This window comes from Sutcliffiella tianshenii (genome assembly GCF_016908565.1).
GTDB classification, from domain to species: domain Bacteria; phylum Bacillota; class Bacilli; order Bacillales; family Bacillaceae_I; genus Sutcliffiella_A; species Sutcliffiella_A tianshenii.
Window position 1 is genome coordinate 346029 of sequence record NZ_JAFBED010000004.1, and the last position, 115343, is coordinate 461371.

At 44.1% G+C, this 115343-nt stretch carries 107 protein-coding genes, 1 tRNA gene, 1 riboswitch and 3 other annotated features (2 of these 112 cut by a window edge); of the genes, 13 read left to right on the forward strand and 95 right to left on the reverse strand.

The features are described 5' to 3' along the window. On the reverse strand, positions 1-1824 hold the 5' portion of the coding sequence (locus tag JOC95_RS11290; protein WP_204416158.1) for a valine--tRNA ligase. Its footprint begins 819 nt before the window's first position; only the first 1824 of its 2643 coding nucleotides appear in the window; the start codon lies at positions 1822-1824; its stop codon lies off the left edge, out of view. Positions 1825-2072: 248 nt separating this feature from the next. Continuing rightward, positions 2073-2309 (reverse strand) — a binding site (T-box leader). Between the two features lie 182 nt (positions 2310-2491). Here JOC95_RS11290 and JOC95_RS11295 point away from each other — a divergent pair. Then, entirely contained in the window at positions 2492-2680 is a 189-nt protein-coding gene (locus JOC95_RS11295) for a hypothetical protein (protein WP_204416159.1), read from the forward strand. A gap of 146 nt (positions 2681-2826) precedes the next feature. Further along, positions 2827-4128: a protoglobin domain-containing protein gene (locus tag JOC95_RS21720; protein WP_204416160.1), complete on the forward strand. Its 1302-nt coding sequence runs from the start codon at positions 2827-2829 to the stop codon at positions 4126-4128. A 44-nt stretch (positions 4129-4172) separates the two neighbouring features. Here the strand turns inward: JOC95_RS21720 and ysxE are convergent, their stop codons facing one another. The 8 genes from ysxE to hemA form a co-directional block, all read right to left on the reverse strand. Then, positions 4173-5210 (reverse strand): spore coat protein YsxE, encoded by a 1038-nt coding sequence (ysxE, locus tag JOC95_RS11305; protein WP_204416161.1) that lies wholly within the window; start codon positions 5208-5210, stop codon positions 4173-4175. 97 nt (positions 5211-5307) lie between these two features. Beyond that, positions 5308-6462 (reverse strand): stage VI sporulation protein D, encoded by a 1155-nt coding sequence (spoVID, locus tag JOC95_RS11310; RefSeq protein WP_204416162.1) that lies wholly within the window; start codon positions 6460-6462, stop codon positions 5308-5310. Between the two features lie 147 nt (positions 6463-6609). Continuing rightward, on the reverse strand, positions 6610-7899 hold the full coding sequence (gene hemL, locus JOC95_RS11315) for a glutamate-1-semialdehyde 2,1-aminomutase (RefSeq protein ID WP_204416163.1): 1290 nt from the start codon (positions 7897-7899) through the stop codon (positions 6610-6612). Between the two features lie 85 nt (positions 7900-7984). Beyond that, positions 7985-8965: a porphobilinogen synthase gene (gene hemB, locus JOC95_RS11320; protein WP_204416165.1), complete on the reverse strand. Its 981-nt coding sequence runs from the start codon at positions 8963-8965 to the stop codon at positions 7985-7987. Beyond that, a complete protein-coding gene (locus JOC95_RS11325; RefSeq protein ID WP_204416168.1) occupies positions 8966-9721 on the reverse strand; it encodes a uroporphyrinogen-III synthase in 756 nt (251 codons plus the stop codon). Beyond that, positions 9721-10653 (reverse strand): hydroxymethylbilane synthase, encoded by a 933-nt coding sequence (gene hemC, locus JOC95_RS11330; protein WP_204416170.1) that lies wholly within the window; start codon positions 10651-10653, stop codon positions 9721-9723. Before hemC ends, JOC95_RS11325 begins: the two co-directional genes overlap by 1 nt. A 28-nt stretch (positions 10654-10681) precedes the next feature. Further along, positions 10682-11515, reverse strand: coding sequence for a cytochrome C assembly family protein (locus JOC95_RS11335; protein WP_204416172.1), 834 nt, complete (start codon positions 11513-11515; stop codon positions 10682-10684). 15 nt (positions 11516-11530) lie between these two features. Beyond that, positions 11531-12901, reverse strand: coding sequence for a glutamyl-tRNA reductase (hemA, locus tag JOC95_RS11340; RefSeq protein WP_204416174.1), 1371 nt, complete (start codon positions 12899-12901; stop codon positions 11531-11533). Positions 12902-13137: 236 nt separating this feature from the next. On the opposite strand from hemA, the gene JOC95_RS11345 reads away from it, so the two are divergent. Beyond that, positions 13138-13620, forward strand: coding sequence for a LiaF transmembrane domain-containing protein (locus JOC95_RS11345; protein ID WP_204416176.1), 483 nt, complete (start codon positions 13138-13140; stop codon positions 13618-13620). Between the two features lie 58 nt (positions 13621-13678). On the opposite strand, the gene JOC95_RS11350 is transcribed toward JOC95_RS11345, so the two are convergent. From JOC95_RS11350 to lonB, 6 genes are all read right to left on the reverse strand, one after another. Then, positions 13679-14410 (reverse strand): amino acid ABC transporter ATP-binding protein, encoded by a 732-nt coding sequence (locus JOC95_RS11350; RefSeq protein WP_204416178.1) that lies wholly within the window; start codon positions 14408-14410, stop codon positions 13679-13681. Positions 14411-14421: 11 nt separating this feature from the next. Beyond that, the gene (locus JOC95_RS11355) at positions 14422-15084 is read right to left on the reverse strand and encodes an amino acid ABC transporter permease (protein ID WP_204416180.1); all 663 of its coding nucleotides are present in this window, start codon (positions 15082-15084) and stop codon (positions 14422-14424) included. Between the two features lie 84 nt (positions 15085-15168). Next, positions 15169-15951 (reverse strand): transporter substrate-binding domain-containing protein, encoded by a 783-nt coding sequence (locus tag JOC95_RS11360; protein WP_204416182.1) that lies wholly within the window; start codon positions 15949-15951, stop codon positions 15169-15171. Positions 15952-16234: 283 nt separating this feature from the next. Then, positions 16235-16819 (reverse strand): ribosome biogenesis GTP-binding protein YihA/YsxC, encoded by a 585-nt coding sequence (yihA, locus tag JOC95_RS11365; protein WP_204416184.1) that lies wholly within the window; start codon positions 16817-16819, stop codon positions 16235-16237. Then, a complete protein-coding gene (gene lon, locus JOC95_RS11370) occupies positions 16816-19140 on the reverse strand; it encodes an endopeptidase La (protein ID WP_204416186.1) in 2325 nt (774 codons plus the stop codon). The genes yihA and lon overlap by 4 nt, the downstream gene beginning before the upstream one ends. Positions 19141-20017: 877 nt before the next feature. Further along, positions 20018-21703: an ATP-dependent protease LonB gene (gene lonB, locus JOC95_RS11375; RefSeq protein WP_204416188.1), complete on the reverse strand. Its 1686-nt coding sequence runs from the start codon at positions 21701-21703 to the stop codon at positions 20018-20020. A 143-nt stretch (positions 21704-21846) separates the two neighbouring features. On the opposite strand from lonB, the gene JOC95_RS11380 reads away from it, so the two are divergent. Continuing rightward, a complete protein-coding gene (locus JOC95_RS11380) occupies positions 21847-22413 on the forward strand; it encodes a tubby C-terminal domain-like protein (RefSeq protein ID WP_204416190.1) in 567 nt (188 codons plus the stop codon). Between the two features lie 45 nt (positions 22414-22458). On the opposite strand, the gene clpX is transcribed toward JOC95_RS11380, so the two are convergent. From clpX to JOC95_RS11455, 15 genes are all read right to left on the reverse strand, one after another. Beyond that, positions 22459-23727: an ATP-dependent protease ATP-binding subunit ClpX gene (gene clpX, locus JOC95_RS11385; protein ID WP_204416192.1), complete on the reverse strand. Its 1269-nt coding sequence runs from the start codon at positions 23725-23727 to the stop codon at positions 22459-22461. A 367-nt stretch (positions 23728-24094) separates the two neighbouring features. Continuing rightward, complete coding sequence (gene tig / locus JOC95_RS11390; RefSeq protein ID WP_204416194.1) at positions 24095-25381, reverse strand: trigger factor; 1287 nt, start codon at positions 25379-25381, stop codon at positions 24095-24097. Between the two features lie 226 nt (positions 25382-25607). Next, entirely contained in the window at positions 25608-26630 is a 1023-nt protein-coding gene (locus tag JOC95_RS11395) for a tetratricopeptide repeat protein (protein WP_204416196.1), read from the reverse strand. A 177-nt stretch (positions 26631-26807) separates the two neighbouring features. Next, a tRNA-Arg gene (locus JOC95_RS11400) sits at positions 26808-26884 on the reverse strand. A gap of 286 nt (positions 26885-27170) precedes the next feature. Further along, positions 27171-27674 carry a metallophosphoesterase gene (locus tag JOC95_RS11405; RefSeq protein WP_204416198.1) on the reverse strand — a complete coding sequence of 168 codons (504 nt, stop codon included), beginning with the start codon at positions 27672-27674 and terminating at the stop codon, positions 27171-27173. Between the two features lie 12 nt (positions 27675-27686). Then, positions 27687-28289 carry an XTP/dITP diphosphatase gene (locus JOC95_RS11410; protein ID WP_204416486.1) on the reverse strand — a complete coding sequence of 201 codons (603 nt, stop codon included), beginning with the start codon at positions 28287-28289 and terminating at the stop codon, positions 27687-27689. Between the two features lie 2 nt (positions 28290-28291). Beyond that, a complete protein-coding gene (gene rph / locus JOC95_RS11415; RefSeq protein WP_204416200.1) occupies positions 28292-29059 on the reverse strand; it encodes a ribonuclease PH in 768 nt (255 codons plus the stop codon). A gap of 138 nt (positions 29060-29197) precedes the next feature. Next, entirely contained in the window at positions 29198-30289 is a 1092-nt protein-coding gene (locus JOC95_RS11420; protein WP_204416202.1) for a GerMN domain-containing protein, read from the reverse strand. A 132-nt stretch (positions 30290-30421) separates the two neighbouring features. Continuing rightward, positions 30422-31231 (reverse strand): glutamate racemase, encoded by an 810-nt coding sequence (racE, locus tag JOC95_RS11425; protein ID WP_204416204.1) that lies wholly within the window; start codon positions 31229-31231, stop codon positions 30422-30424. A gap of 9 nt (positions 31232-31240) precedes the next feature. Then, the gene (locus JOC95_RS11430) at positions 31241-31693 is read right to left on the reverse strand and encodes a MarR family winged helix-turn-helix transcriptional regulator (RefSeq protein WP_204416206.1); all 453 of its coding nucleotides are present in this window, start codon (positions 31691-31693) and stop codon (positions 31241-31243) included. 230 nt (positions 31694-31923) lie between these two features. Then, positions 31924-32148 carry a spore germination transcription factor GerE gene (gene gerE, locus JOC95_RS11435; protein WP_047972062.1) on the reverse strand — a complete coding sequence of 75 codons (225 nt, stop codon included), beginning with the start codon at positions 32146-32148 and terminating at the stop codon, positions 31924-31926. 137 nt (positions 32149-32285) lie between these two features. Continuing rightward, entirely contained in the window at positions 32286-32750 is a 465-nt protein-coding gene (locus tag JOC95_RS11440) for an acyl-CoA thioesterase (RefSeq protein WP_204416208.1), read from the reverse strand. Positions 32751-32841: 91 nt separating this feature from the next. Beyond that, positions 32842-33609, reverse strand: a complete 768-nt coding sequence (sdhB, locus tag JOC95_RS11445; protein WP_472926650.1) for a succinate dehydrogenase iron-sulfur subunit — start codon at positions 33607-33609, stop codon at positions 32842-32844. After that, on the reverse strand, positions 33606-35366 hold the full coding sequence (gene sdhA / locus JOC95_RS11450) for a succinate dehydrogenase flavoprotein subunit (RefSeq protein WP_204416210.1): 1761 nt from the start codon (positions 35364-35366) through the stop codon (positions 33606-33608). Before sdhA ends, sdhB begins: the two co-directional genes overlap by 4 nt. Before the next feature lie 33 nt (positions 35367-35399). Further along, positions 35400-36008: a succinate dehydrogenase cytochrome b558 subunit gene (locus JOC95_RS11455; protein ID WP_204416212.1), complete on the reverse strand. Its 609-nt coding sequence runs from the start codon at positions 36006-36008 to the stop codon at positions 35400-35402. Positions 36009-36363: 355 nt separating this feature from the next. On the opposite strand from JOC95_RS11455, the gene JOC95_RS11460 reads away from it, so the two are divergent. After that, the gene (locus JOC95_RS11460; protein ID WP_239582849.1) at positions 36364-36804 is read left to right on the forward strand and encodes a YslB family protein; all 441 of its coding nucleotides are present in this window, start codon (positions 36364-36366) and stop codon (positions 36802-36804) included. Between the two features lie 10 nt (positions 36805-36814). On the opposite strand, the gene JOC95_RS11465 is transcribed toward JOC95_RS11460, so the two are convergent. The 15 genes from JOC95_RS11465 to zapA form a co-directional block, all read right to left on the reverse strand. Then, entirely contained in the window at positions 36815-36985 is a 171-nt protein-coding gene (locus JOC95_RS11465; protein ID WP_204416214.1) for a hypothetical protein, read from the reverse strand. 26 nt (positions 36986-37011) lie between these two features. Next, the gene (locus tag JOC95_RS11470; RefSeq protein ID WP_204416216.1) at positions 37012-37944 is read right to left on the reverse strand and encodes a carbohydrate kinase family protein; all 933 of its coding nucleotides are present in this window, start codon (positions 37942-37944) and stop codon (positions 37012-37014) included. Between the two features lie 97 nt (positions 37945-38041). Then, a complete protein-coding gene (locus JOC95_RS11475) occupies positions 38042-39283 on the reverse strand; it encodes an aspartate kinase (RefSeq protein ID WP_204416218.1) in 1242 nt (413 codons plus the stop codon). A gap of 175 nt (positions 39284-39458) precedes the next feature. Further along, positions 39459-39645: riboswitch (Lysine riboswitch) on the reverse strand. Between the two features lie 70 nt (positions 39646-39715). Further along, positions 39716-41488, reverse strand: a complete 1773-nt coding sequence (uvrC, locus tag JOC95_RS11480; protein WP_204416220.1) for an excinuclease ABC subunit UvrC — start codon at positions 41486-41488, stop codon at positions 39716-39718. Positions 41489-41848: 360 nt separating this feature from the next. Further along, positions 41849-42163, reverse strand: coding sequence for a thioredoxin (gene trxA / locus JOC95_RS11485; protein WP_204416222.1), 315 nt, complete (start codon positions 42161-42163; stop codon positions 41849-41851). 232 nt (positions 42164-42395) lie between these two features. Beyond that, entirely contained in the window at positions 42396-43373 is a 978-nt protein-coding gene (locus tag JOC95_RS11490; RefSeq protein WP_204416224.1) for an electron transfer flavoprotein subunit alpha/FixB family protein, read from the reverse strand. 41 nt (positions 43374-43414) lie between these two features. Then, positions 43415-44188 carry an electron transfer flavoprotein subunit beta/FixA family protein gene (locus JOC95_RS11495; RefSeq protein WP_204416226.1) on the reverse strand — a complete coding sequence of 258 codons (774 nt, stop codon included), beginning with the start codon at positions 44186-44188 and terminating at the stop codon, positions 43415-43417. Between the two features lie 64 nt (positions 44189-44252). Further along, positions 44253-45026 (reverse strand): enoyl-CoA hydratase, encoded by a 774-nt coding sequence (locus JOC95_RS11500; protein WP_204416228.1) that lies wholly within the window; start codon positions 45024-45026, stop codon positions 44253-44255. 36 nt (positions 45027-45062) lie between these two features. After that, positions 45063-45653, reverse strand: a complete 591-nt coding sequence (locus JOC95_RS11505; protein ID WP_224838323.1) for a TetR/AcrR family transcriptional regulator — start codon at positions 45651-45653, stop codon at positions 45063-45065. A 178-nt stretch (positions 45654-45831) separates the two neighbouring features. After that, positions 45832-47508: a long-chain-fatty-acid--CoA ligase gene (locus JOC95_RS11510; protein WP_204416494.1), complete on the reverse strand. Its 1677-nt coding sequence runs from the start codon at positions 47506-47508 to the stop codon at positions 45832-45834. Between the two features lie 281 nt (positions 47509-47789). Beyond that, a complete protein-coding gene (locus tag JOC95_RS11515; protein WP_204416230.1) occupies positions 47790-48197 on the reverse strand; it encodes a DUF350 domain-containing protein in 408 nt (135 codons plus the stop codon). A gap of 15 nt (positions 48198-48212) precedes the next feature. Beyond that, positions 48213-50570 (reverse strand): endonuclease MutS2, encoded by a 2358-nt coding sequence (locus JOC95_RS11520; protein WP_204416233.1) that lies wholly within the window; start codon positions 50568-50570, stop codon positions 48213-48215. 28 nt (positions 50571-50598) lie between these two features. Continuing rightward, a complete protein-coding gene (gene polX / locus JOC95_RS11525) occupies positions 50599-52326 on the reverse strand; it encodes a DNA polymerase/3'-5' exonuclease PolX (RefSeq protein ID WP_204416496.1) in 1728 nt (575 codons plus the stop codon). Positions 52327-52450: 124 nt separating this feature from the next. Then, the gene (locus tag JOC95_RS11530) at positions 52451-52996 is read right to left on the reverse strand and encodes a CvpA family protein (protein WP_204416235.1); all 546 of its coding nucleotides are present in this window, start codon (positions 52994-52996) and stop codon (positions 52451-52453) included. A gap of 5 nt (positions 52997-53001) precedes the next feature. Beyond that, positions 53002-53271, reverse strand: a complete 270-nt coding sequence (gene zapA, locus JOC95_RS11535; RefSeq protein ID WP_204416237.1) for a cell division protein ZapA — start codon at positions 53269-53271, stop codon at positions 53002-53004. A 105-nt stretch (positions 53272-53376) separates the two neighbouring features. Between zapA and rnhC the strand changes: the two genes are divergently transcribed. Beyond that, the gene (gene rnhC, locus JOC95_RS11540; RefSeq protein ID WP_204416239.1) at positions 53377-54327 is read left to right on the forward strand and encodes a ribonuclease HIII; all 951 of its coding nucleotides are present in this window, start codon (positions 53377-53379) and stop codon (positions 54325-54327) included. Between the two features lie 671 nt (positions 54328-54998). On the opposite strand, the gene pheT is transcribed toward rnhC, so the two are convergent. From pheT to JOC95_RS11555, 3 genes are all read right to left on the reverse strand, one after another. Beyond that, entirely contained in the window at positions 54999-57413 is a 2415-nt protein-coding gene (pheT, locus tag JOC95_RS11545; RefSeq protein ID WP_204416241.1) for a phenylalanine--tRNA ligase subunit beta, read from the reverse strand. Positions 57414-57427: 14 nt separating this feature from the next. Continuing rightward, positions 57428-58462, reverse strand: a complete 1035-nt coding sequence (gene pheS / locus JOC95_RS11550; protein WP_204416243.1) for a phenylalanine--tRNA ligase subunit alpha — start codon at positions 58460-58462, stop codon at positions 57428-57430. 51 nt (positions 58463-58513) lie between these two features. Beyond that, positions 58514-58751, reverse strand: a binding site (T-box leader). A 51-nt stretch (positions 58752-58802) separates the two neighbouring features. Continuing rightward, positions 58803-59606 carry a TrmH family RNA methyltransferase gene (locus tag JOC95_RS11555; protein WP_204416245.1) on the reverse strand — a complete coding sequence of 268 codons (804 nt, stop codon included), beginning with the start codon at positions 59604-59606 and terminating at the stop codon, positions 58803-58805. A 72-nt stretch (positions 59607-59678) separates the two neighbouring features. Between JOC95_RS11555 and sspI the strand changes: the two genes are divergently transcribed. Beyond that, complete coding sequence (sspI, locus tag JOC95_RS11560) at positions 59679-59885, forward strand: small acid-soluble spore protein SspI (protein ID WP_204416247.1); 207 nt, start codon at positions 59679-59681, stop codon at positions 59883-59885. A 21-nt stretch (positions 59886-59906) separates the two neighbouring features. Here the strand turns inward: sspI and JOC95_RS11565 are convergent, their stop codons facing one another. From JOC95_RS11565 to JOC95_RS11575, 3 genes are all read right to left on the reverse strand, one after another. Continuing rightward, positions 59907-60860, reverse strand: coding sequence for a nuclease-related domain-containing protein (locus JOC95_RS11565; RefSeq protein ID WP_204416249.1), 954 nt, complete (start codon positions 60858-60860; stop codon positions 59907-59909). Positions 60861-61175: 315 nt separating this feature from the next. Beyond that, the gene (locus JOC95_RS11570; protein ID WP_204416252.1) at positions 61176-62261 is read right to left on the reverse strand and encodes a M42 family metallopeptidase; all 1086 of its coding nucleotides are present in this window, start codon (positions 62259-62261) and stop codon (positions 61176-61178) included. 67 nt (positions 62262-62328) lie between these two features. Next, positions 62329-62817, reverse strand: a complete 489-nt coding sequence (locus JOC95_RS11575) for a dUTP diphosphatase (RefSeq protein WP_204416254.1) — start codon at positions 62815-62817, stop codon at positions 62329-62331. 111 nt (positions 62818-62928) lie between these two features. Here JOC95_RS11575 and JOC95_RS11580 point away from each other — a divergent pair, with 111 nt between their 5' ends. After that, positions 62929-63318, forward strand: a complete 390-nt coding sequence (locus JOC95_RS11580) for a sigma-w pathway protein ysdB (RefSeq protein WP_204416256.1) — start codon at positions 62929-62931, stop codon at positions 63316-63318. A gap of 44 nt (positions 63319-63362) precedes the next feature. On the opposite strand, the gene JOC95_RS11585 is transcribed toward JOC95_RS11580, so the two are convergent. From JOC95_RS11585 to JOC95_RS11710, 26 genes are all read right to left on the reverse strand, one after another. Beyond that, positions 63363-63950, reverse strand: a complete 588-nt coding sequence (locus JOC95_RS11585; protein WP_204416258.1) for a TVP38/TMEM64 family protein — start codon at positions 63948-63950, stop codon at positions 63363-63365. Positions 63951-64013: 63 nt separating this feature from the next. Next, the gene (locus JOC95_RS11590) at positions 64014-64283 is read right to left on the reverse strand and encodes a DUF1294 domain-containing protein (RefSeq protein ID WP_204416260.1); all 270 of its coding nucleotides are present in this window, start codon (positions 64281-64283) and stop codon (positions 64014-64016) included. A gap of 102 nt (positions 64284-64385) precedes the next feature. After that, positions 64386-64745, reverse strand: a complete 360-nt coding sequence (rplT, locus tag JOC95_RS11595; protein WP_010195693.1) for a 50S ribosomal protein L20 — start codon at positions 64743-64745, stop codon at positions 64386-64388. A 23-nt stretch (positions 64746-64768) separates the two neighbouring features. After that, the gene (gene rpmI, locus JOC95_RS11600; protein WP_066415379.1) at positions 64769-64969 is read right to left on the reverse strand and encodes a 50S ribosomal protein L35; all 201 of its coding nucleotides are present in this window, start codon (positions 64967-64969) and stop codon (positions 64769-64771) included. Between the two features lie 20 nt (positions 64970-64989). Beyond that, positions 64990-65508, reverse strand: coding sequence for a translation initiation factor IF-3 (gene infC / locus JOC95_RS11605; RefSeq protein ID WP_204416498.1), 519 nt, complete (start codon positions 65506-65508; stop codon positions 64990-64992). A 55-nt stretch (positions 65509-65563) separates the two neighbouring features. Continuing rightward, positions 65564-65704: a sequence feature (ribosomal protein L20 leader region), on the reverse strand. Positions 65705-66030: 326 nt separating this feature from the next. Next, entirely contained in the window at positions 66031-67962 is a 1932-nt protein-coding gene (gene thrS / locus JOC95_RS11610) for a threonine--tRNA ligase (protein ID WP_204416262.1), read from the reverse strand. A gap of 361 nt (positions 67963-68323) precedes the next feature. Continuing rightward, a complete protein-coding gene (gene ytxC / locus JOC95_RS11615) occupies positions 68324-69160 on the reverse strand; it encodes a sporulation protein YtxC (RefSeq protein WP_204416264.1) in 837 nt (278 codons plus the stop codon). A gap of 82 nt (positions 69161-69242) precedes the next feature. Then, positions 69243-70145: a YegS/Rv2252/BmrU family lipid kinase gene (locus JOC95_RS11620; protein WP_204416266.1), complete on the reverse strand. Its 903-nt coding sequence runs from the start codon at positions 70143-70145 to the stop codon at positions 69243-69245. Between the two features lie 140 nt (positions 70146-70285). After that, positions 70286-71704, reverse strand: a complete 1419-nt coding sequence (locus JOC95_RS11625; protein WP_204416268.1) for a replication initiation and membrane attachment family protein — start codon at positions 71702-71704, stop codon at positions 70286-70288. 94 nt (positions 71705-71798) lie between these two features. After that, on the reverse strand, positions 71799-72260 hold the full coding sequence (gene nrdR / locus JOC95_RS11630) for a transcriptional regulator NrdR (protein WP_204416270.1): 462 nt from the start codon (positions 72258-72260) through the stop codon (positions 71799-71801). A gap of 31 nt (positions 72261-72291) precedes the next feature. Beyond that, positions 72292-72696: a cytosolic protein gene (locus tag JOC95_RS11635; RefSeq protein ID WP_204416272.1), complete on the reverse strand. Its 405-nt coding sequence runs from the start codon at positions 72694-72696 to the stop codon at positions 72292-72294. A gap of 126 nt (positions 72697-72822) precedes the next feature. Next, positions 72823-73197, reverse strand: coding sequence for an adenosylmethionine decarboxylase (speD, locus tag JOC95_RS11640; protein ID WP_078379448.1), 375 nt, complete (start codon positions 73195-73197; stop codon positions 72823-72825). A 309-nt stretch (positions 73198-73506) separates the two neighbouring features. Next, positions 73507-74538, reverse strand: coding sequence for a glyceraldehyde-3-phosphate dehydrogenase (locus tag JOC95_RS11645; RefSeq protein ID WP_204416274.1), 1032 nt, complete (start codon positions 74536-74538; stop codon positions 73507-73509). Positions 74539-74648: 110 nt separating this feature from the next. Continuing rightward, on the reverse strand, positions 74649-75245 hold the full coding sequence (gene coaE / locus JOC95_RS11650; protein WP_204416276.1) for a dephospho-CoA kinase: 597 nt from the start codon (positions 75243-75245) through the stop codon (positions 74649-74651). A gap of 53 nt (positions 75246-75298) precedes the next feature. Then, on the reverse strand, positions 75299-75937 hold the full coding sequence (gene ytaF / locus JOC95_RS11655; protein ID WP_204416278.1) for a sporulation membrane protein YtaF: 639 nt from the start codon (positions 75935-75937) through the stop codon (positions 75299-75301). A 76-nt stretch (positions 75938-76013) separates the two neighbouring features. Beyond that, positions 76014-76847, reverse strand: a complete 834-nt coding sequence (gene mutM / locus JOC95_RS11660) for a DNA-formamidopyrimidine glycosylase (RefSeq protein ID WP_204416280.1) — start codon at positions 76845-76847, stop codon at positions 76014-76016. Between the two features lie 18 nt (positions 76848-76865). Further along, positions 76866-79502 carry a DNA polymerase I gene (polA, locus tag JOC95_RS11665; RefSeq protein ID WP_204416500.1) on the reverse strand — a complete coding sequence of 879 codons (2637 nt, stop codon included), beginning with the start codon at positions 79500-79502 and terminating at the stop codon, positions 76866-76868. Between the two features lie 122 nt (positions 79503-79624). Beyond that, on the reverse strand, positions 79625-80557 hold the full coding sequence (gene hflC, locus JOC95_RS11670) for a protease modulator HflC (RefSeq protein WP_204416282.1): 933 nt from the start codon (positions 80555-80557) through the stop codon (positions 79625-79627). After that, complete coding sequence (gene hflK / locus JOC95_RS11675; protein ID WP_204416502.1) at positions 80550-81527, reverse strand: FtsH protease activity modulator HflK; 978 nt, start codon at positions 81525-81527, stop codon at positions 80550-80552. The genes hflC and hflK overlap by 8 nt, the downstream gene beginning before the upstream one ends. Positions 81528-81999: 472 nt before the next feature. Further along, positions 82000-83769, reverse strand: a complete 1770-nt coding sequence (pnpS, locus tag JOC95_RS11680) for a two-component system histidine kinase PnpS (protein WP_204416284.1) — start codon at positions 83767-83769, stop codon at positions 82000-82002. Next, entirely contained in the window at positions 83762-84487 is a 726-nt protein-coding gene (locus JOC95_RS11685; protein WP_204416286.1) for a response regulator transcription factor, read from the reverse strand. The genes pnpS and JOC95_RS11685 overlap by 8 nt, the downstream gene beginning before the upstream one ends. Before the next feature lie 306 nt (positions 84488-84793). Further along, positions 84794-85270 (reverse strand): MaoC family dehydratase, encoded by a 477-nt coding sequence (locus JOC95_RS11690; protein WP_204416288.1) that lies wholly within the window; start codon positions 85268-85270, stop codon positions 84794-84796. A gap of 78 nt (positions 85271-85348) precedes the next feature. Beyond that, complete coding sequence (gene mdh, locus JOC95_RS11695) at positions 85349-86287, reverse strand: malate dehydrogenase (RefSeq protein ID WP_204416290.1); 939 nt, start codon at positions 86285-86287, stop codon at positions 85349-85351. Between the two features lie 63 nt (positions 86288-86350). Continuing rightward, positions 86351-87619 (reverse strand): NADP-dependent isocitrate dehydrogenase, encoded by a 1269-nt coding sequence (gene icd, locus JOC95_RS11700; RefSeq protein ID WP_204416292.1) that lies wholly within the window; start codon positions 87617-87619, stop codon positions 86351-86353. A 75-nt stretch (positions 87620-87694) separates the two neighbouring features. Beyond that, the gene (citZ, locus tag JOC95_RS11705) at positions 87695-88810 is read right to left on the reverse strand and encodes a citrate synthase (RefSeq protein WP_204416295.1); all 1116 of its coding nucleotides are present in this window, start codon (positions 88808-88810) and stop codon (positions 87695-87697) included. Between the two features lie 364 nt (positions 88811-89174). Further along, entirely contained in the window at positions 89175-89636 is a 462-nt protein-coding gene (locus tag JOC95_RS11710; protein WP_204416296.1) for a DUF441 domain-containing protein, read from the reverse strand. 177 nt (positions 89637-89813) lie between these two features. Here JOC95_RS11710 and ytvI point away from each other — a divergent pair, with 177 nt between their 5' ends. Further along, a complete protein-coding gene (gene ytvI / locus JOC95_RS11715) occupies positions 89814-90935 on the forward strand; it encodes a sporulation integral membrane protein YtvI (protein ID WP_204416298.1) in 1122 nt (373 codons plus the stop codon). 50 nt (positions 90936-90985) lie between these two features. Here the strand turns inward: ytvI and JOC95_RS11720 are convergent, their stop codons facing one another. The 9 genes from JOC95_RS11720 to dnaE all read right to left on the reverse strand — a co-directional run bounded on the left by JOC95_RS11720 (position 90986) and on the right by dnaE (position 103665). Beyond that, positions 90986-91900, reverse strand: a complete 915-nt coding sequence (locus JOC95_RS11720) for a DUF1002 domain-containing protein (protein ID WP_204416300.1) — start codon at positions 91898-91900, stop codon at positions 90986-90988. A gap of 99 nt (positions 91901-91999) precedes the next feature. Continuing rightward, on the reverse strand, positions 92000-92395 hold the full coding sequence (locus JOC95_RS11725; protein ID WP_204416302.1) for an FxsA family protein: 396 nt from the start codon (positions 92393-92395) through the stop codon (positions 92000-92002). Positions 92396-93031: 636 nt separating this feature from the next. Further along, positions 93032-94786 (reverse strand): pyruvate kinase, encoded by a 1755-nt coding sequence (gene pyk, locus JOC95_RS11730; RefSeq protein WP_204416304.1) that lies wholly within the window; start codon positions 94784-94786, stop codon positions 93032-93034. A gap of 123 nt (positions 94787-94909) precedes the next feature. Further along, positions 94910-95869: a 6-phosphofructokinase gene (gene pfkA / locus JOC95_RS11735; protein WP_204416306.1), complete on the reverse strand. Its 960-nt coding sequence runs from the start codon at positions 95867-95869 to the stop codon at positions 94910-94912. A gap of 268 nt (positions 95870-96137) precedes the next feature. After that, positions 96138-97118 carry an acetyl-CoA carboxylase carboxyl transferase subunit alpha gene (gene accA, locus JOC95_RS11740; protein ID WP_204416308.1) on the reverse strand — a complete coding sequence of 327 codons (981 nt, stop codon included), beginning with the start codon at positions 97116-97118 and terminating at the stop codon, positions 96138-96140. After that, a complete protein-coding gene (accD, locus tag JOC95_RS11745; protein ID WP_204416505.1) occupies positions 97112-97975 on the reverse strand; it encodes an acetyl-CoA carboxylase, carboxyltransferase subunit beta in 864 nt (287 codons plus the stop codon). The genes accA and accD overlap by 7 nt, the downstream gene beginning before the upstream one ends. A 279-nt stretch (positions 97976-98254) precedes the next feature. Next, the gene (locus JOC95_RS11750) at positions 98255-98875 is read right to left on the reverse strand and encodes a FadR/GntR family transcriptional regulator (RefSeq protein WP_204416310.1); all 621 of its coding nucleotides are present in this window, start codon (positions 98873-98875) and stop codon (positions 98255-98257) included. A 3-nt stretch (positions 98876-98878) separates the two neighbouring features. Continuing rightward, positions 98879-100117 (reverse strand): NADP-dependent malic enzyme, encoded by a 1239-nt coding sequence (gene ystJ / locus JOC95_RS11755; RefSeq protein ID WP_204416312.1) that lies wholly within the window; start codon positions 100115-100117, stop codon positions 98879-98881. Positions 100118-100323: 206 nt separating this feature from the next. Further along, positions 100324-103665, reverse strand: coding sequence for a DNA polymerase III subunit alpha (dnaE, locus tag JOC95_RS11760; RefSeq protein WP_204416313.1), 3342 nt, complete (start codon positions 103663-103665; stop codon positions 100324-100326). Between the two features lie 145 nt (positions 103666-103810). Between dnaE and ytrH the strand changes: the two genes are divergently transcribed. After that, a complete protein-coding gene (ytrH, locus tag JOC95_RS11765) occupies positions 103811-104146 on the forward strand; it encodes a sporulation membrane protein YtrH (protein ID WP_204416315.1) in 336 nt (111 codons plus the stop codon). A 1-nt stretch (position 104147) separates the two neighbouring features. Next, entirely contained in the window at positions 104148-104648 is a 501-nt protein-coding gene (gene ytrI / locus JOC95_RS11770) for a sporulation membrane protein YtrI (RefSeq protein ID WP_204416317.1), read from the forward strand. A gap of 38 nt (positions 104649-104686) precedes the next feature. Here the strand turns inward: ytrI and JOC95_RS11775 are convergent, their stop codons facing one another. Further along, positions 104687-105637, reverse strand: coding sequence for a DHH family phosphoesterase (locus JOC95_RS11775; RefSeq protein WP_204416319.1), 951 nt, complete (start codon positions 105635-105637; stop codon positions 104687-104689). A gap of 196 nt (positions 105638-105833) precedes the next feature. Between JOC95_RS11775 and JOC95_RS11780 the strand changes: the two genes are divergently transcribed. Then, on the forward strand, positions 105834-106166 hold the full coding sequence (locus tag JOC95_RS11780; protein ID WP_204416321.1) for a YtpI family protein: 333 nt from the start codon (positions 105834-105836) through the stop codon (positions 106164-106166). 345 nt (positions 106167-106511) lie between these two features. Here the strand turns inward: JOC95_RS11780 and JOC95_RS11785 are convergent, their stop codons facing one another. The 3 genes from JOC95_RS11785 to JOC95_RS11795 form a co-directional block, all read right to left on the reverse strand. After that, positions 106512-107819 (reverse strand): DRTGG domain-containing protein, encoded by a 1308-nt coding sequence (locus JOC95_RS11785; RefSeq protein WP_204416323.1) that lies wholly within the window; start codon positions 107817-107819, stop codon positions 106512-106514. 72 nt (positions 107820-107891) lie between these two features. Further along, a complete protein-coding gene (locus JOC95_RS11790) occupies positions 107892-108131 on the reverse strand; it encodes a hypothetical protein (RefSeq protein WP_204416325.1) in 240 nt (79 codons plus the stop codon). Between the two features lie 89 nt (positions 108132-108220). Beyond that, a complete protein-coding gene (locus JOC95_RS11795) occupies positions 108221-108904 on the reverse strand; it encodes a metal-dependent hydrolase (RefSeq protein ID WP_204416327.1) in 684 nt (227 codons plus the stop codon). 154 nt (positions 108905-109058) lie between these two features. Between JOC95_RS11795 and JOC95_RS11800 the strand changes: the two genes are divergently transcribed. Beyond that, positions 109059-110162 carry a M24 family metallopeptidase gene (locus tag JOC95_RS11800; RefSeq protein ID WP_204416329.1) on the forward strand — a complete coding sequence of 368 codons (1104 nt, stop codon included), beginning with the start codon at positions 109059-109061 and terminating at the stop codon, positions 110160-110162. Positions 110163-110208: 46 nt separating this feature from the next. Here JOC95_RS11800 and JOC95_RS11805 read toward each other — a convergent pair whose 3' ends face one another. From JOC95_RS11805 to ald, 5 genes are all read right to left on the reverse strand, one after another. Beyond that, positions 110209-110856, reverse strand: coding sequence for a 2OG-Fe(II) oxygenase (locus tag JOC95_RS11805; protein WP_239582851.1), 648 nt, complete (start codon positions 110854-110856; stop codon positions 110209-110211). A 348-nt stretch (positions 110857-111204) separates the two neighbouring features. After that, positions 111205-112854 carry a methyl-accepting chemotaxis protein gene (locus tag JOC95_RS11810; protein WP_204416333.1) on the reverse strand — a complete coding sequence of 550 codons (1650 nt, stop codon included), beginning with the start codon at positions 112852-112854 and terminating at the stop codon, positions 111205-111207. A gap of 10 nt (positions 112855-112864) precedes the next feature. Beyond that, a complete protein-coding gene (locus JOC95_RS11815) occupies positions 112865-113842 on the reverse strand; it encodes a BMP family lipoprotein (RefSeq protein ID WP_204416335.1) in 978 nt (325 codons plus the stop codon). Positions 113843-113944: 102 nt separating this feature from the next. Then, positions 113945-114265 (reverse strand): MGMT family protein, encoded by a 321-nt coding sequence (locus JOC95_RS11820; RefSeq protein ID WP_204416337.1) that lies wholly within the window; start codon positions 114263-114265, stop codon positions 113945-113947. A 69-nt stretch (positions 114266-114334) separates the two neighbouring features. Further along, positions 114335-115343, reverse strand: partial view of an alanine dehydrogenase gene (gene ald, locus JOC95_RS11825; RefSeq protein ID WP_204416340.1) — the 3' portion only. The gene runs 113 nt beyond the window's last position; the window shows 1009 of its 1122 coding nt (coding positions 114-1122); the start codon falls outside the window, past its right edge; it ends in the stop codon at positions 114335-114337.

The following is a 115343-nucleotide window of genomic DNA, read 5'->3' on the forward strand; positions in this document are numbered from 1 at the left end:
GTCCGCAACAGATTTTTCACCGCTTAGGTCGATATCCTCAAACTTCATGTCACCCATGTTCATAAGGGCAAAGCGTGAGGCGTTCCAGATCTTATTGGCAAAATTCCAGGTGGACTCCACTTTTTCAAAGCTGAAGCGAAGGTCCTGACCTGGAGAGCTTCCTGTTGATAGGAAGTAACGCAGGGAATCCGCTCCGTACTTTTCGATTACATCCATCGGGTCGACACCGTTGCCAAGGGATTTACTCATCTTGCGGCCCTGCTCGTCACGAACAAGTCCGTGGATCAGGACATCTTTAAATGGACGTTCACCAGTGAATTCAAGTCCTTGGAAAATCATTCGGGATACCCAGAAGAAGATGATGTCATAGCCTGTCACCAATACATCTGTCGGGTAGAAACGTTGATAGTCCGGTGATTCCGTTTCAGGCCAGCCCATTGTGGAGAATGGCCATAGTGCGGAACTGAACCATGTATCCAATACGTCTGTATCCTGTTCCCAGTTTTCGATATCTGCCGGTGGCTCATGGTCTACATGCACTTCACCTGTTTCTTTATGGTACCAGGCAGGAATGCGGTGGCCCCACCATAGTTGACGGGAGATACACCAGTCACGGATATTTTCCATCCAGCGCAGGTATGTGTTTTCAAATCGATTCGGTACAAAGTTTACTTTGTCTTCCTGATTTTGAAGATCGATCGCTTTGTCAGCAAGCGGCTGCATCTTTACGAACCATTGTGTGGATAGGTACGGCTCGACAACCGCTCCACTACGTTCACTATGTCCTACAGAGTGCATATGCTCCTCGATTTTGAAAAGGACACCCTCTTCTTGCAGGTCTTTTACAAGCTGCTTACGGCACTCGAAACGGTCCATGCCAGAGTATTTTCCGGCCTTGTCGTTCATGCTGCCGTCTTCGTTCATTACTAGGATGCGCTCCAGGTTATGACGGTTTCCGATTTCAAAGTCATTCGGATCGTGTGCTGGGGTGATTTTCACCGCACCGCTTCCGAATTCCATGTCAACATAGTCGTCTGCAACGATCGGAATTTCACGGCCTGTTATCGGCAATGTCACGTTCTTGCCGATAAGGTGCTTGTAGCGCTCATCTTCAGGATGTACCGCTACCGCCGTATCCCCAAGCATCGTTTCAGGACGGGTGGTCGCGATTTCAATATGTCCGGACCCATCAGTGAGAGGATATCTCATATGATAGAAGGCACCTTGAACGTCCTGGTGAATAACCTCGATATCGGATAATGCCGTCTTTGTTGCAGGATCCCAGTTGATGATATACTCGCCGCGATAGATCAAACCTTTTTTGTAGAGAGTGACGAATACTTCGCGAACCGCTTTTGATAAGCCTTCATCCAGCGTGAAGCGCTCGCGGCTGTAGTCAAGGCCAAGACCAAGCTTGGACCATTGCTGGCGGATGTGGTCTGCGTATTCTTCTTTCCATTTCCATGTTTCCTCGACGAACTTCTCGCGTCCAAGATCATAACGGGAGATGCCCTGGTTGCGAAGCTTTTCTTCTACCTTCGCCTGTGTTGCGATACCGGCGTGGTCCATACCCGGCAGCCACAGTACGTCAAAGCCCTGCATGCGCTTCATGCGTGTCACGATATCCTGTAGCGTCGTGTCCCATGCATGCCCAAGGTGCAGCCTTCCTGTTACGTTCGGTGGTGGGATTACTACCGTATAAGGTGTTTTATCCTGGTCATTGGTCGCTTCAAAGAAACGGCCATCGAGCCAATATTGATAACGGTTTTTTTCAATTGCTTGCGGATCATATTTAGTCGGAAGATTAACTTCTTTCATTTCCATCCTTGTTCCTCCTCATCATTTAAAGAAAAATAAAGCCCTGTTAAACGCCGCTGTTGATTTCCGCACTAGGCTTCGCTTTCCGCGGGGCGTTTGTGGAGCCTCCTCGGCTTTGCCTGTGGGGTCTCCACTAAACGCTTCCTCCCGCAGGAGTCTTCGCCTATTGCTCCAATCAACAGCTAGTATTCATAAAAACAACACTTTTGTTTATTTAACAAAGCCAAAAAAATAAAAAACTCCCCTCATCCAAATAAAAGGACGAAAGGAGTTAAGTTTCGCGGTACCACCTTTTTTTACAGGATATAGATAGACTATCCCCTGTACACTCAATGCTCGCTAACGGCTCTTCACCGGTTTCAACTACTGGAATTTCATTGAAACTACTCGAGGGCGACGTTCTGGACTGACTTTCCTAAGAAACCTTTCAGCTGATGGTTTCTCTCTCTAAAGGAGTCATGCTCCGTACTCTTCCCTGTCACTGTATTTCATTTAATTTTATTGTCCTTCTATGTTACAAAATAAAGCATCTAATAGTCAATAAGCTTCTCCAACTTTTTATTAAGATATTCACAAAATAAAATAATTGTGCCGGATTGGGCACTAATTTTCGCCATAAATCATAAGTTGGTTATATAGCGGAATCAGCTTCATCTTAAGAGGAGGTACACCCATGCGAAAATATAATCCCTATTCCCTGCCGCCATGGTTAAGACAGGTTCGGGCTGTCTGTGCGCAATTCATCATTCCCATCTGCATTTTTCAAGGTATCCGGACCATTTTTCTTCCGACCACTTTTGATGTGTTAATTCTGGCGATCCTCATTGTCATTGCCATCTGTTTTCATTTGGAATGGATTTGAAATTCAAGCGAGACGTTGGGCATCGTTCCCAATCGTCTCTTTTTTCTGAATTCAACACATTTTTTGTAGCATATTTCCCTAAGAAGCGCCATAATTATACATAAATATAAGAATTTTTTACCATTTTCTATTCTAAGGAGAATAATATGCTATCATTTTTGCAAAAACAGAAAACGCCACCCTATTCCGCAACCATGCAATTTCCCTCCAGTCAGTCGGTTGTCCGCCTTGCAGATGAGGACCTTTCCAGCCGCCTTTACTATATGGGCTTTACTAAAGAACATCTTCAAGCACTTAGAGATGCGAAGCCTGCGGTCTTTTCCATTCTTGATGACGTACTTCGCCAAGTGCTCGAGCATTTATATAAACAGCCTCCTTTGAAACGCGTTGCAACCAACAACTCCAGCAAAGAAAGGTTGGAAGCTGTATTCCGCCATTATTTCCAGAGCCTTTTAAGCGGAGAGCTTGATGAGGAATTTTTCAAACTGAGAAAGAGAATCGGACAGACCCATAACGGTGTCCACCTTCCAGTGACTTGGTTCCTCGCAACCTATTCAGCGATACAGACACTCTTGCTTCCAAAAGTGGTCGAGTGGTTCCAGGACTCCCCGGAAAAACTGGTGACAATTTTAACCGCACTTACACATATTACAAACCTTGATTCCCAGCTTGTCGTAGAGGAATATATCCATGTCAGGATCGACCTGCTCGAGCAGGCAAATGAAGCAAATCGCACCCTTCAGACAGAGCTGACAAAAATGAGCGAAGAAGTGGCAAGTACGGTGAGCGATACAGAGGAAACCATCCAGACGGTTACCCTGAAAGCAGAAACTGTCCTGAAGGAAACAGATCTTACTCAAAGAAGCAGCAGGAACCTGTTGAACTTGACTCATGAAAATGAAAAACAAATGGAGAGGATGGTAGGGAATTTCGGAGAGGTCATGCGTGAGGTCACCCAGTCCCTTGAGGAGATGCACATCCTGAAAAATGTGTCAGAAGAAATCATCACCATGACACAGGGAATAGACAATATCGCCGATCAGACAAACCTCCTTGCTTTGAATGCATCGATTGAAGCCGCGCGTGCAGGAGATGAAGGAAGAGGTTTTGCCGTAGTGGCAAGCGAGGTACGAAAGCTTGCGGAAAGCTCCAAGGACCTGAGCAGCAAGATCAAGGTGCTCATCGATAAGAGTGACCAGCAGATCTCGAATGTGACCACACTCATGGATTCCATGCATAGGGTTACAGGCCAATCCCAACAGAACATCCAACAGGTGAAGGGCGGACTTATTACAGTCAAAATGGAAATGGACAACTATGTGGATCGCTTCAATAAAAACAAAGAGGACCTTGATAGCATCGTGACTGCATTCAAAGAAATCAATGCGACAACGACCAATCTTTCTGTCCTGACTGATTCCCTATTAAAAAAAGCAATCGACAAGTAAAGGCTGTTTGTGAAAAGAGCCTAAATAAAAGAAGGCCCCACCATTCATCCGGTGTGGGCCTCTTGATTTTTTTTCTGCTCTTCGATCTGGTTGATCCTGCCTGCAACATATTCAATATTTTTAGCCATCCAATAGCTGCCTTGCAGTCTTTTGACAAGCTCCCTTTCTGACGCTTGCCTTCTTTGCTGATTTTTTGGCAGCTGGAAATGCTGTACCGTTTGCATAAACGATTTAGGATGGGAAAGATAGCTTAAGGTCAGGTTCTTTTCATGCCCCTGCAGACTGAAGCCTTTTTGGTATTCATAAAACCAGTCTATGCAGTCATCACAGTATAATGGGTAGGTGCGCAGATAGCGTTGATAAAAGGAGATGAGATCATTGGCAGGCGGGCCCTGTTTCGCCCGTTCCCAGCTGATGAAATAGCCCCTGCCTTCTGTGTCCTTCACAAAATGATGAAACGATACCCTGCCATGATTCATGGAAACCCGATGCTTTTTCGTTTCTTTGATTTCCTCCTGCCAGCTATCTAGCTTTTGCATGGAAAACTTCTGGGCAAGGGAGATTTCATGTGCGTAGGTGCAGGTCATCAGTTCAAAGGGGGACATATAGATCTTTTTCTCGCATTCATCCACAAACTTCTCCAGGATTTCCTGCTCTTTCGTCCATTCCCCTGACAGACGGTCATAAAAAGCCGTAATCTCCTCTTCCTCATATTCCTTTTCCTTCACTGTCATGCTATGCAGCTTGGAAAGCTCCTTGAACATGAGACTATCCTTGAAGTCCAGCTCCCGCTCTTCCTGATCCTCGATCCATGGCATCAAATAGTAGGCATCAGCGTAATTTTCTACAAAATAATATCCCTGCTTTGTCTGATAAATAGGGACTATCGTCTTGATTCCCCGCCTGTACAGCGAATGGATATTCATGAACAATGGATAGGCATGCTCTTTTCTTATTTTCTTCAGGGCAAAAGCGCCTTTTTTCGTGGCAATCCTCCAGACCTCTCCATGCTTTTCCACATATTCCGCGGTGATCCCGTATTGATTTAAAAGCTCATTGAGATTATTGTCTTGTGCTATCATGACATTACTCTCTTTCCGTTTGAGGTTAGTAATCTCTAAAAAAGAAGTGAGAAAGGTCCCCCTCCCTCACCACTTCGAAAATTTTTATATAACCTGATCAGGATTTGGATGTTGCCTTTACAGGGATGTATAATAATTGACCTTCATTCACATTATCCTCCGTGGACAGACGGTTGATCCGGATAAGCTGCTGGATGGTCACATCATATCTTTCTGCGATATGGTCAATGGATTCCCCTTGCTGTACAATGCATATCTTCAATCTTGTAAATTCTTCCCCATCCTCATCTGCAAATATCTTGGTCAAAGATAAGGCATTTTCATCGCGGGACTCTGCCGATCCATCATGGTAAGCCTGTTCCACTACTTTCTCCTGCTGCTGTCTCTTTTCAAAGAAGGATGCAAGATTCTGAGCAGCCTCTTCTTCTTCTTCCTCTTCTTGGTTTGAAGATTGGAAAGCATAGATCGGTGAGAATGGGTCTTCCGTGTAGACTTTATCAGCCTGATAATGGGAGGTGGATGCATCATAGTCCACTTCTTCCTCTACTGCACTCTTTCTTGCTTCCACTTCAAATGGCTCATATTCTCCTGCATCATTGTAGTTGTATTGCGTGTTTGCATCGACTTCATCTTGATTGAGTATTTCTTCCTCATCATCGTCATCTTCTGAAACGTACTGGAAGTCATCATTTTCCGCATCATATTCGGAACGGGCACTTCGGTACATCGGTTCATATTCCCGCTCTTCCTCCGCTTCAAATGCATCTTGCCCGTCTTCCTCCTCTTGCAGAAACTCTTCCATCACTGGTGCACTTTGCTGATGCCCATAGATCCCGGAAATGGAAAGCTCTGCATCAAGCTGCAGGCAGCCTCGTGCCGGAACACTATAGTCAAAGGATTCTATCGACACATAAATCTCATCGAGGCTTTGAATCCGGTTTTTCGGGATGGTGATATCCACTGGAAAACGATGCTGAAGCGCACAAACACCATCCTCCCGCACTTCCACTTCTTGCACCACTCTTGCCTGAGTAAAAGGACGATAATCCTCCTCTTCCTCCTCATTCATAAAAGGATGATACTCTCCTGATAATAATAAAGCTCCCCTGATGGAAACATATTGGTCCTGGTCATAGATTTGTATATCTGGATCCAACGCGATGGAGATGAGCTCTGCTACTTCCTGTCCCTTTTGAAACCATACAGATTCTTCTACTGAAAACCGCAAGCACGATTGTTGTTCTGAAGACAAAGGGGTTCCTCCTTTCACACCTAAAAAAAATTTACTATATCAATAAAGGTGTATGTGGGAGCATGACGGAATATGATAAGTTTTTTGGGGACTGTACAGGTCAAAAAAACCGCCTCCAACTAAGGAGACGGGTTTCGTACTGTACTTTTATTTCTTTATCGCTGCGAACGACTTTTCAATGGCTTCCAATGTTTTTTCGATATCCGCATCACTATGTGCCGTGGATAAGAACAGACCCTCGAACTGGGACGGCGGCAGGAATACGCCGTTATCTGCCATCTCACGGTAGAAAGCTGCAAAGTAGTCCAGGTTGGACGTTTTTGCTTTTTCATAGTTGATCACTTCTTCGTTTGTGAAGAAGAAACCGATCATGGAACCTGCGCGGTTGACCGTCAATGGAACATCATATTGCTTGGCAAGAGCAAGGATGCCATCTTCCAGTTTGTCCGCTTTTTTGGCGAACTCTTTATAGGTTTCCGGTGTCAGCTGTGCCAATGTCTCAAAACCAGCAGTCATTGCCAGCGGGTTGCCGGAAAGTGTGCCAGCCTGATAGATCGGGCCGCTCGGGGCCACACGGGCCATGATTTCGGCTTTTCCGCCGTATGCACCAACCGGAAGTCCCCCACCGATCACTTTTCCAAGACAGGTCAAGTCAGGCGTTACGCCATAGTATCCTTGTGCACAATGATAGTCGACGCGGAATCCGGTCATTACTTCGTCAAAGATCAGCAAGGAGCCGTTCTTCTCGGTCACTTCTCGCAGTCCTTCCAAAAATCCCGGCTGTGGAGGTACTACACCCATATTACCTGCAACAGGTTCCACGATGATGGCAGCGATGTCTTCGCCGAACTGCTCGAATGCGTACTTGATGCTTTCAAGATCATTGTAAGGCACCGTGATGGTGTTCATTGCCACACCCTCAGGTACACCAGGGCTATCCGGCAAACCGAGTGTCGCCACTCCTGATCCCGCTTTGATCAACAGGGAATCACCATGGCCATGGTAGCAGCCTTCGAATTTCAGAATTTTATTACGTCCTGTATATCCGCGAGCCAAACGCAGGGCACTCATCGTCGCTTCCGTACCGGAGCTTACCATCCGGACCACTTCAATGGATGGCACGCGTTCGATAACAAGCTTTGCAAGCTCATTTTCAATAAGGGTCGGCGCCCCAAAGCTTGTTCCGGATTCTGTCACCTTTTTGATGGCTTCCACTACTCTGTCATTGGAATGCCCGTGAATAAGCGGTCCCCAGGAAAGGACATAGTCTATGTATTCGTTTCCATCCACATCATAAATCTTCGAGCCTTTGCCGCGTTCCATGAAGATCGGGTCCATGTTTACGGATTTAAAGGCGCGGACAGGGCTGTTCACCCCACCTGGCATTAATTTTACTGCTTCTTGAAATGCTCTCTTTGACTTTTCATAGCTTCTCATTTTTCGTCATCCTTTCTTTCTATCGAATGGATTATTCAATTATAGGGAAGCGGTCCACATGCGCTGAACCGCTTTCCGATATTCTTTAGTTTTCGTTCAACCAACGTGCAACATCCTTGGAGAAGTAAGTGATGATCAGATCCACACCGGCACGCTTCATGCTGACAAGCATCTCCATCACGATCTCTTTTTCATTGATCCAGCCATTTTGGGCCGCTGCCTTGATCATGGAGTATTCCCCACTTACGTTGTATGCGACAACAGGCACATTGAAATTATTCTTCACATCGCGGATGATATCAAGGTAGGACAGAGCCGGCTTGACGATCAGGAAGTCTGCTCCTTCCATGATATCGGATTCCGCTTCCCTTAGCGCCTCCTGACGATTGGCAGGATCCATCTGATAGGTTTTGCGATCACCGAATTGAGGCGAGCTGTGTGCTGCGTCACGGAATGGTCCGTAGAATGCGGATGAATATTTCACTGCATAGGACATGACCGGAATATGCTTGAAGCCATTTTCATCCAGGCCGTGTCGGATGGCCGCCACAAATCCGTCCATCATGTTGGATGGTGCAATGATGTCAGCTCCTGCCCTTGCCTGGCTGACAGCTGTACGCGCCAATAGGTCGAGTGTAGGGTCGTTCAGCACCTGGCCTTCCTCCACAATCCCACAGTGTCCGTGATTTGTGTATTGGCACAGGCATGTATCAGCGATGACAACAAGCTCCGGGAAGCTTTCCTTGATCTGACTGATCGCCTTCTGCACGATTCCATGGTCATGATAGGCCTGGGTTCCCACTTCGTCCTTTTCTTTAGGGACTCCGAACACAATCACGCTTTTGATTCCAAGATCTGTCACTTCAGCCATTTCTTCATTCAGAAGATCCAAGGATAGGTGATAGACCCCCGGCATGGAAGGTACTTCATTTTTGATATTTTCACCTTCCACGATGAAAATCGGATAAATCAAGTCCTCTTTGTGAAGATGTGTTTCCCTTACCAAAGCCCTCATGTTATCTGTACTTCTTAAACGACGATGACGGGCAAACTGCAAGTCTTTCATTTACGTATCCTCCCTTTGAAAATAAGTGATGATTTCTTTCAATAGTCCATCAATGGTGTATACTTCCGGGTTTACAGATACTTTGAAGCCAGCTTGTACTGCCGCTTTTTCCGTTATCGGACCGATCACGGCAACAGGTACATCGAGCAGGCCAAAAGCTTTTTTAAAGTTATGAACCGTTGAAGGGCTTGTGAATGTAATAAGATCCAGTTTCTTCTGCACAACAGCCTCTATTTCCTCTTTCGCAAGGGAAAGCGGCTTATTCTCATATACGGTTATCCTTTTAACATTGTACCCTAAACGTAGCAGTTCTTCACGCAATACAGGCCGTGCGAGGTTTCCTTGGATCAAAGCAAGCTTGTCTTGTGCCGGATCCAGCCTGCATGAGATCTCCTGCACAAGATTCTCAGCGGAATAAGAGGAAGGAACGAGGTCTGTCTCATAGCCACGTACAGCCAACGCTTCCTTCGTTTTCGACCCCACGGCCGCAATTTTGTTCGTCAATGGTTTATTATGTAGTTGAAAAAAATGATTCACACCATTCACACTTGTAAAAACAAGCCACTCATAATGAGCGACGGCTTCTTCTAGCTCTGCGGCAACCTTCTCTTGATCTGCCGGCAGTGAAAATTGAATAAGAGGGACTTCCAATGGGGTCCCTCCTAGTTTCTGCACTTGCTTGGAAAAGTACGATGCCTGCTCCTTGCTCCTTGTAATAAGAATGCATTTATCGGCTAAAGGCAAAGTACGATCCATTATTGATCAAGCTCCTTTTTCACCTGATCAATCAGCATTTTCCCACCCTGATCTGTTAAGCTTTTCGCTGCTTCAAGACCGACCTGGATCGGGTCTGTCCCTGTGATTCTTTCCTTATAAAGTACAGAACCATCCGGAGCACCGACCAATACAGTGAGTGTGACCATATCCTCCTGGCCTACGGATGCAAAGCCCGCTATTGGAACCTGGCATCCACCTTCCATTTTATGAAGGAAAGCACGCTCTGCGATAACTGCTTTTTCTGTCACGGAATCGGTGAATAGCTTTAAAGTTTCCAGCAAATCATGATCATCTTCGCGGCACTCGATCGATAAGGCACCCTGACCTACTGCCGGCAAGCAGAGGTCTTCATCAAGGAATTCCGTTACTACATCCTTTGACCATCCCATACGGGCAAGTCCTGCTGCCGCAAGGATAATTGCATCATAATCTTCATTTTGCAGCTTCTCCAAACGGGTATCGATGTTTCCACGGATCCATTTGATCTCAAGGTCCGGTCGTTTGGCCAAGAGCTGTGCTCCACGGCGCAGGCTGCTCGTGCCTACAATTGAACCGCTTGAAAGATCGGCAAACTTCACGTGATCTTTAGAGATGAAGGCATCACGATGGTCTTCACGGAAAGGTATACAACCGATTGTCAAACCATTCGGGAGAACGGCCGGCATATCCTTCATGCTGTGTACTGCCATATCGATTTCTTTATTAAGCATCGCCTGTTCGATTTCTTTTACGAAAAGGCCTTTGCCTCCAACTTTGGATAAGGTGACATCAAGGATCTGATCCCCCTTTGTCACTATTTCCTTCACTTCAAAATCAAACGGGGCACCTAGGCTTTTCAATTGATCGATCACCCAGTTTGTCTGTGTTAACGCAAGCTTGCTTCTTCTAGAACCTACAATGATTTTTCTCATATTTCCTCCTTACCCTATAACGGGTTCTCTATAGAATCCAAAAATGGAAATTTGATAGTTGGCTTAACAGGAAAAAATTTATCAATATCACCAAGAAAGCGGCAATATTCCAGTTAGCAATAGCCTTGCCTGTTATCCCCTTTGCCAAACGCTGATAAAAATAATAGCTGTATCCTGCTATGACAAGAAAAGAACCAAGCACCTTTGCATCGTACCAGACAAATTCGGAAAGCTTCACGGAAGCCCAGATACTGCCTAAGATCAAGGAGAGAAGCAGCATCGGGACCCCGATGACATTCAGTACATAACTCATATGGTCAAGCTTTGACAGGTCCTGTATGCGCAGAAGCCGTTTCCCCCACTTTTTACGCTTTAACAGATTGTATTGCAAAATGTAGAGAAGCGAAAAGACAAAGGATAGTGAAAATGCCCCGTAAGAAAGAATGGCCATCGTTATATGAATGATCAGAAGTTCCGATACAAGAGCCTGAGCCACCACCTGGGATTCATGCTGTATAGGGGTGAAAGTATGTAAGGCCATGACAAGGAACCCTATGACGTTGGTGAAAAATACGATAAAGTCGACCCGCAGTATCCGGTTGATGATCAAGGAAAATGTAATGAGTACCCAGGTATAGAAGTACATCCCCTCATAAATGGTGAGGATCGGGAATCTTCCTGTATCGATCATGCGCAGAAATAAAAAAATTGTTTGCAGCACCCAAACAATTGCAAGTAACCAGAAGGCCGTCTTATTGGCCTTCCGGTTATTATGAAGATAATCGGTGAAATATAGCAGTACACTCAAGGCGTAAAGAATGATAGTAAACTCGTATAGCCTTGCTATTGTCATCTCTAGCATATTTTCAGGCCTCTCTTACGACTGGAACGTCGCTGCATGAGGAAGCGGAATGCCAACGGGAGCATTCGTGCTTTTCTCCTTTTTCACAGCATAATACTGTGTTTGGACTTCTTGTTGTACCGCTTCTTCAATATTAAAGATTTTAGTAAACAATTCTAGAGACTCTTGTGCATCAGGCTCAGAAGAGAGCTCTTTTGCACGAAGGATCGGATCACGGAGCATCTGGTTGATGATGCTTTTCGTGTGCTTGTTCAACACCTTGATTTCGCGTTCACTCAAGTGAGGAAGCTTTCTCTGGATGCTTTGCATCGTCTCAGACTGGATGTCCAAGGCTTTTTGACGAAGTGCCGAAATGACAGGGACCACGCCTAATGTATTCAACCAATGCTTGAACTCGACAATTTCCTCTTCAATGAACAGTTCAATCTCTTCGGCAGCTTTTTTGCGTTCTGAAAGATTTGCTTGGACAATTCCTTGAAGGTCATCGATATCATAGAGGAATACACTCTCAAGCTGATCCAGTTCAGGGTCGAGGTCGCGCGGTACAGCGATGTCCACCATAAATAGCGGACGGCCCTTACGAATCCTCTCAACATAGATCATGTCTTCTTTTGTAATCACAAACTCTTTTGCTCCGGTAGAAGAGATAAGAATATCCGCTTCTACCAACGAACAGGATAGCTCTTTGATCGATTTCGCTTTACCCTCGAAACGATGAGCCAGGCTTTGTGCTTTTTCCAATGTACGGTTGATGACCGTAACCTTCTTTACCCCGTTGCTGTGAAGATTCTGGACGGCGAGTTCTCCCATTTTACCTGCGCCTAAAATTAACACATGCTTATCTGTTAAATCACCAAAGATTTTTTTGGCAAGCTCCACTGCTGCATAGCTGACAGAAACTGCATTAGAACCGATCTCCGTTTCGGAGTGCGCTCTCTTTGCCAGTGTGATAGCCTGTTTGAAAAGTTGGTTGAAAATGGTCCCCACTGTCTGATTCTCTTGAGCGGAGAGGAAGCTTGTACGGATTTGTCCAAGAATCTGGGTTTCCCCAAGCACCATGGAGTCCAATCCACAGGAAACACGATACAAATGCTCGATTGCCCCATCATTTTCATAGATGTTCAAATATGGAGAAAACTCCTCCTTGTCCAAACCGAACCATTCAGCAAGGAAAGATTTAATATAATAACGTCCAGTATGCAACTGATCGACCACTGCATATACTTCCGTACGATTGCAGGTAGAAACGATGATGTTCTCTAGGATGGATTTGCGATCCTTCAATGCTATCATCGCTTTATCAAGTTCAGTTGGATTAAAAGTTAATTTTTCACGGATTTCAACAGGGGCCGTCTTATAATTAACGCCGACTACTATAATATGCACTTGTCCGTACACCCCCAGGAAAATTATGATCTATAAAAATTATAACATGACTGTTTAGCGAAACATCTGTTAAAATGTGAACAAATGGTTGCCATTTTTAAGTAATATACCCGTACTGAATAAATACATTTCTCTTATATGTTACAAACATTACAATTCTTTTATTCACCAACTTGTACATTAACAGATATTTTACGTAGAATCAAGGTTTCAGGCTTGATTTCAAGGAGGAAAACATGAAGAAAAACAGCTTTTTGCCAGGATTGCTCCTGCTCTTATTTGGAGCATATTTCCTATTGGAACAGATGAACATCGAGCTATGGCAGGGAACCTTTACGTGGCCGACCATTCTCGTTATTACAGGCTTTGCATTATTGTTACAAGCTTACAAGCAGAACGATCATGCTAACATTCTACCAGGCTTTGTACTTCTCGGAGTCGGCCTGCATTTTCATTTGAAAGGTCAGCTTGCTTTTTGGCCTGATCACTTTGCCGTGATTATCCTCATTGTGGGACTGGGTTTTATATTCCGCTACCAAAAGACAAAAAACGGTCTGTTTGAAGGCCTCGTGCTCAGTGTAATCGCGAGCTTCTTCTTATTTTCCAATACCCTTATGGAGATGCTTGGAACCGTGGAAAACAGATTTTCCACCATACATACTTTCTGGCCAGCGGTGCTCATCCTTATCGGAGCCTATCTTATTTTCAAGAAGAAATAATCAGAAAAAGACCTACGACAATTTCCAATTCATTGTTGTAGGTCTTTTCTGTGATGATTTATAGTACCGCGTCCAAGAATTCCTTCGTCCGCTGATTTTTCGGTTCATTAAATAGTTGGGATGGGGAACCTTCCTCGACGATTTTCCCATCATGCATATAGACCACTCGATCAGCCACTTCTTGAGCGAATCCCATTTCATGGGTCACCACTACCATGGTCATTCCCTCTTCCGCAAGCTCTTTCATCGTCTTCAGCACTTCCCCTACAAGCTCTGGATCCAGGGCCGAGGTAGGTTCATCGAAGAGCATGACTTCCGGTCTCATGGCAAGTGCACGCGCGATTGCGACACGCTGCTTCTGCCCTCCGGAGAGTTTGCTCGGATAGACGTTCTCCTTGTCCGACAGTCCGACTTTTGCCAAAAGATCGGAGGCAATCTTTTTTGCTTCGGCTTTTTTCAGCCCTTCCACCTGGATAGGTGCTTCCATGACATTTTCCAGAACTGTTTTATGTGGAAACAGATGGAAATGCTGAAACACCATTCCCACTTTTTGACGGACCTTGTTCAGGTTGTCCTTTTTGACATCCACTTCCTTCCCGTCAATCACGACGGTTCCGCTATCCTTCATTTCAAGGAAGTTCATGCATCGAAGAAGGGTACTTTTCCCTGAACCACTTGCTCCTATCAGGCACACCACTTCTTTATTGTTTACTGTCATCGATATATCCTTCAACACATGCAAGGAACCGAATGATTTATTCAGATTATTCACTTCAATTTTTGTACTCATCCGTCATCCTCCTATCTGTCGCTCACTGAGAATTTTCGTTCCAGCATATTTACGATAATTCCGATCAATCCAACAAGAACCAAGTAGTAAACGGCTACAACCAATAAATATGTCATGACATCGTATGTGTTTGCCCCTTGAGTCTGGGCAACGTTGAACAGTTCATAGAATCCGATGAATGCCGCAAGTGATGAATCCTTCAGACCTATGATGAACTGATTCCCGAGTGGCGGAAGCGCCCTTCTTACAGCCTGTGGCAGGATGATGCGTCTCATCGTCAGCTGCCTTGTCATCCCAAGTGAACGACCCGCTTCCATCTGCCCTTTATCGATGGATTGTATGGTACCCCTGAAAATTTCTGCTATGTATGCACCATTATGAAAAGCCAATGCCAGGGAAATCGACCAGAATGCCGAAATGTTATACTCAACCAGACCAAAGTAGATAACAAAGATCTGAACAATCAATGGTGTTCCACGGACAAGGTAGATATACGCGTTGGCGATCCACTCAAGTACTTTGATTTTGGAGATTTTTAAAAAGGCAAAAAATAGACCGATAAAAAGTGCAATTAATATGGATACTGCCGTAATCTGCAGGGTTTTAAGCATCCCTCTCAGGAACATGTCATATGTACCCATGAATACTTCAATAAAATGCGCCAAGCTTGGCATATTTTTCACTCTCCTTCTTGCGATTTAAAAAGATGTGTGGTGTATAGACACCACACATCTAGATCAAATAAAGTAACAATTCATTTACTCTTTAGGCTCTGTTGTGATATCTTCTCCGAAGTATTTCTCACTGATTTCTTTAAGCTTTCCGTTTTCACGCAATGTTTCCAAAGCTTTGTTTACCGCTTCAAGGAGCTTCTCATTGCCCTTGGCGATACCGATTGCCTGTTCACTTCTTTCCAACAGTTCGCGACCCTCAAGTTTCATCCCTGCACCAATCGCTTCCCTGCCGGTGACAAAGTCTGTCACTACTGCATCATGACGGCCGTTGTTCAAGGCCTCCAATGCGACAACATCACTGTCATAGTTGACGACATTGTCAGATACACCTTCCATGATATCCGCATAGGTGGAGCCCCTGGAAACGGCCACCTCCATACCCTTCAAATCATCCAAAGTCTGAATGTCGCTGTCAGGACGAACAAAGATCTGTGGTCCGGAATAGTAGTATGGTGTGGAGAAGTCCACTGCCTCGGCACGCTCCGGTGTGATGGTATGACTTGCAACGGCAGCATCGAATCTTCCGCTTTTCACACCTTCCACGATACTTGCAAATGTATATTTCTTCTGAACCGGCTCAAGGCCAAGCTCTTCTGCTACCGCTTCCGCCACTTCGATATCAAAGCCGCTCATCTTACCTGAACCATCCGTTACGCTGAATGGTTTGAATTCACCTGATGCCGCATATGTAAACTTTCCGTCGTCCACTAGCTCATACCCTTCATCCGACGTTGTCTTGCCTCCGCCGCATGCTGCTAGAATAGTAGATAATAAGAACAGTGTCACTAATAATAATCTCTTTTTCAATTTCCTGAATCCCCCTTGATGAGTATTTTTATGTACTAGTTAAATCGTAGCATTTTCACAAAACTGCCACAAATACGGTTTGAGTGGGTATCTTTTGATAATTCTGTATATTCACGCGTAAGCAAAGACTACCCCCATGTAACATAGAGATGCTCCCACATACTCCCGTATCCTTTCTATTCCCTTTCGACAATTCTGAATAAACCTATATTTTATAACTTTTTAGAAAAATTAAGTATAAAAGCAAAAAAGCGGCAGGACTAATGTCCTACCGCTTCATGTGTTATTTCATCCTCTTTTGGAGGATGCCCCAAACTTCATCTTTACCATGACCCGTTTCAGAAGAGAATAGAATCACTTCATCTTCCTGGACCATGTCCAATGTTTCTCTTACTACTTTCTTATGCTTCTGCCATTTGCCTTTTGGAATTTTATCCGCTTTTGTTGCAATGACGATCACCGGAAGATCATAATGCTTCAGATAGTCATACATGGTCACGTCGTCCTTGGAAGGAGGGTGGCGAAGGTCTACTATCATCAGGACGGCACGAAGCTGTTCACGTGAAGTCAAATAAGTCTGCATCATCCTGCCCCATGCGTCACGTTCGGATTTTGGCACTTTAGCGAATCCATAACCCGGCACATCCACAAAATGAAGCATTTCATTGATCAAATAAAAGTTCAATGTTTGTGTTTTACCTGGCTTGGAAGAAGTCCTTGCAAGGTTTTTACGATTGATCATCTTATTGATGAACGATGACTTCCCTACATTGGAACGGCCTGCAAGGGCAAATTCCGGCAAAAGGCCACTCGGATACTGTTCTGGTTTTACGGCACTGATTACTATTTCTGCTTGTGTTACTTTCATTGTTTCTCTCCTGTTAATGCGTGTTCCAACACTTCATCTAAATGTGATACTAAGACAAACGTCAAATCTTCCCGCACACTTTCTGGAATATCATCCAAATCTTTTTCATTATCTTTTGGTAGTATTACTGTCTTCAGTCCTGCTCGATGCGCACTTAAAGATTTCTCTTTCAGTCCGCCAATCGGCAGCACCCGACCTCTTAAGGTGATCTCCCCGGTCATACCCACCTCTTTGCGGACCGGTTTGCCGGTCAAGGCGGAGATAAGGGCTGTTGCCATTGTGATACCTGCCGAAGGTCCGTCTTTCGGTACGGCTCCTTCAGGCACATGTATGTGGATATCATTTTTCTCATTAAAATCAGGATCGATATTCAACTCTTTCGCTCGTGAGCGGATAAAGCTGAATGCCGCATGTGCAGATTCCTTCATCACATCGCCAAGCTTCCCTGTCAGGAGCAGCTTTCCTTTACCCGGAGATAAAGAAACTTCTATGGATAGGGTATCTCCTCCAACGGTAGTATAGGCCAATCCTGTTGCTACACCGACTTGATCCTCTAGCTCAGCCTGACCATAACGGAATTTCGGCTTTCCTAAAAATTCCGGCAGATTCTTGTTGGTGATGATGACTCGCTTCTTGCTGCCGGAAACGATGATTTTGGCTGCTTTCCTGCAGATGGAGGCGAGCTGTCGCTCCAGACTACGGACTCCCGCTTCTCTCGTATGGTAACGGATGATGGAAAGAATCGCTTCATCACGGATCTGAAGCAGATTTTTCTCAAGTCCATGCTCTTTCGCCTGCCTTGGCAACAGGTGATCTTTACCGATATTCAGCTTCTCGATCTCCGTATAACCCGCGATTGTAATGATCTCCATACGGTCACGCAGCGGCCCAGGGATCGTCGCCAGGTTGTTGGCTGTCGCCACAAACATGACGTTCGATAAATCATAGGCTTCTTCGATATAATGATCGCTGAAATTAAAATTCTGTTCCGGATCCAGGACCTCCAGAAGGGCTGAAGAAGGATCGCCACGGAAATCGTTGGACATTTTATCGATTTCATCCAATAGGAAAACAGGATTGATCGTTCCCGCCTTTTTCATCCCTTGGATGATACGGCCCGGCATGGCACCGACATAGGTTCTTCTATGACCGCGTATCTCAGATTCATCCCTCACCCCGCCGAGTGATACCCGGACGAATTTTCGGTTGAGGGATTTTGCAATGCTTCTAGCAAGTGACGTTTTACCCACTCCAGGGGGTCCCGCCAAACAAAGGATCGGCCCCTTCAGTGATTTGGTCAGCTGTTGCACCGCCAAATACTCAAGCACCCGTTCCTTCACATTTTCCAAGCCGAAATGATCTTCATTCAGGATTTGCTCGGCTCTTTTAATATCAAGCTGATCCTCTGTGGAGATGTCCCATGGCAAGCCCAATAGCCAGTCGATATAATTGCGGATCACCGAGCTTTCGGCAGAACTGGATGGGATTTTTTCGTACCGGTCGATTTCCTTCAATGCCGTCTTCTTTACGTTCTCCGGCATATCGATTTTGCTTAGTTTTTCTTTCAGTTCTTCAATTTCGCCTGATTTGCCTTCCTTATCACCAAGCTCCTTTTGAATGGCCTTCATTTGTTCACGCAAGTAATATTCCTTTTGTGTGCGTTCCATCGACCGCTTCACGCGAAGACCTATTTTCTTCTCCAATTGCAGTACTTCTTTTTCGTTATTCACATACTTGATCACTTTATGAAGCCGATCCTTTACATCCCTTGTTTCGAGGACCGCTTGCTTTTCTTTCATTTTTAAAGGGAGATGCGAAGTGACGATATCAGCCATTCTCCCCGGCTCAGCAATATCAGATACCGTATGATACGTCTCAATGGTCGTCTTCTTTGAAAGCTTTGTATATGTATGAAAGTATTCCAATAACGTCCTCATCAACGCTTCGTCCTCTGCATCCTTATCCTCTGTATCAGGATAGGTCAGCAACTTCGCTTCCCAATGAGTTTCCAGCTCGATGAACTCTTCGATCTTTGCACGCTCGAGCCCCTCTACCAGCACCCGGACGGTACCATTTGGAAGCTTCAGCATCTGCTTCACCTTCGTCAAGGTTCCCCATTCATACAGATCCTCTTCTGACGGTACATCCGTGCTTACCTCTTTTTGTGTAGAAAGAACTACAATATTATCATTCAGCATTGCTGTTTCCAAGGCCTGAATGGATTTATCCCTGCCCACATCCAAGTGAAGCACCATCGTCGGAAACACCATCAAACCTCTTAAAGGCAATAATGGAACATGATATTCCTTATTCTCTGCCATCGTAACACCCCCGTACGCTCTTCCATTGTTGTTGCATCTTTGTTCAATTCTATCCTAATTGCATAGCCCTGTCTAATTAAGAGTGGGCAAATGCAAAGAAAAGATATTGTTTGTACTATTCTTTACTTGTTTCAAGAAGTTATAAGGAAAACCAGTAGTAAAAATTTTACCTTTTTAGGGGTGGAAGTGCAATAAATGAGTTTGATTGAAGGTGTAAAAAGAGGTTGAATAAGGAATGGTTAATGGTTGATTCACTTACTGCTCTCTTTTACTTGGGGTGAGGGTATCAATAGGGGGGATTGATTCTGATTGCTTCCTTCATTTCCCTCGTTTACATATGGTGAGGGTATCAAAAGCACTGATTGATTCCCTCACTCCTCTCTTTTACCTTGACTGAGGGCATCAAAAGCACTGATTGATTCCCTCACTCCTCTCTTTCACCTTGAGTGAAGGTATCAAAAGCACTGATTGATTCCCTCACTCCTCTCTTTCACCTTGAGTGAAGGTATCAAAAGCACTGATTGATTCCTTCACTCCTCACTTTTACCTTGACTGAGGGCATCAAAAGCACTGATTGATTCCCTCACTCCTCTCTTTCACCTTGAGTGAGGGTATCAAAAGCACTGATTGATTCCCTCACTTCTCTCTTTCACCTTGAGTGAAGGTATCAAAAGCACTGATTGATTCCCCCACTACTCTATTTTACTTAGAGTGAGGGTATCAACAGCCATCCTTGATTCTCCCACTACTCTATTTTACTTAGAGAAAGGGTATCAAAAGACGTCCTAGATTCCCTCACTACCCATCATAAACGGCAATGAGGGTATCATTTACACGATACCCTCACGAAAATTTACATTTATAGAAGCAAACTGTTTTACATCGATTCCGTCTTCGGTACAGCCAATGGCACCTGAATGATATTCTCGATAATGGTGTCGGTCGCTTTTTCCCTTACGAGGGCCAAGTCGAGCACTTCCTGGAATCGATGCACAGGTATCACTTCGATTCCTTCAATTTCCTTGATGATCGACTGCATATTCTCTGCAGGGATGATCACTCTTTTTGCACCTGCCTGTTTGGCTGCCTTGATCTTCGGTATCACGCCACCGATAGGCTTGACGGTACCATGTATACTGATTTCCCCTGTCATCGCAATCAGATTGGACACAGGCAATTTGAAGATGGCGGAATAGATTCCCGTCGCCATTGCTATCCCTGCTGAAGGTCCATCAATCGGGACACCTCCCGGGAAATTCACATGGATATCAAAATCGGCAGCAGGCACTCCCAGTGACCGCAGTACCGTGATGACATTTTCCACCGAACCCTTGGCCATACTTTTCCGGCGCACCGATTTTCCGCTTCCCCCACCAAGGCTTTCCTCTTCCACGATCCCTGTAATATTCACCGTACCCTTTTTAGGCTCGGTCGGGATGGCGGTTACTTCAATTTCCAATAACGCACCTGAATTCGGTCCGAACACAGCGAGGCCATTTACGAGACCAAGCTGCGCATCTTCCTTGATTTTATTTTCATATTTAGGCGCCAGCTGACTGGAGTGGATGACCCATTCAATGTCTTCAAGCTTTACTTCATATCTGTCTTCTGTAATGGCAAGGCCAGCGGCAATCTGCATCATGTTTACCACTTCCCGCCCATTTCTTGTGTATGATGCGAGCAGACTGATTCCAGCCTCCTCTGCTGTCATATGTATCTTATCCACAGCGTTTCTTGCCACCACTTCAAGCTCTTCCTTGTCCAATTCACGGAAAAAGACTTCCATACAGCGGGAACGAATCGCTGGGGGTATTTCGTTTGGCGTTCGTGTAGTTGCACCAACCAGCCGGAAATCAGCAGGCAGGCCATTTTGAAAAATATCATGGATATGTTGAGGGATTTGATGATTCTCTTCACTATAGTACGCACTATCAAGGAATACTTTTCGATCTTCAAGCACTTTCAGGAGTTTATTCATTTGAATGGAATGCAACTCGCCGATTTCGTCTATGAAAAGCATCCCTCCATGTGCATGTGTCACAGCGCCCTGCTTTGGCTGCGGGATACCAGCTTGTCCCATCGCACCTGCTCCTTGATAGATTGGGTCATGCACGGATCCAATCAACGGATCGGCGATTCCCCTTTCATCGAATCTGGCTGTGGTAGCATCCAGTTCAATAAATACTGCAGAGGATTTAAAAGGTGATTTCCTGTTCTTTTTAGCTTCCTCCAACACCAATCGCGCTGCAGCAGTTTTCCCCACTCCAGGAGGCCCGTAAATGATGACATGCTGTGGATTGGGTCCGCAAATTGCCGCTTTCAAGGCTTTGATTCCATCTTCTTGCCCGACTATTTCTTTAAAACTGGTCGGTCTCACTTTTTCCGCCAAAGGCTCGGAGAGAGAGATGCTTCTCATTTTACGCAGTTGTTCCATTTCCTTTTTTGACTCTTTATCAATCGAGACTTTCTGAGTCCGTTGATTTCGTAGCAGGTTCCAAAAATAGAGTCCGATGATGACCCCAAAGAAAAGCTGTATAAACAGTGCAATACCTGTCCAAGACATAATTACCCTCCTGCATTCGTGATGTGATTATTTGCTAGTATCTCCGTGCAAAAGATGGAATAAACCACAAATATGCATTTGGTTAAATTATGAAACATTTCCTTTTTTCATCCGTATAAAGAGAATAAAGGGGGGTACTTTTTTTGCAGGAATATACATTTACTTTGCCGCTATTCAAATATTCATCGAAGCCGATAATAATTTCTGACCTTGAAGGACAAAAAATAGCCTCTTTTGAACGTACCTATCGAAAGAAATGGATAGAAATCATGTCTAAAATGCCTATCCCGATCATTTCCGAAGGTGTCATCGTGTTTTTCGGAAAAAAAGATTGCAAAGGAACCGCACAAAACGGGGAAGAACTTATAGTACAGGAGCGAACCTTCAAGGAGAACTTATTGCGGATGAAGTGGGATGTTCTTATCAAAACTCAACATAATGAAGAAACGAAACATTCTTTAAAGGATATTTCTAAAGTAAAGACTCATGGCAGGTTCATATATGAAAAAGAGAATGAAAAATTTACGATTGAAAAGGATCTGTTCAATCGTACTGCATACGTAAAATGCGAGAGTAAGCTTGTGGCCGAAATCAAAGTGGAGAAGCGATTCCCAAAGCCGAGATTTAAATTTGTAATTCATGGGGAAAGTCTCATTTCCCCATTGGAGATTGGGGTTCTCTATTATATTTTCAATATGCAGTTTGATTAAAATACATAGAAAAGAGCACCCCAAAAAGGAGTGCTCTTTCACTATTTATGCAGATGTCTTTTCGTCCTCTTTCAATTCGGATCCATCATCCAGAATCAGTTTTGGAGCGACATTGTTTGATACGGTATCAGCTGTGATGACACATTTTTTAATATCATCCCTTGAAGGAAGCTCATACATCACATCAAGCATGATTCCTTCAATGATCGATCTTAATCCACGTGCGCCAGTCTTTCTTTCGATTGCCTTTTTCGCAATCTCGACTAGAGCTCCATCTTCAAACTCAAGCTCGACATTATCAAGATCCAGCATCTTTTGATATTGCTTCACAAGAGCATTTTTTGGTTTAGTCAGGATTTCGATCAATGCATCCTCGTCAAGCGGCATTAAGCTTGCCGTTACTGGAAGACGTCCGATGAACTCAGGGATCAAACCAAAGCGAAGAAGATCTTCCGGCAACACTTTAGAAAGAAGTTCCTTTTGCTCAAGCTCATCCGCTTTTGTTTCGACAGTTCCGAAACCGATGACTTTTTTACCTAGGCGGCGCTTGATAATCTGTTCGATTCCGTCAAATGCCCCACCGCAAATGAATAGGATATTCGTTGTATCGATCTGAATGAATTCCTGATGAGGGTGCTTGCGTCCGCCTTGAGGAGGCACACTTGCAACAGTACCTTCCAAAATCTTCAGCAACGCTTGTTGAACACCTTCTCCGGAAACGTCGCGCGTAATGGATGGGTTCTCCGACTTACGTGCCACTTTATCGATTTCATCGATGTAGATGATTCCTTTTTCGGCTTTTTCCACATCATAATCCGCTGCCTGGATCAGTTTCAATAGAATGTTCTCTACGTCTTCCCCTACATAACCAGCCTCTGTCAAAGAAGTCGCATCGGCAATCGCGAATGGAACATTCAGGATTCTTGCCAGTGTTTGCGCCAATAACGTTTTCCCGCTACCTGTAGGTCCGATCATGGCAATATTACTCTTTGCAAGCTCGACATCATCGATCTTGCTGTTGGAATTGATTCGCTTATAGTGGTTATATACCGCTACGGAAAGCGATTTTTTCGCAGACTCCTGGCCAATAACATATTCGTCTAAAATATCACGGATCTCTTTTGGCTTTGGAACGTCTTTAAACTCGACTTCTTCCTCTGTACCCAGTTCCTCTTCCACGATCTCTGTACAAAGTTCAATACATTCATCACATATGTATACACCTGGCCCAGCAACAAGTTTTCGCACTTGATCCTGTGTTTTCCCACAGAAAGAACATTTTAATTGTCCTTTTTCATCATTAAATTTAAACAAATTGTTTCACCCCTTATCATTTCTCTCTATTCTCATCCACCGGCTGGCTAAGATAAAACAAAGAATAGAAATACCGAACAGGCTATCATCCTGCCCAGCTTCCTTATCCAATAGGAAAAATAAATCAATTTCCATTATTCAAAACGAATAGTTATGTACTGCATTTTACCACATAATTACCTAACATTTCTAATAATATCTCTTTGGTTATGTATGGATATTTTAGAGGAAGAGTCCGTACTATTGTATCCATGATATGAAATAAATAACACAGCGATGGGTGGAAATAAAGGAAAATCTAATCAGAATCTTGTCCAGATGGTACAAAACAAGGCACGATCAAGTCGCGCCTTGTCTCTTATTATTATTATGCAACATCTTTACTGTTTTCTACAAGGAAATCAATTGCTTTTCTGATTTTCAAATCTTCTTTAAGACCTTCCAAGCTTCCTAATGCTTGCTTGATCTGTTCTACAGGCATATTGTACATGCCAGCCATTTTTTCTACTTCTTCGTTCGCTTCTTCATCTGTAACTTCGATGTTTTCAGCTTTAGAGATAGCTTCAAGCGTCAAGTTCATTTTCACACGCTTTTCTGCATCTTCTTTCATTTGAGTGCGAAGAGCCTGTTCGTCCTGACCAGAGAATTGGAAGTAAAGATCCAAAGTCATGCCTTGCATTTGAAGGCGTTGTTCGAATTCTTTAACCATGCGATCAGTTTCTGTATTCACCATAGCTGCCGGGATTTCAACTTCAGTGTTTGCAGCTGCTTTTTCCACTAGCGTGTCGCGAAGGTGATTGTCAGCTTCTGTCTTTTTAGATTCTTCAAGACGAGCTTTAGTTTTTGCTTTAAGTTCTTCAAGCGTTTCAACTTCTTCGTCTACATCTTTCGCAAACTCGTCGTCAAGTGCAGGAAGTTCTTTTGTTTTGATTTCGTGAAGCGTCACTTTGAATACTGCAGGCTTACCAGCAAGCTCTTCAGCATGATACTCTTCAGGGAAAGAAACTTCAACATCTTTCTCTGCTCCAGCAGTCATTCCAACCAGTTGCTCTTCGAAACCTGGGATGAACGTGTTAGAACCGATTTCCAAAGAATAGTTCTCCGCTTTTCCACCTTCGAATGCTTCGCCGTTAACGAAACCTTCAAAGTCCATTACAACTGTATCGCCGTTTTCAACAGCACCTTCTTCTTTTACTACAAGCTCAGCTTGACGCTCTTGAAGGCCTTTTAATTCAGCTTCTACATCTTCGTCAGATACGTTTGCATCAAGACGCTCAACTTCTAATCCTTTGTATTCGCCAAGTTTCACTTCAGGCTTCACGATTACTTTGGCAGTGAATACCAATTTCTCGTTTTTGCCGATTGTTTCGATATCGATTTCCGGTTGATCTACCGGCTCGATTCCAGTTTCAACCACTGCATTGGAGTATGCAGTCGGAAGAATGATATCCAAAGCATCTTGGTATAAAGATTCAACACCAAAGCGTTGTTCGAACATCCCGCGAGGAATCTTCCCTTTACGGAATCCTGGTACGTTTACTTTTGTTACAACTTTTTTGAATGCAGCGTCTAGCCCTTTGTTAACAGTATCAGCGTCAACTTCAACTGTTAATACGCCTTGATTTCCTTCTAACTTTTCCCATTTTGCAGACATGATTTTCCCTCCAACATCTATTTTCGAAAAAGATAATGGTCATCTAACAAGCATTATCCAATCGGTTTAACCACACATGTTAATGCGGTTGTCTGTTAATAAAATTTACTGCATGCACATTCCTGATAACCCCAATCAACTTGGGGAAATCTAGAAACCTATATGGTATATACAGTTTACAACCCTTACATTATAACATAACCTGCAATGAGTTCAACAGATACCATTATAAATGTAAAAATGAAAAATCTTCAAGCTTTCTAATCTGACTGATGATATCCTTCATTTCGATTGCTGATAAATGATACATAGCCAATAATTCTTCCTCATCTGAATGGATCATGTATAATTCATTCCCTACTTGATGCAATCCAGCAGCCCATTTTTCCGGGGAGGCTGGATTGAATGGAATTGGGAACTGTACCGTATGTATCCTGACGAGCAATTCTTTAAGGCTTTCAAAAAGGATCGGATTTTCACAGTTCACTGTATCTTCCAATACAAGTATCACATCGTTCAGAAACGGATCTTCCTCACCAGATGGCAGATCCTTCGGTACGACCGTTGCTGCCTCGCCAAGCTTATGTAAGGTTATTTCACTATCCACACCTTGTTCCTTCAGCATATGCAGGAGAAATGTCTTCAACACTGGATGCTTCCCCTCATCCTGAAGAAAAGCTTCAATTTCAGGGAGGTAGGGGCGGATATGCATGTTTTTTAATTGCTGAATGATTTCGTATTGTTTTTGCAGGGACCCATTATGCAATTGTTCAATCGGAAATGCATGATGATCTTCCTCCTGCACTTCAGCCATTGACTCGCCAGCGCCATCCTGCCCCGGGAGCATTTTTCTGGCAAACTCCAATAGCTGATAAAAATTCTGTGCATACTGGGACGGGATCTTATCTTCCTCCAGGATCGCCTCGATTGTATTCTTCACTTCACCATACTCTTTCAGCTGTATCAGGATCGTGATATAGATCTGGAGGATGTGAAAGTAATCGCCGATGTCTTCCCTCAGCATTTTCTTGCATCGGTTCTTCGCCTCTGCCAGCTGTCCGAGCTCCATATAACAGACTATCATACCAAGCTCGACTTCCGCATAGGCGTATTCGTTTTCCCTTGCTTGTTCGAACAGCGCAAGCGCCTCGGAAAATTTCTTTTCCTTCATTGTGTTCATTGCTTTTTCCAATAATCGTTGTTTAAGGTTCGGAAACTCAACAACTTTTTTTCTCTGTTTATTTTTCATATGTATTTTCCATCCTATTTTTTTGTGGAAATATTTGAAACAAGTGTATCAATGTTTAGTATGGAGTACAAGCGATATAAGAAGAGCGGTCCTTAGAATAAAAAAACACCATATACAATTTTATCAACACTCAAAAGGTAAGTGCTCATAAAAACGTATATGGTGCTTTAGGTAAAATGGCGTCCCAGGAGGGATTCGAACCCCCGACACACGGCTTAGAAGGCCGTTGCTCTATCCTGCTGAGCTACTGGGACAAAATTTAAGTGGAACTTACTTTTCAAGTTGTCGTCCCGATTTTTCGGGGAGATAATTCAGGATGCTAAAAATCGGTACGCTGTAGTGTTTCAAGGAAGCATATTCGATCGTGCTCTATCCTGCTGAGCTACTGGGACATGTTAATGTCACAAGAAATATTTACTAATTATCATCAGCGACAAGATTTATTATATGAGATAGGGAATCTAAAGTCAACACTTTTTCAAAAACTTTTCTCATATAACTTTTATAGAGAAAAAAGAGAGAGAAGTGACCCTCCCCTCTCTACTTGTTGAAGGTATGAGAGGATAACCTCTCTCCCTTTTCATTATAGTAGTGTACGAAAAAGTCCAAATTTGTTTCTTCTATTATAGCATAGGTTTTATGCCGTGTCATACGTGGCAAGCTGATGCTGCCAGGGTTCACAAAGAGGATCCCTCCCGTATATTCCGCTCCTGCGATATGGGAATGGCCGAAGCAGACGATATTCGCCTCCTCCTCTTGTGCTACATACTTGATGGGCATCAAGGACGATTTAACCTGATGAAGGTGACCATGAGTGATAAAGAAGCGATTGTCGTTTACTTCTTTGATTAATTGCAACGGATAATCACTATCGAAGTCACAATTACCCCTCACGCCGTCAAACCCTTCCATCTCCTTACTATTGAACGGCAATTCCGAATCCCCACAATGAATGAAATGCTCCACATCATCTTGATGCCGTGCCTTCAGTTGCTCCAGGACATCCGTTTGTCCATGGTTGTCACTGACAACTAATACTTTCATCCTCTCTCACTCCTAATTTGTGAGAAATAGTTCATCCCACTGTTTGGTTAAAAGCTTGATGGCATTACCTCTGTGGCTGATTTCACTTTTTTCTTCTTTTGTGAGCTGTGCCATCGTCAACCCCTTTTCTTCAACAAAGAAAACCGGATCATACCCGAATCCATTTTCACCAATCGGCTGATGAGCGATCCTACCTTCACAGGTACCACGGACAGTATGTTTCTTACCTGAAGGCTGCACGACTGCCAGAACACATACGAATCTTGCCGTTCTTTTTTCATCTGGTACATTTTCAAGCTTCGTTAACACCTTCAGATAATTTTCCCTGTCATTTTTATCAGTACCCGCGTAACGCGCAGAATACACCCCCGGTTCTCCATTCAGGGCATCCACTTCCAGTCCGGAATCATCGGCAAGAACGGTCTTGCCAAGGTGTTCCGCTAAGGCAGATGCCTTCAAAAGGGCATTTTCTTCAAAGGTTGTCCCTGTCTCTTCCACTTCGGAGACTTCCGGGAAATCAGCCAATGATTTAACCTTTATTCCCTTTGGTTCGAAGATTGTCTGGAACTCTTTTACTTTTCCCGGATTGTTCGTGGCAATGATAATCTCTTGCATGGTCACAGTCCTTTCACTTCCTCTTTCGTTTTACCTATATGATCCGCAATTGCACCAAGGGCCTGTTTTTGGCATTCCACCAGCTGCAGCATCCCTTCTTCTGCAAGGTCCAAAAGCTCATTAAGCTGTTTTCTGGAAAAAGTGGCTTCCTCTCCAGTTCCCTGAAGCTCCACAAAATCCAAAGATCCCGTCATGACGACATTCATATCCACTTCCGCTTTTGAATCTTCTATGTAATTCAAGTCTAGGATGGGACCCTCCTGTGCATCGATCCCTACCGATGTAGCTGCAAGGTAATCCGTGATTGGCAAGGCTTTGATTTTTTTTGCTTCCACAAGTTTCTGAAAAGCGAGAACCATCGCCACAAAGGCACCTGTAATCGATGCAGTTCTTGTTCCACCGTCAGCTTGAATCACGTCGCAATCAATCCAGATCGTCTTTTCACCAAGCTTCTCCAAATCGACCACTGAACGCAGCGCCCTTCCGATCAGGCGCTGAATTTCCATTGTACGGCCTGACACTTTCCCTTTTGTGGATTCCCTCATGGTTCTTTTTTCTGTCGCTCTAGGCAGCATGGAATATTCGGCGGTTATCCAACCTTTCCCTTGCCCTCGCATGAACGGCGGTACTCGATCTTCGACGGTAGCTGTACAGATTACCTTCGTTTCCCCGACAGTTATCAGCACAGATCCCTCAGGATGGGTTATGTAATTGGGGATAATTTCGATTTTTCTTAGTTCATTATTTTCTCTTCCATCAACTCTCGGCATATTCTTAACTCCTTTTCTTATTGTAGGCTGCATGATAAAAAGGCTAACAGCAAGAGTGTACAATCTTGATTCAATAGGAAAAAGAGGCAGTTACCCACCTCTTCACATGTCCTACATTAGTATATCAAATATCAGAGATTAAAACCTGCCTGTATTCACATTTTCAGGTCGGGCAACAGGCTCGGATACATTCGTGCCATCTGTAGCCATCAAGCCGCCTTCCCCATTTACTGTGATGGAAATGGTCTCTACCCCGGCCTGCTCGGTTAAAGTAAGTACGAGGGAATCTACAACCGCCCTGGATACAACCTTTTCCTCAAGCCCGAGGATATCTTCATTGAAATCAAGTGTCAGGTTGCCATTGGCATATTGGGGTTCGGATAAAAGCTTGATTTCATTGTTCAATTCCTTTGTCAGGCCTGAATTATAGGAAGGACCGGCAACCAAGGCATTGACAATGGCAGCGTAATCGTTTGATTCTTTCATCGCCAGACGCTTTGTGACAGGAACATAGTACGGATCTCCTTCATTGTTATCTGCGACAAAATAGAGGGTTACCGCACGGGTATTTCTAATATCGACAGTTTCAGAAGTATCAAGATTGATACCGTTGGACCTGCTTACGCCTTTTCCAATCGGTGTCTTATTCACTGGCATCACTTCCTGATTATGCCCGTTGACTTGAATTTGCACCCTTTTCACATTAGGGAATTGCGTCAATGTCCAGGTGATGGATTCAAGGATTTTCTTTTCATCATTCGGATCATATTCAATGAACTCATTGGAGAAGTCAGCAACAATTGTTCCATCCTCCTTCAGGTTCACATCCACTTCTGTACCTGCCGGAAGGACCGCACGGAATCCATTAGGCAGCAAATCCTCTATAGGCCCGCCCTGCACCAGATGTTCCAGGGCTTGTTTTGCCGTACCTTCCGTCTTTGGCAAATCAAATGTTTGTGAAACAACATAGCCGTTGCTGTCGATTAAGTATAATTCCCTTTTGGTTGTTTCCGTTGCAGCTTCATCCTCACCATCAGTTGCTGTTCCCTCTGTTTCGGTTCCTTCTGTTTCTTCAGTTACATCCCCTGCATCATCCACATAGCTGACATCCTTTGGAATATCTGCTTCAGGTGCCGCCTGCTCATCTCCTCCGAACAATCCACATCCAGACAATAATACTGATGATGCAAGAACAGCTGCAGCAGTCATTTTCACTTTTTTATTAGACATAGGTTTCCCTCCTAAGACGGTTTGTACTAACATGTATACGAGCCCTATGCTAAAAATAGACCGGATGGAAAAAGAATTTGTGCAAAAAGAAAAACTCCTTCCGTGTTGGAAGGAGTCTCTTCTTTTTAGTCCCTATATCGATATTGGCTCCAAAACAATCGTTTTTACGTTCTTAACCCTCTGTCCGAACAGCTTGGATGCGATTTTTTCAAAAAGCTCCCTGGAACCTGTTGTATAGAATACGTGCTCGTCCTTGGAGCTTTTTTGGTTCAGGAGTTTCTTGAAGTTCAGGATCGTACTGACTTCCCGTGCCGTCTCGTCACCGGAGCAGATCAGTTGGACATCCTGCCCCATCACTTCCTGAATGGCCGGACGCAGCAATGGGTAATGCGTGCATCCAAGGATCAGTGTATCCATGTCCATCCCCTGGAAAGGAATAAGAGTATCCCGGACAATGTCTATGGCTGTAGCACCATCGAACTCTCCGCTTTCCACCAATGGTACAAAGTTCGGACATGCCAGACTGTCGACCGTGACATCATTGTTGATGGATTTCAATGCGGTTTCGTATGCACCGCTGTTTACAATGCCTATCGTTCCTATTACACCAACGTGGTTGTTGGAAGTCACTTTCAACGCGGTCCTGGCACCTGGGTCCACTACACCTATGACAGGGATATCCAACTGTTCCCTGATTTCCTCCAATACCACAGCTGTTGCCGTATTGCAGGCGATCACGAGCATTTTGATATCATGCAACAGCAGAAATCTTGTCATTTCCCAAGTGAATCTGCGGACTTCTTCTGCTGGTCTTGGTCCATATGGACACCGGGCCGTGTCTCCCAGATAGATTATTCTCTCTTTTGGAAGCTGTCGCATGATTTCCTTCGCAACAGTCAATCCACCAACCCCTGAATCAATAACACCAATTGGTCTTTGCAACTAAATCCCTCATTCTTTCATTTCTAGATGTAATCGTGCTAAACACTTTTCTAACATGAAAATCTCATCTTGTGAATAGTTCTTTAGGATGTTTCGCAAATATTCCTGTCTCTTATGCACTACTTCTTCAATGATGCGTGCGCCTTCTTCCAACAGATGGATACGTACTACACGGCGGTCGTTGGGATCTTTTACACGCTGAACAAGTTCATTTTTTTCCATGCGATCAACCAGGTCCGTTGTGGTGCTGCAAGCGAGGTACATCTTTGTGGAAAGTTCCCCGATTGTCATATCCCCGCCTTCCATCAACCATTGCAAAGCAACGAATTGTGGAGGTGTAATCGTATAATTGCTAAGGATTTCGCGACCTTTCTGCTTAACCAGTGTCGCTATGTATCTTAATGATTTTTCAATATCCGCTACCAATTGATCTTCTGATACTAACTCATTTTGTTTAGTCATTCCCGACCCTCTTTCTACAAATATGTCTTTTTATCTATATTCTGTCATTACTTGCGAAGTTGTTAGTGATACGAAATGTAATGCTCTCCTTACCATTCTCTTATGTTTTACGCCAAAAAGCAAGAAGTAACAGCTAATAAACATAGGAGAACCAATCGTAATACTTGGGTTTGAATAAAATAACCGACTATCTTACTTAACAAATTTGTTAACAGATAGCCGGCAGATTATTAAAGCTCTAACTCTCCCATGCGAAGAAGCTCGACAACTGCTTGGGACCGCCCCTTGACTCCCAGCTTTTGCATAGCGTTTGAAATGTGGTTCCGAACTGTTTTCTCACTGATAAACAACTCACCAGCAATCTCTTTTGTTGTTTTATCTTGAACTAACAGCTCAAATACTTCTCTTTCTCTTTTGGTAAGCAATGGCTTTGGTTGAAACTCTTTCTCCTTCAATAATTGTAACCCTCCTTGCCTTAGCCAGAGCTGAACTAGCGGATGGGTGTATATTTAGTCATGGTATAATATGTTAACAGGCAGGATGGAGTTACATCTAAATATGCAGTTTTTCTTCAGAAAGAGAAAAAAAGGCGTTAATTTTTTATTGAAAGCGGAGAAAGGAACAAACTGCGCTGTTCCTCGCTCCAAGCTTCCCCTTTTCCTGTATGCTTGTTAAGTTGGACCATTCGCCCCCTCCCAACAAAGCAAGGTTCACCATTCTCCCGCTTTCCGAGGTAATGCAAGTCCACAGAGGACGTCCCCAGTTCATTCGCTTTCACACAGATTTCCAGCTTTTCACCGAAATACACCTGCTTCAGAAAATCGCATTGCAGATCTGCCACTACTGGAATGGTGCTGCTGGAAGCTCTTGTCCAATCCTGCATGAATCCCAAGGCTTTAAAGAACTCTATTCTTGATTCTTCAAAATAAACGAAGGGAACTGTGTTGTTCATGTGACCGAACATATCGGTTTCCGAGAAGCGGACAGTCACCTGATGACTGAATGAGAATTCATTCATCCAATTTTGCATATCGCTTATATAAGCTGTATTTTTCATCTCTGATACCTCACTTATTTTCAATATCTTCTGACAAATCATTTGTTTGTAAAAAAACGCCCCTTAACAAGAAAGAGGCGTTCATTTTTATTTATGCTTGGTCACTTCCAAAGAAATTACGGAACATCTGAATGGTCGTATCTCTGTTCAGTGCCGCAATGGAAGTAGTCAATGGAATTCCTTTAGGGCAAGACTGTACACAGTTCTGTGAGTTACCACAGTTGGCAAGCCCGCCGTCACCCATGATTGCTTCAAGGCGTTCTGATTTGTTCATCTCCCCTGTTGGATGCGCATTGAATAATCGCACCTGGGAAAGAGGAGCAGGACCGATGAAGTCCGATTTGCTGTTTACGTTAGGACATGCTTCAAGGCAAACACCACAAGTCATACATTTAGAAAGCTCGTAAGCCCATTGGCGTTTTTTCTCAGGCATACGAGGACCAGGTCCCAGATCATAAGTGCCGTCGATCGGAATCCATGCTTTTACCTTTTTCAAGGAATCAAACATACGGCTTCTGTCCACCTGCAGGTCACGGACAACCGGGAATGTGCTCATCGGCTCTAGTACGATCGGCTGTTCCAACTGGTCGACAAGCGCTGTACAGGATTGACGCGGCTTTCCGTTGATCACCATGGAGCACGCACCACAGACCTCTTCCAAACAGTTCATATCCCAGTTTACAGGAGTTGTAGCTTTCCCTTCTGCATTCACTGGGTTACGGCGCACTTCCATCAAGGCGGAAATGACGTTCATGTTAGGACGGTAAGGCAATTCAAATGTTTCATAGAAAGGGGTTCCATCAGGACCATCTTGACGCTTCACTTTAAACGTTACTGTTTTTGTTTGTTCAGCCATCATTCTTTACCCCCTTTTTTCTTAGAGTAGTCACGCTTACGCGGCGGAATCAAGCTGACATCCACATCTTCGTAATGGAACTCAGGCGCAGATTTAGGGCCAGTGAATTTCGCCATCGTTGTTTTTAGGAATTCTTCATCATTACGTTCCGGGAAGTCCGGTTTATAGTGCGCACCGCGGCTTTCATTACGGTTATAGGCACCGATTGTCACGACACGCGCCAATTGAAGCATGTGGAATAGCTGACGTGTGAATGCCGCTCCCTGGTTGCTCCATTTTGCAGTGTCATGGATATTGATATTGTCATAACGCTCTAATAGTTCCTGGATTTTCGCATCCGTCTGTAAAAGCTTATCGTTGTAACGGACAACAGTTACGTTATCAGTCATCCACTCGCCCAGCTCTTTGTGAAGAACATACGCGTTCTCCGTACCATTCATCGTCATGATGCGGTTCCATTTCTGCTCTTCTTCTTTTACATAGCGATCGAAAAGGGACGTTCCAAGTGAATCTGTCGATTTTTCAAGTCCGTTCATGTATTCAACCGCTTTTGGACCAGCTACCATACCGCCATAGATGGCAGAAAGAAGGGAGTTGGCACCTAGACGGTTCGCACCATGCTGGGAATAATCACATTCTCCTGCTGCAAATAGGCCTTGAATGTTTGTCATCTGGTCATAATCGACCCACAGACCACCCATGGAATAGTGAACAGCCGGGAAGATCTTCATTGGCACTTTACGAGGATCATCACCCATGAATTTTTCATAGATTTCGATGATTCCGCCAAGCTTGATATCAAGTTCTTTCGGATCTTTATGAGAAAGATCAAGGTAAACCATGTTTTCGCCGTTTACACCAAGTTTCTGATTGACACACACGTCAAAGATTTCACGCGTTGCAATATCACGAGGAACAAGGTTACCGTAGGCAGGATATTTTTCTTCAAGGAAGTACCAAGGCTTCCCATCTTTATAAGTCCAGACTCGTCCACCTTCTCCACGTGCGGATTCACTCATCAGACGAAGCTTGTCGTCCCCTGGAATCGCTGTAGGGTGGATTTGGATGAATTCACCGTTTGCATAGTAGGCACCCTGCTGATACACGATCGATGCAGCAGAACCTGTGTTGATGACAGAGTTCGTTGATTTACCGAAGATGATTCCAGGACCGCCTGTTGCCATAATGACAGCATCGGCAGGGAACGAAACGATCTCCATGCTTGTCAGGTTCTGCGCGACAACCCCACGGCATACGCCTTCATCATCGACGACAGTTCCCAGGAACTCCCAGCCTTCATACTTCGTGACAAGACCCGACACCTCATGGCGGCGAACCTGCTCATCCAATGCATATAATAGCTGCTGGCCTGTTGTTGCCCCAGCAAATGCTGTACGGTGATGCTGCGTTCCACCAAAGCGACGGAAGTCCAAAAGTCCTTCAGGTGTACGGTTGAACATAACGCCCATACGGTCCAATAGATGGATGATCCCAGGTGCCGCTTCACACATCGCTTTAACTGGAGGCTGATTCGCTAAGAAATCCCCACCGTATACTGAATCATCAAAATGCTCCCACGGAGAATCCCCTTCTCCTTTTGTGTTTACTGCCCCGTTGATTCCACCTTGGGCACAAACCGAGTGAGAACGTTTAACTGGCACTAATGAAAATAAATCCACTGGTACACCGGCTTCTGCAATCTTAATGGTAGCCATTAAGCCCGCTAATCCACCGCCGACCACGATAATTTTTTTACTCAATGGTAACTCACTCCTTAATAGTTGCTATAGGTCTTATACGAATGCTAATAATGCTCGAACTCCTACGACTGAAAGAGCGACAAAGATACCCATTGTCACGTAGGTAGCAATTTGTTGAGAGCGAGGAGTTACAGTGATTCCCCAGCTTACACAGAAAGACCAGAGGCCATTTGCGAAGTGGAAAATCGTTGCAATTACACCAACAACGTAAAACGCGAACATAGCAGGACTAGCAAGGATGTTAGCCATCATATCAAAGTTCACTTCCGCTCCCCTTGCAGCTGCAATACGTGTTTCCCATACATGCCAAACGATAAAAATCAATGTAATGATTCCTGTGAAACGTTGGACCATGAACATCCAGTTACGCCCATACCCATACTTGCTTACATTGTTTTTTGCTGTAAAAGCAATATATAAGCCGTAGATTGCGTGGAATAAAATCGGAAGGAAAATCACAAAAATTTCTAGCGCATAACGGAACGGCAGGCTCTCCATGAAATGTGCCGCCTTGTTAAATGCATCCGGACTCTTTGTAGCAAAATGGTTTACAACCAAATGCTGAATTAAGAAAATACCAACCGGAATGACTCCTAGAAGCGAGTGGAGTCTTCGAAGTAAAAATTCACGTTCTGTTGCCATCACTTAACCCCCTTTTTAATGTAAGAAAATAGATTAGATGTTTACAAGTTCTTTCTTTCACTATCTATTATAGTAAAAAATCACTCGAACTCCCGCATCCCTTTTTTAAACTTTCAATATAATGAAAGCCTTTACAGATATATCGACAAATATGTGACAAGTTTATTTTACTCCCCCATATTGGAAGCGTCAAGAAAACGCGTACAAAAATTGTAATTTTTGAAAAAGTCAAGTGCAGTTAAATATGTCAGAAAAATAAGATAATATTTTTCTAGTATAAAATACTTCTTCTGCTTCATTTATTTATGGAGGGCCTTTATTATATAATGAGGGTAGTAGAAAGAGGGGAAGTAAATTGACCGAAGCAAACAAGCAGCAAGAACAGCAAGAAGAAATGGACACAACCTTACAAGTCCCTGTTTTTGGGTACGAACTGATACGGGACATGCTCATTCCAGACCTTTTGGGGAAAGACCACGCCCAGATCATCTATTGGTCAGGCAAACAGCTGGCACGCCGCTTCACCATTGGCAGCCAGGAAGAGATAGCCCAGTTCTTCAAGGAAGCGGGCTGGGGAGAGCTAGAGCTCATCGAACAGAAAAAAAATGAAATCAAATACCTCCTAAGCGGGGAAATGGTGAAGCGACGTCTTAAGTTGAATAAGGATGCGATCTTCCAGCTTGAAGCAGGATTTCTTGCCGAACAGGTCCAACGCCAAAAAAACAAAACAGCCGAAGCCATCGAAGAGCAGAAAAAGCGAAACGAAATCTACATCACCGTCCAATGGGACAAATAACCTATACTTTTTAGCGCATGCTCTTTGCATGCGCTTTTCTTTTTGTACGTTTTTGGCTACACCGCTTTGGGTTCGCGTCTTCCTTTGGGGAGTTGATGCGGAACCTGGACGAGTTCGTGCGGAACTGCGCAGAGTTCGTGCCAAAACGGGATAAGTTCGTGCGGAACTGCCCAAAGTTCATGCCGAACTGCTTTTCTCCTACCTACCTCACGAAGAATTGATTTCTTCCAATCGCGGCATCGCTGTCATGGCTCCCTGCTTTGTAGTGGCAAGGGCGCCAAGACGGTTGGCAAATTCTACGCAGTCACTAAGTGCCTCAACTGTGGATGGTATCCCTTTTATATGAACATATCGAAGTATGCCAGCCATGAAAGCATCTCCAGCACCGGTCGTATCGACAGTCGCCACCTTTTCCACAGAAAAATGATGGATGATTTGATTTTGTACGGCATAAGTGCCTGATTCTCCGACCGTCACAAGGATTAACGGTATATCAAATTGTACAAGGTCGGCTATCCCCGCCTCTATACAGGAAGCTTTTGTCAGGAACAATAGCTCCTCTTCCGTTAGCTTGAGAATATCCACTTCAGGAAAAAAGGAACGAATTGTATTTCTGCATTGTTTCTCATTCTCCCAGCGTTGGCGTCGGATGTTCACATCAAGGGAAAGCAGAGCGCCAGCACTCTTCGCCAGTTTTACTGAATGGTGTGTGGTCCCAAGCGCTACCGGATGGAACATGGTCCCCGAGCTGATATGAAAGATGGAGGCACTCAGGAATGCTTCTGGATCAACTTGGGATTTCTTCACTTGGATGTCCGGCGTTTCATCCACATATTTATGGAAGCTTCGTTCTCCACCGGGTAAAAGGTGCACATATACCCCACTCACTTGCTTTTCAGGGATCTTTTGCGCATATTCAAGTCCCACGCCTTCCTTCATAAGCTCCCTGCGCGCGAACTTGCCGGTTTCGTTTTCACCAGTCACCGTGATAAGCTGGGTCGGAACATCAAGACGACTCAACCCTACTGCAATATTCAATGCCGCCCCTCCAAGATGTATGATGTATGATTCATTTGTTGTATCCTTTGCTATGTAATCGACAAAAGCATCACCATAAATGATAACTTGGCTTTTCTTCATGTAGCAGGAACCTCCAGGCATATTATTCAATCTATATTATTATACAAAACCACCAAAAAAAGAGCACCCTCCTAAAGGATGCCCACCTCTTTCAGCTTCAGCTCAACACACGCTCCACCGATTCTTCCCCAAGCTTGAAAGCAACATGCAATGCCTCTACAGCCTTCACCATCACGCCAACATCCACCACAGTGGATACCTTGATTTCGGATGTACTTACCATTTTCACATGAATGCCTTCTGTCGCAAGTACCTGGAACATTTCTGCAGCGACACCCGGGTTTGAAATCATCCCCGAGCCGACGATGGAAACTTTCGCTAAGTTGCTTTCTTTTTCAATATGGCTAAAGCCCAGATGCTCTTTATATTGCTCGAGCACTTGGATTGTCTCATCAACATCTTTCGTTTTCACCGAGAAGGAGATATTTGTAGTATCTTTATCCATACTAGTCTGGATGATGATATCGACGTTCAGGCTATGCTTTGCCAATGTTGTAAAAATAGTGGATAGGGTATGTAGCTCATTCGGCAATCCACATACAGAAATCCGGGTAATCTGATCTTCAAATGCAATTCCTCTTACTACTAAACTCTTTTCCATGGAAACTTCCTCCTCAATGATGGTGCCTTCTTCCTCTTCCATACTTGAACGCACAACAAGCTGCACTCCATAATTTTTCGCAAATTCAACCGCTCTTGGGTGCAATACACCCGCTCCCAGATTGGCCAGCTCCAGCATTTCATCATAGGATACTGCCGCCAATTTTCTTGCCTCTTTCACAAAACGGGGATCCGTCGTAAACACCCCGGTTACATCTGTATAGATATCACATTTCTCCGCTTCAAGGGCAGCTGCAAGTGCAACGGCCGTTGTATCGGAGCCACCTCTGCCAAGTGTTGTGATTTCATTCGTTTCGGTAATACCTTGAAAGCCTGCCACAATCACGATTTTCCCTGATGCCAGATGGCTGTTCAAAAGGTCTGTTTCGATATGGGTGATTCTCGCGTTACCATGTACTGGCTCAGTACGAATACCTGCCTGCCAGCCAGTCAAGGATACCGCTTCATGTCCCCTGACCTGAAGGGCCATTGCTAAGAGTGAAATGGTGATCTGCTCCCCAGTTGTAAGCAGCATATCCATATCGCGTTTGCTCGGGTGTGGATTGATTGCATTTGCCAACGTTAACAGCTGATCTGTCGTTTTCCCCATGGCAGAAACCACCACTACAACCTTGTGGCCTTTTTCCACTTCAGAAATAACTCTTTTTGCAACATGCTGAATCCGCTCAACAGACCCTACCGAAGTTCCTCCGAATTTTTGTACAACAATCGTTGACATACCCACCATTCCCTTTACTGTTTATTTCATCATAATGTAAAAGATAGAAAGCCCATGGATGCACCTCGCGAAGAAATTAGTCTTAACCTGTGACTATTTCCTGTATGAAGGTATAAAAAAACAGCAATGAGCTTTGTCTCATTGCTGTGATTGGCAAAATATAAAAACCGTTCACGCGTGAGATAGCTCTCCAGGCAGCACAAAAACAGCCTGACAGTCCTACATTTCTTAAACGCAGAACCAGTAAAAAAAAGAAAAAGAGACTTTTTTTTACTTCGGCGATCCTCCCCTTTCCGTAATCTTCCCGGAAGCTCTTTCTTCTCCGATTACATACTTTTGAAGTTCGCACCTCTATCATCACTTCATTAATTTGAAGTGGCACATTATGAAATTAATAGTGATTATATCAGACTCCAAGAATAGTTACAACACCTATTCTTGTAATTTTTTAAAAATTTCCTCGGCGATGCTGCGTGGGATTTTCGCCTGTTGAATATCTTCCACTGTCGCTTCCTTCAGTTTTGCAACAGAGCCAAACTGTTTGAGCAAGGCTTTTTTCCTTGTCGCACCCACTCCCGGAATATCGTCCAAGACGGAGTGGAAGACATTTTTGCTCCTCAGCTGGCGATGAAATGTAATCGCAAATCGATGAACCTCGTCCTGGATTCTTTGCAACAGGTAGAACTCCTGGCTCGTCCGTTCAAGCGGGACAATCATGGCGTCCTCGCCTGCCAGCAGATTGCTCGTCCGATGCCTTTCATCCTTCGCAAGACCGACAATCGGAATAAAGAGGTTCAACTCATTTTCCAATACATCCCTTACAGCAGACATATGGCCTTTTGCACCATCAATGATGATCAGGTCAGGAAGTGGGAGGGATTCCTTCAGTACTCTCGTGTATCTTCTCCTTACCACCTCACGCATGGATTCATAATCATCCGGCCCTTGTACGCTTTTCGTCTTGTATTTCCGGTACTCCCGCTTCTCTGGCTTTCCATCGATGAACACAACCATCGCTGAAACAGGATCAGTTCCTTGAATATTGGAGTTGTCGAATGCCTCGATTCTCAGCGGGGTCTCAATCCCTAGTATCTCACCAAGGTTTTCCACCGCTAGGATGGTTCTTTTTTCATCTCTTTCAATCAAGGAGAACTTCTCAACCAAGGCCACTTTGGCATTTTTATTCGCCAAGTCCACAAGCTGTTTCTTTTTACCCCTTTGCGGTTGCATCACATTGGTCTGCAGTAGCGCCTGCGCCATCTCCAACTCGATCCTTGCAGGCAGCATCACTTCTTTTGGTACAAAGTGGTTCTGTTTGGAATAGAATTGACCAAGATAGGTCAGGAAATCTTCTTCCGGTTCATTATAGATCGGGAAAAGCGATACATCACGTTCTATCAGCTTACCCTGCCTAATGAAGAAGACCTGCACGCACATCCAGCCTTTATCCACGGCATATCCGAATACGTCGCGATCTACAAAGTCGTTCATTTCCATCTTCTGCTTTTCCATCGTCGCTTCGATATTCAGGATCTGGTCGCGAAACTCCTTTGCCCGCTCGAACTCCAGGTCCTCTGCGGCCTTTTGCATCTTTAAGGTCAATTCTTCCTTGACCTCCTTGTACCCGCCGTTAAGGAATCGAACAATCCCATCGACCATCTCTTTGTTCGTTTCCTGGGATATATCCTCGACACACGGTGCAAGGCACTGACCCAAATGGTAATATAGGCAGACTCTGTCCGGAAGGGTCATACATTTTCGCAAAGGATAGACCCGGTCAAGCAGCTTCTTCGTTTCATTGGCAGCCTGCACATTCGGATAAGGTCCGAAATATTTGCCCTTATCCTTAGTCACCTTTCTTGTGATAAGAAGACGTGGATGCTTCTCCGCGGTAATTTTTATAAACGGATATCGCTTATCGTCCTTAAGCATCACATTGTATTTCGGGTTATGCTTTTTGATCAAGTTCAGTTCAAGAATCAATGCTTCGATATTTGAAGATGTGACAATATATTCAAAGTCCACGATCTCATTTACAAGCCTCAGCGTCTTGCCGTCATGACTGCCGGTAAAATAAGAGCGGACCCGGTTCTTCAGCACTTTTGCCTTTCCAACATAGATGATGGTACCCTGCCTGTCCTTCATGAGGTAGCATCCTGGTTGGTCAGGCAATATCGCAAGCTTTTCTTTTATGTTCTGTTCCATTTACCCTCTCACCCCAACCAATGATTGTTCTCCTTTTATTATACATCTAACTGTTTTTTTGTTCCATTTTGAGTTTGATGCGATTTCGCCCTTTAGCTGATTGAATAAGGAACTGCTAAACAAATTTCTTGTGACACCGCTGTTAATTTCCGCACTAGGCTTCGCTTTCCGCGGGGCGTTTGTGGAGCCTCCTCGGCTCTTCGCCTGCGGGGTCTCCACTAAACGCTATCTCCCGCAGGAGTCTTCGCCTATTGCTCCAATCAACAGCTAGATACAAAAAATAATTTACAAACCTTTTTCATACAAAAAAGCCCGGCACCCTTTTTAACAAGGGACACCGGACTTTTGGATCGCTTAAAATTAAGCGTGTTTGTTCAATAGTTCAGCTAAAGCTTCTTTAGGCTGGTAGCCAACTGCTTTATCTACCACTTCACCGTTTTTGATGACAAGTAAAGTCGGGATGCTCATTACGCCGAATTTACCAGCGGTTTCCTGGTTTTCGTCAACGTCGACTTTTACGATTTTCACTTTGTCACCCATGTCTTGATCTAATTCTTCAAGAACCGGGGCAATCATTTTACAAGGTCCGCACCAAGGTGCCCAGAAATCCGCTAATACTAAGCCTTCGCTTGTTTCTTGAGTAAAAGTTTGATCCGTTACATTTTGAATAGCCATTAAAATTCCTCCTAAACGTTTATGTCACAACTAACGCATGTTAATTGATTTCTCTGCCAGATGAGTTATCTTTCAGAGTTTTCGGTATAGCTAGAGTATAGCATTTCCGAAAAACGGACGCTAATTATTTGCTTCACTCTAGTTTTAACCTATTTTTCAAAATTAATTTGCGGTTATTCAATAAAAAACCGACCAAACAAGTATCACCCACTCGCTTGGTCGGTTCGCTCTATTAGTTTGTCACCAATAGCTTTTTGAACTCTGCTGTCAATAAAGGTACTACTTCAAACAGGTCCCCAACGATGCCGTAATCTGCAATCTTGAAGATATTCGCTTCCGGATCTTTGTTGATTGCCACGATCACCTTGGAGTTGGACATACCAGCCAAATGCTGGATCGCACCTGAGATACCGCAAGCGATATAAAGATCAGGAGTGATGACTTTACCTGTCTGTCCGATCTGCAGGGAATAGTCGCAATAGTCCGCGTCACATGCTCCACGTGATGCTCCGACTGCTGCACCAAGCACATCGGCAAGCTCTTTAAGCGGTTCAAATCCTTCTGTACTCTTTACTCCCCGGCCGCCAGCCACAACGATTTTCGCTTCGGATAGGTCGACGCCGTCCGTTGCTTTGCGCACCACTTCCTTGATGATGGTACGAAGATCTTTTACATCCACGTCCATTGAGGAAACCTCTCCAGTTCTGGATTCATCCTTTTCAAGAGCTGCGATGTTATTCGGACGGACAGTTGCAAAGATAAGGCCATCCGTTACGATTTTCTTTTCAAACGCTTTCCCGGAATAGATCGGTCGGGTGAACACCAGGTTTCCGCCAACTTCCTCAACTTCAGTAGCATCGGAAACAAGTCCTGAATTCAACTTGCTTGCAAGCTTTGGAGAAAGGTCTTTCCCTAATGCAGTGTGTCCGAAGATAAGTCCTTCCGGTTTTTCTGCGTCGATGACAGCCGTTAAAGCTTGTGCATATCCATCGGATGTATACGTTTTCAAATTAGCGTGTTCTACTGTGATGACACGGTCAGCTCCGTATGCAATAAGCTCCTGTGCCAGGGAACCAACGCCCTCCCCGACTAAAATCGTAACAACTTCTCCACCCTCTGCCACTGTTTTACCTGCAGCAATCGCTTCAAATGAAACATTACGCAATGCCGATTCACGTACCTCTGCTAAAGTTAATACTTTTCTTGCCATGTTTGTCTCCTCCTGTCCATGTATCGATCCTTCTGTATATGTTAAATTACTTTCGCTTCATTTCTAAGTGCTGCAACAAGTTCTTTTACTTGTGCATCAAGCTCGCCCTGCAAGACTCTTCCCGCTTCTTTTTTAGGCGGCAGATAGATTTCCAATGTTTTTGTTTTGGCTTCCACATCATCTTCTTCAAGATCAAGATCATCCAGTTCCAGTTCCTCCAAAGGCTTTTTCTTTGCCTTCATGATACCAGGCAATGATGGGTAGCGTGGTTCATTCAACCCTTGCTGAGCCGTCACCAATAATGGAAGAGATGTCTCGATTACTTCTGAATCCCCTTCCACGTCACGGGTGATGGTCACTTTTTGCCCTTCGATTTCAAGCTTCGTGATCGTTGTTACGTAAGGGATGTCAAGAAGTTCTGCAACACGAGGTGCCACTTGACCTGAGCCTCCATCGATCGCTACGTTACCACCCAGGATTAGATCTGCATCCTTGTCTTTCAGGTATTCCGCCAAGATTTTTGCTGTTGTGAACTGGTCACCGTTTTCAATATCATCCTCTGTATTGATCAGTACTGCTTTATCAGCACCCATTGCCAATGCCGTACGAAGTTCTTTTTCCGCTTCTTCGGTACCAACAGTGACAACAGTGATTTCACCGCCATGAGCGTCTCTTACCTGAATGGCTTCTTCCACTGCATATTCATCGTAAGGGTTGATGATAAATTCCGCCCCGTCCTCATTTATTCCACCATTTGACACCGTCAATCTTTCTTCCGTATCAAACGTTCTTTTAAGTAGCACATAAATATTCATCACAGTACCTCCTGTTTAAACATTAGTTTTATTATCAATATTCTGTTTATTATAGATAAAAAAATTACTTCCCTTTGAATTCGGGAGCTCTTTTTTCTATAAACGCCTGGATGCCTTCTTTTCCATCTTCGGAAGTAAATACTTTTCCAAATAGCTCTGCTTCCCTTTTTACGCCGTTATGATATTCCTGCGTTTTGGAGTAGCGGGACAATTCAATGACAGAAGCCACAGAAATCGGTCCTTTTTGTGAGATTTTCTTTGCCATTTTAAATGCTTCATCCATTAAGGACTCTTCTTCAAATGCATGATTCGCCAGTCCCCATCTGACCGCTTCATCCCCGGTCAAAGGATCACTTGTGAATAACATTTCAAAAGCTTTGGCAGAACCTACTAATCTAGGTAAACGCTGTGTTCCTGCGAAGCCCGGGATAAGCCCCAATTGAAGCTCAGGCAAACCAAGCTTGGCTGTTTTTGACACAAGACGGATATGACAACCCATCGCAAGCTCAAGCCCCCCGCCGAGAGCAGCCCCATGAATGGCAGCTATGATCGGTTTAGGGAAGGTTTCCATCTTTTCGAAAAGGTCCTGGCCGAATTGAGCGAGCCTCGCAAATTCTTCCCCTGTCTCGACAGTGGTGAATTCCTTGATATCCGCTCCCGCCGAGAAGAACCTGCCTTCCCCGCGAAGAAGTATCACACGGACTTCCTCCTGATTTTTCAACTCATCCAGAACAAATGAAAGCTCTTTCAAAACTGCGGACGATAATGCATTTGCCGGCGCTTTATCAATGGTAATGACAGCAACCCTATCCTCCACATTCACATGTAGAAAACTCATCTTCCATCCCTCCTTATGTAGAAAACCGGAGCCGCTTTAAGGTGTGGCTCCAAACCCTTTGATCAATAGATCATGAACACGCGGTGCAATTGCTGTCAGGTCATACTTCTGATCATTCATCACCCAGGTGGTGATGGTTTCATCAATCGTCCCGAAGACCATCTGCCTTGCAAGGCGCACATCCAGATCATCTCTGAACTCACCGGTTTCCTTCCCGACTGTCAGAACTTCATCCACAACCATTAAATACCCCTTCAGCACTTCGTTAATCTTCAATCGGAGCTCTTTATTGGATTGCCTTAGTTCCAGCTGGGTGACGATGGCCAGGTGATGGTCGGCTGCAAGCATGGAAAAGTGTTTTTGTATCAACGTTAATAGTTTCTCTTTTGATGTCGATTTTCCTGCAATTTCTTGACGAATCTTTTCGACGAAGAGCCCCATTTTTTCCTGAAAGAGCGAAATAAGAATGTCTTCTTTATTTTTGAAATATAGATAAATGGTTCCGTCCGCCACACCTGCCTGTTTCGCAATCTTGGAAACTTGGGCATGATGGTAGCCGTTTTCTGCCATGACGATGACTGCGGCATCTATTATTTGTTTGTATTTAGGTTTTTGTTGTTGTTTCAACCTGTTCTCTCCTTTTGCAAAATGAATGAATAATCATTCATAAATTTATAATACTTCACGCGAAAAGAACTGTCAATTACTATCTTATCATATTATTCTGAGAATGGCAGATAAAAAGAAAAAGACGATGCATTCATCATCTTTTTCTTTTTAGAATGTGGATAACAGTTTGCTCGTTTTATTTTGCGATCTTTTGTTTTTCTTCTTCGATCAATGCTCTTCTTAGGATTTTGCCGACTGCTGTTTTTGGGAGTTCGTCCCTGAATTCATATAGTCTTGGAACCTTGTAGGCGGCGAGATGCTTTCTTGCATACACATCAAGCTCTTCCTCGTTCAAGGTTGTGCCTTGTTTTTTGACGACATATGCTTTTACCGTTTCCCCTCTATATGGGTCCGGTATTCCTGCTACGACCACTTCCTGGACCTTTTCGTGCTCATACAGAACTTCTTCTATTTCACGAGGATAGATATTGAAGCCGCCGGCAATGATCATGTCTTTTTTACGGTCGACGACATAGAAGAAACCTCGTTCGTCCATATAGCCCAGGTCACCGGTCAAGAGCCAGCCATCCTTCAGCACCGCCTCCGTCTCTTCCTTACGGTTCCAGTAGCCTTTCATTATTTGCGGGCCTGTTACCACAATTTCCCCGATCTCGTTTACCTGTGCCTCTTCCCCGGTTTCCATGGAAATGATTTTGGAATCAGTGTTAGGCCATGGAATACCGACGCTTCCCGGAACTCTTTCATCCCATAGAAAATTCGCATGTGTCACAGGGGAAGCCTCTGAAAGCCCATAACCTTCCACAAGCTTACCGCCGGTTACCCGCTCAAACTGTTCCTGTACCTCAACGGGAAGTGCAGCCGATCCGCTGATGCAGGAATCAATGGAGGAAAGATCATATTTTTGGATATCAGGATGGTTCAGTAGTGCGATATAGATGGTGGGAGCCCCCGGAAATAGGGTTGGCTTCTCCTTTTGGATTGTTTTCAACGTAGTTTCGGGATCGAATTTCGGCAAAAGCACCATTTCAAATGCCTGCATGATGGAAAGGTTCATGACAGCCGTCATTCCATACACATGGAAAAACGGCAAAATCCCGATTACTTTCTCCTGTGCCCTTTTACATTTATACATCCATTTTACACTCATCGTGGTGTTTGACACCAAGTTCATATGTGTCAGCATGACGCCCTTCGGGAAGCCTGTCGTCCCTCCAGTATATTGAAGTAAGGCCAAATCATTCTCCGGATCAATATCCACATCGATCTCGTTCACCTGGGATTCCTTCATCACTTCTGTGAAGAGATGATTTTCCCCGTTATGTTCCACTTTCACGACGATGCCGTATTGCTTTTTCTGGACAAAAGGGTAAAGCATATTTTTCGGGAACGGCAAATAATCTTTTATGCCCGTAACGATGATATCCTTGAGCTTTGTCAGCGCTTTCACTTTTGAGACCCGTGGATAGAGGATATCGAGCGTTATGATGATTTGGGAACCCGAATCATTGATCTGATACTCTAGTTCCCTTTCCATATATAGCGGGTTGGTCTGCACAACGATCCCGCCTGCAAAAAGCACGCCATAATAGCTGATGACGGCCTGGGGACAGTTAGGCAGCATGATCGAGACCCGATCCCCCTTTTTCACACCAAGGTCCCTCAGGTAGTTTGCAAGTTTTAGTGATTGATCGTACAGCTCCTGGAAAGTAAGCTTTTTCCCCAGAAAATGTATGGCTGTTTTGGAAGGATGTTCAATGGCAGCTTCCTTTAGATAGGATTGAAGTGTTCTTTGTTCGAAGTCGATTTCATGAGGTATTTCACTAGGATAAAGCGAGAGCCATGGCTTATTCATTACTTGTTCCAATTCATTCCCTCCCTTTTCGGCCTGTACTATTACAATAGGCCTATATCTTTTTGTTATAGTATATCAGTAATCCTATAAAAATTATAACATTTTTTTAATATTTAGATAAATCTGGATGTTTTTCAATACAAAAAAGAGTTTGACCAATGTTGATTTGGTCAAACTCCTGCTTCTTTACGCCAAAAAGAATAAATATACGATCCCGATCAATACGAATAATCCACATAGTCCAATCAGTACTTTTGCTAAAGTTTCCATATCATTTCTCCTTACCCGATGCTTGCCCCGATGATAAATGACAGTCCTACAGATATGACAAAGGAAATTAGTCCTACTGCCCGATTGTCCTTGCTTATTTCATCGTCAATATTGAAGCTTGGTGTCAGAAATTCAAAGATGAAGTAGGCGAATAGCAAAAGGACAAAGCCAAGTGCTCCCCACCCTATCATCGTAAAAAGGGTATCATGGTCCAGAATGGAGTAGCGGAAGATGTTGGCGATACCGAGTATCTTTCCTCCTGTTGCCAACGCTACCGCGATATTGCCTTTTTTGATTTCCTCCATATTGTGATATTTCGTTACAAGCTCAAAAATTGCCAGAAATAAGATCATGCAAAGGACTACCACGCTGAAATTGGCTGCCGTTCTTACTAATTCATTCTCCCAGAAACTAGACATTGTTTGCTCCCCCTGTTATTTCAGCTCGACCACTGTCACTCCGGTTCCGCCTTCTGAAGCTTCTCCAAAGCGATAATTTTTCACAGAGCGATGATTTTTCAAATAATTTTGCACCCCGATGCGCAGCGCACCTGTTCCTTTTCCATGAATGATCGATACGCGATGATAGCCTGCAAGTGTTGCATCATCGATATATTTCTCCACTCGCATCAGTGCGTCCTCAAAGCGCTCCCCGCGGAGGTCCAGCTCGATATTTACATGATAGTCCTTGCCTTTAATTGTAGCCAAAGGCCTTGTTTCAACAGGTTTTGGCCTGCTTATATACTGGATATCCTTTGTTTTCACTTTCATTTTCAGGATCCCTATCTGAACCTGCCATTCCTTGTCATTCGTCTTTTCCACTAGGTGGCCTTTTTGATTCAGGCTCAGGATCTTTACCTCGTCGCCTGGCTCCAAGGTCTGATTGGTTGCTTCCTGCTTTTTGGTTGAGGCAGACTTTTTGACGGTCGGCACAGCTTCTTCGAGGCGTTTTTTCGCATCGATCAGTTCATGCTCTTTTACATTGGCATGTTGTTCGATTCTCATTTTCCGAAGTTCCCTGATGACCTTCTCAGCTTCCTCTTTTGCCTCTTCCACCATTTTTTCAGCTTTTTGAGCTGCTTTTTCCATGAGTTTATCGCGCTCTTCGTTCAGCTCCTGCATTTGTTCCTGTAGGTCCTCATGCAATTTTTGTGAAGTCTTCCTGACACTCTCGGCCTCTTTCCATTCTTCCTCCGCTTTCTTTTGGGAGGCTTCTAGTGAGGCAATCATGTTCTCCACTTTGTTGCTGTCTTCACTCACAAAACCTTTTGCACGATCGATGACATCCATGGATAAACCAAGGCGCTTCGAAATTTCGAATGCATTGCTTCGGCCCGGTACACCGATCAAAAGACGATAGGTCGGGCTTAGCGTATTGACGTCAAATTCCACACTCGCATTTACCACGCCATCCCTGTTATAACCGTACGCCTTCAACTCCGGGTAATGGGTCGTTGCGATAACACATGCTCCACGGCTATATACTTCATCCAAAATGGAGATGGCAAGTGCCGCCCCCTCTTGCGGGTCTGTACCTGCTCCGAGCTCATCGAAGAGCACAAGGCTGTCATGGTCCACCTTTTTCAAGATATCCACGATATTCACCATATGGGAGGAGAAAGTACTTAAACTCTGCTCGATCGACTGTTCATCCCCGATATCAGCATATACGGCCGAGAATACTCCGACTTCAGAGCCATCCTGCGCTGGAATATGCAATCCGGCCTGTGCCATGATCGTCAAAAGTCCCAAAGTCTTCAAAGTGACTGTTTTTCCCCCTGTATTCGGTCCGGTGATGACAATGGAGGTATAATCTTTTCCAAGTTCGATCGTGTTCGGAACCACTTCATCCGGAGAAATAAGCGGATGACGGGCCTGGACGAGCCTTACATGCTTTTGGTCATTGATGGCAGGCTTTGTCCCTTTGACATGTTTTCCATATTTCGCTTTAGCAAACATGAAGTCGATCTCAGCCAGTATCATCACATTCGCCAAAAGCTCTCTTGCAACCTCTGCAACCTCTGTGGACAGTTCAGCTAGAATGCGGTCGATTTCAAGCTTTTCTTTCACTTTCGCCTCCTGAAGCACATTGTTCAGGTCTACCACCTGCTGCGGCTCTATGAAAAGAGTTGCACCTGAAGAAGACTGGTCATGGACAATCCCGCCGTAAGCCCCTCTGTATTCCTGCTTGACCGGGATGACATAGCGTTCATTCCTGATCGTGATGATGGCATCGGAAAGCATTTTCTGGGCATTGGATGAACGGATCATGCTTTCAAGCTTTTCACGGACCCTCGATTCCGTCGAGCGCAGCTGCTGACGGATCCCTCGAAGCTTGTCGCTTGCTCCATCCAACACTTCCCCGTATTCATCGATGCAGTTTTTAATGTTTCTTTCAAGATCTGGATAGATGTTCAACTGCTCCATATAATTTTTCATGATGGGAACATCGATTTCATCATTGAGCAGGTCTTCTACAAAACGATCAAGCTTCCTTGCTGCGTAGATCGTCCCTGCAACATCCAATAGTTCGTGCGTGTTTAACATGCCGCCGATCTCAGCTCGTTTCACATGTGAACGAATGTCGGTGATACCGCCAAGTGGCACCTCCCCTTTTAAACGGAGGATCATGGCCGCTTCGTCGGTCTGCGCCTGTCTATCCACCACTTCCGCATATTCGGTGGATGGCAGGAGCTCTGCCACCTTTTCTTTACCTAATGAGGAAGCTGTAAAGGATGCCAATTTATCTTTTACTTTATTAAATTCCAAAACCTTCAATACTCTCTGTTGCACGTAACCATAACTCCCTTCTCTGCTTGTCTTACATATGATGGCGTGATAAGAATCTCTTCAGCTCATCTTCCGTCCATGTGTTGATGACATTCTCTTTTTTGATCCAGCCTTTTCTTGCAGCCGCAACACCCGTTTCCATATGTTCAAGCATATCGATGCTGTGGGCATCGGTATTGATGACAAGCTTCACACCCGCATCCTGTGCAAGTCTTACATATTTGCTCGCAAGGTCCAATCTGTGTGGATTGGCATTCAGCTCAAGCGCGGTATCCGTATCCTTTGCCAGTTGTATCAGCATTTCCATATCCACATCATAGCCTTCCCTTTTACCTATCAGTCTTCCTGTAGGATGGGCGATGATGTCCACATGGTTGTTTTCCAATGCCGTTTTCAAGCGCTCCATGATCACTTCTCTCTTTTGCGAGAAGCTGGAGTGGATGGAGGCGATGACAAGGTCCATCTCTTCAAGCAACTCATCATCATAATCCAAGGAACCATCCGGCAGGATATCCATCTCCACACCTGAGAGTACCGTAATATCGTCATATTTTTCATTTAGCTTGCGTATTTCTTCCTTTTGCTGACGAAGCCTTTCCGCTGTCAGCCCGTTTGCAACCTTCAAGTACTGGGAATGATCTGTAATCGCAATGTATTTATAGCCTTTGGCTCGGCACGCTTCAATCATTTCCTCAAGCGTATAGGCGCCATCGCTCCAGGTTGTATGCATATGCAGGTCGCCCTGGATGTCCTTTAAGGAAATAAGTGGAATTTCTCCATTTTCAATGACATAATCCACTTCCTTGCCATCTTCCCGGACTTCAGGAGGGATAAAAGGAAGATCGAAATGCTTGAAAAATTCTTCTTCCGTTTTGAAATGGGTGATCTCACCAGTTTCCACATTTTCCACACCGTATTCGCTTATCTTCTCACCACGGTCCTTAGCGAGCTGGCGCATGCGGACATTATGATCCTTGGAGCCGGTAAAATGGTGCAGGGTCGTCGGAAAACTGATCGGCTCCACCATTCGGAAATCGACGGAAACATCATAGTTGTATTCAAGTACGATCGAAACCTTCGTATCACCGTTTGAGATGATTTCCTTCACCCGGTCCATTTCCACAAGCTTCTCCCGGACCTCTCCCGGATTTGTGGTAGAGATGATAAAATCTAGATCTTTTATCGTTTCTCTGTATCTTCTTAAACTTCCCGCCCTGGAAAAGGCTTCTATTCCCGTGATTTTGGAAAGGTACTGCTCTATTTCCTCTGCAATCTCCGTCATAAAGGAAATTGGCAGGCGATCTGGCCTTTTTCCTACCTCATCTATGGAAGCAAGTATCTTTTCTTCCGTTTTCTTTCCGAACCCGGCAAGCGCCTGAACCTTACCTGCTTCACAAGCCTCTTTTAACGTCACAATATCCACTACGTTTAATTCCTGATAAAGTTTCGCAATTTTCTTTCCGCCAAGGCCCGGCAGATTCAATAATGGGACCAACCCCGCTGGAACCTGCTCCTGCAATTCCTCCAGCACCGATGATTTCCCTGTCTCCAGTACCTCTTGTATGACGGAAGCCGTCCCTTTTCCAATGCCGTTTATCTTCGTAAAATCATCGATCTGACTTAAGCTTCTTTCATCGTTTTCAAGTGCCAATGCTGCTTTCCTGAAAGCTGACACTTTAAAGCCGTTTTCACCTTTCAGTTCCATATATATCGCAATGGTCTCCAACCATTTGACAATCTGTTTTTTGTTCACTTGTATCACCTAACCTCATGAATGATAGTCCTCTAAATAAAATCATACAAATAATTGACCCAAAAGTACAATTGAAAAACCGATATTCTTGGACAGCAAAAGAAAAACTCCTCAAGAAAGAAGAGGAGTTTTAGTTTCCAGCCATATACCCTGTCCATAAATCCTTCAGCTTTTCAGAAAAAACAGGCGTATTTTCGACGATACCCTTCGCCATGGAGGAATCGCTGATTGAGCTTTGGACAATTTCAAGCGGCACCAAGGCACCTATGTATAGAAATATGAACACTATCAAATAAACTTCCACAAATCCCAGCAACGCACCTGCCCAACTGTTCACCTGTTTCAGGATTGGCAGATGGGAGAGGAAATCAAACATCGAACCGATAATCTGCGCTGCAATCCTTGTGCCGAAAAATAACATGGCAAAAGCTATGGCACGATAGTAAGCTGTATCCAAGCTTATTGTCTCAAAAAACATTTTCGCGGACTCAGGATCGCCAAAGCTTGGCATCGGTATCCAAAGCTTCAGTTTCGGTGCGAGATCCGCATAGAACATATATGCTACGACAAACGCAGCGATAAAACCGGACAGATGTACGATCTGCATGATAAAACCGCGGCGTATGCCTATAATTAACCCCATTATGAACAAGAAGATAATGATTAGATCCAACATTCCATTCAGCCCTTTTTCTTCATTTCATTTTCAAGTGTATCGTATGCATCTTTTAATTTGATATAATCATGTACAACATTGACTGCTGTAAGGACAGCCAGTTTGCTGATATCCAGATTTGAATTTTTCCCATTGATTTCTCTCATTTTTTCATCGACAATGGAAGCAACAAGTCGTATGTGACTTATACTTTCCGTTCCAACAATAGAATATTGCTGTCCATATATGTCGACGGTCGTGCGAGTTTTCTGCTCTGACAACGTGTATGCCCCCATTCATAAAATCCTAATCTTAATAATACCATGAAAGATTGGAAGTTGGAAAGCAAACCTGTTAGTTTCAATAGAAAAATGTAAAATTTTGTAGTAGGAGTGAAAGATTTGTCATATCAAGTCATACAAGTGCCAACAAGTGTTCTTATGAAGCTGAAGGAGTTCTATCATCCCCACCGTATCGAGAAGCTTCCGTCAGGAGCCGTGTTCGCTGCAAAGTCACCTCAATGCATGATCACGGCCTATAAATCAGGCAAAGTTTTGTTCCAGGGTAAAGGTGCTGACGAAGAAGCAACAATCTGGAGAGAGTTCGGCGGGACATCTGCTTCTCCCGCAAAGAGTTCTGCCTCCAAGCCAAAGACTTCCGCAACTAAAAGCGGAGCTGGTCTGCCCCCTGGTTTTGCGTCATTATCGGTCATCGGTTCGGATGAAGTAGGAACAGGAGATTATTTTGGTCCTATTACGGTATGTGCCGCTTACGTTCGAGGCGACCAAATGGCAAAGCTGACCGAACTTGGAGTAAAGGATTCAAAAGTGCTGACAGATGAGAAGATTGTGCAGATTGCAAAAAACATCCTGCCACATATTTCATATAGCCTGCTGGTCCTGCATAATGAAAAATACAACAAGCTGCAGCAGAGCGGAATGACACAGGGGAAAATCAAAGCGATATTGCATAACAAGGCATTGGAGAACGTGCTTTTAAAAATTGCACCTGAAAAGCCGGATGCCATCCTTATCGACCAGTTTGCTGAAGCGGGCGTGTACTTCAGGCATGTGGCAAAGGAAAAGACCATCATCAAAGAGAATGTCTACTTTTCGACAAAAGCGGAAGGGCTGCATCTTTCCGTTGCAGCAGCATCCATCATTGCACGCTATTCTTTCCTGAAAGAGATGGATAAAATCAGTGAGATTGCAGGTGTCACCATCCCAAAAGGTGCCGGTGCCAAGGTGGATGCTGTCGCTGCAAAAGTGATCCGGACTCACGGGGAATCGATATTGGATAAAATCGCAAAGGTGCATTTCGCCAATACGCAGAAAGCCAGAAAAATGGTTTGATTGCTTTACATCTGTTTACAGACTTGGCGGTTATGCTATAATCAATTTATACACATATTCGAAGAAGCCAAAGTGTTGGACGCACTTTGACCCTTAACAGTATAACTCCCGCAGAAGCACGGCTACTGTGGAGTCGAACGTACTAATAACTCACCCGACTGCCTAACAGCGATTTAGTAGTCACGGGTGGGTTATTTTTTTGTCATTTCCCTAATCAGCACAATTACTAGATTCACAAATGCAAAGAGGAATAGTCCTGATGTCAAAAAAAGCTGCATCTCACTCATACGGTCACCCCCGTTCTCCACAGGGACTTCACCGCACCACCCGTTCCTATTATACTGTCTACTCTATTATAACATCTAATAAGAAAAACAGAACACTCGTTCTTATAAATCGTACGTTTTACCTATTTTTTAGTTTAGATGGGAGCAGTGACCAGGCTGGGATTTCAGAAAGAATGCCTAAATGAGGAGGGGGAGTTTTCTATCGAACTTTTTTGGGATTCTATTGAACTTTTTTGAGGGGCTATCGGACTTTTTCGAGATTCTATTGAACTTTTTTGCCGGTCTATCGAACTTTTTTGAGATTCTATTGAACTTTTTTCAAATCTATACAAAAATGAGCGACTACCCCATCAGAGGGGTCGCCGCTCACATCAGATCCAATTATCAGCTTCTCAACACAGCTTCGAATTTCTCTTCGACTGCCTTTAGAACTTTTGTGTGGACTTTTGTTACTTCTTCGTCTGTCAGTGTGTGTTCTGGGTGGTAGTAGCGCAGTGCGAATGCGACCGATTTTTTCGATGCGTCGATTTTATCGCCTTCGTATACATCGAATACCTGGACGTCCGTCAGGAGCGCTCCGCCAGTTTCTTTGATTACCGCTGCAATCTCGCCTGCAGGGGTATTGCGGTCAACAACAAGTGCGATGTCCCGCCAGATTGATGGGAATCTAGGAATCGCTTCGTATTTGATTTCTTCCACATTGGCACCAAAGAGGTCTGTCAATGAAAGTTCGAACACGTATGTCTCAGGCAGATCCAATTCATTTAATTTTTCCGGGTGAAGCTGGCCGATGAAACCGACACTTTCTCCGTTTAATAGGATCTCTGCCGTACGTCCAGGGTGCAAGCCATCCTTCTCTGCTCGGGTATAGGAAATTTCTTCACTCACACCAAGCATGGCAAACATGCCTTCTAGGATACCTTTTGCCACAAAGAAGTCGACTGCCTTTTTCTCTCCCTGCCAAGGATGCTGCTCCCATAATCCTGTCAATGCCCCAGCCAAACGCTCTTTCTCAGCAGGAAGGATGGCATCATCTGATCCAATGAAAACTGATCCCACTTCGTAGACAGCATTTGCAGGTAATGAACGCGCAATATTATGCTGCAGCGCCTCCAATAGATGAGGAACAAGACTTAAACGCAACGTGCTTCTCTCTTCACTCATAGGCATCGCCAATCGGATTGCTTTTCCATCTTCAAGTGCAAATTGCTTCGCACGCGCTTCACTCGTCAAGGAATAGGTGATGTTCTGGATCAGGCCGGCACCTTCAAGATAACGGCGGACCTTACGACGTTTCGCTTGATAAGGTGTCAATACTCCTGGTGTTGCTGCACTCACCGGCAGAGTGGTTGGAATATTATCATAGCCGTACAGACGGGCAACTTCTTCTACAAGATCCTCTTCGATTGTAATGTCCCCGCGGCGTGTCGGAACTGTAACGGTAAAGCTGCCGTTGTCCTCTGTCACTTCGAATTGAAGCCTGTTGAAGATATCCTTCACTTCTGCTGCGGTTACGCTTGTGCCAAGAACGGAATTGATTTTTTCAACCGTAGTCTCCACTACTGCTGGCTCCACTTTCAGCGTGTTCACTTCTACTGAACCACTTACCACTTCTCCGCCTGCATACTCAGCCATCAATGCAACGGCTCTTTCAGCAGCTTCACGCGTGCGGTTTGGATCGATTCCTTTTTCAAATCGGGCACTTGCCTCGCTGCGCAGTCCGTGGTCCTTGGATGCTTTACGGACAGTCACTCCATTAAAGAATGCTGACTCAAGCAGGATCGTTGTAGTGTCTGATTGAACCTCTGAATTGGCGCCACCCATGACACCTGCCAGGGCGATTGGTTCTTTTCCATTTGTGATGACAAGATGATCTTCAGTCAGTGTGCGTTCTGCATCGTCAAGCGTGATGATTTGCTCATCCTTTTTGGCGCGACGCACAAGAACTTCCTTGCTTCCGAGGCGGTCATAATCGAACGCATGCAACGGCTGACCGTATTCAAGTAAAATATAGTTCGTGATGTCCACTACATTGTTATGAGGTCGGATGCCCGCTGCCATCAATCTTCCTTGCATCCAAAGTGGCGAAGGACCGATTTTCACGTTTTTCACGATTTTTGCTACATATAATGGATTATCGCCTTCTGCATCCACTTTCACGGAGATATAGTCGGAAGCTTGCTCCCCGTTTTCGTTGTATGCAGTTTCCGGCCATTTTACTTCACGGCCAAGGATTGCACCCACTTCGTATGCCACACCAAGCATGCTCAATGCGTCTGAACGGTTAGGCGTCAGGCCAAGTTCCATCACCTTGTCGTTGCGGTTCAAGTATGCCAATGCATCCGTGCCCACTTCCACATCATTCGGGAAAACAAAAATCCCTTCTGCAAACTCTTTTGCCACAAGCTTTGAACCGATGCCAAGCTCCTGCAGGGAACAGATCATCCCGTTTGACTCTTCGCCGCGCAGTTTCGCACGCTTTATTTTAAAATTCCCCGGAAGCACTGCGCCGACAGTTGCAACAGCAACCTTTTGGCCTTTATCCACATTTTTGGCGCCGCAGATAATCTGTACAGGCTCACCATTACCTACATCCACAAGACATTTGTTCAGTTTATCGGCATTCGGGTGCTGCTCCCTTTCAAGGACATGACCGACTACAACCCCTTGGATGCCTTCATTCAGCAATTCCACGCCTTCCACTTCGATACCGCTTCTTGTAATCTTCTCTGCCAGGTCTTCAGCAGAAATGTCATCTATATTTACGTAATCTTTTAACCAATTGTAAGATACTAACATCGTTTCCCCTCCTCTTAAACTCGATTGAACTGCTTCACAAAACGCTGATCGTTTGTATAGAAATGGCGGATATCGTCAATGCCGTAACGCAGCATCGCAATACGCTCCGGTCCCATTCCAAAAGCAAATCCCTGATATTTTTTCGGGTCATATCCTGACATCTCAAGCACGCGCGGATGAACCATCCCGGCACCCAAGATCTCGATCCAGCCTGTTCCCTTACACATGCCGCAGCCTTTTCCGCCACATTTTGCACATGTCACATCTATTTCAACGGATGGTTCAGTGAATGGGAAGAAGCTTGGGCGGAGGCGGATTTCACGGTCTTCGCCAAACATCTTTTTCGCAAACGTTTCAAGCGTACCTTTTAAGTCACTCATGCTGATATTCTTATCAATGACAAGGCCCTCGATTTGCGTGAACTGATGGGAGTGGGTCGCATCGTCATCATCACGGCGATACACTTTACCAGGACAGATGATCTTGATTGGCCCTTTTTCCTTGTTCGCTTCCATTGTTCTTGCCTGTACAGGGGAAGTCTGCGTACGCAATAACACTTCATCCGTAATATAGAAGGAATCCTGCATATCACGCGCCGGGTGATCCTTCGGCAGGTTCAATGCTTCGAAATTGTAATAGTCCGTTTCAACTTCCGGACCTTCTGTGATCGTGTAACCCATCCCAAGGAACAGGTCTTCAATTTCTTCGATTACTTTTGTTAAAGGATGCGGGTTTCCTGTTGGTGCAGGACGTCCCGGCAGTGTTACGTCGATGGTTTCGGATGCAAGCTTTTTCGCTACCTCCGCCTTTTCCATTTCCGCCTGTTTTTCTTCGATTTTAGAAGCAACAGCTTCACGGACAACATTTGCAAGTGCCCCCATTTTCGGACGCTCTTCTGCAGAAAGCTTACCCATTCCTTTTAAAATCTCCGTGATCGGCCCTTTTTTTCCAAGGTACGCAACACGCACTTCATTCAATTGCTTCAGATTCTGTGCTTGGCTTACCTGCTCTAACGCAAGTGCTTCAAGTTCCTTTAAACGCTCTTCCACATCTATTCCTCCTTGATTCTTTTTAGACAAATAAAAAACTCGCCCCTTAAGGAAAGGGACGAGATATTCGCGGTACCACCCTAGTTAACAAAGTAATCATGCTCTTTGTTCGCTCAATTCCAGATAACGGCTATCTAACCGGAACACCTTTACAGCATATCTGCTGGTCCAAGTGCCAACTCAGGAGGTGAAATTTTCACTTAGCCTTCCTTAAAAATGCTTGCAGTCTACGGCATTTTTTCCCTGAAAAGGTCTGGTGTAAGCTACTTTCCTCTGTCATTGTTTTGTTCTTTATGTAACTATTTTTATATTATATTGAAAACAGGTGCCGGATGCAACTCTATCCGCGTAAATAATACATTAATATTCCCGCTGCGACACCGACATTCAGCGATTCGCTCTGCCCGAAGATCGGGATGTAGAGGTTTTGGTCCGTCTCGTTCAGGTGCTCTTCTGCCATACCTTTTCCTTCGTTGCCGAGGATGAGGGCAAAAGACTCGGATGGCGTAATTTCATTGTAAGGGATGCCGTTCTGCAGAGATGTCCCGTACACAGGTATCTCTTGTTCCTTTGCTTTTTGAATCCATTCACTTAGATTGCCTCTAATGATCGGCAAGTGGAAAAGGGATCCTTGAGTGGAACGGATGACCTTGGAGCTATATAAATCCGCACAGCCTTCTCCCAGGATCACCAAGTCCAGGCCAGCAGCATCAGCCGTTCTTATCATTGTGCCCACATTTCCCGGATCTTGTACATTATCAAGGAATAACAGCCGTTGATTCGGCTTGATTGCCTCATCATTACTTTTAGGTATCCGGCAGATGGCCACGATCCCCTGCGGTGTTTCCGTTTCACTGAGTTCCTTCAGCACATTCGGAACAGCATAAATAAGTTCCACATTGTTGAGGTTCCAGTCAGAGGGAATGGAGCGGTCATCCGCTACAATGATTTCTTCAATGAGTCCGTCAATCTTCAACGCTTCCTCGATCAGATGAAAGCCTTCGATCAGGAACGTTCCTGACTGTTCCCGCTCTTTCTTTTTATGCAGCTTCTTCCATTGCTTCACTTTATTATTTTTTACCGATTCAATATGTTTCAACGTCGTAATTCTCCTTTTATTGCTCGATAAGGCTATTATACGCATTTTCCATACATATTTAAAGGCGTGAACAGACAAGCTAGGGATGATACTATTTTTCCCTACGAGGTGATAAGGATGAATTTGAATTTACGTCATGCTATCCGTCAAAATGTGGAGGGCAATTCCCAAGACCAACTGAGAGATACAATCCTAGATGCCATTAATAAAGGCGAGGAAAAAATGCTTCCAGGTTTAGGCGTGTTGTTTGAGGTAATTTGGGAGAATTCTTCTGAGCAGGAAAAAACCGAAATGCTCTCTACACTAGAGGATGGATTGAAATAGTATTGGGTTGTGGCAGCTCCTTTATAGGGGCTGTTTTGTTTTTTGGTTAAGGGAAATAGAATCTTTATTTAAGTAGTAGACTCTGTTCTTAGTGGAACCTGTGTAGGGAAGACCTAGAGAGGAAAGAAGCTTTGATGCGACAGACCTTGATTCTATTTGGAGAAAATCCTTAAACTGGTGATATGAAATTGTAGGCTGCAAAAGATGCAAATAATCATGAATAGCATTTATATGAGCATCTTGAAATAAACAACGGCAACTTTCACAACTCCATTTTCCTTTTCTCTTCAAAGGAAGGTATGAACACTTTGGACATTGTACCCCTTTCAATATTTCCTCCTTTTTGATTCCATATCTCGCAAGAATATTTACTTCTTCTGGCTCATTTTTCTTTTTAATAAGTCTGGTAAGTTTAGCTAATTCTTTTTCAGTAAGGAGCTGATTGCGATGGATTTTTTGTAAAAAATCTATCCTGTTAGTCAAATTATAGCTGTGTATGATTTTTTTACTGTCTCTAAATTTGTTGTCCGCTTTAATGATTGTTTGAGGATTTGTAAATACAATGAAGCTTTCAATTGGAATAGAAGGTAATTTATTCACATTTAACCATTCTTTTAAAAGGTTTTCCTGTCTACGAACTTGTATTAACGGATTGTAGAAACCTTCTTCTTTTCCATTTATTGTTCTGATAAATTGATCAAAGTTGCTTTCAAAATATATGGTACCTGCGATATTTTTCACTTCTAAAATTAATATATAGTTTGTAGAAACTAGCATAAAATCAATTTGAAAAACGAAATCATTTACCTTAAGCCTAACATTATGGAGGATACAAATTTTTTTGTGATCCAAACTTGATAAGTGGAAGCTTAAAGATACTTCTCCTTTATGTCCTGCAGTCCTTTTTGCAAGATCTTCAGTAATAATTGATCTTTTTGGGTGAAATTCACGTATTCTTCTTAATAAAGCTTCCATTTGCAACAATATTATAGGTTTATCTATGGGAATAATTATAGTTAAAGACCTCCTGAGATTATTTATAAATACTATTTTACCAGTATTTAGAATTATTCACGTTATATTTTTTTATTTAATCTGAAAATGGCAATTTTGGATCCGACAACCTTAGTTTTTAATCCGCAGAGTCCTTTATTTAATACTAATTACCTCATAATTAATCCAAAATCGATATTTTTAAATCCTACCCAAAAATTCAAATTATCTCCTTTTTTAGTCTAAAAAAAGAACCCATCTCCCAACCGAGCGACAGGTTCCTAAAAATCAATCTAATCAATCAAAAGTCAATCTTTCAACCGTCTCGCTATCCAGACGCTTGATCACTTCCGCAATCAGCTTCACCGCGTTCTCGTAGTCATCACGATGTAGCATTGCTGCGTGTGAGTGGATGTAGCGGGTTGCAATCGTAATGGACAGGGAAGGTACACCCTGTGCAGTCATGTGGATTGCACCGGAGTCCGTTCCGCCGCCTGCAACGGAGTCGAATTGGTATGGGATGTTCAATTCGTCTGCTACGCCTGTTACGAAGTCACGCAAGCCTTTGTGGGAGATCATACTTGCATCATAAAGGATGATTTGCGGACCTTTCCCCATTTTGCTTAGTGCTTCTTTTTCAGTAACGCCAGGAGTGTCCCCTGCGATACCTACGTCCACGCCGAATCCGATGTCAGGCTGGATCATGTTAGCGGAAGTTTTCGCACCGCGAAGTCCCACTTCCTCTTGTACCGTTCCTACGCCGTATACAACGTTAGGATGGTCTGCATCCTTCAAATGCTTCAATACGTCAATTGCGATGGCACAGCCGATACGGTTATCCCAAGCTTTTGCAAGAAGCATTTTTTCGTTGTTCATCACTGTGAATTCGAAGTAAGGAACAACCTGGTCGCCAGGACGGACGCCCCATTCCTGAGCTTCTTCACGGCTGGATGCACCGATATCGATGAACATATCCTTGATATCAACCGGCTTCTTGCGTGCTTCTGCAGGAAGGATGTGCGGCGGCTTTGAGCCGATGACACCTGTTACATCCCCTTTGCTTGTTACGATTGTTACACGTTGTGCAAGCATAACCTGGGACCACCAGCCGCCAACTGTCTGGAAGCGAAGGAATCCGCGGTCATCGATGTTTGTTACCATGAAGCCGACTTCATCCAAGTGGCCGGCTACCATTACTTTCGGTCCGTCTGCTTTGCCGATTTTCTTTGCGATCAAGCTTCCCAGACCGTCAGTCATCACTTCGTCCGCAAGTGGAGTTATGTATTTTCTCATTACATCGCGTGGTTCTTTTTCATTGCCTGGAATACCCTTTGCATCTGTTAAATCTTTTAGCATGGTTAATGTTTCATCTAATTTAGCCATTTTATTTCGACCCCCTTAATTCTCTCACTGAATATTATACAGAAAACTCTTACTAATGTAAAAAACATTAATAGCCCTGCTGCTGTCTCTTATGATTCACTAGATTTTTTTCCATATACGCAGCTACTACCTCATCCCAGGAAAAGCCCAGCATCTCACCAAGCTCCATGTAGGTTGCAAACAGTACCTGAAACGGTTCTTCCTGCTTTTCCAGCCGGAACATGCTTATCAAATCGTAGAGTATTAAAAATTGTTCGTTCAACGATTCTGTCCTTGTCCCCACTTCACGTGGGATATCCGAGGTGTATCCCAATGTCAATCCGACGGAAAGCAGAAAATGCACCCCATCCACATATTCCTCAAGGACCACACTTTGTTCGGAAGCAGGCTTGACGCTCCAAAACTTGAAGCATCTTGTTTCATTAGCCAGCTCCCCAAGCTCAACAAGCAGCGCCAAAATTTTGCGGTCGACTAGATCCATATTTACCAGACCGTGCTGCTCCTCAATCTTTGAATCGAGTTCCTTCTGCATCTTATATAGCTCTTTTAGTCCCATATGTACCGCCTTTATAAAAAAATATTTTAAAAATTGAAACCTTATCATCACTTGACTCGTATAACAGGTATTTTATAATAAATTTTTTGTTTTTGCGAAGGAGAAGCGAATATGTTTTTTATTATCCTCATCCGATTGGCATTACTTGCACTCATCATCTTTATTATTTATTCCATTTTCAAGTATTTGCTTAATCCGAAACGTAAACTGGAGCTTGCTCATGAGCAGAAGAACTTTTTCCTGCTTGATCAGAAAAATAATGTACGGAAGAATTTCCTGCTAACCTATAAAGGCGTCATGTTTGAGGGCGAAAAGTATTTAGGGACAACGGAGAAATCCTTTGAAGTCATTTCGATTTTTATCTGGCCGAAAAACCCTGAGAAACTCGAGGGTTTGAAGAAGCAGGATTTTATTTTTATTCAAAAGGAAGTGCGAAAGCAGTACCCCGACGCCATCATAGATTGGAAAAGTCCGATAAAAGAGTTTATGAAAGAAGATTAAAAAAAGAGGATAGCATGGTTGCCTGGTCAAATGGGCAACAAGCGCTATCCTCTTTTGAATTGCTTTTCTTTTTGAAAAAATTGTTCCCATTTCATCACTACTACCTTCTGCCTCATGAAAAGGAGCAGGGCTGTAAGGAATATAAGCACACCAACCATGGCAGTCGGAGAGAACTCCATGATAAATTGACCAAAAACCGTATAGATGACGGCAAGCGGGATATTGGTGAGAAGGGACGCCCTTGCGTACTTGTTAAATGTTTTCGTAGTTTCAATCAGACATAGGGATAAAAGATGGAAATGTATGAAGGGTATGAGACGAAGAACGGTGACCTGCCCGACAGACAGGTTACCTCTGTTGCCGAACCATCTTTCCTTCATGGCAAGAACCTTTCCAAAGATACGCGGCATCTGGTTGTAGAGGAAATAAAAGAACAGACTGGAGAGCGTCAACCCGACAATGGAGTAGATGCTGCCGATCAAGCCTCCGAATAGTGCTCCTCCTGCTATACATATGATGACGACCGGAATGAAAAGGACTTGTCTAACAATATGAAAAATAATAAATCCGAGAGAAGCCAGCCACCAATGACTTTCGATGATGACAAATAATACATCCAACTTTTCATCCATATGGCATCACCTCTCCGTTCTTGGGATGGAAGGAATATTATAGCTTATTCAAAAAAGGTCCCATTATGTTAACACGATAAGAATATAGCTTATCAGACCCACTTGCAGGAACGTAAGTAAAGGCAACCCATACTTGAAGGGGAAATGCTTCGTTTTATGGCGATAGGTTCTCATCCCCATCCATGATCCCAATGCCCCACCTATAAATGAAACGGTCCAGAGCTTGGATTCAGCGATTCTCCATTCTTGATTGACTGCCCTTTTTTTATCGACTTTCATCATCAGAAAAGCAAGTATATTTATTAGTATGTATATGGTGATAAATAGTTCCATGTTCGACCTCCATGCCTGAACTCCTTGATTACTTTATACTACACCGACTCTTAAGGAAAATAAAGAAAAGAGGCTATCACAGGGATAGCCTCTTTGTAGGAATTACTTGTTTAAGCTGTTTTTCGCAGCAGTTGCCAATTCAGCAAATGCTTTTTCGTCGCTAACTGCTAGCTCAGCTAACATTTTGCGGTTTACTTCGATACCAGCTACTTTCAAACCGTGCATTAGACGGCTGTAAGAAAGACCGTTCATGCGAGCCGCTGCGTTGATACGAGCGATCCAAAGCTTACGGAAGTCGCGCTTCTTCTGGCGACGATCGCGATAAGCGTACATTAGGGATTTCATTACTTGTTGGTTTGCTACTTTATATAAAGTGTGTTTAGAACCATAATAACCTTTAGCTAATTTAATGACTTTTTTACGACGTTGACGTGTTACTGTACCGCCTTTAACTCTTGGCATTATAAATACCTCCTAATTATTTATTACTTGATGTTGTCTAACATGTGACGGATGCGCTTGAAATCGCCTTTGCTAACTACAGCTGCTTTACGTAGTTTACGTTTTTGCTTCTGAGATTTGTTAGCGAATAAGTGACTTGTGTAAGCATGAGAACGCTTCAGGCTTCCAGATCCAGTTTTCTTGAATCTTTTCGCTGATCCACGATGAGTTTTCATTTTAGGCATTGGAGTTCCTCCTCATATCATTACTTTTCGTTTTTAGGTGCTAGTACTAAGAACATGCTACGACCATCCATTTTAGGATGTGATTCGATGGTTGCCACTTCTGCACAAGCTGCAGAGAAACGGTCCAGCACACGCTGACCAATTTCCTTATGAGTGATTGCACGGCCTTTGAATCGGATCGAAGCTTTCACTTTGTCCCCTTTTTCAAGGAACTTAATTGCATTTCGAAGTTTCGTATTGAAATCATGCTCATCAATAGTAGGACTTAAACGAACTTCCTTGATGTTGATTACTTTCTGGTTTTTACGCGCTTCTTTGTCTTTCTTCTGTTGTTCGAAACGGAACTTTCCATAGTCCATGATCCGACATACAGGAGGTTTTGCATTTGGCGCCACCATTACTAAGTCAAGGTTTGCACGTGTTGCGATTTCCAACGCTTCGACCTTTGACTTGATTCCTAGCTGGTCTCCATTTTGACCGATTAGACGAACTTCACGGGCACGAATGCCATCGTTTACCATCATATCTTTGCTAATAATTAGCCACCTCCAAGGGTTATTGCCGAACACCGTTTGACGAACAATTTACTTTTATACAAACAAAAAAGTGTGAATGTACATGACACCCACACTTTACGATTAAGTAAGTAAAAGATTGAAATCTTTCTCGTAAAACCTGTCAACTGCAATCATATGCGTCGGATCAGGTGAGAAGCGGGTGCTTCTTCTTGTTCTCAAACAAGTATTCAATTTGACCTTGTATAATATATCATTAATGATGATTGATTGTCAAGAATTCGTATCAAATGAAACAACGTTTTAAATGATATCAGATAAATTGTGGTTGTGCAATAGTTTTTTTCGGGATGCTTGAAAATTGGGCAGTCACATTAAAGACCGCTGTTGATTTCCGCACTAGTCTTCGCTTTCCGCGGGCGGGTATGGAGCCTCCTCGGCTTGCGCCTGCGGGGTCTCCCTTACTCCGCTTCTCCCGCAGGAGTCTACGACTTGTGCTCCAATCAACAGCTGGAGAATGCCTGAAATCGACCATCAACTTTTTCTTTAACGCTTCGCTTCTTTCACAATGGAGTCCACAAATTTCTCCAAGGAGATTGTTTCGGATTTTTGTTCGCCGTATTTGCGGACGTTGACGTCGCGCTCTTTGATTTCGTTGTCCCCGATTACGAGCATGTAAGGGATTTTTTGCATTTGTGCTTCACGGATTTTATAGCCGATTTTCTCGTTTCTTTCGTCCATTTCAACGCGCAGCCCTTTGGATTTCAGGAGGTCCTGCACTTCTTTTGCATAGTCGAAGTGTGCGTCAGGCGATACAGGGATCACTTGTACCTGGACTGGTGCGAGCCAAGTTGGGAATGCTCCTTTGTACTCCTCGATCAGGAAGGCAACAAAGCGTTCCATTGTGGAAACGACGCCACGGTGGATAACGACAGGACGGTGCTGTTTGCCGTCTTCCCCAACATAAGTGAGGTCGAATTTCTCAGGCAATAGGAAGTCAAGCTGTACAGTGGATAGTGTTTCTTCTTTTCCAAGAGCTGTACGGACCTGTACGTCCAATTTAGGGCCATAGAACGCCGCTTCATCGATGGCTTCAAAATAGTTCAATCCAAGGTCGTCCATTGCTTCCTTCAGCATGCTTTGTGCTTTTTCCCACATCGCATCGTCGTCAAAGTACTTTTCCTTGTTTTCAGGATCGCGGTAGGAAAGACGGAAAGAATAGTCATCCAAGCCAAAATCTTTATATACTTCAAGAACCAGGTTCACTACACGCTTCAGTTCATCCTTGATCTGGTCAGGGCGAACGAAGATGTGCGCGTCATTCAAAGTCATCCCGCGAACACGTTGAAGTCCTGCCAGCGCTCCAGACATTTCGTAGCGGTGCATAGTACCAAGCTCAGCAATGCGGACAGGCAGCTGACGGTAGCTGTGGATGCTGTTTTTATAGACCATCATATGGTGCGGACAGTTCATCGGACGGAGCACAAGCTGCTCGTTATCCATCTCCATAGGAGGGAACATGCCGTCCTGATAGTGGTCCCAGTGACCGGAAGTTTTATAAAGGTCCACGCTTCCCATTACAGGAGTGTATACGTGGTCATAACCAAGGGAAACTTCTTTGTCCACGATATAGCGCTCGATCACGCGGCGGATTGTCGCACCCTTTGGCAACCAAAGCGGCAACCCTTGCCCGACCTTTTGGGAGTTGAAAAACAGGTCAAGCTCTTTTCCGATTTTACGGTGGTCACGCTCTTTTGCTTCCTCCAACAGGCGCAAATGCTCATCGAGTTCCGCCTTTTTGAAGAAGGCAGTTCCGTAGATGCGCTGCAGCATCTTGTTTTTGCTGTCGCCTCTCCAATACGCCCCAGCGATGCTCAGGAGCTTGAACTCCTTGATTTTGCCTGTTGATGGGACGTGAATCCCGCGGCATAGGTCGAAGAATTCGCCTTGTTCATATATGGAGATTGTTTCGCCTTCCGGAAGCTCACGGATCAACTCAAGCTTCAGTTCGTCATTCAATTCCTCGTAGCGGCGCAAGGCTTCTTCCCTACTTACTTCCAAGCGGACTACATCCAGGTTTTCACTTACAATCTTTTTCATTTCTTTTTCGATTTTTTGCAAGTCATCCGGAGTCAAGGACTCTTCCATATCAATGTCATAGTAGAATCCATTTTCGATCACCGGGCCGATACCAAGCTTCACATTGCCATATAGGCGCTTGATTGCCTGTGCCATCAAGTGGGCAGTGCTGTGACGCATGATACCGAGGGCTTCCTCAGTTTCCTGGACGACAATGCTGATTTCTCCATCCGCTTCTATCGGGGAACGAAGATCGATGAGCTCTCCGTTAAGTTTACCTGCAATAGCTTTCTTTTTCAGACCCGGGCTAATGGATGCAGCGATATCTTCTGTTGTCGTGCCACGTTCAAACTCCTTTACCGCTCCGTCTGGAAATGTGATTTTCAATAATTCCGACATCCCTGTCACCTCTTCTTTAGATTTTTGTAAAAAAATAAAAAAACCCGTCCCCTATAAATAAGGGACGAGTTTAATATCCGTGTTTCCACCCAAGTTCCCATCTTTTCAACATGCATAAAAAGACGGCTTCGTTTTCGATAACGGGGGATTTCCCCGTCAACAGCTACTATGAATTTCGCTGCTGAAGTTTAGAGGTGGTAAATACATTAACCGTGATAGGAAGCTTTCAGCCGGTGACTTCCTTCTCTTTGATCCGTGTCAATCGTACTCATGTCCTCATCATTACTTGTAGGCTATAAGGTTTAAAATTGATTATGTTTGTTATTATATTCTCCATATCAAGGAAAATCAAGTACACATCTTAATCAATTTTACTTTTTTTTCGCCCAAAATAGTGAAAAGGAAGGATTTCTGTTCTTTCTTCGAATATATTACGGATGGTTTCCACCAGTTGATGGTCGATATTGTCGGTATAGAGGAAGAGCTTGCTCGGTGCTATCGATACCAATGGCGCCAAGACAACTGAATCGATATAGTAGGAATAGTTGTTGAAATGCGTCCGATTCATATACTTTATCAGTTGATTCTTCGTAATATGATTCAAGCTATCATCATAAAAATCAAACTGGTATTGGTAGACGAGATGGACCTCATTCAATTTGGATTCCGTGGAGTTCAATAGCTCCCTTAGCTGATGGATGAAGGACTGATATTCTTGTTCCAGCTTGTACTCATCTATGGCCGCCTCCAGATAGATCTGCAGCGTATCATAATATTCCTTCAGGCGGAAGGTCAAAAAGGAATCAAAAGAAAAGGAAACAGGCTCCAAAAAAAAGCCCTGTATGATGGAGTCAAGCTGCTTTTCTCTTTCCTGTATGGGAGGAAGATTAGGGATGTCGCTTCTTTCCCCTTGAAAAATAGATTGCAAGATACATAATATCTGTTCGTGCTCCTCCTCATCCCTGAAGTAAAATGTGTTTTCCAGGGTGGATACAATGTATTCCTTTTCCTTGACCCTTGTAATAAAGCTCTTTAATGCAGGTATGATCGCATGTTGATAAAAATCGATATCCTTTGACTCCACTACAATTTTTTCTTTATGTAAAGAAAGGATTGAATCACCTTCTGGATTTGTCTCAAGTATCCGTAAAAATACTGTTTTTGCATCCAATTCATCTCGAAAGGAAATCTCAAACAAGTTTGTCCCCCCTTTGGTACACCTGATTCTATGTATATGGGGGGACGCAAAAAAAAATGATAAATATCAGTAAGATGAGGGATTATTTTATTGACTCAAAGTCTCCAACAAGCACTTTCAGATGCTTCGGCAGTATCTTGATGTTGGATGGGGTGCTGAAATTGCATTCCCCGTCACAATCTATTTCCTGCTTTGGGGTAGCCTCGATTTCAATTTCCCGTGCCTGGAAGTAAATCAGGCTTTCGTCTGCTTCAGCGGGAAATTGTTGCTGGATCTTTGATTGCATCCATGTCCATAGATGGGTAAGGGAGGTCTGTTTGACAATCAAAACGTCCAGCACACCGTCCTGGACATGGCTCTCCGGGAAGAAGGATTGGAATCCCCCCACATAGGAACCGTTGCCGATCAGAAACATCATGGCCGGACCATCATAGTCCGTAGTGTCGCTCTTGACTTTCAGTTGAAAGGGTTCACTTTCCATGATCATCTGGCCGGCACTGATATAATACGAAAGCTTTCCAAGCAACTGCTTATTCTGGGTATCCATATTATCCGACACCTTGGAAATCAGGCCGATCCCCCAGAAGTTCAGGAAATATTGCTTGTCACACTTCCCGACATCAACCTGTTCCATTCTTTTTTCTACAATCTGCTCTACTGCAAGGAGCGGGTTTTGTTTCATCCCGATGGTCCTGGAAAAATCATTGCAGGTGCCACCAGGTATAATGGCAAAAGCAGGTCGATCTTTCAGACTGCATATGGCATTGATCAGCTCATAGATGGTTCCGTCCCCACCGGCCCCAATAATCAGGTCCACTTTGCCTTCAAGGTCTGATACCAGTTTCGCACCATCCCCTTTTTCCTTTGTCACCATGACCTCGACTTCCTCAAATCCTTCCTGGAGCTTTTCCTTTATCTCATCGATCGACTCTACCATCTTCCTCTTCCCTGCGTTCGGATTTAAAATCAGTGCCACTTTCTTCACGATAGTTCCCCCTTCCGGCATGTAATGATGCATTTATGTTACCATACCCATTATTTGAAAGATTAACGTGAAATTGAAGGCCCCGCTCCAAAAAAGAAAAGCCGCATCCACAGATTTCACCAAGGACGCGGCTTTTCTTTTTAATTATCAAGCTTCAATTTTTTGTTTTTCAATTTTGCAAGGCGTTCAGCAAGCTTCTGCTTGTCCTGCTCCTGTACAGCCTGGAAGCTTTCGGCATTTTCTTCCGCAGGATCAGGCTCACTGACGTAACGGTTTCGGACCTGCTTCTCCTTCGAAACGGAGGAGGTTTTCTTTGTCGTTTTCGTATCTGCCCAGTTTTGATACTGGCGATGCTCCTCTTTTGCAAGCTCCATCGCTGCACTCACTGTTTTGACCTGCTTCCGCGCCCAGTGGCTGGCAATTTTCTCCACATACTTTCGGTTCAGCTTCATGTCCGTCTTGAGCAACACGTAATAGAGCAATACGTTTGTGACCCCTGGAGTCAGCTGCTGCTTGAACATGACATCCTCGACGATGCTCAGATCCGATACGGAGGGTTCCGCACCTCCCGAAAGGTCTGTCAGCATCGCTTTTGGCGAAACATTCTCCAGCTGCTGGATCAGCTGCTCCTCCTTGGAAGAAGGGTTCCTATCTGCAAACTGTTGGAGATTGGCCGGCTGTGTTTTCTCCACCAGGGAGGGAAGGGTATTGTGGTACTCCAATTGATACCAATCACGGGCTGATTTCCTCAGTTTCTCGAGATTGATCATATCGTCTTCATCAATCACATTCATCATCAAATCCTTCATCGTCAATGGATCGATCTGATAGATAAAGGCAAGCTTCTGAATGGCTTGCTTCACTTTTGCTGTGATGGCTTTCTTTGGAATGACCACATCCGATAGGCCGGCATAGAACAATTCGAAATCAAATTCACCTTTTCCGACGTCAGGCTCCCGGCCAGTTTTACTTCCGATCCATTCTTTATCCTCGGGAAGCTTCAGCTCTTCCATCGTTTCCTCATTTGCGGCATATGCTATATTTTCCGCTTGGACGGATTGGAAGACGTCACTGAATTGACGGGTGATCTGGACATAGTCGGCATCGGTAATTGCGTCATCTGAAAAATATTTTTTCACACTGGCATACTTTGATTTCCCGAGACGATTATAGAGGTAGATGGTGAGCATGGGCTCGGAAAAGAAGGCATCGGGTGAAAGGGGAGGTTGAAGCTCATAGATGAATGTACGCGAATGCTCGTCCTCCTTCACCCAGGTCTTTAATAGTCCGATCCCCTCAAGCTTGATCCTTTCCTGATGGATGTCCTTTAAATTGCATTGCATCGTCGTCATGATGCCATGATGGGTCGTTTCCTCGCCCCAAAGCCGATCTTGGTCGAGCTCACTCCAAAGCGTCATGAACAGACTGAACCCTCTATAGCCGAGAAGTGGCTGATAGAGCATAGTCAATATTTTACGATCAAATGATTGCATCAACCCGCTTGCACGGACAATATAACGATCCACTGGGACCAGTTCTTTCCAATGCCTTTCTGACATAACTCACAAACCTTTCTTTCATGTCATGATAAGTGATGAATGATAAAACAGAGAGGCATATAGGTCTCCTCTCTGTTCTCATACATATGCGATATTATTTCCGCTCTTTTTCTATTATCTCTTTTAATTCATCAAGGAAAACGTTGATATCCTTGAATTGACGGTAAACCGATGCAAATCTGACATAGGCGACCTCGTCGATTTTGGAAAGTCGCTCCATCACCATCTCTCCGACAATATCACTCTTCACTTCGGAAATGCCAATGTTGCGAAGTTCCTTTTCCACTTCGATTACAATGTCTTCGAGCACTTTGAGCGCAACCGGTCTTTTTTCACATGCCTTTATCAGACCCCTCAGCACCTTTTCCCTGCTGAATTCTTCTCTGATTCCTTCTTTTTTCACCACGATCAAAGGCATTTCTTCAACCTTTTCAAATGTGGTAAATCGATAGGAGCAGGACTCGCACTCTCTTCGTCTACGAATAGAGCGCCCTTCCTCCACTGGCCTGGAATCTAATACCTTGGTGCCATTATGCTGACAAGCAGGACATTTCATAAGGGTTTCAGCTCCATTTCCTTATCGTATTTCATCTTTCTGAATTTAAACCCGAGCCGGTATAATTGAGAGATTTATTAAGTTCCTGGTACATATGGAGGACAATCTTGCGGCTGAATCCAAAATCAGTCGGCAGGATGCTGGTATCCGTTGTAACGGAAAAATCGATCGCCGTTTCAAACGGTCTCACCGAAATCACTGTCACGACCATAAAGGCCTTTTTCCCTCTGTTTACCTGAACCGCTATTTCACCATGCTCCTCTGAAACGGACTTCACTGTAAAGCCATCCATTTTTTGAAGCATCTCCTGAAGGGCCTTCATCGCATTCTTATTGGATACCTTGTAATAATGGCTGCGTAATTCTGGATCGATATGATTTTCTCTAGTCTCCGTATGTGTGGATAGTAGATTTTTTAATTTTTGTATAGCTCCCACGATATTTTGACAACCCCTTAAATTTACTACGTTCTATGTAAAGGTGATGATATACAGGAAAAAAGTATAATAAAAAGAGGTGCATATTATACACCTCTTACCATTTTAATCGATTTAGATATAATTTTAAAGTGCTTTTGCTTTGTTTACTTGAACAGGACCCATTCCACGTGGAAGTTCGATAGTTTCACGAGTCTGTGCATTCAAAGCTTCAGCAATGTAATCTGCAGAAATGTTAGGATCCAACTCACCGCATGTATAAACGTCGATGCTTGCATATCCGTGTTCCGGGAAGCTATGAATAGTTAAATGTGATTCAGAGATGATGACCACTCCGCTTACTCCTTGTGGTGCAAACTTATGGAATGCAACCTCGCGAACCTCAGCTCCGGATTTTAACGCTGCATCAACAAAAGTTTTTTCAATGTAATCCATATCATTCAACTTATCAAAATCGCAACCCCATAATTCTGAAATAACGTGACGACCTACTGTTTCCATCTCACGTTCCCCCTTTAACATTTTTTAGAATACATGAATTCCTCAAAGGTGAAGATTGATTATTGTATTACTACCACGGGGGAAAGTTAGTCCAGAGAGGTCCTAACCCTTTAAGTAGCCACATAACCGTTTCAAGAAGTTCACGAAAAATAGTATACTGTTTTTATATTAGTTTTGCAACATGCATTTCATATTTTTTTGTGTGCAAAAATGGAAAGGTTCCATCCTCCCTATTATTACAACGGAAAAAAGCGGCTAACATCGGATGTTAACCGCTTTCACTATTTATCCTTCAGGTGAAGTGTAATATTATCCAGCCATTACTTCTTTTGCTTCCACCATTTTCTCCGCTACATAATGGACAAGGTCCACTACACGGCAGGAGTAGCCCCACTCATTATCATACCAAGCCAATACTTTGACCTTTGTTTCCCCCATTACCATGGTGGAAAGGCCATCGATCACTGCGGAATGTGGATTTGTATTGAAGTCGACGGATACTAATGGCTCCATTGTAACACCCAGGATGCCATCCATGGATCCGACTGCAGCTGTTTGGAATGCATTGTTAATATCATCCACTGTCACCGGCTGCTTCAAGTCCACAACCAGGTCTACAAGAGACACGTTCGGAGTAGGTACGCGCAACGCCATCCCATGCAGCTTGCCTTTCAGATGAGGCAATACGAGGGCCAACGCCTTTGCTGCACCAGTCGATGTCGGGATGATCGACTGTCCGCACGCTCTTGCACGTCTCAGATCCTTATGTGGATTATCAATGTTTTTTTGATCATTTGTATATGCATGTACCGTCGTCATCAATCCATTTTCAATACCGAACTGCTCATCAAGCACCTTCACAACCGGCGCCAGGCAGTTGGTTGTGCAAGATGCATTTGAAATGACATAATGCTGATTCAAATCAAGGGCTTCTTCATTTACACCCATTACGATTGTTACATCTTCGTCCTTGCCCGGTGCTGTCAGGATCACTCTTTTTGCACCTGCATTGAGATGCAGTGCCGCTTTATCGCGCGCATTGAACTTCCCTGTCGCTTCAATCACGATGTCAATATTCATTTCCTTCCAAGGCAATTCTTCAGGATTGCGGTTATTGACCAATTGAATGCGCTTACCATTTACAATAAGAGCGTCGTCCTCTGCGTATACATCCGCATCAAAACGCCCATGATTTGTGTCATACTTAATTAAATGAGCTAACGTTTCGGCTGGATAGCTCGCATTGATTGCAACAATATTCAAACCTTCCTCTTGGATGGCACGTCTAAATACCATTCTTCCAATACGTCCAAAACCATTAATTGCAACCCTTGCCTTCATGCAAATTCCCCATTTCTGTATATATGTTATACTTATGTTATGATTTCCTGTAAATAGTATAACATATTTAATTTGAATATGTCATGAAAAAATAAAAAAAGGGCATATCCCTATATTTGGATAGCCCATTTCTTTAATATGTCATGTAGCTGTTCTTTTGTTTCTTCTAATGAACCGTTGTTCTGTATCACCTCATCCGCAAGGTCCACTTTTTCCCGGAGCGGCATTTGGGAGGTGATCCTGGCCATGGCATCCTCTTTGGAAAGGCTGTTTCTTTTCATGAGCCTCTCTAGCTGGACAGCTTCATCTACGTAAACCAGCAAGGTCTTTTCCACAAGATGAGTGAGCTTGCTCTCAAACAGCAATGGAATATCCATGACAACCGTCCTGTGCCCTTTTTCTTGATACTCCCTCGACTCTTCCTTCATCCTGTTCCGTATACTGGGATGCATGATGGAATTTAACCTCTCCCTTTTTTCTTTGTTTTCAAAAATGAGTTTCCCGAGTTTTACACGGTCGAGGGATTTGTCTTCCTGTAAAATTTCTTCCCCGAAAACAGAAACCAATTTATTATAGGTTTCTTCCCCTACTTCCACTACCTGTCGTGCAACCACATCCGCATCAACGATCGGCAATCCATATTCCTTCAGCATGGCTGCAACTGTACTTTTGCCACTGGCTATTCCCCCGGTCAATCCGATGATCATATGCCTGTCCAACTCCTTCCTAATGGAAGAGGCTTCTGTGATGACAGAGAGCCTCAGATCTTGATAATTCCGATAATAATAAGCAAAACACCTGGCAAAAAGGAAAATTTGTTCATCCAGGATACTCCAGAGAAAATCCTTCCCAGCTTGATGCCTGATATTACAAATAAGGAACTCATCAACGCAACAGATACAGCCATGATCCAAGGGGAATATCCAAGCAATGCGGCACCGATCCCGGCTCCGAATGCGTCAAGCGATAATGCGATCCCAAGGAAGAATGCTTCCAGTCCAGTGATGGATCCTGATCTGTCAAAGTCGGCTTCAGTGGGCTTCCTCAAGATATTGATGACGACTCCCAAAGACTTGATTTCCAGATTAAATAAGATTTTCTCTCCAATCAGCGTAGGATCCTCAGATGCATTCGACTTGAAAAACTGATATAGCACCCAGACACCAAGAAGAATGAGGATCCCCCCTCCTATACTCTCTGCATAGGCAGGGGATAGGAAAGTGGTAAGTATCGTGCCGACGAACATCGCCAGCAAAAGTGAAACAGCAGAGCAGCATGCAATGATACTGATCGATCTGAGCGGCATATGCATTTTTCTAAGGCCATATGTCAAACCGACACTGAAACTGTCCAGACTGACAGCAAATGCTAAAAGAACAAGTGAGATGTATGGAATCATAAAGAGCTCCTCCCTAACTATCACTGAGATAGTATATGGCAGGAGCCCATTCGATGTGTTTTATCAAAAGTTAGAATTATTTTGCTCTGGGCTGGCAGATCGGGCAGGTGTGGGTTCCTCTTCCTGCCACCACGGATTTTTCTATTTCGGAGCCACATTTTTTGCAGCCTTCCCCTTTTCTGCCGTACACAAACAGTTCAAGTTGGAACATGCCGATCTGCCCTTGTGAATTGACGTAGGAGCGGATTGTACTTCCACCCTTATCCACCGCTTCCTGGAGCGTGAGGACAATTTCCCTGTACAAATTCTCGTATTCCTGATCAGAAAGGCTGTTGGCAAACCTTTCCGGATGTATCCCTGCTCGAAAAAGGGCTTCATCCACGTATATATTGCCAAGTCCCACTACGACGGTCTGGTCAAGCAGTACGGCTTTGATGTTCCTTTTTTTCTTTAAAAGGGTTTCCTTGAAACCGACAAGGCTGAACGCCTCGTCAAATGGTTCCGGTCCAAGGCTTGCCAGCGATTTCGCCTTCAGCTCCTCCCCTTTTCTATATAGGTGGAGGGTTCCGAATTTCCTGACATCCTGATAGCGGAGCTCTGATCCGTCGTCCAGATGAAAGAACACATGGGTATGCTTATTGGAAGGATCATCTTTTTGAAATAATCCAAACTTGCCTTCCATACGAAGGTGGGAAACCATGCAATAGTCATCAAGGTAGAACAGAAGAAATTTCCCTCTCCGGCCTATCGAGAGGATGGTCTGGCCCACAAGCATACTCTCAAACAAAGCGACATCATCCGGCTCCTTTACCATTTTTGGCCAAAGAACCTTTACCTCTTCGATCTTCCTTCCTTGCACCAACTGTAGAAGTGTTTTTCTGACGGTTTCAACTTCTGGAAGCTCTGGCATCAAAACACCTCCCTTTCATTATTTCGCATCATACCAGGTGGAGCCGTAGGAGTAGTCTACCTTCAATGGGACGGTAAGCTCCAGTGCCTGCTCCATCACTTCCGGCACGATTTTCTTTAATTTATCTATTTCCTCTTTTGGTGCTTCAAAGACAAGTTCATCATGCACCTGCAGCAGGACCTTGGCCTGCATGTTTTCTTTTTCCAATCTCTTTGCCATTTCAATCATCGCCTTTTTGATGATGTCGGCTGCACTGCCCTGGATCGGGGTGTTCATTGCCGTTCTCTCTGCGAAGCTTCTCAGATTGAAGTTGCTGCTTGTGATCTCCGGCAAATAGCGGCGACGGTGAAGCAATGTCGTTACATAGCCTTTATCCTTGGCTTCGAGCACTACGTCATCCATATACTGTTTGACCCCTGGGAAGCTCTCGAGATAGCGGTCTATGAACATCTTCGCTTCTTTACGGGTGATGTCCAGACTTTGCGATAATCCATAGTCACTGATTCCATATACAATCCCGAAGTTAACCGCCTTTGCATGACGCCTCATATTGGAAGTGACCTTATCCTCTGTCACATGAAACACGTCCATGGCGGTTTTCGTATGGATATCTGCATCCTCCCTGAAGGCTTCAATCAGCTTTTCATCATTGGCAATATGGGCTAGGACCCTCAATTCAATCTGGGAGTAATCCGCGGCAAAAATGACCCAATCCTTGTGTGAAGGAATGAAAGCTTCCCTGATTCTTCTGCCTTCCTCCAACCGGACAGGGATGTTTTGAAGGTTTGGATCAATCGAACTTAATCTGCCCGTTTGGGTCAGAGCCTGGTTGAAGCGAGTATGAATCTTGTTGGTATCTTCATGCACAACCTTCAATAGACCTTCAATATAGGTTGATTTCAATTTCCCCAATTGACGATAGTGGAGGATCTCCCGGATGACTTCATGCTTCTCTGCCAGCTTTTCAAGCACATCAGCTGACGTGGAATATCCTGTTTTTGTTTTTTTGACAGGCGGCAATCCGAGCTTTTCAAACAGAATGACACCAAGCTGCTTCGGAGAGTTGATGTTGAACTTTTCCCCTGCCAGCTCATAGATGCTCTCTTCAATCTTCTCAAGCTTTTCGGAAAGGTCTTGTCCCATATCCTCAAGGCGTTTTTTATCGACTTTAATACCGAGCGCTTCCATTTCCGCAAGCACCAGCGTCAGAGGCATCTCAAGTTCCTCGAACAGCTCAAGCTGCTCGTTATCCTTCAATTCGTGGATAAAGGACTCCTTCATCTCCTGCATTGCGAAGGTTTTGCGGACCAGATGCTGAGATACCGTCCCTTGATCCGGAACTGCCCTTTTGGCACCCTTGCCATAGACCGCCTCATCCGTTTCTATCTGATGATAACCTTTCTTGCGTGCAATCTCTGCAAGATCGGTGGACGTATCAGAAGGGTTCACGATATAAGAAGCGATGATAAAATCAAAGTCTATCCCATTCAGCTCGATTCCCTGCCATTTCAGTGCCACGATCGCCCGTTTGGCGTCAAATACAGTCTTCTTCTTTGTGTGGTCTGATGCGAAATCCTTAAACTCCTCTGAGTTCAGGGCTACTTCAGTCGGAATGAAGAAATTCCCTTTTTCATTGACCAGTGCAAATCCTTGAATATCCGCGCGATGGTAGTTTTCCTCCAGCACCTCAACCATGAAAAAGTTCTCACTTGCAAAATGATCTGCAGTCAGTTCATCCACTACATCAAATGTAATGTCCGTCAAATCCTCTGTGACTGTTTCGGCATCTTCTCCAAGCTTCTCCAGTAAGGAGTTGAAGCTCAGCTCTTTGAATATCGAGATGACCTTTTTCTTATCAAAGCCTTCGTAGATAAGTTCATCCACCTTCATTTCCACTGGTGCTTCAGTCATGATCGTTGCAAGCTCCTTGCTCATGATTGCCTGCTCCTTGTTTTCCTCAAGCTTCTCCTTCAGCTTTTTCCCGCTGACCTGATCAATCGATTCCAAAAGCTTTTCAATGGTGCCAAATTCCTTCAACAGCTTGATTGCAGTCTTTTCCCCGACTCCCGGAACCCCAGGGATATTATCGGAGGAATCCCCCATCAAGCCCTTCATATCGATGATCTGATCGACAGTTAAGCCATACTTTTCCTCAATGAAGGCAGGTGTGTAGGAGTCTACATCCGTGATCCCTTTTTTGGTGATATCCACCGTAATTTTATCGGTTGCAAGTTGGGTCAAATCCTTGTCCCCAGAGATGATTTTTACTGTAAAGTCATCGTTGGCAGCCTGTCGTGCAAGGGTCCCGATGATATCATCCGCCTCATATTCCGGCAATTCATAGCGTTTGATGTTGTAGGCGTCCAACAGTTCTCTTAGAAATGAGAATTGCTCAGAGAGCTCAGGTGGAGTCTTTTGTCTTCCGCCTTTATACTCCCCGAACGTTTTATGACGGAAGGTTGTTTTTCCTGCGTCAAAGGCCACAAGCATATGTGTCGGTTTTTCTTCCTCCAGGATCCTCATCAGCATCATCGTGAACCCATAAATCGCATTTGTATGTATTCCCTTCTCGTTGCTCAATAAGGGCAGCGCGAAAAAGGCACGGTATGCGATACTGTTCCCATCGATCAGGACTAATTTGTTTGCCATGCTAATTCCTCCTTCTTCCTTTTGTGGTCTATGTAAATATTTCTTTCAAAAATATAAAAAGCCGCAATCTCCCTCTCTATTTTATCATGGATAAGAACAGAAAGAAAAATTGCGGCCTTAATTGTTTTTTACTCCATGTTGCCCATCAGGAGCTGTGCATATGGCGAACTTGACGGCAGGACGATCACCGTTTCACCATTGATGGTTTTCTTATAGGATTCTAGTGTGCGGTAAAGTTCATAGAACTCGGGATCCTTGGAGAAGCTGTCATTGTATATTTTCGCTGCTTCCCCTTCCCCGGCACCGCGGATCACATCAGCATCCGCCTCCGCTTTAGCTAGGATTTCACGAACTTCTTTATCTGTTTTGGCTATGATGATATTTTTATCTGCATCACCCTTTGAAAGATAGTCCTGTGCGGTGGACTCACGCTCGGAAATCATACGGGTATAGACAGATTGTTCATTTTCCGGTGGCAGATCCGTCTGCCTCATTCTTACATCTGTCACGACAATCCCGTAACCGTCCTTTGCAAGAAGCTCGTTGACTCTTTCCGTTACGCGGTCATTCAGGCTTCCCCTGGAGGATTTCTCATCATTGACAATTTCATCATAGTTTAATTGCCCAAGCTCTGTACGGACAACTGAAAAGACAAATTCGGACATTTTCGTCTCTGCATTAATGATGTTGGCAAGGCTGTCTATCATCATTCTCGGATCTTCCACGCGCCAAACCACATAATTATCGATCAGCATCCGCTTCTTATCCTTTGTATTGATCTCTGCTCCAGCTTCATCATAGAGCATTTGATATTTCGGAACCGTGGTTACTGTCTGGACGAATGGCACTTTGAAGTTCAATCCAGGTTCATCGATAATATCAACTACTTCCCCAAACTGTCTGACAACCTTGTATTCCCCTTCTTTTACCACAAATACATTAGCAATACCTACACCAAGCAGGACGATCAGCAGGACTGCAACTATTCCGCCCCTGACCATCTTCCTCCACTCATAAGTAGGTTTACGGCCTTCTAAATCTATGATGTTCTGATCACTCATTTGTCCCACTCCCTTCCTGATTGGCAGGCGGCTTCGGAGTAGTCGTTTCCGTTCTTTCCATTGGACGAATCGGGAAATACTTCATCGTATTGCCATCATCATTCATGATATAGATTTCTGCGTACGGAAGGACTTCTTCCATTGTTTCAAGAATCAATCGTTTTCTCGTCAGCTCCGGTGCATTCACATATTCAGCATATAAGGCATTGAATCTGGCAACATCCCCGCGAGCCTGTTCGACCCGGGCAGCCTTTTCCCCTTCTGCCCTTGAAATGATTGCATCCTTTTCCCCTTCCGCTTCATTCATTTTCTGATTACGGTAGCGGTTTGCTTCATTGATTTTGGTATTCATCGTTTCCCTTGCATCCGTAACGTTGGTAAATGCTTTACGAACCTCTGCATTCGGGAGCTCCACATCCTGCAGCTTTACAGCAGTTACGGATATACCAACGTCATACTTTTCCATTAGTGAGGTAAGTAGATCAAAAACCTCCACCTCGATCTGCCCTTTTCCCGATGTCAATGCTTCATCGATTTGCGAGCTTCCGATGATACTTCTTAAAGATGCAGAAGTTGCATTATAGAGGACAGCCTGCGGATCGTCTGAATTATATAAGTATTTTCCCGGGTTGGTGATCTTCCACATGACGACCATGTCGGCCAGGACGATATTTTCATCTCCGGTTATCATTTTTGTATCACTCGTGAATTCTACCACTTCACCATTCTTTTCTTCATAGCCGAACTGTAAGCTGAATGTCTCTTTTGACAGCTTTTCCACAGTCTGTATCGGCCAAGGCATCTTGAAATGCAGACCAGGTTCGCTTATTCCCTCTTCCACTTTCCCGAAGGTCTGGATGACGGCTTGTTCGGATTGATCGACTGTGTACCATGAACTGAATGCCACCACACCAAGCAGGATAGCAAGCACCACTAGGAAAACAGTCGTATAAATGCGCTTTAAACTCATCACTGTTGTCTTCTCCCCTTTTTTTGTTCTCAGTGATTAATACGTTCAAGTTACAGTAAAGTTTCTTTTTTTACAGAGGTTTTTATTTTCATAAAGTTTCTGGTAAGCACCGCTGTTGATTTCCGCACTAGGCTGCGCTTTCCGCGGGGCGCTTGTGGAGCCTCCTCGGCTTCGCCTGTGGGGTCTCCACTAAACGCCATCTCCCGCAGGAGTCTTCGCCTATTGCTCCAATCAACAGCTAATATACACAAAAAATAACACGATTTTTTAACCCAAGACGCTTATGTAAAAGATTTATACTATGAGAAATTAAGATATAGTGGAGACTTACTTTTTCCCATGATAGCCTTTCAAAAAAAAGAAGGCGAGAACTGGAGAGTTCTCGCCTGCCAATATTGGCTCCTTGGATGAAGGGGTTTTCAATAGTAATAGTAACAGTGGTTTGTTAAGCAGCGATGGAAGAAATGTAAAGCTATTGTAAATCTTTGTTTTCTTTGGACAATTTCACCTTAAATGCTGTCCCGCTGTTCACTTTACTTTTGACTGTAATCTTTCCGTGGTGCGCTTCCACCAGATGCTTGACTATCGCCAAGCCCAAGCCTGTCCCGCCTGAATTCCTGCTCCGCGCTTTATCGACGCGATAGAAGCGCTCAAAAATGCGCGGGATTTCTTCTTCATCCATGCCAATTCCTGTATCTGAGACGGTTATTTCCACCATGTCCCCTGCATCCTGGACGGTTACTTCCACTTTCCCACCGGGCGGGGTGTAGGCTAATGCGTTATTGATAAGATTAATGAAAATCTGTTTCACCCGGGGATTGTCCCCAAAGATGAAAAGTTCCCTTTTCGCTTTATAGAGTTCCAGGCTGATTTCTTTCTCTTTTGCCTTCGCTTCAAGAATGATAAGGATATCTTCCAATAATTCATGGATGTCCACATAATCCATATTGAGTTTGAAGCCTTGTCGTTCTATTTTGGATAGATCCAACAAGTCTTCTATCAACGACTGAAGTCTTTCGCTCTCCTTTAAAATGATGGAAAGGAAATACTCCAGAGTTTCCTTGTCGTTCATGGCCCCATCCAGAAGCGTCTCTGAAAACCCTTTGATGGAGGTGATAGGTGTCTTCAATTCATGGGATACGTTGGCAACGAAGTCCTTTCTCATCTGCTCGAGCTTTTTCAGCTCTGTGATATCATGGAAAACGAGTACTATCCCTTTCCACTCATCATTAAAACCGATGATTGGTGCCCCGTAGACCTCAAAATGCCTTCTTTCAATTTTGAGAGGAAGCACAATCTGCTTTCTGACACGAACTTCTGTCATGAAAATCTCTTCCACCAGCTCCACGACTTCCTTATGCTCCAATGCCTCATAGTATAAGCGGTATAAGTAGTCTGATTGCTCTACATGAAAGGTTTCCTTGTAAGCCCGGTTGATCAGGTTCACATAGCCCCTTCCATCGATCAGGATCAAGCCGCTTCCCATGTTTTCTATCAAGGTGCTCAGCCGGTCCTGCTGCATCTCCTGAGCCTTTGTCATGTCCTGCAGATTCCTTGCCAGCACATTGATGGATTGGCTAAGCATCCCCGTCTCGTCCACGTGCTCCTCGTATGTCCTTGCTTTATAATTCCCTTTGGCAAGTTCCATTGCCACTTTTGTTGCAGATTCAATCGGTCTCGTATACTGGGCTGTAATTCTGACTCCCAGTAAAAGAATGACAACAAGTGCAGCACCCAGGCTCGCTATCAACAAGCCCCAGATCTGCTGATTGACTCTATGCAAGGATTCAACTGGTGTGCTAAGTACCACAAAGCCGGCGCGTTCCCCGTCTCTCATCAAGGTGGCACCATAATAGTACATTTCATCATTTCGTTCATAATAGATGCGTTCTTTGTCTTTGTTTTTTTCTATGATCTGCTGCAGCACTTCCTGATGGGAATCCTCCTCAGGTTGAACAATGCCATCCGTATCATACTGAAGGGTACCATCGAGATCTATGATGCTGATTCTGGCAGATAATGTCTTCCCGATATCCCCGAGATGCTTCTGCAGCGATGGCGTGATTGTTTCTTCCTCTTCCACCAATAAAGTGACGAGATTGGTTTCTTTCTCAAGACGCTGATTGAACGTATTTAGATAAAAGCTTTTAAAAAGCTGTCCCAATAAAAGCCCCAACCCGACAAGAACGACAATGATGAGGGTAATTAAAGCAAAAAGCAGACGGGAACGAAACCTACTCATCTAATTTCGGTTCCTCTAGCTTGTAACCTAACCCTCTTATTGTCTTTATATATGTAGGTTTTTTCGTATCATTTTCGATTTTCTCCCGCAAGTGGCTGATATGTACATCCACAATCCTCGTGTCCCCGGCAAAATCATAATTCCAGACTGCGCTTAAAAGCTGATCACGGGTCAACACCCTGCCTTTATTTTTCGCTAAATAAACTAGAAGCTCAAATTCCTTCGGTGTTAATTCGATCCGTTCATTTTGGAAATACGCTTCATAATGCTCAGGAAGTATCTTTATATCCCCGATGATGATCTTTTCAGAAGGATCTTCATCCTTAGAATTCTCATCCTGACCTGACAATAGCTGTGTCCGTCTCAGGATAGCCTTTACACGCGCGACCACTTCCCTTGGGCTGAAAGGCTTTGTCATATAATCATCAGCACCAAGCTCAAGACCCAACACCTTATCAAATTCATCATCTTTTGCGGTAAGCATCAAAATGGGAGTGTTGATTTTTCTTTGTCTAAGCTCCTTGCACACCTCGATACCATCCATTTTAGGAAGCATCAAGTCCAGGACAATCATATCAAATTGCCCTTCTGCTGCTTTATGAAGACCTTTCTCTCCATCCATTGCCACCGACACATCAAATCCTGCCTGCTGCAAGTTATATTGCAATAAAGTTACAATGGACTGTTCATCATCAACGATCAATATCTTTTTGCTCATCTTTTTCCTCCACCGATTGTTTTGGAAAACCCCAATTCATCCATGAATATCTATCTAATATTTACAATACCATCATACACCTTAAATTATTTCTTCACAATAAATAGAAAAAAGAGCCCAAATGAGCTCTTTTTTTGCACTGTTATGCACCGCTGTTGATTTCCGCACTAGGCTTCGCTTTCCGCGGGGCGTTTGTGGAGCCTCCTCGGCTTCGCCTGTGGGGTCTCCACTAAACGCTTCCCTCCCGCAGGAGTCTTCGCCTATTGCTCCAATCAACAGCTAGTATTGTTTGAGGACACTTTTTTTCTAGAAGTTATCCATTGCGCTGCTTTCCATCGATTCCAAGCGATGTGGAGGGCAGACGGTAATGGTTCCTTTTGCTACTGTTTCTTCCTTCTCGGTTGTTCCATGGACCGTCATTTCAATGGTATGCTTATCGTGGTTCACTTCAACAATCTCAAATAGGAATTGAATGGTCGCATAATGGTAGACCGGCTTCGGAAAGGCTATCTGTTGCTCTACAACATGGCTTCCAGGGCCTGGCAAATACTTTGAAACTGCTGAAGTAATGATTCCGGTTAACATGATACTAGGTACAATTGGCTTCTTGAATGGTGTTTGAGATGCATAGTCATGCTGAATGTACAAAGGATTTGCATCGTTGGTCAATCCCAGATATAGGAGAAGGTCCTTGTCCTCGATCTTTTCAGTCAGAGCGAGCTTTTCACCCACTTGAATCTCTTCGAGTCTTCTCCCGAGCTTTCTCTTTTTACCAAGTAACATTGTGACACCTCCTGTTGTGAAAGCGATTACATATTCCTTAATAAAATTCGGGGATATTCTCCCCGAATCCACACTAGATTATGTTAAAACGTTCATGACACTCTTTACAGATTCTACGGATTTAGCAAGCGCCGATTTTTCTTCCTCAGTCAACTCAAGCTCGATGATCTTCTCGATTCCGCCTGCACCAAGGATGGTAGGAACACCAAGATAGATACCCTCGTGCCCATATTCCCCTTCAAGGTAAGCGATGGATGGAAGTACACGGCGCTGGTCTTTAAGGATGGCTTCCACCATTTCCACCATGGAGGCAGCCGGGGCGTAATATGCACTGCCGTTTCCTAAAAGGTTGACAATCTCTCCGCCGCCTTTTCTTGTTCTTTCCACGATGGCATCCAGACGATCTTGCGGAAGCAATGTTTCAAGCGGGATGCCTCCTGCATAGGAATAGCGTACCAATGGTACCATGTCATCCCCATGGCCACCAAGAACAAAGCCTGTGATGTCTTTTACCGACAGTTTAAGCTCTTGGGCTACAAATGTACGGAAACGGGCTGTATCAAGCACACCTGATTGACCGATTACACGGTTTTTCGGGAAGCCTGACTCTTGGAATACTGTGTAAGTCATTGCATCAACAGGGTTGGTCAATACGATGATAAAGCATTCTGGTGAATACTTTACGATTTCTCTCGTTACACTTTTCATGATGTTTTGGTTTGTTGTAACTAGGTCATCACGGCTCATACCAGGCTTACGTGCAATACCTGCAGTAATGACGACGATATCGGAGTCGGCAGTATCTGCGTAGTTGGATGTACCAGTGATATTTGCATCAAACCCTTGTACCGGTCCAGCTTCGAGCATATCCAGGGCTTTACCCTTAGTAGGGTTCTCCATTTGCGGGATATCTACTAATACCACATCTGCAAGCTCTTTTTGTGCCAGTAAAAACGCTGTAGTTGCACCTGTGAAACCTCCACCGATTACGGAAACCTTTTTACGCCTCATTGTCATGAACTATTCCTCCCAGCCCCAATTATTTAAGTTGAAGCTGGCAAAAAGCCAGCTTCAATTCTATTACATATTTTTAATCAGTTCTTCTCCGAACTCAGAACATTTAACTTCTGTCGCGCCATCCATCAGACGTGCAAAGTCATATGTCACCACTTTGGAAGAGATGGATTTTTCCATCGCATCCATTACCAATTTCGCAGCTTCAGTCCATCCAAGGTGCTCAAGCATCAATACACCCGAAAGGATTACGGAAGACGGGTTCACTTTATCAAGGCCAGCATATTTAGGTGCTGTTCCGTGAGTAGCTTCGAAAATCGCGTGTCCTGTTTCGTAGTTGATGTTTGCTCCAGGAGCGATACCGATACCACCAACCTGTGCAGCAAGTGCATCAGAGATGTAGTCTCCGTTAAGGTTCATTGTAGCTACAACATCAAACTCTTTTGGACGTGTAAGGATCTGTTGCAGGAAGATGTCTGCAATGGAATCTTTCACAAGGATCTTGCCTTCTGCTTCAGCAGCTTCCTGTGCTTTATTCGCAGCATCTTTACCTTCTGCTTCAGCAATGCGGTCATATTGAGCCCAAGTGAATACTTTATCGCCGAATTCTTTTTCAGCAAGCTCATAACCCCAGTTCTTGAAAGCACCTTCTGTATATTTCATGATGTTTCCTTTGTGTACAAGAGTCAAAGACTTACGGCCATGCTCGATTGCATAGTTGATTGCAGCACGAACAAGACGGGAAGTACCTTCTTGGGAAACAGGCTTGATTCCGATACCTGAAGTTTCAGGGAAGCGGATTTTGTTTACTCCCATTTCGTTTTGAAGGAAGTTGATAAGCTTCTCCACTTCTGCAGAACCTTTCGCATACTCGATACCAGCATAGATGTCCTCAGTATTTTCGCGGAAGATGACCATATCAGTATCTTCAGGGCGTTTTACAGGTGAAGGCACCCCTTGGAAATAACGAACTGGGCGAAGGCATGTGAAAAGATCCAACTCCTGGCGCAATGCCACGTTAAGGGAACGGATTCCTCCACCAACCGGAGTTGTCAATGGACCTTTGATCGCAATTATGTATTCACGGATTACATCCAATGTTTCAGCAGGTAACCACTCGCCAGTTTGGTTGAATGCTTTTTCTCCTGCCAATACTTCTTTCCAGACGATTTCCTTTTCACCATTGTATGCTTTTTGCACAGCCGCTTCTAAAACCTTGGATGCTGCCGACCAGATATCAGGACCGATTCCGTCACCTTCGATAAATGGGATAACCGGGTTGTTTGGTACATTGAGTACACCATTCGTTACTGTAATTTTAGTTCCTTGAGTCACGGTAAAATACCTCCTATGATAGTTGAAATTTCGGGAGGAAGTTATAAGGCCCTCCCTTACCTTGAAAATGAAAAATTATCTTTGCTCTAATGGTACATAATCTTGCTTTCCAGGTCCAGTATAATCCGCACGAGGACGAATCAGGCGGTTATTGGAATACTGCTCGAGGATATGCGCCAACCAGCCTGATACACGGCTGACTGCAAAGATCGGCGTGAACAGGTCATGATCGATGCCCAAGTAATGGTACATGGATGCTGAATAGAAGTCCACGTTTGGTGGAAGCGGCTTTTCAGAAGTCACCACTTCTTCCACTTTCACGGACATTTCATACCATTTCCGCTCCCCTGTCAATCCAGCAAGCTTTTCGGACATGGCACGAAGATGCTTGGCACGTGGATCGCCTTGACGATATACGCGATGACCGAAGCCCATGATTTTTTCTTTGTTTGCCAATTTTTCACGGATATAGCTTTCTGCATTATTCACTTCCCCGATCTCGGAAAGCATCTTCATAACAGCTTCGTTGGCTCCACCGTGAAGTGGTCCCTTTAAAGCGCCGATTGCAGCAGTGACTCCGGAATATACATCAGAAAGGGTGGCCACACAAACACGCGCTGTGAATGTGGATGCATTCAACTCATGGTCCGCATGAAGCACAAGTGCTTTGTTGAACGCCTCTACAGCAATCTCGGAAGGCTCTTCGCCTGTTAGCATATACAGGAAGTTTGCCGCAAACCCAAGATCGGTTCTCGGGGCGATAGGGTCCAATCCTTTACGGATTCTTGAGAACGCTGTCACAATTGTCGGCATTTTAGCCTGCAAGCGTACCGCTTTGTGGTAGTTTGCATCCTGATCCATGTCATCAGCTTTTTCGTCATATAAACCTAATAGTGAAACGGCCGTGCGTAACGCCGCCATAGGATGTACTTTATCGATAGGGTATGTTTTGAAGTGGTTGATAACCTCTTGTGGAAGGGCAGCTTCTTCCGCCAGTTCCTTTTTAAGAGCATCCAACTCCTCTTTTTTCGGCAATTTCTGGTGCCATAAAAGGTAGATTACCTCTTCAAAGCTGGCGTGGTCTGCTAAATCATCAATATTATAGCCAACATACGTCAGTGTATCGTCGATGATTGAACTGATTGCCGATGTAGTTGCTACAACTCCCTCTAGACCTTTTGTGGTTGTCATATAAAACCTCTCCTTTACGTAAAATTCCGCATATCCTTATCTACTTCCGCCTATTGAACGCTTGCTCACCATAATGATTGTAAACATCCCTATTAATAAATACACATTTTTGCAGTATAGATTAATAAGCTATATCATTCTATCAATTTAAGAAAATGCTTACATTTCCATTCATAAAAATAAGCGCCATAACCATTTCAATCATGGGATGCGCGCGCACTTTAAGGCGAACAAAATAAGAGTAACCCGCAGGAAGGATGTGTCCTTGTCCCTATTATAAACAATTATCTGAACTTTGTGAATGAAAAGAACAAAACTACTTAAAAAAATATTATTACGAAAAAACAATTTGTGAAAATTATCCTTATGTAAAATACTCTACCACCTTCATGGCCAGATAGGCAATTCCCGCACCTATCAATGGTCCTACTGCTACTCCCTGGAAGAGGGCAACTGCCAGGATGGTCCCAAAAACAAGGGCAGTCGTGATGTGGGGATCATTTGCAAGCAGCGTCAATCCGCTTTTGGCAATCAATGCCACTGCAATACCGGCGCCAAGTGCAATCCATGCATAGGATGATTTGACTGCTTCCTGCAACTGTTTGAATCCTATATCACCAGTGGCAATCGGTACAAGAACAGCTATCGTAATGATCGTCACTCCCCAATTGATGCCTTTTGATTGAAGATAGGGGAATATTTTATTATCCAATCCAATAGCTTTAATTACCAAGAGTACGCCGACTGCAAACATAAGCGAGGGATTTTTCGCAATAAACCCAATAACCAGTAGAATGACCAAAAACAATGTAGCTTGACTTAACATTCTGTTCCATCCTTCCAAAGACCAGAGCCTATTTCCATCCTAACATAATAAAATCCGATTGAAAAAGATTTGAAACCGGTCCATGACTAATATTAGAAAACATTTATCTTTCCAAAGAATTTCAAAGGCTGTAAAATATGGATTAAGATAGTGTTGGTAAATAAAGGAGTGTTGCGGTTGAATTGGAATTACGTTCATATAGTTTTTAGAAGCCTTCTTGTTATCCTGATTACCATATTAGGATTGCTTTCCTTTTATTATCTTTTTTCCATCGCCTATCCATTCATTATCGCTTTAGCTTTAGCTTTCCTGATTAACCCCCTTGTGAACATCATTGAAAAAAGAGGAAAGATCCCAAGAAGCTTCGCCGTATTCTTTTCATTGATGGTCGTCTTTGCCAGCGTCGCCGGCGTTGTCACACTTTTGATAGTGGAGATTGTCTCAGGCACTGAGTATTTGGCGAAGGTGGTACCTGGCCATTTTGAAACGCTCGTTGTTTTTGTCGAGCAATTCATCGTGACCAAAGTGCTTCCGTTCTTCAATGAAATTACCACGATGTTTCATAGCCTTGAAGAAGGACAGCAGCAGTCGGTCCTTACAAACATAGAAAACATGGGCGCAAGCATTGCCACTACTGTAGGGGAATTCATCCAGTCATTCCTGCAAAACCTGCCAAAATTGATTACTTGGATTCCGAGCTTTGCTACCGTTCTTATCTTTTCCCTCCTTGCCACATTTTTTATTAGCAAGGACTGGTACCGTCATCAACATCGATTAAAGAGAATCATCCCTGCAAAAGGACAAGAAAGCCTGACAAAGGTATTCCTGAGCCTGCAAAAAGCATTCATAGGATTTCTCCGTGCGCAAGCGACACTCATTTCTATCACGACAGTCATCGTGCTGATCGGCTTATTGATCCTGCGGGTGGAATATGCGATTACCGTTGCATTGATCATAGGTTTGGTCGATCTTATTCCATACCTTGGTACCGGCTTGATTTTTGTACCGTGGATCATTTTCCTTGCCATTAGCGGCAATCTACCACTTGCCATCGGGCTTGGTGTTCTGTATCTTATTGTGATTGTACAGCGACAGCTGATGGAGCCCAAAATCCTTTCATCAAGCATCGGACTCGATCCATTGGCTACCTTGGTGTCCCTGTTTATCGGATTCCAGCTTATCGGGTTCCTCGGACTACTTGTAGGACCTGTCACAGTGGTGATTTTCAATACCCTGTACAAAGCGGGTGTATTTCATGAAATCTATTCATTTATCATCGGCAGGAATCGTACTATTTAAAACGAGAAAAAAAGAGGCTGCCCGAACATCCGGGGTCAGCCTCTTTTCCCTTATTTGAATAAGTTTGCGATTGTTTGGAAAAGCTCCCTGAAAAAGTCTGCAACTCCTTGCCAGAATCCTGGATCGCCTATTACATTTTCCACACGATCCTTGATTTCCTTAGAAATGTCCTCAAGTTGCTGCTTCACGCCATCAAAGTTGATGTCAAGCTCACGCATTTTATCGAACAAGTCGATAAGCAATTGTCGATCTTCCTCACTCAACTGTATTTCAAGCTTTTTTAGTTGCTCTTCCACGATTTGCTCGATTTCTTCCCTTGTAGCTGGATCCTGTTCTGCTATCTGCTTTTTGATTTCTGTCAGCAGTTCACTTACCTTTTCCTGATCCATGCCTTCTTTTTCTGCAAGATTGGTAGCCAGGCTAAGCTCCTCATTGGCTACCTCCATTCGATCCTTGTCCAAAACCTCGCCGCTTACTTCATAGGCTTTATAGATTCCGACGAGGGCGGAATGTCCGCTCACCTTTACAGGAGAGACCACGATGACCTCGGCGTCCTCGATCCCTGCCGTCAATAGTGCATTGGCATACATATCATTTGTTACTTCTGTGATATTCTTTGGGGTTCCCCTTTTAATTGCAAGGCCTTCCCCTTTTTCTTTTCTCGTTATTTTAGCAGATGAGAACATTCTCGCATTGCGGTCTTCCCCATCGATATACTTTACAAGGTCCTCCCCTGTCACGGTGATTTCCTCTACCATTTCCGGATCCTTCACATCTAAAAGATCCCGCACCTCCTGCTTTTGTTCCTCAGAGAGCGATCCGCCGTATACAACAATCGGCAAACCGAATTTTTCATTGATGCTCTCTTCCTCTTTGTCACCATTAGCAGCCGAGGCATTTCCTGCAAAACTTAAACCTGTCAATATTAATGTAAAAACTAGCAAGACTTTCAATAGATGTTTCATCGTTTATCCCCCGTACTTTTTACATATTTTTCAATTCTATCTGTTTCATATTTTAGCAGTATTTTTAAAAAAGACAATGATTTCCCGATTCTAACTCTTCTATCTCCTATTGATGATCGTAACCTGCCCCTTGTCCATTCTATTCCGGATTCCCCGTATGATGAATGGTTTTAAGGTATTTCTCGTAGCAGGAATCAGTAAAAAGAAGCCAATTGAATCCGAAATGAATCCCGGAGTCAGCAACAGGACACCACCTACCAATATGCACAACCCATCAATAATAACATCTCCCGGCATTTGCCCATGGCCCATTTTCTGCTGCGCATTCCTCAATGCTTCCAGTCCCTGATATTTAGCCAGCCATGCGCCAAGGATACCGGTCAGGATTATCAATATGATGGTAAGCCATGGCCCAATATATTGACCAATTGAAATTAGCAGCCAGATTTCGAGTGCAGGTACAACTATTATTAAAGCCAAAAGTATTCTGAACACAGAGGTCATCCCCAATCGTCAAAAGCGAATTATCATAGAAACCGCAGGCTCCTATTTTACAATTATATCAAATGAAGCAGGATAACTCTAATTTCAGGAGAAAAGGCGCAGTGTAGTGCTGGTTTAATACAGCAACCAGCATAAGGTTTTACTTGTATGTAACTCAGATGAAGACCTTAACACGGCCTTTGTGAAGAGATAGATGCTCATAACCTAGGTGAAGATCCTTTCTACGGCCATTGTATAAACAAACGGGCTTCATAACTCGGATGAAGACCTTTTCTACAACTCATTGTTTAAACAAAAGGGTCTTCATAACCCAGATGAAGACCTTTTCTACGGCCATTGTATAAACAAACGGGCTTCATTACCCGGATGAAGACCTTTTTTACGCTCATTGTATAAACAAAAGGGTCTTCATAACCCAGATGAAGACCTTTTCTACGGCCATTGTATAAACAAACGGGCTTCATAACTCGGATGAGAACCTTTTCTACGCTCATTATGTAGAGAAAAGGTCTCCCTTAATTTCAAGAATGCAATTTGTTTAAAGCAATAATCTTTACTTAAAGAATAAAATAAAAAACAGCCCTCCCCTAACATCAAAGTTAGAAAAGGGCTGTCCTGTTTTATTTATTAAAGTACGCTTGCATGTCCAGTGTAGATGGTTCCTCTGGAGGAATCCACCGTGATTTCCTGGCCATCCTTCAGAAGGGAGGTCGCACCGTCCACCCCAACAATGACAGGAATGCCAAGGCTTAACCCTACCACTGCTGCATGGCTTGTAAGCCCGCCTTCTTCTGTGATCAACGCTGATGCTTTTTCAAGTGCCGGCATCATATCTTTGTCCGTGCCAGTTGTGACAAAAATTGCACCTTGGATCATTTTGGATTGTGCTTCTTCTGCTGTTTTAGCTACAACCACTCTACCGAATGCAGATTTTCTTCCAATTCCCTGTCCACTTGCAAGAACATCGCCAACCACATGGATCTTCATCAGGTTTGTTGTTCCTTTTTCACCGACAGGAACACCCGCTGTGATTACAATCAGATCTCCATGTGAAACAATTCCTGTGTTGATGCTTTCTTCCACCGCTACATCCAGCATTTCGTCCGTTGTAGTAGCTTGACGGCCGATACGAGGGTAAACGCCCCATACTAGAGCAAGCTTACGAGACACTGCTTCACAGGAAGTCACTGCAACGATTGGTGCTTTAGGACGGTATTTGGAAATCATGCGTGCAGTATGTCCGCTTTCCGTTGGAGTAACGATCGCAGATACATCCAGATTGATTGCTGTGTAAGCGACAGATTGTCCAATGGAATCCGTTACAGATGCTCTGGATTGCTTGCTTCTCTTACTTAACAGTTCTTCATATGATAAAGCCGTTTCTGCACGGGAAGCGATATTGTGCATCGTTTGAACAGCTTCTACCGGATAGCTTCCTGCTGCTGTTTCCCCTGAAAGCATGATTGCATCCGTGCCATCGAAGATCGCATTTGCCACGTCACTTGCCTCTGCACGTGTCGGGCGTGGATTACGCTGCATGCTATCAAGCATTTGTGTTGCCGTGATGACAGGTTTTCCGACAAGGTTGCATTTTTTGATAAGTTCTTTTTGAACAAGAGGCACTTCTTCAGCCGGGATTTCAACACCAAGATCTCCACGTGCAACCATCAAACCATCAGAAACCTCAAGGATTTCATCGATGTTATCCACACCTTCTTGGTTTTCGATTTTTGGGATGATCTGAATATCTCCAGCATTGTGAGCTTCCAATAATTCGCGGATCTCCAATACATCGGACGCACGGCGAACGAAAGAAGCTGCAATGAAGTCTACGCCCTGTTCAATGCCAAAACGGATGTCGTTTGCATCTTTCTCGGTCATACCAGGCAGTTTCACCTTCACACCAGGGACATTTACACCCTTTTTGTTTTTCAGTGTACCGCTGTTCAGGATTTTTGTTTTGATTTCATTGTTACCGAAACCGATTACCTCAAGACCGATCAAACCATCATCAAGCAGGATTCTTGATCCGATTTCTACATCTTCCATAAGTCCAGGATAAGAGATGGAAAACTTTTCGGTTGTTCCGATCACTTCTTCCATGGAAAGGATGATTTCTTTTCCAGCCTCAAGTTCAATCGCTCCGTCCTGCATCGTATGAGTACGGATTTCCGGACCTTTTGTATCAAGTAGGATCGCTACATTTTTGCCTGTACGCTCGGAAGCTTCGCGGATGTTGCGGATACGTGCGCCATGCTCTTCGAAATCTCCGTGAGAGAAGTTAAGTCTTGAAACATTCATTCCTGCATCGATCAACTGTATCAGCTTTTCGACACTTTCACTTGCAGGGCCTATCGTACAAACAATCTTGGTTTTTCTCATTTAAAATTTCCTCCTATTAATTACCCGTTCTTTATTATATTCCTATTATAAGCCAACCCCGCCAAAAATAACATTCCAAAGGTATAGCCTAGTTATGAAAACGATTCCAAAACCTATACATCCTTAAATGGAAAGTTCTTTTGAAAGGTCATACATTTTGCGATCGATCGTATGAGTCCTGGATAAGGCTTCGATAATATCATGATCAACCAATTCATTACTTTGAATGCCGACACATCTTCCGCCCTTGCCATCAAGTAAAAGTTCTACTGCACGCGCCCCAAGACGACTTGCAAGTACACGATCATGGGCTGTCGGTGAGCCACCACGCTGAATGTGTCCCAGTACGCTGACACGTGTTTCGAATTTTGTTTCTTCCTGGATCTTCTTACCAAAATCCACGCCGCTGCCAACGCCTTCAGCAACAATGATGATACTGTGCTTTTTGCCGCGGTCAGATCCTCGTTTCAGCCTTGCAATGACCTCATCCATTTCATCTTCCGCTTCCGGTATAAGAATGGTTTCCGCTCCTCCGGCAAGTCCTGCCCATAAAGCAATATCCCCTGCATGCCTACCCATTACTTCAATTACATATGTACGTTCGTGGGAAGTAGCTGTATCGCGGATTTTATCGATTGCATCAATGACAGTATTTAAGGCTGTATCGAATCCAATGGTAAAGTCTGTGCCTGGAATGTCATTATCGATCGTTCCCGGAACACCGATACATGGAAAGCCGTGCTCTGTCAGTTTCTTCGCACCCTGGTAAGAACCGTCTCCACCAATAACAACCAAAGCTTCGATTCCATGCTTTTTCAGGTTTTCAATACCCTTTAGCTGGCCTTCCAATGTTTTAAACTCTTCACAACGTGCAGAGTAAAGCATGGTACCGCCACGATGAATAATATCTCCAACTGAACCTACTTCCAGTTTCTTAATATCCCCATCTATCAAGCCCGCATATCCACGGTATATCCCGAATACTTCCATATTGTGATAAATAGCTTTCCGAACAACCGCCCGTACCGCTGCATTCATACCTGGTGCATCTCCACCACTTGTCAGTACGCCAATTCGTTTCATATCTGAATCACCTCTTAGGCATTTTTGCTTATAAACTTTCATCCAAACATATATTTTATTAGAAATCTGCTTAGAATGCAAAGCTGTTTTATTAAAAATTAACACGAAGGGTTGTCGAAAACAACAGAAAACCGTCGAAAAATTGTTACAGGACAAGCAATTTTCACGTCCCTTTCGTAACCAAGTATCCGCATTTTACCATTATTTTCTCCGAGCAATATCAAAAAAGAGGAAGAGTTGTCTCTAACTCCGCCTCTTTTATATGTTGCTATTGTTTGATTTTCTCCAGGTTTTCCCTAAAAGAAAATTCCCCAATACGCTTATATTTCGCATAACGATGCTCGATAAGCTCTTCAGGTGACAATGGCATCAGATCCTGCAGGGATTCCTTGATGATCTCCCTGATTCCTTTTGCCTGGAAATCCACATTCTTGTGTGCGCCACCCTTTGCTTCCGGGATGATCTTATCAATGATGCCAAGTTCAAATAGATCCGGAGCTGTGATTCTCATGGATTCTGCCGCTTTTTTGGCAAGCGAGGCATCCTTCCAAAGGATAGCAGCCGCTCCCTCTGGCGAGATGACCGAATACGTGGAATTCTCAAGCATATGCAAGTGATTCCCCACTCCCAAAGCGAGCGCTCCACCACTCCCGCCTTCCCCGATTACGATACAGATGACCGGAACCTTCAAGCCCGCCATTTCGAAGAGGTTCTTTGCGATTGCTTCACTTTGGCCCCTCTCTTCGGCAGCCTTACCAGGGTATGCACCTTTTGTATCGATGAAACAGATGATCGGACGATTGAATTTCTCGGCCTGATACATGAGACGCAATGCTTTTCTATACCCTTCAGGATGTGGCATTCCGAAGTTGCGGCGGATATTTTCCTTTGTATCCTTGCCGCGCTGATGTCCGATAACCGTTACCGGGATCCCTTCAAACTTGCCGATTCCACCAACGATTGCCTCATCGTCACCGAAGTATCTGTCACCATGACATTCCAAAAAGTTCGTGATGACTCTTTCTATATAATCCAAAGTGGTCGGTCTCTCCGGATGTCTTGCTATCTGAACACGATCCCACGGATTCAGGTTTCCATAGATATCGCTTTCGAGTTTTTCCAATCTTACCTCAAGCTTCTCGATCTCGTTGGAAAGGTCCATATCACTGTTTTTCGTAAATTCCCTCAGTTCACCGATTTTCTTTCGAAGCTCCACTACCGGTTTTTCAAATTCCATTTCCCCTACCATTTGGTTTCACCTCCTGGAGCGTGAATATCTAAGACGTTGGTTAACGTTTCCTTTAAATCCAGACGGGATATCACTGCATCCAACTGTCCGCACTTCAGCAGGAATTCCGCTGTTTGGAAATCCTCAGGAAGCTCTTCCCTTATTGTCTGCTCGATGATTCTACGGCCTGCAAATCCGATTAGTGCTTTTGGTTCAGCAAAATTATAGTCTCCAAGAGAAGCAAAGCTTGCTGACACCCCTCCAGTGGTAGGATGGGTCATGATGGAAATAATTAACCCTCCGCTTTCACTATGGAGCTTTAATGCACTGCTCGTTTTTGCCATTTGCATGAGACTCAGGACACCCTCCTGCATCCGCGCGCCGCCCGAAGCAGTGAAAATGATGAAAGGTACTCCTTTTTCTTTTGCTTTTTCAATGGCCCTGGTGATTTTCTCCCCGACCACAGATCCCATGCTTCCCATACGGAAAGTGGAATCCATGACTGCAATGACGAGAGGGAAATTGTTCAACGTCCCTTCCCCTGTGACAACCGCTTCATTGATGCCTGTTTTCTTTCTATCGCCTTCCAATTTCTCCAGATAGTTTGGAAATTGAAGTGGATTTTCGGAAACCATGTCTTCATCGTAAGCTATGAAGCTTCCTTTATCGAGTAGACTTTGAATTCTTTCTTTTGCATTCATAGGATGATGATGGTTACAATGCAGGCAAACTTTCAGGTTTTTCAATAATTCTTTTGTATACATGATCTTTTTACAGCTTGGACACTTCGTCATGATCCCTTCTGGAACATCTTGATTCGCTACTTCAGAAGGAATAGAAGCATATTTTTTCTTTTTAGTAAATAAATCCTTTAACAAAACAACAGAACCTCCCTTTTCTACTTGCATTCCTATCTCTTTGCTTTCACACTCTCATTTGAGCTAGAAACTGCAATTTTACATTTCATCCTTATGCGTACCCATGAATGATGGTGCGATTCCTTATCATCAACCTTTGGGATTTGGTCCTAATAATAGGTGAAAATATAGGCAAGCAAGGCTGTTAAAATTATTGTAATAAACAAATTCCTCTACTTACCAATATGCTAGTACTATTAATGTAACGGAAATGTGTTGAAAGATGTTGTAGATTCTTGTCTACTTATTCTCGACAAATTCCGCAAAATGTTTTTCATATAGTAAAATTGCCTCATCCACTTTATTTGTTTCCATGAAACGAATAAGTGATTCGAATATATGCCTGTCTATTTCTTTATCTATGGCTATAGTAAGCGAATAGCTGTTGACTATTGTCCAAATTCTTAGCATGAGGCTGTTATTTACAAGTGTCACGATTCTTTTGAAAAAGTTAGAACGGGTAAATTCGCTGGACTCCATCATCTCTTTTAATAGAGTTAGCTCCTTATCGCCGGCTTTTTTTGTAAAAAGTTGAATACATGATTTTTCTATTTCCATTTTTGTTTCAAGAAGGTCTGTTTTCGTTTTATCCTGCTCGAGTATGAACGTTCCGAGCAACTCAACGAGATGATGCTCCTTGAAATCCTTGATGAAAGTTCCTTCGCCGCGTTTCGTTTCAATGAGACCAAGAAGTTCCAATGCCCGAAGCGCTTCACGAACAGAAGAGCGCCCGACATTCAATCTGTCTGACAGCTCTCGTTCTGAAGGTATCTTATCACCGCTGCTTAATCCATCCTCCACAATGATAGAACGGATTTTCTTGACGATCTCTAGATACATTTTTGTAGGTGTGGTGGTCATGGACTATTCACTTTTTCCGATAATCGCAGCTTTTCTTGTTTTTTCTGCTACTTCTTCCGGGTCCACTTGGATTCTCGCAACTCCCGTTTCCATTGCAGCCTTTGCCACAGCTGCAGCAACAGCAGGTGCCACTCTTGGATCGAAAGGAGCAGGAATCACATAATCTGCACTTAATTCGTCGGTGGCAACAAGACTTGCAATCGCTTCAACCGCAGCAATCTTCATCTGCTCATTGATGTGTGTCGCCCTGACATCCAATGCACCACGGAATATCCCTGGGAAGGCGAGGACATTGTTCACCTGGTTAGGAAAATCGGAGCGTCCGGTCCCAATGACGCTGGCTCCGGCAAGCTTCGCCTCTTCCGGCATGATTTCCGGGTTCGGGTTAGCCATTGCGAAAATGATCGACTTCTCGTTCATGCTTTCAACCATTGACTGTGTAAGGGCACCCTCAACGGAAACCCCGATAAATACATCGGCACCCTGCATTACATCAGCAAGTGTACCTTCCACCCTATTACGGTTGGTGTATGTTGCCACTTCCGCCTTCACACTGTTCATCCCAAATGGACGCCCTTCATAGATGGCACCCTTGGAATCACACATGGTGATATCACGGACACCATATCGGTATAAAAGCTTGATGATGGCGATTCCTGCAGCACCGGCACCATTGGCAACCACTTTGATTTCCCCGATATTTTTCCCGACGAGCTTCAATGCATTGACAAGTCCTGCGACTGTAACGATTGCAGTTCCATGCTGGTCATCATGGAAAATAGGGATATTCGTTTCTTTCTTAAGACGTTCTTCTATTACAAAACAATTAGGTGCCGCGATGTCCTCAAGGTTCACTCCACCGAATGTAGGCTCCAACAGTTTGACCGTTTCCACGATTTTATCAACATCCGTCGTGTTCAAGCAGATTGGGAACGCATCCACCCCGGCAAAGCTCTTAAATAGTACAGCTTTTCCTTCCATGACCGGCAAGGCAGCTTCCGGGCCGATGTTTCCTAGTCCCAATACAGCTGTTCCATCTGATACGACCGCGACCATATTGCCCTTCATTGTATAGTCATATACTTTATTTTTATCATCATAGATCGCTTTACAAGGCTCAGCTACACCAGGTGAGTATGCCAGGCTCAGATCTTTTGCATTTCTGACTGGCACTTTAGATTTTGACTCCAATTTCCCTTGGTGAATCTTGTGCATATGTAATGCTTCTTCTTTTAGTGACACTTTTTGGTCCCCCTTGATTCTATGGCTTGCGCACCATGATAAGTGCTATTGCTAGAAAGTTTTATCATGATAGTCCGTTTAAGCATGAAAGGAGCTATCATTTTCATATGCTTTTATTTTACTAGGAGTAGAAGAAAAGCGGAAGTAATAAACTAAATCAGGAAGGTGGTCAGACCACCTTCCTGTTAACTATAGCATAATATTAATTATTGTAAAGATTTTTTGAATACTACGTTCGCCTCACCAAGCAGTTCCTTCAGCAGATCCAGACAGTTGTCACTCGGCGTTACATGGTAAGCAGGCTGTAGTTTGATTGTTTTTTTCTCCTTGATATAGTGAAGGTATACAGGTGAAGGTCCGTGATGCTCCTTAAGGGTCTGCTGCACCTTTTGCAGTACATCTCCCCCTTGCTGATGCTCCTCGATCTGCAAATAGACTGTTCCGACCAAGTGTGCATAAGACTCTTTCAAGGTATCCAGGCTCATCACATTTTTCAGGATCAGCTGTTCCTTGCCATCCCTAAGCTCCAAATTCCCTTCAGCAAGAATGGTTTGACCAGTTTTCAGATCAGGGGAGAACTTTCTATATAAATCCGGGAAGGCAACTGCTTCGAGATCCCCGGTCTGATCGGACAAAGTCAGAAAAGCCATCAGATCCCCCTTCTTTGTCCGAATGACACGCTCACCCGTTATGAATACTCCAACCTTGGCCCTTTTTGCATTTTCACCAAGAATGTCCTGGATGAAGCTAGTCCCTCCCAGTTGGAAATAGGCTGAAAAAGGCTCGGTTGGATGCTTGGACAAATAGAATCCGAGTGCTTCTTTCTCCAACTGGAGCTGCTCAGTCAATTGAAGAGGCTCCACCTTCACATATTTAGGTTTCAGGGAAAATTCCTCTTCTATGAAAAAGTCGATTTGATCATCACTTGCGGGCATCATCAATTCTGCATGCTGAAGCGCGACATCCAAGGTTGCCAGCAGGGTTGCCCGATCTTCCTTGAATTCATCCAGGGCACCACCATGGATGAGGGTTTCCATTGCCTTTCTGCTTACCTTTTTGGAAAGTCGGGTGCAAAAATCAAATAGGTCTTCAAATTCTTTTTTCCTGCGTTCTTCCACTATTGTCTTGATCAGCTGACCGCCGATCCCTTTTAAGGTGAGCAGGCTGAACCTGATTTTCCCATTCTCCACCTGGAAGTAGTATCCGCTCTTGTTGACGGACGGAGGGAGAACGGTGATCCCCTTCCTTTTTGCCTCGCTGATGTATTGCGCCACCTTTTGTTCACTGCCTACCGCACCACTCAACAAGGTTGCCATGAATATGGTCGGATAAGTGGCTTTAAGGTAGGCCAATTCATAGGAGATCATACTGTATGCCACGGCATGGCTTCTGTTGAATCCGTAATCGGCAAAGCGGACGATCAAATCATAAACCTGATTGGCGACTGTTTCGTTATAGCCCTTTTTCAGGCAGCCAGCGACGAAATGGTGACGTTCCTCATCGAGTACTTCTTTTTTCTTCTTGCTGACAGCTCTTCTAAGGAGATCAGCTTCCCCAAGCGAAAACCCTGCCATCACCGATGCTATCTTCATGATCTGCTCCTGATACACGATGACACCGTACGTATTATTAAGGATTGGCTCCAAATCGGGATGAGGGTATTCCACTTTCTTCTTTCCATGCTTTCTGTCAATAAAGAGTGGAATCTGCTCCATCGGACCTGGACGATAAAGTGCATTGACGGCAACGATATCTTCCAATGATGTTGGCTTCAGCCTCGTTAACACCTTTTTCATTCCCGGGGACTCCAATTGGAAGATGCCTGATGTATCCCCCTCACTTAGCAATTTAAAGGTGGACGTATCGGCAGATGGCAGTTCATCCATACTTTTATAAGACTGCTTCGATTTTTTTATTTGATTTTTGATGTTCTGGATCATGGTCAAATTGCGAAGGCCAAGAAAATCCATTTTCAACAGTCCGAGTTCCTCTAGCGTCTCCATTGTAAACTGGGTGAGGTAGATATTCTCGGGACCTGATTGGATCGGAATGATTTCCGTCAATGGTTTATGGCTGATGACCACTCCTGCAGCATGTGTAGAGCTGTGTCTTGGGAGACCTTCTATTTTCTTTGCAACGGCAAATGCACGTTTCCGCTCCTCTGATTCATTGATTGCCCTTCTTAACAGCTCATTTTCCCCGAATGCTGCATCAAGTGTGATTCCAGGTCTTGAAGGGATCATTTTGGAAATAAGTTCAATCTCCTTGCCCGAGAGGTTCAGCGCTTTGCTGACATCCCTCCAGGCAGCCTTGGCAGCAAGTGTCCCAAAAGTGATGATTTGCGCAACATGCAGCTCCCCGTACTTCTGTACGACATATCGGATGACTTCATCACGCCTATTATCCTGAAAATCGATATCGATATCAGGCATCGTGATCCTCTCTGGGTTCAGGAATCGTTCAAACAGAAGCTGATGCTCGATTGGATCGACATTCGTGATGTAAAGACTATATGCTACAAGAGAACCGGCAGCCGAACCACGCCCAGGTCCAGTGAGAATGCCTTCTTTCCTGGCAAAATACATAAAATCCCAAACTATCAGGAAGTAGTCACTGAACTTCATACCCTTTATCACTTTCAATTCATAGCGAAGCCGTTCTTTATAGGATTCATCCACCTCACCCAAGCGTTCCATGAGACCGAGCCAGCATCGTTCTTCAAGATACTCATCAGCGGTGAGACCATCCTCAACAGGATAGCTGGGCAATGCATTTTGATTGAATGGAATATCAACCTGGCACCTTTGGCTGATATGATAAGTGTTTTCAAGCGCTTCGGGGATATCGTGAAACAGCTCAACCATCTCGTTGATATTCCTCAAATAATGCGGAGCGCTTTTTGGTAGGGCTTCAAGCTTCACTCCCTCTTTGATCGAGCGGAGACATTCAAAGACAAAAGCATCCTCCTGCAGTAAGTATTGGACTTTACTTAGTGCTACGATAGGCAATCTCAAAGTTTTACGGAGAAACTCCGATCTTTCATGAGCTTCTTTGGTGTTTCGGTCAATCCCGAGATACACATGCTGTTCTCCAAACATGCCTGCATACAGCTTGGCTAGGCTTTCCAGCGCTTCCGGAGCCTCCAAGTCAGCCAATTCCGATTCTGTTGCAGAGAGTATCGCGGTCAGACCTTGTGCGTAATGCTTAAGCCATTTTTTCGGCACTCCATGAGGTGACTTTGTTTGAACGATGCTTGAGAGCTTCATGAGATTTGTATAGCCCTGCATGTTTTCTGCAAGCAACACAATCGAACTGGCTTCTTCATCCTCCTCGCCATTCAATACAGAAAGCTTCAAACCGATTATCGGCTTGATCTTTGCTTTTTGGCATGCTTTATAAAAATCAACCGCTCCATACATGACATTTTCATCCGTTAACGCAAGAGAGGTTAATCCCATCTCCTTTGCTCTATTTATCAGCTGGCTGAACCGTACAGAACTGTTCAATAAACTGTAAGAACTCATTATATGTAAATGTACGACACTCATTATCATCACATCCTACTGACTAATCCTGAATTTATTATAAATTTTCCTTTTATGAAAAAACAATCCTGATAACCTAAGTCTAACACATCATACTTCCTACTCCCTGTCCATATATATATAAATAATGAGAGAAAGGATGATGAGCATGGATGTAAAGGATCCATTTGTGGCAACGATGCTATTCAGCTTCTTTATAGCGATCGGGGTCATTATAGGCGGGGCCATCATAGGTGGCATTGCCGCCTTTTTAGTAGGGGATGCTCCATTGACCAGGATTTTCAGACTTGCGAATAGCTTAAAGATATGGGCCATTGTTGCAGCGATCGGCGGGACATTCGATACTTTCTACAATCTCGAAAAAGGCCTTTTCAACGGGGAGACAAAATTCCTTGTCAAACAGCTCCTATTGATCATATCTGCAACCGGCGGTGCCCAGACCGGGGCATTGATCATCAGCTGGCTCACACAGGAAAACCTGTAAGATGCGTGTACCACCGTATCATAAAGAGCCAAGCTGGCAGCTGTTCTTCTCTGGAGTGGTGCTTGGTGCAGTCATTGGTTGGGTAGTGTTCTTGATATTGTATGGAGCCATTCAGGAGCGACAGGTCGGTGACTTGATAAAAGCAAAAAAACAATTGGAGCTGTCTGAAGCCAGGTATCATATTCTGATAGAAGATAATGAAAAGCTGAAAGAGGAAAAAGATAAGCTGAAGGTGCAGGATATCAAGATCGTCATTATCAATGATGACAAGTACATGCTGGGATCACTTTCCCGGTTTTCCATCATCGAAGGGATCAAAGAAGATTTGAATCATCTCATCGCAAAGGAAGTCAAAGGAGTCAAGGACAATAAGGAGCTCTTGAAAAAAACGATAGAAAATAAAAGCTACGAACTGGATGAAAAGAAATACTTTTTTCATGTGGAAGACCTTTATATCGATACGACCATTGAAATTGGCCTTGTGATCGTGAAGGTGGAGTGATGAGAGGCTTGTGTCGGGGAGACAAAAGCCTCTATCTTTTATTCTCCCTGCAATTGTGCCCTGCAAGTTTCAATCAGGTCACTCAGCACATGCTCCGCTTCATCCCACTCATAGATAGAAGCTCCTGATGCAAGTGGATGGCCGCCCCCGTTGTAGCGCTTTGCCACTTCGTTTACAATCGGTCCCTTTGAACGTAGTCTCACCCTGATTTGATCACTTTCCTCGATAAAGAAAACCCATGCCTTTATTCCTTCAAGATTGCCAAGCATGCCAACTAATTGAGACGCCTCGGAAGGCAAAGCGTTATAACGCTGAAGCACCTCTTTCGTTATTCTCATGGAAGCGACACCTTCCTCGTGCAAAGTGAAGTTTTCCAACACATAGCCACTCATCTTGGCAACATGAAGCTTCATTTTATACAGTTGATCATAAAGGTCGGGCATGGAGAAGCCATAGCTTAATAGCTCGCCTGCATACTGAAAGGTTTTGGTGTTGGTGCTTTTGAAAAGGAATCGTCCAGTATCGCCTACAATCCCGGCAAAAATCAATCTTGCGGATTCCTTTGTCATTCGGTAGCCCTGATGCTCCCCAGCAAGATAAAGCTCATAGATCATCTCGCTTGTCGAGCTTGCATCCGTATCCACCCATACCAGGTCGCCATACTTGTCATCATTCGGATGATGGTCGATTTTTATCAGCTTGCTTGCCAGCTTATAGCGCTCATCACAGATTCGTTCCGCATTGGCAGTATCACAGACAATGACGAGTGCACCTTCATAGCTTGAATCAGGTATCTCATCCAATCTGCTAAGGAAGTTCAAGGATTCCTCCGCTTTTCCCACTCTGTAGACCATCTTCTCTGGATAAGTCTCCTTGATTATTTCAGCCAATCCGCATTGTGATCCATAAGCATCTGGATCCGGGCGAACGTGGCGGTGAATGATAATGGTGTCATGGGCCTTGATTTCATCTATTATTTGCTGTTTCATACTATCCCTCATTTATCTGTTTCATTATTTTCATTTAATCATAGTTTCCCTCAATATCAAAGAGATATAAAGGGTTTCACAGCATGCCGCTTTCTTTACTTGGAGCAAAAGTAGAATTTTTGTCACGAACACGTTACAATATGGTGGTAATGTTTTGTTAAAATGAAACTAGTTCACATATAAGGAGTGTTCCTGCGTGCCTATTTTTGTATTTCTGATCATATTCTCTTTCATTTTCTATTTGTTCTATAAAGTGAAATATTTCCGTACACAACTGCCTGCAGAAAAGAAATGGCTTAGTGCGAAATCAAGTATGGCCCTTGGCAGCTTTGTCTTTTTCTTCGGTTTGAATACACTGATAAACCCTTTGTCCAATGTGGCCATCGTTGTGGGGATTGTGTTGATTTTGATTGGCGCAGCAAGCTTCTGGGCCGGACTTAAGTCATACAAATTCTATCTGCCGCATGCAATCAAGGAAGCGGAATATGTAAAAGAACAGGAAATGAAAGAAAAGACCATTACGAATTGATAGATTACAGATGTAAGAAAGCTGCCTTATGTGAGGCGGCTTTTTTTTGTGAGATTCGACCTGATTGTGTGGTTTGGTTGCCACAGTCAGTTTTTTGAACGGAAATTGACTTGTCGGTCCATGTTCAAGGATTTGATAGTTAATTTTACCACTCAGAAGGTTTTGTGCATAAAGTTAATGTTTTTGTGCATAAACCTAACGTTTTTGAGCGTAAATCCATTTTTTTGTGCATAAACCTACTGTTTTTGAGCGTAAATCCATTTTTTTGTGCATAAACGGTATTTCCCATCCCTCCAATAGCAAAAAGAACCGGATTTCCCCTGACAGGGAACCCAGTCCTCGCTGTTATTGCATCAACTGCACCATCATCATCGCTTTTCCGACAACGGAGCCTTCATGATAGACTTCCACGTCCACTTTTCCGAACTTCCGTCCCACTTCGAGAATCTTCGGTTTGATCTCGATCATGCTATCGATCTGGACTGGCTTGATAAAGTAGATGGTGATATTCTCCACAACCATATCGCCTTTTTTCAGGTTACGGATGGCACGCTTGGCCGCTTCTGTGACAATGGTTGTAAATACCCCATAGGAAATGGTCCCGACAGAGTTCGTCATCTGGGGGGTAACCTCGCTTTGGTAGTGTTCCTCACCCTTTGTCTCGGTTACATCCACAAACTGATTGGTCACGATATCGTCCAAGGTTTCACCGACCTGCGGCTGCCTTTGGATCATCTGCAGCGCCTTCAGCACATCCTGACGGCTGATGATGCCAAGCAGGCGATGGTTCGGATCGACTACCGGAAGCATCTCGATGCCTTCCCATACCATGATGTGTGCTGCGGATGCCACGGACGTTTTTCCATTGACGGTAATCGGATTTTTTGTCATCACTTTTTCAATCAGAAGTTCATTATCTTTTCCAAGTACGTCTTTGGAGGTGACGACACCTTGGACTTTCAGGTTCTTATCGATAATCGGAAACCGGCTATGCTTGATTTCCTCGTTATATTTATACCAGTCCTTGATTGTATCCTCGGTTGTAAGGTATGTCGTCGCTTCAATCGGAGTCAATATGTCCTCCACCAAGACAATTTCTTTTTTGATAAGCTGGTCATAGATGGCACGGTTGATCAGCGTCGCTACGGTAAATGTATCATAGCTGCTGGAGATGATCGGAAGCTTCATTTCATCTGCGAGTTTTTTTACGTGCTCATCTGTATCAAATCCGCCGGTGATAAGCACTGCGGCCCCCGCTTCGATCGCCAGCTGATGGGCATTTGTCCGGTTACCGACAATCAAAAGGTTCCCTGCTTCCGTATAACGCATCATCGCCTCAAGCTTCATGGCACCAATGACAAATTTATTCAGGGTTTTATGTAACCCTTCCTTGCCTCCCAACACTTGTCCATCCACGATATTGACAACCTCGGCAAAGGTCAGCTTTTCGATATTCTCTTTCTTTTTGCGTTCAATTCGGATCGTACCTACACGTTCAATGGTACTGACGTAGCCCTTGTTTTCCGCATCCTTGATGGCACGATAGGCTGTCCCTTCACTTACCGTCAGCTCTTTTGCGATCTGACGTACAGAAATCTTTTCTCCGATCGGCAATTCTTCAATAAAATGGATAATTTGTTCATGCTTTGTCACACTCTTCACCCGTCCAACTATTTATTTATCCCTTTATTATACGGTGGAAAGGTGGTGGATTCAATGAGTTTACTAATATTGGCGCAATCGTTCCCTTTTTTCCTGCTCGAATTTCAATTTATTTAGAACCCTCTTTCTTTTTGGCAGATACATAAGTGAGGCAATATTCCCCCCGACCGCCATCAAACAAACGACAAGCCATATAAGTGCAAACCAGCCGGCAAGTCCATCCTCTCCCATCGGAAGCCTTGGCACCGCCACATACAATAACGCCCCTATGCAAAGCAAGCTTAGCAGAATTCTATTTTTCATATACAGTCCCTCCCTCTCTATTAACAGCTTGTTTTATATATATTCTTAGGGCACAAAAAAAAGAAGCAGGGAATCTGCTTCTCTTCATATTACATTTCGATCGTGTCCCCAACCTTCATCACAAGCCCTGTCTCCATCGGCAGCCTTGCAACAAATTCGTCCGGATTCTGTTCGATTACCGGGAATGTGTTGTAATGGATCGGAACCACCCGCTTGGCATCCAGCCACTTTGCAGCCATTAATGCATCTTCTGGACCCATTGTATAATTGTCCCCTATCGGCAGGAAGGCTATCTGAATATCGTTTAGTTCCCCTATCATTTTCATGTCTGAGAAAAGACCTGTATCGCCTGCATGATAAATTGTTTTATCCTCTACAGTGAGAAGGATTCCGCTTGGCATTCCTGTATAGATGATTGTTTTTGTTTCATAATCCGTATAGCTTGAACTATGGAAAGCCTGAGTCAGCTTCACCGTACCAAAATCAAAGGTATGGGATCCGCCGATACTCATTCCGTGTGTTCTCAAGCCCTGCCATTCCAAGTATTCCGCAAGCTCAAAAGGTGCAATCACACGGGCATCATTTTTCAGCGCAAGGTCAACAGTATCCCCTACATGGTCATTGTGTCCATGCGTAAGGAGGATAACGTCGACTTTTACATCCTCCACCTTTAGATCTGTACTGCCGTTTCCTGTAATGAATGGGTCAAACAGTATTGTTTTCCCGTCGGTTTCCACTTTCACCACTGAGTGACCATGAAATGATATTTTCATAACTATCCTCTCCAATCGATCGATTTCTACCATAGCTTCTCTTTCAAAAGGGAGAAATCCTCTTTTTAATTTTACAGATGTATGATTCCCTGCTAATCTAAATGTAAAACACACATACTTTATAGGTGGAACGATTTAGGAGGAGTGATAGATAATGAAAGAACAACGACTGGAACATCTCGTTAAATGGGTAAAAGAGGAAAATCTTTCTGCGTGCTTTTTAACATCGACACCAAACGTCTTTTACCTCACAGGATTCTACACAGATCCACATGAGCGTCTGCTTGGGCTTCTCGTTTTTCCTGACGGAGAGCCTGCAATCGTCTGTCCGAATATGGAGCGGGAACAGGTGAAGAAAAGTGGCTGGACATACGGAATCATTGGATATGACGATACCGACGATCCATGGGAAAAAGTGAAGGGAAATGTGGAAAAGCGCAATATTACAATCGAAAAACTGGCAATCGAACAGGAGCATATGTCTGTTGCGCGTTTCCATAAGCTTCAGGAAATCTTCCCACAGGCCTCATTTACCTCTGCCGAAGTGAAAATGTTTGAGCTGCGCTTAACCAAGGACGAAGAGGAAGTTTCCATCTTGCGTGAAGCGGCAAAGCTTGCTGATTTCGGAGTGGAAGTGGGCGTACATAATATCAAAAAAGGGCGCACAGAGCAGGAGCTTGTGGCCATCATTGAATATGAATTAAAGAAAAAGGGAATCAGCCAGATGTCCTTCTCCACGATGGCACTTGCCGGGGAAAAGACAGCATCACCACACGGTAAACCCGGCCTCGAGACCATACAGCATGGCGACCTCGTACTGTTCGACCTTGGTGTTGTGCTGAACGGATATTGTTCGGATATCACCAGAACGGTCGCTTTCGGGGATGTAGGTGAAAAGCAGCAGGATATTTACGAAACAGTCCTGAAAGCTCAAACCTCGGCACTCGAGATTTGCAAGCCTGGTGTTGAGATTGGATTGATCGACCGTACTGCCCGCTCCATCATCACAGAAAAGGGATATGGCGAGTATTTCACGCATCGTATCGGTCATGGCCTTGGTATTGAAGTACACGAATATCCATCCATGAATGCAACGAATACAATGAAGCTTCAAAAGGGGATGGCCTTCACGGTCGAGCCTGGCATCTACAAGCCGTCAGTTGGTGGCGTAAGAATCGAGGATGACATCCTGGTGACCGAAAGAGGCATCGAGATTTTGACAAGCTATCCGAAAGACCTGCAGATTATTAAAGCATAAACTTAAAGGCCAGAGTTAATTTATTTTAACTCTGGCCTTTATATATCTATTTATATCTTTTCCTTCTCATCCACTGTGTCGCTGCCCACTTCTCCCCATTTATAACTGGGGAACCACCATGCAAGGTCAGCTCGTTCAAGTGTTGATTATCATAGAAATATTCGAAATAAACCGCCATCCCCTTTTGTGGGGCCACTGAAAAATCCAGTTTAGGAAAATATGTTTCCCCGCCTTCGTCGACATCATTCAAGTACATGACCAGCGTGCTGACCCTCGGGTTGTTAACCGGTCTATTGGCTGAGGAGAAGAAATCGAAATGTGCTTTATATTCCTGACCGATTTTATAGTTAAGGATCTGCAGGCCTTCTCCATGGTCAACAGGAATGTTCATAATCTGTGAGGTTCTTTTTTCAATCCTGGTGATAATGTCATTTTCACCTTCTTGAAAAAACATACTGCTGCTTGTTCTGAGATCATCAACTTCTCGCGTGTTACCTATTTTTGAACGTTGCATCCTATCTTTTGACAGTGAAATCAGCTCGTCACATTCTTCATGGCTTAAGACGTTGCCGAGGACTACTATCAGCGGTTCTGCCAATCTAGCAATGATGTTGATTTCTCTATCTTCTGTGATTATTTTATTTCCCGTGTGATGAAAAATGGTTTGTTCTTTAAACGTTGTTTCTTGCGTCAAATTCATCGACCTCTTTAGCAGATTTAATATTCTGATTTTTTTCTTTAAAAAAGATTTTACGTCTTCTTTAAAGACCGCAGTTGATTTCCGCACTAGGCTGCGCTTTCCGCGGGGCGATGCTGGAGCCTCCTCGGGCTTTGCCCTGTGGGGTCTCCAGCCTACCGCTTCCTCCCGCAGGAGTCTTCGCCTATTGCTCCAATCAACTGCTAGTATACTTGAAAGCATAAATTTTCTATCAAAGCATAATAAGTTATTTTTAATAATTTTACACCTTGATTTGTCTAATATCTATCATTTTATTTTTATATCAAAAAAGCACTCCGATTAGGTGTGCTTTTTTGATAAGGATTAAACTTTGAACCTTGAAATTGATTGCTGCAAGCTAACTGTGAGTGCTTTCAGTTCAAGTACCTTTTCGCTAAGTTTGGTGAATGCGTGGACTTGTTCTGTTGTGGCTGCGCTGATTTCTTCGCTTCCGGCTGCGGTCTCTTCTACCACTGCGCTGATATTGTCGACATTGGAAAGGACGTGTTCACCAAGTTCCTTTGACTTGGAGACTCCATGGACGAGATTGGAGATTTGGGCATCCATCCTTTCCATGCTTTCCTGTATCTCGTGAAAAGACTTGGAAGTGAATGACATCGTCTCTTTTTGCTCCATGGCCATTGTGACACCATGCCCAACCGAGACCACTACTTCCTCAAGTCCCAGTTTCAATTCTCCTATTACCGAGAACACTTCTGTCATCAAGTTTTTGGATTCATCTGCAAGCTTTCTCACTTCTGTAGCTACAACGGCAAAGCCCTTTCCTGCTTCTCCTGCCCTTGCAGCCTCGATTGCAGCGTTTAATGCCAACAGGTTGGTATGCTCTGAAATGGATGAAACTGCTGCGGCAACATCTTCAATTTTTTCGGCATAAGATTGAAACTGTTTTGTTGCCCTTTCAATGGATTGGGTCGCAAGCTGGGTTTCTTCAACATTTCTTTCTTGTGACTGGAGCGTTTTCAGACCGGTATTCACAGCACCCATTGCCTTTTGGGCAAGCTCCTTGCTCTCATTTGTTATGACAACATTGGAGGAGAAATGCTCATCCATATCTGAAATCATATGTACTGAGTCCTGTAGTTCGCTCGAAATGGACTGTGCTCCTGTAGAAAGTTCATCAGTAGATACTGCGATCTGCTTTGTAATTTCACTTAAGGTTTCATTTTCTGCTTCCACCAAAGAGGCGAAGCCATTCACTTGATCACTTGCCATTTGCACTTCTTTTATCAAATGATGCAGCTGTTCGGTCATTTGCTGGAATGAAAGATTCAATTGACCAAGCTCATCATTTTTATTATAGACAAACGGTTCCACCTGAAGATTTCCATCAGCAATTTCCCTTGCCTGCTTGGCCATACGATCCAACGGACGGGTAATGGAATATGTCATCCTTAAGGAAGAAGCGATGGAAATGATGATGAGTATTACAGCTCCGATAATGGCCGACACGACAATGGACTTATCCTGCTTTTCCAAATTGCTCTGCATTTGATCGTAATATTCCGTTACGTACATATTGAGCATATAAATATCATTGGAAATACCATCTATTCGGACAGATTGGCGTTTAAGCTCTGCTTTATCATTGGCATTCAATGCTGAAACAGTCGAATTGTTCAACAGCTCCAGCTTCATGGAAGCTTCTTCCAAGTATCCCTTGCTCTCTTTATCGAATAATGTTTCTTCCAGCTTCTTGAACCAGGAAAGTGTGTGATCCCTCGCTACCTTGACCTCGTGCTTACTTGCGTCATTGTTTAAAATTGATGCATTATTCAAGCTTTGTTTCAAAGTCAGCGTACTTGATTCCAGCTTTTGGACGTTTACAAGGACTTCTACAATATCGCGGTTATTTGACTGCGTGGAAATCATCTGATAAATGATGGTGGCAACCATAAGGAGCGCAACGATAAGAACCGCAGTGGAATTGAGTATTATTTTTCTTTTGATCGTCATTCTTTTCTCCTCACTTTACGGTAGTCGTTCCGTCCATGATATTTTCTTTCCATTCATCCAGTTCTTCCTGATCGATGGTGGAGTAAGGGATGACCCTGATCGGGGCAAGGCCGACTCCGCCTTCCATTAAACCTAATTCAATGTTTCCGGAAGGTATCTTCGAGCTTTTTACATATTCATCTATGACATTGTACAAAGCGATGTCCACGTTCTTCATCATGGAGGATATGACGGCCTTTTCAGCGAAAAAGAACTGATCGCTGTCGACACCTATAGCAAGCTTGCCTCGGGCTTGTGCCTCTTGGAGGACACCTACACCTGTTAAGCCGGCTGCGGCATATAGAACGTCTATCTCTTCATCCATTAACTTCTTTGCAAGCTGTGAGCCTAATTCACTATTGCCGAAATCATTGGCAAAATGGGATACCACTTCGATGCTAGGGTCGATCGCTTTCGCCCCTTGCTCGAATCCGGTAAGGAATTTCCGAATCAATGGTACATCAGCTCCCCCTACAAATCCCAATTTCTTGGAGGAGGTAGTTTGGGCAGCCAAAACACCAGCCAGAAAGCTTCCTTCATTTTCCTTGAACGTGATGGATGTGATATTTGGAAGCTCGGATACGGAATCAACTAATATAAAGTTCTGTTTTGGATAGTCAGATGCGACCTTTTCCAGATCTTCCTGGACCATGAACCCTAAACCAACAATCAAGTCATGATCTTCTTTCAACAATTCCAGCAGTCCTTTTTCATAGGTCCCTGTTTCTGAAAGCTCTTTATAGGAAAAGACGATTCCCAATTCATCCCTCGAACGGACAAGTCCGGTAAATGCTGCATCACTGAAGGATTGATCGCCTAAGCCTACATCCGACAGCATGATACCGACACTCACCTTATCCTTCATATCAACAGAAATTCTCTGCTCGGAGCAGCCCGCTAATAATAGTAATATAGTAATAAATAAGATCAAAAACCGGTTATTCTTCATAAAAAAACCCCTTCAACTAGTGTACCTAACTAATATCGGCCACTAAATGAAGGAGATTAATATCATTTGTAATAATAAATTATTGCAACTCTTCTGACTATTTTAGGAAAATAGTTCTTCTGGCATGTAACGGTATTTCTTCAGATCGATTCTATTATTTTCATCGACCATGATGTGTTCCTTTTCCAATCTGCTTTTCTGTTCAGTCAACTGCTGCTCATCCTTGAATCCGATCTCACCCTTTGCATTAATGACACGATGCCAAGGAATATCATATTTCCTGCTCATGGAGTGAAGAATCCGGACAACCTGCCGCGCGCCCCTCGGACTTCCCGCTAATGCCGCAATCTGCCCGTAGCTCATCACCTTGCCGGCAGGAATCTGCTTCATGATCATTATTGCCCGCTCTGTAAATAGATTCATATCAGCCATCCTTACTATATAAAATAAGACCGGGCAAGTTGGGTGTCCCACCTTGCCCGGTCTTCTATATCAAGCTTTTGATAACAACGTGCTTGCACTCTCGTATGCCAACCCATGTGAATCGGCAACAGCCGCATAGGTAACAAAACCATTCAGGGTATTGATGCCCTTCAAAAGCGCTTCGTTGTCCAAGCATGCCTGCTTGTAGCCTTTATTGGCAATTTGCACCGCATAAGGAACTGTTACATTCGTCAATGCAATAGTGGATGTACGTGGAACTGCACCTGGCATGTTCGCAACTGCATAATGCACTACATCGTGCTTAACATAAGTTGGGTCATCATGCGTTGTGATGCGATCCGTCGTCTCAAAGATCCCGCCTTGGTCGATGGCGATATCGACAACGACAGATCCTGCACCCATGGATTGGATCATTTCCTCTGATACAAGCTTTGGTGCTTTAGCTCCTGGAATAAGAACGGCACCGATGACAAGATCGGATTCCTTCACTGCTATTTCCAAGTTCAAAGGATTGCTCATCAATGTCTGGATGTCTTTCCCGAAGATGTCGTCCAATTGACGCAGACGGTCAGGATTCAAATCAAGGATTGTGACATCCGCTCCGAGTCCAATCGCCATTTTTGCAGCATTCGTTCCTGCTACCCCGCCACCGATGATGGTTACTTTACCGCGGCGGACACCTGGAACTCCTCCAAGAAGGATTCCTTTGCCACCTTTGATCTTTTCGAGGAACTGTGCCCCGATTTGAGTCGCCATGCGTCCGGCAACCTCACTCATCGGCGTCAATAGTGGCAGGGAACCGTTTGGAAGCTGGACTGTTTCATAAGCGATCCCGACCACTTTATTGTCGATGAGCGCTTTTGTCAATTCCGGTTCTGGAGCAAGATGTAGATAGGTGAAAAGAATCAATCCTTCACGGAAATATCCGTATTCGGAAGGAAGAGGCTCTTTTACTTTCATGACCATATCCATGGACCATGCTTCTTCAGCTGTCTCGACTATTTTAGCCCCAGCCTGCACGTACTGCTCATCCATAAAGCCTGAGCCCATACCCGCT

Excerpts from the sequence above, each read along its gene's own strand:
- JOC95_RS11295 (WP_204416159.1), top strand. The coding sequence starts at position 2,492 with ATGCGAAAATATAATCCCTATTCCCTGCCGCCATGGTTAAGACAGGTT.
- JOC95_RS21720 (WP_204416160.1), top strand. The coding sequence starts at position 2,827 with ATGCTATCATTTTTGCAAAAACAGAAAACGCCACCCTATTCCGCAACC.
- ysxE (WP_204416161.1), bottom strand. The coding sequence starts at position 5,210 with ATGATAGCACAAGACAATAATCTCAATGAGCTTTTAAATCAATACGGG.
- hemL (WP_204416163.1), bottom strand. The coding sequence starts at position 7,899 with ATGAGAAGCTATGAAAAGTCAAAGAGAGCATTTCAAGAAGCAGTAAAA.
- hemB (WP_204416165.1), bottom strand. The coding sequence starts at position 8,965 with ATGAAAGACTTGCAGTTTGCCCGTCATCGTCGTTTAAGAAGTACAGAT.
- JOC95_RS11325 (WP_204416168.1), bottom strand. The coding sequence starts at position 9,721 with ATGGATCGTACTTTGCCTTTAGCCGATAAATGCATTCTTATTACAAGG.
- hemC (WP_204416170.1), bottom strand. The coding sequence starts at position 10,653 with ATGAGAAAAATCATTGTAGGTTCTAGAAGAAGCAAGCTTGCGTTAACA.
- JOC95_RS11335 (WP_204416172.1), bottom strand. The coding sequence starts at position 11,515 with ATGCTAGAGATGACAATAGCAAGGCTATACGAGTTTACTATCATTCTT.
- JOC95_RS11345 (WP_204416176.1), top strand. The coding sequence starts at position 13,138 with ATGAAGAAAAACAGCTTTTTGCCAGGATTGCTCCTGCTCTTATTTGGA.
- JOC95_RS11350 (WP_204416178.1), bottom strand. The coding sequence starts at position 14,410 with ATGAGTACAAAAATTGAAGTGAATAATCTGAATAAATCATTCGGTTCC.
- JOC95_RS11355 (WP_204416180.1), bottom strand. The coding sequence starts at position 15,084 with ATGCCAAGCTTGGCGCATTTTATTGAAGTATTCATGGGTACATATGAC.
- yihA (WP_204416184.1), bottom strand. The coding sequence starts at position 16,819 with ATGAAAGTAACACAAGCAGAAATAGTAATCAGTGCCGTAAAACCAGAA.
- lon (WP_204416186.1), bottom strand. The coding sequence starts at position 19,140 with ATGGCAGAGAATAAGGAATATCATGTTCCATTATTGCCTTTAAGAGGT.
- lonB (WP_204416188.1), bottom strand. The coding sequence starts at position 21,703 with ATGTCTTGGACAGGTATTGCACTGTTTATACAGCTTTTCTTTGGGGTC.
- tig (WP_204416194.1), bottom strand. The coding sequence starts at position 25,381 with ATGTCTGCAAAATGGGAAAAGTTAGAAGGAAATCAAGGCGTATTAACA.
- JOC95_RS11395 (WP_204416196.1), bottom strand. The coding sequence starts at position 26,630 with ATGAAAAATAAACAGAGAAAAAAAGTTGTTGAGTTTCCGAACCTTAAA.
- JOC95_RS11405 (WP_204416198.1), bottom strand. The coding sequence starts at position 27,674 with ATGAAAGTATTAGTTGTCAGTGACAACCATGGACAAACGGATGTCCTG.
- JOC95_RS11410 (WP_204416486.1), bottom strand. The coding sequence starts at position 28,289 with ATGCAAGAGATTATCATTGCCACGAACAATCCGGGAAAAGTAAAAGAG.
- rph (WP_204416200.1), bottom strand. The coding sequence starts at position 29,059 with ATGCCGAGAGTTGATGGAAGAGAAAATAATGAACTAAGAAAAATCGAA.
- JOC95_RS11420 (WP_204416202.1), bottom strand. The coding sequence starts at position 30,289 with ATGTCTAATAAAAAAGTGAAAATGACTGCTGCAGCTGTTCTTGCATCA.
- JOC95_RS11430 (WP_204416206.1), bottom strand. The coding sequence starts at position 31,693 with ATGACTAAACAAAATGAGTTAGTATCAGAAGATCAATTGGTAGCGGAT.
- JOC95_RS11440 (WP_204416208.1), bottom strand. The coding sequence starts at position 32,750 with ATGAAAAATACAGCTTATATAAGCGATATGCAAAATTGGATGAATGAA.
- sdhB (WP_472926650.1), bottom strand. The coding sequence starts at position 33,609 with ATGATGGCTGAACAAACAAAAACAGTAACGTTTAAAGTGAAGCGTCAA.
- JOC95_RS11455 (WP_204416212.1), bottom strand. The coding sequence starts at position 36,008 with ATGGCAACAGAACGTGAATTTTTACTTCGAAGACTCCACTCGCTTCTA.
- JOC95_RS11465 (WP_204416214.1), bottom strand. The coding sequence starts at position 36,985 with ATGAACTTTGGGCAGTTCCGCACGAACTTATCCCGTTTTGGCACGAAC.
- JOC95_RS11470 (WP_204416216.1), bottom strand. The coding sequence starts at position 37,944 with ATGAAGAAAAGCCAAGTTATCATTTATGGTGATGCTTTTGTCGATTAC.
- JOC95_RS11475 (WP_204416218.1), bottom strand. The coding sequence starts at position 39,283 with ATGTCAACGATTGTTGTACAAAAATTCGGAGGAACTTCGGTAGGGTCT.
- uvrC (WP_204416220.1), bottom strand. The coding sequence starts at position 41,488 with ATGGAACAGAACATAAAAGAAAAGCTTGCGATATTGCCTGACCAACCA.
- trxA (WP_204416222.1), bottom strand. The coding sequence starts at position 42,163 with ATGGCTATTCAAAATGTAACGGATCAAACTTTTACTCAAGAAACAAGC.
- JOC95_RS11490 (WP_204416224.1), bottom strand. The coding sequence starts at position 43,373 with ATGGCAAGAAAAGTATTAACTTTAGCAGAGGTACGTGAATCGGCATTG.
- JOC95_RS11495 (WP_204416226.1), bottom strand. The coding sequence starts at position 44,188 with ATGAATATTTATGTGCTACTTAAAAGAACGTTTGATACGGAAGAAAGA.
- JOC95_RS11500 (WP_204416228.1), bottom strand. The coding sequence starts at position 45,026 with ATGAGTTTTCTACATGTGAATGTGGAGGATAGGGTTGCTGTCATTACC.
- JOC95_RS11510 (WP_204416494.1), bottom strand. The coding sequence starts at position 47,508 with ATGAATAAGCCATGGCTCTCGCTTTATCCTAGTGAAATACCTCATGAA.
- JOC95_RS11515 (WP_204416230.1), bottom strand. The coding sequence starts at position 48,197 with ATGTCTAGTTTCTGGGAGAATGAATTAGTAAGAACGGCAGCCAATTTC.
- JOC95_RS11530 (WP_204416235.1), bottom strand. The coding sequence starts at position 52,996 with ATGTTGGATCTAATCATTATCTTCTTGTTCATAATGGGGTTAATTATA.
- zapA (WP_204416237.1), bottom strand. The coding sequence starts at position 53,271 with ATGGGGGCATACACGTTGTCAGAGCAGAAAACTCGCACGACCGTCGAC.
- pheT (WP_204416241.1), bottom strand. The coding sequence starts at position 57,413 with ATGTTAGTATCTTACAATTGGTTAAAAGATTACGTAAATATAGATGAC.
- JOC95_RS11555 (WP_204416245.1), bottom strand. The coding sequence starts at position 59,606 with ATGCGTATAATAGCCTTATCGAGCAATAAAAGGAGAATTACGACGTTG.
- sspI (WP_204416247.1), top strand. The coding sequence starts at position 59,679 with ATGAATTTGAATTTACGTCATGCTATCCGTCAAAATGTGGAGGGCAAT.
- JOC95_RS11565 (WP_204416249.1), bottom strand. The coding sequence starts at position 60,860 with ATGGAAGCTTTATTAAGAAGAATACGTGAATTTCACCCAAAAAGATCA.
- JOC95_RS11570 (WP_204416252.1), bottom strand. The coding sequence starts at position 62,261 with ATGGCTAAATTAGATGAAACATTAACCATGCTAAAAGATTTAACAGAT.
- JOC95_RS11575 (WP_204416254.1), bottom strand. The coding sequence starts at position 62,817 with ATGGGACTAAAAGAGCTATATAAGATGCAGAAGGAACTCGATTCAAAG.
- JOC95_RS11580 (WP_204416256.1), top strand. The coding sequence starts at position 62,929 with ATGTTTTTTATTATCCTCATCCGATTGGCATTACTTGCACTCATCATC.
- JOC95_RS11585 (WP_204416258.1), bottom strand. The coding sequence starts at position 63,950 with ATGGATGAAAAGTTGGATGTATTATTTGTCATCATCGAAAGTCATTGG.
- JOC95_RS11590 (WP_204416260.1), bottom strand. The coding sequence starts at position 64,283 with ATGGAACTATTTATCACCATATACATACTAATAAATATACTTGCTTTT.
- rplT (WP_010195693.1), bottom strand. The coding sequence starts at position 64,745 with ATGCCAAGAGTTAAAGGCGGTACAGTAACACGTCAACGTCGTAAAAAA.
- rpmI (WP_066415379.1), bottom strand. The coding sequence starts at position 64,969 with ATGCCTAAAATGAAAACTCATCGTGGATCAGCGAAAAGATTCAAGAAA.
- thrS (WP_204416262.1), bottom strand. The coding sequence starts at position 67,962 with ATGTCGGAATTATTGAAAATCACATTTCCAGACGGAGCGGTAAAGGAG.
- JOC95_RS11625 (WP_204416268.1), bottom strand. The coding sequence starts at position 71,704 with ATGTCAGAAAGGCATTGGAAAGAACTGGTCCCAGTGGATCGTTATATT.
- nrdR (WP_204416270.1), bottom strand. The coding sequence starts at position 72,260 with ATGAAATGTCCTGCTTGTCAGCATAATGGCACCAAGGTATTAGATTCC.
- speD (WP_078379448.1), bottom strand. The coding sequence starts at position 73,197 with ATGGAAACAGTAGGTCGTCACGTTATTTCAGAATTATGGGGTTGCGAT.
- JOC95_RS11645 (WP_204416274.1), bottom strand. The coding sequence starts at position 74,538 with ATGAAGGCAAGGGTTGCAATTAATGGTTTTGGACGTATTGGAAGAATG.
- coaE (WP_204416276.1), bottom strand. The coding sequence starts at position 75,245 with ATGATCATCGGATTGACCGGGGGAATAGCCAGTGGCAAAAGTACAGTT.
- ytaF (WP_204416278.1), bottom strand. The coding sequence starts at position 75,937 with ATGATTCCATACATCTCACTTGTTCTTTTAGCATTTGCTGTCAGTCTG.
- mutM (WP_204416280.1), bottom strand. The coding sequence starts at position 76,847 with ATGCCAGAGCTTCCAGAAGTTGAAACCGTCAGAAAAACACTTCTACAG.
- hflC (WP_204416282.1), bottom strand. The coding sequence starts at position 80,557 with ATGAGTGATCAGAACATCATAGATTTAGAAGGCCGTAAACCTACTTAT.
- hflK (WP_204416502.1), bottom strand. The coding sequence starts at position 81,527 with ATGAGTTTAAAGCGCATTTATACGACTGTTTTCCTAGTGGTGCTTGCT.
- pnpS (WP_204416284.1), bottom strand. The coding sequence starts at position 83,769 with ATGAGTAGGTTTCGTTCCCGTCTGCTTTTTGCTTTAATTACCCTCATC.
- JOC95_RS11685 (WP_204416286.1), bottom strand. The coding sequence starts at position 84,487 with ATGAGCAAAAAGATATTGATCGTTGATGATGAACAGTCCATTGTAACT.
- JOC95_RS11690 (WP_204416288.1), bottom strand. The coding sequence starts at position 85,270 with ATGTTACTTGGTAAAAAGAGAAAGCTCGGGAGAAGACTCGAAGAGATT.
- mdh (WP_204416290.1), bottom strand. The coding sequence starts at position 86,287 with ATGACAATGAGGCGTAAAAAGGTTTCCGTAATCGGTGGAGGTTTCACA.
- citZ (WP_204416295.1), bottom strand. The coding sequence starts at position 88,810 with ATGACAACCACAAAAGGTCTAGAGGGAGTTGTAGCAACTACATCGGCA.
- JOC95_RS11710 (WP_204416296.1), bottom strand. The coding sequence starts at position 89,636 with ATGTTAAGTCAAGCTACATTGTTTTTGGTCATTCTACTGGTTATTGGG.
- JOC95_RS11720 (WP_204416300.1), bottom strand. The coding sequence starts at position 91,900 with ATGAAACATCTATTGAAAGTCTTGCTAGTTTTTACATTAATATTGACA.
- pyk (WP_204416304.1), bottom strand. The coding sequence starts at position 94,786 with ATGAGAAAAACCAAGATTGTTTGTACGATAGGCCCTGCAAGTGAAAGT.
- pfkA (WP_204416306.1), bottom strand. The coding sequence starts at position 95,869 with ATGAAACGAATTGGCGTACTGACAAGTGGTGGAGATGCACCAGGTATG.
- accA (WP_204416308.1), bottom strand. The coding sequence starts at position 97,118 with ATGGTAGGGGAAATGGAATTTGAAAAACCGGTAGTGGAGCTTCGAAAG.
- JOC95_RS11750 (WP_204416310.1), bottom strand. The coding sequence starts at position 98,875 with ATGACCACCACACCTACAAAAATGTATCTAGAGATCGTCAAGAAAATC.
- dnaE (WP_204416313.1), bottom strand. The coding sequence starts at position 103,665 with ATGAGTGTCGTACATTTACATATAATGAGTTCTTACAGTTTATTGAAC.
- ytrH (WP_204416315.1), top strand. The coding sequence starts at position 103,811 with ATGGATGTAAAGGATCCATTTGTGGCAACGATGCTATTCAGCTTCTTT.
- ytrI (WP_204416317.1), top strand. The coding sequence starts at position 104,148 with ATGCGTGTACCACCGTATCATAAAGAGCCAAGCTGGCAGCTGTTCTTC.
- JOC95_RS11775 (WP_204416319.1), bottom strand. The coding sequence starts at position 105,637 with ATGAAACAGCAAATAATAGATGAAATCAAGGCCCATGACACCATTATC.
- JOC95_RS11790 (WP_204416325.1), bottom strand. The coding sequence starts at position 108,131 with ATGAAAAATAGAATTCTGCTAAGCTTGCTTTGCATAGGGGCGTTATTG.
- JOC95_RS11795 (WP_204416327.1), bottom strand. The coding sequence starts at position 108,904 with ATGAAAATATCATTTCATGGTCACTCAGTGGTGAAAGTGGAAACCGAC.
- JOC95_RS11800 (WP_204416329.1), top strand. The coding sequence starts at position 109,059 with ATGAAAGAACAACGACTGGAACATCTCGTTAAATGGGTAAAAGAGGAA.
- JOC95_RS11810 (WP_204416333.1), bottom strand. The coding sequence starts at position 112,854 with ATGACGATCAAAAGAAAAATAATACTCAATTCCACTGCGGTTCTTATC.
- JOC95_RS11815 (WP_204416335.1), bottom strand. The coding sequence starts at position 113,842 with ATGAAGAATAACCGGTTTTTGATCTTATTTATTACTATATTACTATTA.
- JOC95_RS11820 (WP_204416337.1), bottom strand. The coding sequence starts at position 114,265 with ATGAATCTATTTACAGAGCGGGCAATAATGATCATGAAGCAGATTCCT.